At 69.6% G+C, this 82,816-nt stretch carries 96 protein-coding genes (1 of these 96 cut by a window edge); 53 read left to right on the top strand and 43 right to left on the bottom strand.

All coding sequences use genetic code 11. The annotated features are described in order from the left end of the window. Positions 1-45: 45 nt before the first annotated feature. Positions 46-243 carry a hypothetical protein gene (locus GPZ80_RS06215; RefSeq protein ID WP_187218914.1) on the bottom strand — a complete coding sequence of 66 codons (198 nt, stop codon included), beginning with the start codon at positions 241-243 and terminating at the stop codon, positions 46-48. A 32-nt stretch (positions 244-275) separates the two neighbouring features. Continuing rightward, positions 276-662, bottom strand: coding sequence for a DUF6191 domain-containing protein (locus GPZ80_RS32010; protein WP_222718873.1), 387 nt, complete (start codon positions 660-662; stop codon positions 276-278). Between the two features lie 88 nt (positions 663-750). On the opposite strand from GPZ80_RS32010, the gene GPZ80_RS06205 reads away from it, so the two are divergent. Continuing rightward, complete coding sequence (locus tag GPZ80_RS06205) at positions 751-1,572, top strand: helix-turn-helix domain-containing protein (RefSeq protein ID WP_187218912.1); 822 nt, start codon at positions 751-753, stop codon at positions 1,570-1,572. 37 nt (positions 1,573-1,609) lie between these two features. Next, positions 1,610-1,816, top strand: coding sequence for a DUF397 domain-containing protein (locus tag GPZ80_RS06200; RefSeq protein ID WP_187218910.1), 207 nt, complete (start codon positions 1,610-1,612; stop codon positions 1,814-1,816). Here the strand turns inward: GPZ80_RS06200 and GPZ80_RS06195 are convergent. Beyond that, positions 1,765-2,667, bottom strand: a complete 903-nt coding sequence (locus GPZ80_RS06195) for an alpha/beta hydrolase (RefSeq protein ID WP_187218908.1) — start codon at positions 2,665-2,667, stop codon at positions 1,765-1,767. The genes GPZ80_RS06200 and GPZ80_RS06195 overlap by 52 nt on opposite strands. A 195-nt stretch (positions 2,668-2,862) precedes the next feature. Here GPZ80_RS06195 and GPZ80_RS06190 point away from each other — a divergent pair, with 195 nt between their 5' ends. Further along, positions 2,863-4,245: an FAD-binding oxidoreductase gene (locus GPZ80_RS06190; RefSeq protein ID WP_187218906.1), complete on the top strand. Its 1,383-nt coding sequence runs from the start codon at positions 2,863-2,865 to the stop codon at positions 4,243-4,245. 94 nt (positions 4,246-4,339) lie between these two features. Then, positions 4,340-4,717: a hypothetical protein gene (locus tag GPZ80_RS06185; protein ID WP_187218904.1), complete on the top strand. Its 378-nt coding sequence runs from the start codon at positions 4,340-4,342 to the stop codon at positions 4,715-4,717. Positions 4,718-4,726: 9 nt separating this feature from the next. Here GPZ80_RS06185 and GPZ80_RS06180 read toward each other — a convergent pair whose 3' ends face one another. The 4 genes from GPZ80_RS06180 to GPZ80_RS06165 all read right to left on the bottom strand — a co-directional run bounded on the left by GPZ80_RS06180 (position 4,727) and on the right by GPZ80_RS06165 (position 7,442). Continuing rightward, on the bottom strand, positions 4,727-5,386 hold the full coding sequence (locus GPZ80_RS06180) for a VTT domain-containing protein (RefSeq protein WP_187219031.1): 660 nt from the start codon (positions 5,384-5,386) through the stop codon (positions 4,727-4,729). 22 nt (positions 5,387-5,408) lie between these two features. After that, positions 5,409-5,666 carry a hypothetical protein gene (locus GPZ80_RS06175; protein WP_187218902.1) on the bottom strand — a complete coding sequence of 86 codons (258 nt, stop codon included), beginning with the start codon at positions 5,664-5,666 and terminating at the stop codon, positions 5,409-5,411. Next, positions 5,663-6,805 (bottom strand): N-acetylglucosamine-6-phosphate deacetylase, encoded by a 1,143-nt coding sequence (nagA, locus tag GPZ80_RS06170; protein WP_312880143.1) that lies wholly within the window; start codon positions 6,803-6,805, stop codon positions 5,663-5,665. The genes GPZ80_RS06175 and nagA overlap by 4 nt, the downstream gene beginning before the upstream one ends. A 67-nt stretch (positions 6,806-6,872) precedes the next feature. Continuing rightward, the gene (locus GPZ80_RS06165) at positions 6,873-7,442 is read right to left on the bottom strand and encodes a SigE family RNA polymerase sigma factor (RefSeq protein ID WP_187218900.1); all 570 of its coding nucleotides are present in this window, start codon (positions 7,440-7,442) and stop codon (positions 6,873-6,875) included. A 160-nt stretch (positions 7,443-7,602) separates the two neighbouring features. On the opposite strand from GPZ80_RS06165, the gene GPZ80_RS06160 reads away from it, so the two are divergent. After that, positions 7,603-7,884: a YciI family protein gene (locus GPZ80_RS06160; protein ID WP_187218899.1), complete on the top strand. Its 282-nt coding sequence runs from the start codon at positions 7,603-7,605 to the stop codon at positions 7,882-7,884. Here the strand turns inward: GPZ80_RS06160 and GPZ80_RS06155 are convergent. The 3 genes from GPZ80_RS06155 to GPZ80_RS06145 form a co-directional block, all read right to left on the bottom strand. Then, a complete protein-coding gene (locus GPZ80_RS06155; RefSeq protein ID WP_187218896.1) occupies positions 7,881-8,345 on the bottom strand; it encodes a pyridoxamine 5'-phosphate oxidase family protein in 465 nt (154 codons plus the stop codon). The genes GPZ80_RS06160 and GPZ80_RS06155 overlap by 4 nt on opposite strands. Positions 8,346-8,507: 162 nt before the next feature. After that, complete coding sequence (locus GPZ80_RS06150) at positions 8,508-9,431, bottom strand: SDR family oxidoreductase (protein ID WP_187218894.1); 924 nt, start codon at positions 9,429-9,431, stop codon at positions 8,508-8,510. Positions 9,432-9,501: 70 nt separating this feature from the next. Continuing rightward, on the bottom strand, positions 9,502-10,221 hold the full coding sequence (locus GPZ80_RS06145) for an SDR family NAD(P)-dependent oxidoreductase (RefSeq protein WP_187218892.1): 720 nt from the start codon (positions 10,219-10,221) through the stop codon (positions 9,502-9,504). 46 nt (positions 10,222-10,267) lie between these two features. On the opposite strand from GPZ80_RS06145, the gene GPZ80_RS06140 reads away from it, so the two are divergent. Next, positions 10,268-10,798, top strand: coding sequence for a TetR family transcriptional regulator (locus GPZ80_RS06140; RefSeq protein ID WP_187218890.1), 531 nt, complete (start codon positions 10,268-10,270; stop codon positions 10,796-10,798). Between the two features lie 129 nt (positions 10,799-10,927). After that, entirely contained in the window at positions 10,928-11,962 is a 1,035-nt protein-coding gene (gene fbaA, locus GPZ80_RS06135; RefSeq protein ID WP_187218889.1) for a class II fructose-bisphosphate aldolase, read from the top strand. Between the two features lie 54 nt (positions 11,963-12,016). Here the strand turns inward: fbaA and GPZ80_RS06130 are convergent, their stop codons facing one another. After that, positions 12,017-13,186: a hypothetical protein gene (locus GPZ80_RS06130; protein WP_187219028.1), complete on the bottom strand. Its 1,170-nt coding sequence runs from the start codon at positions 13,184-13,186 to the stop codon at positions 12,017-12,019. Between the two features lie 186 nt (positions 13,187-13,372). On the opposite strand from GPZ80_RS06130, the gene GPZ80_RS06125 reads away from it, so the two are divergent. After that, positions 13,373-13,780: a DUF3151 domain-containing protein gene (locus tag GPZ80_RS06125; RefSeq protein ID WP_187218887.1), complete on the top strand. Its 408-nt coding sequence runs from the start codon at positions 13,373-13,375 to the stop codon at positions 13,778-13,780. Positions 13,781-13,873: 93 nt separating this feature from the next. Here GPZ80_RS06125 and GPZ80_RS06120 read toward each other — a convergent pair whose 3' ends face one another. The 3 genes from GPZ80_RS06120 to GPZ80_RS06110 form a co-directional block, all read right to left on the bottom strand. Continuing rightward, positions 13,874-14,122: a hypothetical protein gene (locus GPZ80_RS06120; RefSeq protein ID WP_187218885.1), complete on the bottom strand. Its 249-nt coding sequence runs from the start codon at positions 14,120-14,122 to the stop codon at positions 13,874-13,876. 18 nt (positions 14,123-14,140) lie between these two features. Then, positions 14,141-14,761, bottom strand: a complete 621-nt coding sequence (locus GPZ80_RS06115; protein ID WP_376771646.1) for an HNH endonuclease family protein — start codon at positions 14,759-14,761, stop codon at positions 14,141-14,143. Between the two features lie 203 nt (positions 14,762-14,964). Continuing rightward, on the bottom strand, positions 14,965-15,633 hold the full coding sequence (locus GPZ80_RS06110) for a hypothetical protein (protein ID WP_187218881.1): 669 nt from the start codon (positions 15,631-15,633) through the stop codon (positions 14,965-14,967). Positions 15,634-15,728: 95 nt separating this feature from the next. Between GPZ80_RS06110 and GPZ80_RS06105 the strand changes: the two genes are divergently transcribed. Then, positions 15,729-17,015: an adenylosuccinate synthase gene (locus GPZ80_RS06105; RefSeq protein WP_187218879.1), complete on the top strand. Its 1,287-nt coding sequence runs from the start codon at positions 15,729-15,731 to the stop codon at positions 17,013-17,015. A 374-nt stretch (positions 17,016-17,389) separates the two neighbouring features. On the opposite strand, the gene GPZ80_RS06100 is transcribed toward GPZ80_RS06105, so the two are convergent. Further along, positions 17,390-18,934, bottom strand: coding sequence for a Na+/H+ antiporter (locus tag GPZ80_RS06100; RefSeq protein WP_187218877.1), 1,545 nt, complete (start codon positions 18,932-18,934; stop codon positions 17,390-17,392). 36 nt (positions 18,935-18,970) lie between these two features. Between GPZ80_RS06100 and GPZ80_RS06095 the strand changes: the two genes are divergently transcribed. Together GPZ80_RS06095 and GPZ80_RS06090 are read left to right on the top strand one after the other, a co-directional pair. Then, a complete protein-coding gene (locus GPZ80_RS06095) occupies positions 18,971-19,231 on the top strand; it encodes a UBP-type zinc finger domain-containing protein (protein WP_187218875.1) in 261 nt (86 codons plus the stop codon). A 604-nt stretch (positions 19,232-19,835) separates the two neighbouring features. Next, a complete protein-coding gene (locus GPZ80_RS06090) occupies positions 19,836-20,171 on the top strand; it encodes a MerR family transcriptional regulator (protein ID WP_187218872.1) in 336 nt (111 codons plus the stop codon). A gap of 47 nt (positions 20,172-20,218) precedes the next feature. Here GPZ80_RS06090 and GPZ80_RS06085 read toward each other — a convergent pair whose 3' ends face one another. Beyond that, the gene (locus tag GPZ80_RS06085; protein ID WP_187218870.1) at positions 20,219-21,310 is read right to left on the bottom strand and encodes a glycerophosphodiester phosphodiesterase; all 1,092 of its coding nucleotides are present in this window, start codon (positions 21,308-21,310) and stop codon (positions 20,219-20,221) included. A 226-nt stretch (positions 21,311-21,536) separates the two neighbouring features. Here GPZ80_RS06085 and GPZ80_RS06080 point away from each other — a divergent pair, with 226 nt between their 5' ends. The 12 genes from GPZ80_RS06080 (at position 21,537) to GPZ80_RS06025 (ending at position 32,765) form a co-directional block, all read left to right on the top strand. After that, on the top strand, positions 21,537-23,615 hold the full coding sequence (locus GPZ80_RS06080; protein WP_187218868.1) for a TRAP transporter permease: 2,079 nt from the start codon (positions 21,537-21,539) through the stop codon (positions 23,613-23,615). Continuing rightward, entirely contained in the window at positions 23,608-24,576 is a 969-nt protein-coding gene (locus GPZ80_RS06075; RefSeq protein ID WP_187218866.1) for a TAXI family TRAP transporter solute-binding subunit, read from the top strand. The genes GPZ80_RS06080 and GPZ80_RS06075 overlap by 8 nt, the downstream gene beginning before the upstream one ends. Positions 24,577-24,621: 45 nt before the next feature. Beyond that, a complete protein-coding gene (gene purD / locus GPZ80_RS06070) occupies positions 24,622-25,890 on the top strand; it encodes a phosphoribosylamine--glycine ligase (protein WP_187218864.1) in 1,269 nt (422 codons plus the stop codon). A 104-nt stretch (positions 25,891-25,994) separates the two neighbouring features. Beyond that, complete coding sequence (locus tag GPZ80_RS06065) at positions 25,995-26,417, top strand: hypothetical protein (protein ID WP_187218862.1); 423 nt, start codon at positions 25,995-25,997, stop codon at positions 26,415-26,417. Positions 26,418-26,421: 4 nt separating this feature from the next. Further along, the gene (locus GPZ80_RS06060) at positions 26,422-27,048 is read left to right on the top strand and encodes a DUF3558 domain-containing protein (RefSeq protein ID WP_222718872.1); all 627 of its coding nucleotides are present in this window, start codon (positions 26,422-26,424) and stop codon (positions 27,046-27,048) included. Positions 27,049-27,057: 9 nt separating this feature from the next. Beyond that, positions 27,058-28,305: a PPE domain-containing protein gene (locus GPZ80_RS33290; RefSeq protein ID WP_187218858.1), complete on the top strand. Its 1,248-nt coding sequence runs from the start codon at positions 27,058-27,060 to the stop codon at positions 28,303-28,305. Between the two features lie 2 nt (positions 28,306-28,307). After that, on the top strand, positions 28,308-29,063 hold the full coding sequence (locus GPZ80_RS06050) for an ESX secretion-associated protein EspG (protein ID WP_187218856.1): 756 nt from the start codon (positions 28,308-28,310) through the stop codon (positions 29,061-29,063). 47 nt (positions 29,064-29,110) lie between these two features. Continuing rightward, the gene (locus GPZ80_RS06045) at positions 29,111-29,413 is read left to right on the top strand and encodes a hypothetical protein (protein ID WP_187218854.1); all 303 of its coding nucleotides are present in this window, start codon (positions 29,111-29,113) and stop codon (positions 29,411-29,413) included. 11 nt (positions 29,414-29,424) lie between these two features. Continuing rightward, positions 29,425-30,552, top strand: a complete 1,128-nt coding sequence (locus GPZ80_RS06040; RefSeq protein ID WP_187218852.1) for a WXG100 family type VII secretion target — start codon at positions 29,425-29,427, stop codon at positions 30,550-30,552. A gap of 19 nt (positions 30,553-30,571) precedes the next feature. Next, positions 30,572-31,750, top strand: coding sequence for a pyridoxal phosphate-dependent aminotransferase (locus GPZ80_RS06035; RefSeq protein WP_187218850.1), 1,179 nt, complete (start codon positions 30,572-30,574; stop codon positions 31,748-31,750). A gap of 26 nt (positions 31,751-31,776) precedes the next feature. Further along, on the top strand, positions 31,777-31,950 hold the full coding sequence (locus GPZ80_RS06030; RefSeq protein WP_166657904.1) for a hypothetical protein: 174 nt from the start codon (positions 31,777-31,779) through the stop codon (positions 31,948-31,950). A gap of 38 nt (positions 31,951-31,988) precedes the next feature. Beyond that, positions 31,989-32,765 carry a potassium channel family protein gene (locus GPZ80_RS06025; protein WP_312880141.1) on the top strand — a complete coding sequence of 259 codons (777 nt, stop codon included), beginning with the start codon at positions 31,989-31,991 and terminating at the stop codon, positions 32,763-32,765. On the opposite strand, the gene GPZ80_RS06020 is transcribed toward GPZ80_RS06025, so the two are convergent. After that, a complete protein-coding gene (locus tag GPZ80_RS06020) occupies positions 32,752-33,768 on the bottom strand; it encodes a threonine aldolase family protein (RefSeq protein WP_187218848.1) in 1,017 nt (338 codons plus the stop codon). The genes GPZ80_RS06025 and GPZ80_RS06020 overlap by 14 nt on opposite strands. A gap of 143 nt (positions 33,769-33,911) precedes the next feature. On the opposite strand from GPZ80_RS06020, the gene GPZ80_RS06015 reads away from it, so the two are divergent. The 6 genes from GPZ80_RS06015 (at position 33,912) to purB (ending at position 38,612) form a co-directional block, all read left to right on the top strand. Beyond that, a complete protein-coding gene (locus tag GPZ80_RS06015) occupies positions 33,912-34,430 on the top strand; it encodes a SigE family RNA polymerase sigma factor (protein WP_187218846.1) in 519 nt (172 codons plus the stop codon). A 550-nt stretch (positions 34,431-34,980) separates the two neighbouring features. Then, positions 34,981-35,214, top strand: a complete 234-nt coding sequence (locus GPZ80_RS06010; RefSeq protein ID WP_187218844.1) for a hypothetical protein — start codon at positions 34,981-34,983, stop codon at positions 35,212-35,214. A 20-nt stretch (positions 35,215-35,234) separates the two neighbouring features. After that, positions 35,235-35,819: a TetR/AcrR family transcriptional regulator gene (locus GPZ80_RS06005; protein WP_187218843.1), complete on the top strand. Its 585-nt coding sequence runs from the start codon at positions 35,235-35,237 to the stop codon at positions 35,817-35,819. A gap of 70 nt (positions 35,820-35,889) precedes the next feature. Further along, positions 35,890-36,414 carry an RNA polymerase sigma factor gene (locus GPZ80_RS06000; protein ID WP_187218841.1) on the top strand — a complete coding sequence of 175 codons (525 nt, stop codon included), beginning with the start codon at positions 35,890-35,892 and terminating at the stop codon, positions 36,412-36,414. Further along, positions 36,407-37,114: a hypothetical protein gene (locus GPZ80_RS05995; RefSeq protein WP_187218839.1), complete on the top strand. Its 708-nt coding sequence runs from the start codon at positions 36,407-36,409 to the stop codon at positions 37,112-37,114. The genes GPZ80_RS06000 and GPZ80_RS05995 overlap by 8 nt, the downstream gene beginning before the upstream one ends. Before the next feature lie 58 nt (positions 37,115-37,172). Then, positions 37,173-38,612 (top strand): adenylosuccinate lyase, encoded by a 1,440-nt coding sequence (gene purB, locus GPZ80_RS05990; RefSeq protein WP_187218837.1) that lies wholly within the window; start codon positions 37,173-37,175, stop codon positions 38,610-38,612. A 28-nt stretch (positions 38,613-38,640) separates the two neighbouring features. Here purB and GPZ80_RS05985 read toward each other — a convergent pair whose 3' ends face one another. Next, on the bottom strand, positions 38,641-39,441 hold the full coding sequence (locus tag GPZ80_RS05985) for an SAM hydrolase/SAM-dependent halogenase family protein (protein ID WP_187218835.1): 801 nt from the start codon (positions 39,439-39,441) through the stop codon (positions 38,641-38,643). 88 nt (positions 39,442-39,529) lie between these two features. Here GPZ80_RS05985 and GPZ80_RS05980 point away from each other — a divergent pair, with 88 nt between their 5' ends. Together GPZ80_RS05980 and GPZ80_RS05975 are read left to right on the top strand one after the other, a co-directional pair. Continuing rightward, positions 39,530-40,411: a phosphoribosylaminoimidazolesuccinocarboxamide synthase gene (locus GPZ80_RS05980; protein WP_187218834.1), complete on the top strand. Its 882-nt coding sequence runs from the start codon at positions 39,530-39,532 to the stop codon at positions 40,409-40,411. A gap of 50 nt (positions 40,412-40,461) precedes the next feature. Next, a complete protein-coding gene (locus tag GPZ80_RS05975) occupies positions 40,462-41,202 on the top strand; it encodes a DUF2334 domain-containing protein (RefSeq protein ID WP_312880140.1) in 741 nt (246 codons plus the stop codon). Between the two features lie 168 nt (positions 41,203-41,370). Here GPZ80_RS05975 and GPZ80_RS05970 read toward each other — a convergent pair whose 3' ends face one another. Both GPZ80_RS05970 and GPZ80_RS05965 read right to left on the bottom strand, forming a co-directional pair. Next, positions 41,371-43,164 carry a S8 family peptidase gene (locus tag GPZ80_RS05970; RefSeq protein ID WP_187218832.1) on the bottom strand — a complete coding sequence of 598 codons (1,794 nt, stop codon included), beginning with the start codon at positions 43,162-43,164 and terminating at the stop codon, positions 41,371-41,373. A 141-nt stretch (positions 43,165-43,305) separates the two neighbouring features. After that, the gene (locus tag GPZ80_RS05965) at positions 43,306-43,947 is read right to left on the bottom strand and encodes an MBL fold metallo-hydrolase (protein ID WP_187218830.1); all 642 of its coding nucleotides are present in this window, start codon (positions 43,945-43,947) and stop codon (positions 43,306-43,308) included. A gap of 70 nt (positions 43,948-44,017) precedes the next feature. On the opposite strand from GPZ80_RS05965, the gene GPZ80_RS05960 reads away from it, so the two are divergent. Then, on the top strand, positions 44,018-45,490 hold the full coding sequence (locus GPZ80_RS05960) for an aldehyde dehydrogenase family protein (protein WP_187218828.1): 1,473 nt from the start codon (positions 44,018-44,020) through the stop codon (positions 45,488-45,490). Between the two features lie 111 nt (positions 45,491-45,601). Here GPZ80_RS05960 and GPZ80_RS05955 read toward each other — a convergent pair whose 3' ends face one another. Together GPZ80_RS05955 and GPZ80_RS05950 are read right to left on the bottom strand one after the other, a co-directional pair. Continuing rightward, entirely contained in the window at positions 45,602-47,152 is a 1,551-nt protein-coding gene (locus GPZ80_RS05955) for a GMC family oxidoreductase (protein WP_187218826.1), read from the bottom strand. A gap of 26 nt (positions 47,153-47,178) precedes the next feature. Beyond that, a complete protein-coding gene (locus GPZ80_RS05950; protein ID WP_312880139.1) occupies positions 47,179-48,021 on the bottom strand; it encodes a Rossmann-fold NAD(P)-binding domain-containing protein in 843 nt (280 codons plus the stop codon). 69 nt (positions 48,022-48,090) lie between these two features. Here GPZ80_RS05950 and GPZ80_RS05945 point away from each other — a divergent pair, with 69 nt between their 5' ends. From GPZ80_RS05945 to purL, 4 genes are all read left to right on the top strand, one after another. Next, positions 48,091-48,624: a hypothetical protein gene (locus GPZ80_RS05945; RefSeq protein ID WP_187219036.1), complete on the top strand. Its 534-nt coding sequence runs from the start codon at positions 48,091-48,093 to the stop codon at positions 48,622-48,624. 229 nt (positions 48,625-48,853) lie between these two features. Beyond that, positions 48,854-49,093 (top strand): phosphoribosylformylglycinamidine synthase subunit PurS, encoded by a 240-nt coding sequence (gene purS / locus GPZ80_RS05940; RefSeq protein ID WP_187218822.1) that lies wholly within the window; start codon positions 48,854-48,856, stop codon positions 49,091-49,093. Further along, positions 49,090-49,761: a phosphoribosylformylglycinamidine synthase subunit PurQ gene (gene purQ, locus GPZ80_RS05935; RefSeq protein ID WP_187218820.1), complete on the top strand. Its 672-nt coding sequence runs from the start codon at positions 49,090-49,092 to the stop codon at positions 49,759-49,761. Before purS ends, purQ begins: the two co-directional genes overlap by 4 nt. Then, complete coding sequence (gene purL, locus GPZ80_RS05930) at positions 49,758-52,064, top strand: phosphoribosylformylglycinamidine synthase subunit PurL (RefSeq protein WP_187218817.1); 2,307 nt, start codon at positions 49,758-49,760, stop codon at positions 52,062-52,064. Before purQ ends, purL begins: the two co-directional genes overlap by 4 nt. A gap of 38 nt (positions 52,065-52,102) precedes the next feature. On the opposite strand, the gene GPZ80_RS05925 is transcribed toward purL, so the two are convergent. From GPZ80_RS05925 to GPZ80_RS05900, 6 genes are all read right to left on the bottom strand, one after another. Next, the gene (locus GPZ80_RS05925; RefSeq protein WP_187218815.1) at positions 52,103-52,948 is read right to left on the bottom strand and encodes a hypothetical protein; all 846 of its coding nucleotides are present in this window, start codon (positions 52,946-52,948) and stop codon (positions 52,103-52,105) included. Positions 52,949-52,959: 11 nt separating this feature from the next. Then, a complete protein-coding gene (locus tag GPZ80_RS05920) occupies positions 52,960-54,339 on the bottom strand; it encodes a lipase family protein (RefSeq protein ID WP_187218814.1) in 1,380 nt (459 codons plus the stop codon). Between the two features lie 70 nt (positions 54,340-54,409). Next, positions 54,410-55,216 (bottom strand): ESX secretion-associated protein EspG, encoded by an 807-nt coding sequence (locus tag GPZ80_RS05915; RefSeq protein WP_187218812.1) that lies wholly within the window; start codon positions 55,214-55,216, stop codon positions 54,410-54,412. Positions 55,217-55,218: 2 nt separating this feature from the next. Next, the gene (locus GPZ80_RS05910) at positions 55,219-55,737 is read right to left on the bottom strand and encodes a WXG100 family type VII secretion target (RefSeq protein ID WP_187218810.1); all 519 of its coding nucleotides are present in this window, start codon (positions 55,735-55,737) and stop codon (positions 55,219-55,221) included. 77 nt (positions 55,738-55,814) lie between these two features. Next, positions 55,815-56,768: a pentapeptide repeat-containing protein gene (locus GPZ80_RS05905; protein WP_187218808.1), complete on the bottom strand. Its 954-nt coding sequence runs from the start codon at positions 56,766-56,768 to the stop codon at positions 55,815-55,817. Positions 56,769-56,805: 37 nt separating this feature from the next. After that, positions 56,806-57,594, bottom strand: coding sequence for a lysozyme (locus GPZ80_RS05900; protein WP_187218806.1), 789 nt, complete (start codon positions 57,592-57,594; stop codon positions 56,806-56,808). A 280-nt stretch (positions 57,595-57,874) separates the two neighbouring features. Here GPZ80_RS05900 and GPZ80_RS05895 point away from each other — a divergent pair, with 280 nt between their 5' ends. Together GPZ80_RS05895 and GPZ80_RS05890 are read left to right on the top strand one after the other, a co-directional pair. After that, positions 57,875-59,971 carry a putative bifunctional diguanylate cyclase/phosphodiesterase gene (locus tag GPZ80_RS05895; RefSeq protein WP_187218803.1) on the top strand — a complete coding sequence of 699 codons (2,097 nt, stop codon included), beginning with the start codon at positions 57,875-57,877 and terminating at the stop codon, positions 59,969-59,971. Positions 59,972-59,989: 18 nt separating this feature from the next. Continuing rightward, positions 59,990-60,223, top strand: a complete 234-nt coding sequence (locus tag GPZ80_RS05890) for a Rossmann-fold NAD(P)-binding domain-containing protein (protein WP_187218802.1) — start codon at positions 59,990-59,992, stop codon at positions 60,221-60,223. A gap of 3 nt (positions 60,224-60,226) precedes the next feature. On the opposite strand, the gene GPZ80_RS05885 is transcribed toward GPZ80_RS05890, so the two are convergent. After that, the gene (locus tag GPZ80_RS05885) at positions 60,227-60,628 is read right to left on the bottom strand and encodes an SRPBCC family protein (protein WP_187218800.1); all 402 of its coding nucleotides are present in this window, start codon (positions 60,626-60,628) and stop codon (positions 60,227-60,229) included. 41 nt (positions 60,629-60,669) lie between these two features. After that, positions 60,670-61,125 (bottom strand): carboxymuconolactone decarboxylase family protein, encoded by a 456-nt coding sequence (locus GPZ80_RS05880; protein WP_187218798.1) that lies wholly within the window; start codon positions 61,123-61,125, stop codon positions 60,670-60,672. A 79-nt stretch (positions 61,126-61,204) separates the two neighbouring features. Between GPZ80_RS05880 and GPZ80_RS05875 the strand changes: the two genes are divergently transcribed. Further along, positions 61,205-62,083 carry a sigma-70 family RNA polymerase sigma factor gene (locus GPZ80_RS05875; protein ID WP_187218796.1) on the top strand — a complete coding sequence of 293 codons (879 nt, stop codon included), beginning with the start codon at positions 61,205-61,207 and terminating at the stop codon, positions 62,081-62,083. 20 nt (positions 62,084-62,103) lie between these two features. Here the strand turns inward: GPZ80_RS05875 and GPZ80_RS05870 are convergent, their stop codons facing one another. Next, the gene (locus tag GPZ80_RS05870; RefSeq protein ID WP_246476779.1) at positions 62,104-62,658 is read right to left on the bottom strand and encodes a type VII secretion system-associated protein; all 555 of its coding nucleotides are present in this window, start codon (positions 62,656-62,658) and stop codon (positions 62,104-62,106) included. Between the two features lie 56 nt (positions 62,659-62,714). Here GPZ80_RS05870 and GPZ80_RS05865 point away from each other — a divergent pair, with 56 nt between their 5' ends. From GPZ80_RS05865 to GPZ80_RS05840, 6 genes are all read left to right on the top strand, one after another. Further along, positions 62,715-63,353, top strand: a complete 639-nt coding sequence (locus GPZ80_RS05865) for a DUF3558 family protein (protein WP_187218792.1) — start codon at positions 62,715-62,717, stop codon at positions 63,351-63,353. Positions 63,354-63,553: 200 nt separating this feature from the next. After that, positions 63,554-63,868 carry a hypothetical protein gene (locus tag GPZ80_RS05860; RefSeq protein WP_187218790.1) on the top strand — a complete coding sequence of 105 codons (315 nt, stop codon included), beginning with the start codon at positions 63,554-63,556 and terminating at the stop codon, positions 63,866-63,868. 89 nt (positions 63,869-63,957) lie between these two features. Beyond that, positions 63,958-65,211, top strand: a complete 1,254-nt coding sequence (locus GPZ80_RS05855; RefSeq protein WP_187218788.1) for a PPE domain-containing protein — start codon at positions 63,958-63,960, stop codon at positions 65,209-65,211. Then, complete coding sequence (locus GPZ80_RS05850; RefSeq protein WP_187218786.1) at positions 65,211-66,020, top strand: ESX secretion-associated protein EspG; 810 nt, start codon at positions 65,211-65,213, stop codon at positions 66,018-66,020. Before GPZ80_RS05855 ends, GPZ80_RS05850 begins: the two co-directional genes overlap by 1 nt. Before the next feature lies 1 nt (position 66,021). After that, a complete protein-coding gene (locus GPZ80_RS05845) occupies positions 66,022-66,393 on the top strand; it encodes a sterol carrier family protein (RefSeq protein ID WP_187218784.1) in 372 nt (123 codons plus the stop codon). Further along, a complete protein-coding gene (locus GPZ80_RS05840; RefSeq protein ID WP_187218783.1) occupies positions 66,390-67,256 on the top strand; it encodes an alpha/beta fold hydrolase in 867 nt (288 codons plus the stop codon). Before GPZ80_RS05845 ends, GPZ80_RS05840 begins: the two co-directional genes overlap by 4 nt. Here GPZ80_RS05840 and GPZ80_RS05835 read toward each other — a convergent pair. Further along, entirely contained in the window at positions 67,245-67,892 is a 648-nt protein-coding gene (locus GPZ80_RS05835; RefSeq protein WP_187218781.1) for a TVP38/TMEM64 family protein, read from the bottom strand. The two genes, GPZ80_RS05840 and GPZ80_RS05835, sit on opposite strands and share 12 nt — an antisense overlap. Before the next feature lie 188 nt (positions 67,893-68,080). Continuing rightward, on the bottom strand, positions 68,081-68,425 hold the full coding sequence (locus tag GPZ80_RS33960; RefSeq protein WP_376771641.1) for a zinc ribbon domain-containing protein: 345 nt from the start codon (positions 68,423-68,425) through the stop codon (positions 68,081-68,083). On the opposite strand from GPZ80_RS33960, the gene purF reads away from it, so the two are divergent. The 6 genes from purF to GPZ80_RS05800 all read left to right on the top strand — a co-directional run bounded on the left by purF (position 68,376) and on the right by GPZ80_RS05800 (position 73,968). Continuing rightward, positions 68,376-69,920, top strand: coding sequence for an amidophosphoribosyltransferase (purF, locus tag GPZ80_RS05825; protein ID WP_376771639.1), 1,545 nt, complete (start codon positions 68,376-68,378; stop codon positions 69,918-69,920). The two genes, GPZ80_RS33960 and purF, sit on opposite strands and share 50 nt — an antisense overlap. Positions 69,921-69,951: 31 nt before the next feature. Then, positions 69,952-71,043, top strand: a complete 1,092-nt coding sequence (gene purM / locus GPZ80_RS05820; RefSeq protein ID WP_187218777.1) for a phosphoribosylformylglycinamidine cyclo-ligase — start codon at positions 69,952-69,954, stop codon at positions 71,041-71,043. A 53-nt stretch (positions 71,044-71,096) separates the two neighbouring features. Then, positions 71,097-71,618 (top strand): SigE family RNA polymerase sigma factor, encoded by a 522-nt coding sequence (locus tag GPZ80_RS05815; RefSeq protein WP_187218775.1) that lies wholly within the window; start codon positions 71,097-71,099, stop codon positions 71,616-71,618. Beyond that, a complete protein-coding gene (locus GPZ80_RS05810) occupies positions 71,603-72,352 on the top strand; it encodes a hypothetical protein (RefSeq protein WP_187218774.1) in 750 nt (249 codons plus the stop codon). The genes GPZ80_RS05815 and GPZ80_RS05810 overlap by 16 nt, the downstream gene beginning before the upstream one ends. Positions 72,353-72,393: 41 nt before the next feature. After that, positions 72,394-72,822 (top strand): alternative ribosome rescue aminoacyl-tRNA hydrolase ArfB, encoded by a 429-nt coding sequence (gene arfB, locus GPZ80_RS05805; protein WP_312880135.1) that lies wholly within the window; start codon positions 72,394-72,396, stop codon positions 72,820-72,822. 81 nt (positions 72,823-72,903) lie between these two features. Continuing rightward, entirely contained in the window at positions 72,904-73,968 is a 1,065-nt protein-coding gene (locus GPZ80_RS05800) for an NADH:flavin oxidoreductase/NADH oxidase (RefSeq protein WP_187218770.1), read from the top strand. A 136-nt stretch (positions 73,969-74,104) separates the two neighbouring features. Here the strand turns inward: GPZ80_RS05800 and GPZ80_RS05795 are convergent, their stop codons facing one another. Further along, a complete protein-coding gene (locus GPZ80_RS05795) occupies positions 74,105-74,287 on the bottom strand; it encodes a DUF3073 domain-containing protein (RefSeq protein ID WP_091376232.1) in 183 nt (60 codons plus the stop codon). A gap of 194 nt (positions 74,288-74,481) precedes the next feature. Between GPZ80_RS05795 and GPZ80_RS05790 the strand changes: the two genes are divergently transcribed. Continuing rightward, positions 74,482-75,366 carry a DUF8083 family protein gene (locus GPZ80_RS05790; protein ID WP_187218768.1) on the top strand — a complete coding sequence of 295 codons (885 nt, stop codon included), beginning with the start codon at positions 74,482-74,484 and terminating at the stop codon, positions 75,364-75,366. Positions 75,367-75,426: 60 nt separating this feature from the next. Here the strand turns inward: GPZ80_RS05790 and GPZ80_RS05785 are convergent, their stop codons facing one another. From GPZ80_RS05785 to GPZ80_RS05765, 5 genes are read right to left on the bottom strand one after another with little or no spacing between them, the layout of a single operon-like run. Beyond that, positions 75,427-76,377: an asparaginase gene (locus GPZ80_RS05785; RefSeq protein ID WP_281401178.1), complete on the bottom strand. Its 951-nt coding sequence runs from the start codon at positions 76,375-76,377 to the stop codon at positions 75,427-75,429. Positions 76,378-76,385: 8 nt separating this feature from the next. Then, positions 76,386-76,955 (bottom strand): RsiG family protein, encoded by a 570-nt coding sequence (locus tag GPZ80_RS05780; RefSeq protein WP_091376222.1) that lies wholly within the window; start codon positions 76,953-76,955, stop codon positions 76,386-76,388. A 58-nt stretch (positions 76,956-77,013) separates the two neighbouring features. Next, positions 77,014-77,844 (bottom strand): beta-keto acid cleavage family enzyme, encoded by an 831-nt coding sequence (locus GPZ80_RS05775; RefSeq protein ID WP_187218767.1) that lies wholly within the window; start codon positions 77,842-77,844, stop codon positions 77,014-77,016. Positions 77,845-77,878: 34 nt separating this feature from the next. Next, positions 77,879-78,991: a CAF17-like 4Fe-4S cluster assembly/insertion protein YgfZ gene (gene ygfZ, locus GPZ80_RS05770; protein ID WP_187218764.1), complete on the bottom strand. Its 1,113-nt coding sequence runs from the start codon at positions 78,989-78,991 to the stop codon at positions 77,879-77,881. After that, a complete protein-coding gene (locus tag GPZ80_RS05765; RefSeq protein ID WP_246476833.1) occupies positions 78,988-79,368 on the bottom strand; it encodes a Fur family transcriptional regulator in 381 nt (126 codons plus the stop codon). The genes ygfZ and GPZ80_RS05765 overlap by 4 nt, the downstream gene beginning before the upstream one ends. Positions 79,369-79,462: 94 nt before the next feature. Here GPZ80_RS05765 and GPZ80_RS05760 point away from each other — a divergent pair, with 94 nt between their 5' ends. Continuing rightward, on the top strand, positions 79,463-80,308 hold the full coding sequence (locus tag GPZ80_RS05760; protein WP_187218760.1) for an aminodeoxychorismate lyase: 846 nt from the start codon (positions 79,463-79,465) through the stop codon (positions 80,306-80,308). 40 nt (positions 80,309-80,348) lie between these two features. Here GPZ80_RS05760 and GPZ80_RS05755 read toward each other — a convergent pair whose 3' ends face one another. The 4 genes from GPZ80_RS05755 to GPZ80_RS05740 form a co-directional block, all read right to left on the bottom strand. After that, the gene (locus GPZ80_RS05755) at positions 80,349-81,221 is read right to left on the bottom strand and encodes a 5-oxoprolinase subunit C family protein (protein WP_187218758.1); all 873 of its coding nucleotides are present in this window, start codon (positions 81,219-81,221) and stop codon (positions 80,349-80,351) included. After that, positions 81,218-81,829, bottom strand: a complete 612-nt coding sequence (locus GPZ80_RS05750) for a 5-oxoprolinase subunit B family protein (RefSeq protein ID WP_187218756.1) — start codon at positions 81,827-81,829, stop codon at positions 81,218-81,220. The genes GPZ80_RS05755 and GPZ80_RS05750 overlap by 4 nt, the downstream gene beginning before the upstream one ends. A gap of 83 nt (positions 81,830-81,912) precedes the next feature. Next, positions 81,913-82,548 (bottom strand): heme-binding beta-barrel domain-containing protein, encoded by a 636-nt coding sequence (locus GPZ80_RS05745; RefSeq protein ID WP_187218754.1) that lies wholly within the window; start codon positions 82,546-82,548, stop codon positions 81,913-81,915. 166 nt (positions 82,549-82,714) lie between these two features. Next, positions 82,715-82,816: the 3' portion of a peptidoglycan-binding domain-containing protein gene (locus tag GPZ80_RS05740; protein WP_187218752.1), read on the bottom strand. 537 nt of this gene lie beyond the right edge of the window; the window shows 102 of its 639 coding nt (coding positions 538-639); its start codon lies off the right edge, out of view; the stop codon is at positions 82,715-82,717.

Here is an 82,816-nt window from a genome sequence, read left to right as displayed (position 1 = left end):
GATCTTACCGCTCAAACCGGCCGATTCCCGCAGGTAAAGGCATGATCACCCGATCGTGGAGTCGGCCATGCTTGTCGGGCAATACGCGATTCGGATCGAGCCGAGCGGGACGCCGTCGCCGTCGCGGGTGCGGCCGGTTCGGTAGACGGCGATGACGTAGTCACCCGATGGGGCGTTCTTGCGCGCGAGGAAGTCTTCGGCGCAGACGCGGGTGTAGGTGACGAACCACTGCTCCCTGGTCATGCCGGTGATGAGGAGCTTCCAGCCGTTGTCCTCTACGCACTCGGTGTAGGCGTGTCTTTGTCGCCCTTTGCCGTGGACGCGGTGGTATTCGAGTCGGTGCCAGGGGTCCAAGATGACCATGTGGGACAAGGCTCCGGGCGTATCTCAGACCCGGAGACGCCGTCGCGGGAGTTCCGCTGGAGGACCACGACACCTCGGTCGAGGTCCACGCCCAGGCCGGGCGGCGCGCCTTGGGCGTCGTCCTCACGCATGAGGGACATGGAGTCGCGATGATCCAGCTCCATGCGTTTGGTGCCGTAGAAGATCGCGGTGAACTCGTTGACGTAGGTCGCGGAGACCGGCGCCCGTTTCTTCGTGCGCAACTCGTAGACGCCGTAGGCGACGAGGAGCAGCACGGGGATCGGGATCACCCATTCCATACCCCGCGAACGGACGCGCGGATGCGGAAGTTCCGCTTTCGAGTCTCCCTTCGGGATCATGGGCACGGACAGTGCGGGAGGGACTCCGGTGGGTACACATCAGTCGCCGCCGTTTCAGCGGCGGATGCTCGGGAAGAAGCTTCGGGAGTTGCGGGAGGGAGCGGGGCTGAAGGCCGCCGAGGTGGCACGGCGGACCGAGATCTCGACCGGGAGGTTGAGCCGGATCGAGAACGGAGAGGTCGCGCCGGATATCCCGCTGGCCAAGTTCCTGCTGGATCTCTACGTGATCCCGGTGAACGACTGGGAGCCGTACCTGGAGCAGGTTCGGGCCGCCCGCCGCGCGAAGGGCTGGTGGCAGGCCTACGGGGTGGCGGCACGCGGATTCCTAGCCCTGGAGACAGCCGCGACCACGGTGAGAACCTTCCAACTCGCCTACATGCCAGGGCTCCTGCAAACCGAAGACCACATCCGCGCCGTGTTCCAGCAGCTTTCTGGATCGCGCGGCCGAGCATGGATCGACAACCAGGTGCGGGTGCGGATGATTCGCCAGCAACGCCTCCACGCCACCGATGACCAACTCGTGCTGGCAACTGTCATCGACCACACGGTCCTTCGCCGAGAAGTGGGTTCGCGCGAAGTCATGCAGGCGCAGTTGCACCATCTGATCGAGATGGCCGCCCTTCCGAATGTGACCTTGCAGGTGATGCCTGCCGAAGCAGGCACCCACGTGGGAATGGATGGCGCGTTCACCGTGCTGAGCTTTCCCGGCGCCAACGAACCCGATCTTGCCTACATCGAGAACGTGGCAGGCTCGTTCCAGATCGAGAAGAAGAGCAGGTCCAGGCCTGTACAGTCTGTTTCGGTCGGCTTCAGTTGCAGGCCCTCGATCCAGCCGATTCGATCGCCCTGATCGAGAGCATCAAGCACGAGTTGTAGGAAGTGGCCAGATGCCGGTTTGGCGGAAGAGCGGCTTCAGCACGGGCAACGGTGGCGATGGGGACTGTGTTGAGGTTGCCCTGTCCTCAGTCGCGCGCGTTCGTGATTCCAAGAACGCCACCGGCCCGCAACTCAGCTTCCCCGCGGCCCGATGGCGTTCCTTCACTCAGGCAGCCAGTTCCTCTGACAACGCCTCCCGCAGGAACTCGCCCGCATAACGGATCGCGTGCCTGCCCTCCGGCACGATCGGGTAGAACGCCGGGAACACATGCACCTGCCCCGGCCACACCTGCAACTCGCAGTGCGCGCCCGCCATCCGCATGGCCGTCGCGAGCCGTTCCGAGTCGCCCAGCAGGCACTCGGTGTCGCCCACCTGGATCAGCATCGGCGGCCACCGCCTCTTGCTTCCTTTAAGGACAGTCAAGCGCGGGTGCGTCACCGGCACCTCGCCCGCGTAAGCGGCCGCCGCTTCGCGCGCGCGGTTCGGCGGGATGTACGGGTCCCTACGCCGTGCGTCGCGTTCGTCGAGTTGGGTGCAGGTGAGGTCCAGGAACGGCGACAGCAGCACCGCAGCACCCGGCATGACGATGCGCTGGCGGGTCAGTTCCGCGAGCAGCCCAGCGGTCAGGTGACCACCCGCTGAGTCGCCCGCGACGACGATCTTGTTCGCCGGTATGCCCTGGTCAAGCAGCCAGTGGTAGCCGGCGAGCGCGTCGTCGGCCGCGGCTGGGAAAGGGTGTTCGGGGGCTCTGCGGTAGTCCAGCAGCAGCACCGGAAGACCGGACGTCGCCGACAGCGCCGCCGCCAGGTGTTTGTGCGTGCGCACCGACCCGAAGACGAACCCGCCGCCGTGCAGGTACAGCACCGCGCCTGCCTTCTCGTCGGCCTCGCGTGCGCAGATCCACACGCCGTGGACGTCGCCATAGCCGTGCGGCTCGGACACCGCCCGCACCTTCGTGCCGCGCGGCAGCGGAGTCACACCCAGCGAGTCGAATGCTTCACGAACGATGCGCAGCTGCGACCCGCGAAGCTGGATCCGGTCGGCGATGGGACGGACGGTTCTGGTCATGAACAGCGACAGAGCACGAGCCTGAACACTGGGACCTGGCATGACAGCCATGGCACACCGCCCCTCCCCGACGCGGGCGGTCCACAGTGACGCAACCCACTTGACCAACTGTAAGTCAGCGAATGGCGTCAGCTCTTCGTCCGAACGCTGTAACTGTCAACCGTTATCAATCCAACCGCCGACTACGGTAGATCTGTGAGCACAGACGCCCTGCTGACCAGGCTCAACAGCATCCTCGGCGACGGCATCGCGGTCGATCCCGATGTGACCGCGGCGTACCGGCGTGACGTCATGCCGCTGGCGCCGTTCGGCGAGCCGCTCGCGGTAGCGTTCCCCACCGACACCGCCCAGGTCCAGGAAGTCGTGCGTGCCTGCGCGGAGCACGGCGTGCCGATAGTGCCGCGTGGCGCCGGTAGCGGACTGTCCGGCGCGGCCAACGCCATCGACGGCTGCGTCGTGCTGGTCACGACCCGGATGAACGCGATCCTGGAGATCGACCCGGACAACCGGCTCGCCGTCGTCGAACCGGGTGTCATCAACCTCGACCTGCGCGGCGCCGTGGAGAAGCACGGGCTCTTCTATCCGCCCGACCCGTCGAGCTACGACTGGTGCACCATCGGCGGCAACCTCTCCACCAACGCCGGCGGGCTCTGCTGCGTGAAGTACGGCGTCACCACCGACTCCGTGCTCGGCCTGCACGTCGTCCTCGCCGACGGCGAACTCCTCAAGACCGGCCGCCGCACCGTCAAGGGTGTCGCGGGCTACGACCTCACCAAGCTGTTCATCGGCAGCGAGGGCACGCTCGGCGTCATCACCCAGGCCACGCTGGCCCTGCGTCCACTGCCCCAGGCGCCGGGAACCATGGTGGCCGCGTTCGGCTCCACCGAGGCCGCGGGCGTCGCGGTGACCCGGATCGTCCGCGAGGGCATCGTGCCCTCACTCATGGAGATCATGGACGCCACGTCGATCGAAGCCGTCGAGGAACACCTGCACACCGAACTCGGCGCGGGCAAGGGCTGCGCGGCCCTGCTGATCTGCCAGTCCGACTCGGGCGGCGAGGCCGCCCGTCGGGAACTGGCCATGATCGAACAGGTCTGCCTGGACGCGGGCGCGGAAATGGCGTTCACCACCTTCGACCCGGCCGAAGGGCAGGCCCTGCTCACCGCGCGCCGGGCCGTGCTGATGGCCCTGGAGGTCTACGGCTCCTGGCTCACCGACGACGTCTGCGTCCCCCGCACCCGCATCGCGGAGCTGATCGCGGGCTGCGAACGGATCAGCCGCGAGGTCGGCCTGCGCATCGCCGTCGTCGGCCACGCGGGCGACGGCAACATGCATCCGACGATCGTCTATGACCCGACTTCGGAGGACGAGTTCGCCCGCGCCCGCCAGGCCTTCGACGACATCCTCGCCGTCGGCCTGAGCCTCGGCGGCACGGTCACCGGCGAACACGGCATCGGCAAGATCAAGCGCGAATGGCTGGCCCGCGAGATCGGCCCGATCGGCCTGCGCACCCACCGCGCCATCAAGGCCGCCCTCGACCCGGAGAACCTGTTCAACCCGGGGTCGATGTTCCACTGACGCCGCGCCGCACTCGCCGGGGAACTCCGTTGCGGTCGGGTGCGGGGACGATGACACTCACCCGATGTCACGTCGCAGGGTCAGGCGGTTGGTAGTGGGGCAAGAGACGTTCCTGTGGACCCAACGGGAGAAGTCGGTGTTCCGTCAGGACGGGCCGGTCAGTTGCGCTGTCGTGTCGCTGCGGAAGTCCGGGTCGCGCGGCCATCTCCGAATCGTTTTCGACCACGGCGACGGGCAGGACCCGCCGAAGGCCGTCCGGATGGAGAACTGGATCTTCTACGCACGTCGCGATGACCCAGATTCCGACAAACCGAGGTACTCGGTTGAGGTTCTCGATGTGCCGGGCGTTGTCCGGCACCTGCTCGACGAGGCGCGCGGGCAAGGCTGGTCACCGGATGACTCCCGCACCGCCGAGCTTGACGGGTGGATGCTCATCGAACCGCTGCTCGACCAACTTCGCAGCCAGGCCTGATGCCCCCCGCTAGGCGGCGGTGCGCTTCTTCTCGCGGCGGGCCTTGAGCACCTCGAAGATGATCGGCAGGATCGAGATGAACACGATGAGCAGGATCATCATTTCGAGGTTCTCGTGCACGAACGGGATCTGGCCGAGGAAGTAGCCCAGCACCGTCACGCCGGTCGCCCACAGCACCGCACCGACAGCCGAATACACGAAGAACTTGCGCTTGTCCATCTTGCCGACACCGGCGATAGCGGTGATGAACGTGCGGACGATCGGCACGAAGCGGGCCAGGACGATCGCGCGGTTGCCGTACTTCTCGAAGAACTCGTGGGTCTTGACCACGTGCTCTTGCTTGAACAGCTTCGAGTCCGGCTTGTTGAACAACGCGGGCCCGGCTTTCGCACCGATCCAGTAGCCCACCACGTTGCCCAGGAACGCGCACACCGTCAGCAGCAGGCAGACGACCCATAGCGGCGTCGAGATGAAGTCCTTCGCGATGAACAGGCCCGCCGTGAACAGCAGCGAGTCGCCCGGCAGGAAGAACCCGAGCAGCAGGCCGCACTCGGCGAAGATGATGAGGCAGAGGCCCGGCAGCAGGAACGGTCCCAGCCCGCGGAGGATGACCTCCGGGTCCAGCCACGACGGCAGCAGGGCGAGATTGACGGTCAGATCGGCGCTCATCACGCTCACAAAGGTACCGGTCTCAGATAAGCGTGAGCAGGCCCACCAGGGACCCGGCGGCCAACCCCAGCAGAACAGCGATCAACAGCACCCATCCGACCCTTGGCCGGGTGTCCGGTTCGAGCCGGGTCGTCGGCTCCGGCTGGGCGATCAGCGGCAGGTCGCTGCCGGAGAGCAGCCCGAACTGCGCGACCGGGCTCGTCGCCGACTCCGAGAGCGGAGTCCGCGCGGCCTGCGCGCGCAGCGCCTCGGCGAGCAGGCGCTCCGGGTCGTCGGTCATGCGTCGACGTTAACCCACTCGCCGCGCCGGAGGACGCCGTCGAGCCGCAGGTCGGGGTCGAGCAGCACCACGTCGGCCGCGAGGCCCTTGGTGAGGCTGCCGGTGGTCTTGTCCAGACCCAGCAACTCGGCGGGCCGGGTCGCGGTCGCGTCCACGGCGTCGAGGATGCCCATGCCGCAGGTCTTCACCAGGTTGCGGAACGCGGCGTCCATGGTCAGCGTGCTGCCCGCCAGCGAGTCGCCGCCGACGATGAGCGGCACGCCGTCGAGCACCTCCACGGTGATCCCGCCGACCAGGTAGCGGCCGTCGCCCGCGCCCGCCGCCGCGATGGCGTCGGTCACGAGGACGGTTCTGTTGGGCCCGGCGTGCTGGGCGGCCAGCCGGACGACCGTGGGACTCAGGTGCACCAGGTCGCAGATCAGTTCGACGGACACGCGCTCGTCGTCGAGAAGGGCGCCGATCGGTCCCGCCTCGCGGTGGTGCAGCGGACGCATGCCGTTGAACAGGTGGGTCGCGACCGTCGCGCCCGCGTCGACCGCGGGCAGCACGAGGGCCTCGGTGGAGTCGGTGTGGCCGATGGCGGCGATGGCGCCCGCGTCGACGATCTGGCGGACCGCGCGGACCGACCCTTCCAACTCGGGCGCCAGCGTGACCATCCGGACCGGACCCGCGGCGAGGAGCCTGTCCACGGCTTCGCGGTGGGGCGGCCGCAGGATCGCCGGGTCGTGCGCGCCGCAGCGGGCCTCGGCGAGGAACGGACCTTCGAGGTGGATGCCCGCGAGCAGGCCGTCCTCGACGTGCTCGCGCAGCGCCGCGATCTGTTCGACGAGGTCGGGGATCGTCGCGGAGACCAGGCTGGCGAGCAGCGTGGTGGTCCCGTGGCGGGCGTGGGTGTGCGCGGCGCGCAGGATGTCGGCGGGATCGAGGCTGGTGAAGGCCGATCCGCCGCCGCCGTGGCAGTGGATGTCGATGAAACCGGGCACCACCCAGGCCCCGCGCGCGTCATGCGCGCGGTAGGTCGTGGGTGGCGCGCCGGTGCCGAGGTCGGCGATCAGACCGTCCTCGACGAGCAGCCAGCCGTCGTCCAGCACGCCGTCCGGCGTGACGAGCCTGCCGCCCGAAATCAGATGTGCGCCCACGCGCGTATCCCTCCCCGAGATCACGTCCCAGGGAGAGTCTATTGGTCTAAACCACTTTTTAGGGAGACTACGTGTTCATGATCTTCTGGAGCGCCTCGAGCGCACGACTCGCCGTGGACTTCACCGTGCCCTTGGAAATGCCCGTGGCCTCGGCGATCTCGGCCTCGGACAGGTTGCCGTAGTAGCGCAGGACCAGGACCTCGCGCTGCCTCGGCGGCAGCTGCGACAGCGCCTTGACCACCTGCTGGTGCTCGGCGGTCAGCATCGCGAGACTTTCGGCCGACCGCGCGTTGACCGCGTGCGGCGGCGTGTACTCCCGCGCGGTCTTGCGTCGCCGCAGCACACTGCGCGAGCCGTTGACCACGGCCGTGCGCAGGTAGCCGACCGCGGCCGCCGCGTCCCGCAGACCACCCCAGTTGCGGTGCAGCCCGGTGAACGCCTCCTGAACGACGTCCTCGGCCGTCGCGGGCTCGTCGACCAGCAGCAGCGCCAGCCGGACCAGACGCATCCGGTGGGTGCGGTAGAGGTCTTCGAGCGTCAGCGGCGCCTCAGGCGCGGGCGGGGGCGCGCTCTTGAGATCGATAGCCCGGAGCCGGGTCAGCGTCTGCTCGACACTGCGCTCCGCGTTGCCCTCCACGGGCGTGTCGGCGGGCTGCCCGGAAGAAACGATTTTCCCGCGCGCCGGGGGGTAATCACCCGGTTGCACACCATCCCCTGCCACGGCCAAACCTTACCGGGCGGCGGTCGGAAGCACATCGGCCGACGGTCGGAAAAGACCAACTGCGACGATGGGCGCCATGACCTGGTTCACCGTGGACACCACCTACATCGACGACGCCGACCGACTGGCCGAGGTTCGCCCCGCCCACCGCGCCTACCTGCAGGAGCTGGTGGCGACCGGCCACGTCCTCGGCGGCGGTCCGTGGGCGGACGGCACCGGTGGGTTCGTCGTCGTCAAGGTCGAGAACCGCGAGGAACTCGACAAGATCCTCGCCGTCGATCCGTACACGACCGAGGGAATCGCCGCCGCCCGGGTGATCCGGGAGTGGACGATCGCCCTCGGCCCCTTCGCGGGCTAGTAGGTCCCGCCCAACTTGCTGTGGTCCCAGGAGACGATCTTGGTCGGCTTGAAGACCAGCCCGATCCGCTTCGCCGCCTGGGCCCGCACGAACTGCGACGCGGCCGCCGCGACTTCCTCGCTGCCCGTGTACCGCAACGTGAGCCCGCTGCCGATCTCGGTGATGCGCTCGGTGTCCTCGATGAGCTCGACGTCGCACTCCAGCATCACGCCGACGAGTTCCTCGTAGCTCTCGCCGCTCTCCACGAGCACCGTGGCCTGCGGCAGCCTGCGGAGGTTGGCGACCTTCTGCGACGACTCGTACGTCCACGTCGTCAGGGTGTCGCCCTCGGGCAGGTACCAGAGCGAGACGAGGTGCGGACGCCCGTTCTTGCCGATGGTCGCGACGTTCGCGGTCTTCTGGTTCCCCAGGAACGCCTGGATCTCCTCGGGTGAAAGCTTGATCTGGTCCCGTCGCGACATCCGCGCCTCCTCGCTGCTGTAACCACAGGCTAGTCAACGACCAATCCCGCCGTCCCGGTCAGCACCTAAGGGACCGTGACGGCACTTGACCACGGTGACCGCGGAAACCGTCGCGTGTCGCCCCTCGGAACCAACACTCAAAATTTCGGGGTGGCGGACTAATCAGCGGGCTTCGGCGTCGGCCTGGCCGCCGGCGCCGACCGCTCGCGACGATGCTTCCGCGCCGCGCTTGGCGATGTCCTCAAGCGCGGCCTTGTCGGCCTTGGCCACGAGGTTGCCGCGCAGCTTCGCGCCGATCTCGATGATCGGCGGCAGAAACGTGCGGATCACCTTGAGCGCGCCGACCCAGCCGGGCACGTGGATGGTGCGGTCGCGCCGCAGGATGCCCTTCTCCAGGGCGTTGAGGGCGAACTCGACCGGGTACGTCTTGCCCATCGGGCCCGGCATGCTCGCCCGCAGCGGGCCGAACACAGGGTGCTCGTCGGCGCCGTTGACCAGGTCGGTCGCGATCCACGACGGGTGCGCGACGCCGACGCCGACACCGAGGTGCCGCATCTCGGCGCGCAGGCTGTTGGTGAACGCCTCGACGCCTGCCTTGGCCGCCGCGTAGGCCGCCATCGCGGGCGCGTGCGTGATCGCCGCGAGCGAGGACACGACCAGGATGTAGCCCTTGCGGTCGATGACGTGCGGCAGCGTCACCCGGACGGTGCGCCACACGCCGAGCAGGTCGACCTCGATGGTCCGCTCGAACGCCTTCGGGTCGATGGACCGGACGAAGCCCGCGGCCGCGATACCCGCGTTGGCCACGACGATGTCGATCCCGCCGAAGCGCTCGATGACACCCTTGGTCGCGGTCTCCAGCGCGGCCCAGTCGGTCACGTCCGCCTCGAACACGGCGGCGTCGGGTCCGCACTCGGCGGCGACCTTCTTCATCACGTCCGGTTCCAGACCGACGAGCGCGACCTTTGCCCCCCGCGCGGCGAACCGCTTGGCCAGGCCCGCGCCGAAGCCGCGGGCGGCCCCGGTGATCACGATGACCTTGCCCTTGACGTCTTGTTCACGGGCCAGCAGGTTCGTCACACCCATCGGAGTCCTCCTCGGTCGCGTTCCTTACCGCGAGTAAGCTACCACAAGTAACCGTAAATTGAAGTAACAGTCAACTCTCCCGGATGAGCCGCGCGGCCAGGCTGGGCGCGACCCGGTTGACCGCCAGTAGCGCACGCACTCCGCCGATCCGCACCACGTCGCGGCGCATTCCGCGCAGAATCGCCTCCGCGGCGGCGTCCGGGCTGATCTTCGACCGGCCTCGCCCGGCGGTCATCCCGGTGTCGACCAGCGGCAACACCGCCTCGACGACCCGTCGAGGGGCGAGCTGATAGCGCAGCGAGGTGCTGAGCGCGCTAAGTCCGGCCTTCGCCGCGCAGTAGCCCGGAGTCGACCGTTTGGGCACCGTGCCGAGCGCGGAGCTGACGTTGACGATCACCGCCTCCGGCGCGAGGCGCGGCAGTAGCAGAGCGGTGAGCCGCATCGGCGCGAGCAGGTCGGCGCCGAGTTCGGCGTCGATGTCGGCCAGCAAGTCCTCGGTCGGCGTGGCCTGCCAGTCGCGGTCGAGCTGCACGGCGGCGTTGTTGATCAGCAGGTCGAGCCGGTCCGGCGCCGCGTCGGCGACCGCGCGCACGCCCGCTTCGATCGCCAGGTCGGCGACGACGGTCCGCAGGCCGGGGATCCAGCGAGCGGCGTCATCGAGTCGATCCTTGTCGCGGCCGCAGATGGTCACCTTCACCCCGTCGGCCGCCAGCCGCTTCGCCAGCGCCAGGCCGACGCCCGCGCTTCCGCCTGTGACGAGCGCAGTTTGTGAAGCACTTGTTACAGTCATGCGAGCGACAGTAAATGTAACAAGTGCTTCAGTCAAGGAGTGGTGCGTGCGTCAGCCCAACCAGGCCCGCCGCGACGAACTGGTCGCGCGGACCCTCGACTACCTCGCCGAGCACGGGCTCGCCGAGTTCACCCTGCGCGGCCTCGCCGCCGAGCTCGACACCAGCGCGCGGATGCTCGTGCACTACTTCGGCACCCGCGAGAACCTGCTCGACCAGGCCTTCGACGAACACCGCGCCCGCGCCGTAACCGCCATCCAGGCGGCCAAGGGCGACTCCGCCGCCGCGGCCGTCGCCTGGGACACGATGTCCGACCCGGCCAACCGCGGCCACTATGTCGTCCTGTTCCACCTGCTCGCCGCCGGGCTCACCGACGGCCCGTACACCGCGGTCGCCCGGCACGCGGTGACCGACTGGATCGACGAGGTCACCCACCTCCTCGACGACCGCGACAACCCGCGCGCCGACGCGACTGTGCTGGTCAGCGGCCTGAAAGGGATTCTGCTCGACCTCCTGGTGACCGGGGACCGCGACCGCTGCGCCGCTGCCGCGCACCGGCTCATCGGCCTGCTGACTTAGTCATGCCTGACAAACCGGCGGCGCAATCCGGTCTCCTCGGCCATGTGGCGAGTCTCCCCAACACGCCTGACACGTGACCCTCGTAGGATGCGGCGGAACGGCGCAGGCCACCCCGAGGAGGACCCACCGATGCCTATCGCCACACCCGAGGTCTACGCGGAGATGCTGGACCGGGCCAAGGCGAACGAGTTCGCTTACCCGGCCATCAACGTGACCTCGTCGGAAACACTGAACGCCGCGCTGCGCGGCTTCGCCGAAGCCGAGAGCGACGGCATCATCCAGGTGTCCACCGGCGGCTCCGAGTTCGCCTCCGGCACCAAGGTCAAGGACATGGTGACCGGCGCGGTCGCGCTCGCCGAGTTCGCGCACGTCGTCGCCGAGAAGTACCCGGTCAACGTCGCGCTGCACACCGACCACTGCCCCAAGGACAAGCTCGACGGCTTCGTCCGCCCGCTGATCGCGATCAGCCAGGAGCGGGTCGACTCCGGCCGTGCGCCGCTGTTCCAGTCGCACATGTGGGACGGCTCCGCGGTCGCGCTCGACGAGAACCTGCAGATCGCGGCCGACCTGCTCGAGGCCGCGGCCAAGGCCCGGATCGTGCTTGAGATCGAGGTCGGTGTCGTCGGCGGCGAGGAGGACGGCGTCGACAACGAGATCAACGACAAGCTCTACACGACGGCCGAGGACTACCTCAAGACCGTCGACGCGCTCGGCGTGGGGGAGAAGGGCCGCTACCTGCTGGCCGCGACCTTCGGCAACGTGCACGGCGTCTACAAGCCGGGCAACGTCAAGCTCAAGCCCTCGATCCTCAAGCAGGGCCAGGACGTCGTGGCCGAGAAGCTGGGTCTCGCGCCCGGCTCCAAGCCGTTCGACCTGGTCTTCCACGGCGGCTCCGGCTCGCTGCTCGAGGAGATCCACGAAGCGGTGTCCTACGGCGTCATCAAGATGAACATCGACACCGACACCCAGTACGCGTTCACCCGCCCGATCGCGGCGCACATGTTCGCCAACTACGACGGTGTGCTCAAGATCGACGGCGAGGTCGGCAACAAGAAGGTCTACGACCCGCGCAGCTACCTCAAGGCAGCTGAGCAGGCCATGGCCGCACGCATCACCCAGGCGTGCGAGCACCTCAAGTCGGCGGGCCGCATGATCGCGGGCTGATCCCGGACACGAAAACGGCGCCTCCCGCTCGCGGGAGGCGCCGTTTGTCGTCTGTCAGGCGGAAACCTTGACCGCCGTCTGCCGCTTGTCGAACCACTGCGCGACCGGCCTGCCCAGCCACCAGCAGCCCGCCAGCAGCACGAACGTGATCGGCGCGGACCACCAGGCGATCGGCGGCGCGGCGATGGTCACCTCCTGCGCGAAGAGCGCGGTGTGCCCGAGCACGGTCACCGCGCCTGCGCCCACGACGGCCTCCATGGCGTGGGAGAGGTTCATCCGGCGCACCAGGTCGATCGCGAGGCCGACGAACACCAGGTAGAACGGCACGGTCGACGGCGGGAAGTCGGCCACGACCAGCATCGGCCAGATCACCGCGCGGTAGGCGACGTACGCCGCGGCCACACCGGTGGCGGCCCAGCGCAGCCCGATCGTCTTGGCGGCGACGGCCAGCACGAGCGCGGCCATCCCGATTCCCCACATCGGGTACACCCAGTCCGGGATCGGCAGCGCGAACTGCTTGATCGCCACGTAGTCGACCGGGCGGCCGATCTGCTCGGCGGCGAACTCCAACAGGCTGCGCTCGGCGTAGCAGGTGTCGATGTTCAGCACACCGTTCGGCATGCAGGACCGCAGTTCCAGGACGCCGTACTCCTGCTGGCCGTTCGCGAAGAGCATGTTCTCCAGGAAGAAGAACCACAGCCCGCCGAGGATCCACGGCCGTGAGCGGCCCCGCGGCCCGGTCGAGACCCAGGCGTCGATCAGGGCGGCGATCATCAGCGCGGTGCCCAGGTACAGCAGCGCGTGTGACGCGCTCCACGCTGTGAGGTCGAGCCCGTTGACCCGGTGATTGATCACGTCGAGCGGGGCGGCGATGAGAAAGACAGCCAAACCGACCTGCAGCAGCCGTTGCGCGCGTTTCGTGACAGCCATGCCGGTGAACGTGTGAATGGCCACCAGAACCACGGCGATACCCGTGCCGACACTGTTGATCAGGTGCGGCGCGGCGAGGTCGTCACGCTGGAACTTGAAATGCCACGACTCGTCCCACGAGGACCCAAGCACCTTGAACAGCAGGGCGATCAACCAGGTGCGATAGGCAAAATGCCACACCCACTCCGGTGTCTCGGTGCCCGCGTCACCACGCGTCCAATGCAGCCGAAAGAAATCCTTGAACTGGCCGACAGGACCTTTGCCCGCAGGGTCGTCGACCGATGCTCGCCCCATGTTCACCCAGTCATCATGGCGGCGCGACGCTGAGAACGGAAAGCCGCCCCCACTCCTTCGTGGGAAAAATCCGGGTAATCCCCTACTGGTTGGTGACCTTTCGAATCAGGGTCGTCACCTAGTGCTATATCGCGATGCATTCGTCTCAAGGGTCACCGACTCGGGCGATGGGGCAGGATGACCCGTATGGACGGCAACCTGCTAGGACCTGACCCCACAATGCTCCCCGCCCGCGACGAGCCGCAAGGTGCTTTGGACTCTGGCACCGACCCGGCCGACGTCGCCGCGCGCTGGCCCGACTTCAGTGCCGCCTGGGCCGCGCTCGCCGAAGCCGCGCTCAACCAGGGTGAGAACGTCGCCGCCTACGCCTACGCGCGCACCGGCTACCACCGCGGCCTCGACCAACTGCGGCGCTCCGGCTGGAAGGGGTTTGGCCCGATCCCGTGGTCGCACGCCCCCAACCAGGGCTTCCTGCGCGCCCTCGCCGCCCTCGCCCGCGCGGCCAAGGCCATCAACGACACCGAGGAGTACGAGCGCTGCTCGACCTTCCTCGCCGACTCCGACCCCGCGGCCCCCGCCGCCCTAGGCCTCTAACCGCGAGTCGCCCCTCCAGGCAAACGAGTCGCCCCGGCCCGCAAGTGAGTTCGACATTCGAATCCACTCGCCGGCCGGGGCGACGCGCGTTGTCTAACCGATTGGGCGGTTGAGGACGCCGACGAGGATCGAGTGCACGGCCCGATGGTCGCCGTCGTGGACGAGCTTGCACTGGCCGCCGCGCAGCCGGTACCACTCGTCCGTCCCGGCGTAGCGCACCTTCGCCGTCACCGCGCCGCCGGGAGCGCTGACCGTGCGCAGCTCCAGGTCACCGGTCAGCACACCGGCTTCCTCGGTCATCACGCCCGGGCCCGCGGCGAACGGTGAGGTGTACTCCGACATCGGCGTCCTCTCAGGTCGTCAGCAGTAGTTCAGCATGCTCGACAGCGCGGACTTCTCCGCCGAGTTCACGCGCAGCGAGTACTTGTACTTCACGTGCGTCCACATCTTCGCGTAAGTGCACCAGTACGCGCTGCGCGGCGGCTTCCAGGTCGCGGGCGTCTGGTCGCCCTTGGCCTGGTTGACGTTGTCGGTGACCGCGATGAGCTGCGGGTAGCTCAGGTCGTTGGCGAAGGCCTGCCGTTGGCTGGTCGTCCAGGAAGAGGCGCCGGACCGCCAGGCAGCGGCGAGCGGGACGACATGGTCGATGTCCACATCGGAGGCCAACGTCCACGTCGCGCCGTCGTAGGGGCTGTACCAACTGCCCGACTTCGCCGCACAGTACGAGTCGGTCACCACGTTGCTGCCGTCGCGCTTGAGCACGGTCTCACGCGTGTTGCAGGAGCCGGAGATGGTGATCCAATGCGGGAACTTGTCCCGCGAATAGCCGGTCATCGACCCGTCCGGCGCGACCGTGAGGGCGGCGAGTTCGGAGCGGGCGGTCGTCTCGGTGGGGATGTTCGGCGGAGTGGCGCTCGCGACACCGGCGAGGCCAACCGTGAGGACGATGGAGAGGGATAAGGAGCCGAGCAGGGTTCGGATCTTCGACAAGGTTCCTCCAGGTGGGAATCAAGGAGAACGCCGCGTAACCGTGTCTGCGCAGGGTGGAGATCATGAAGCCATTGGGTGACACACTGACGACTTACAGTAAAAGTTCTTAACCACTCTCCGCTAGACCGGGACGTCCCTCAAGTCCCCGAGGCGGTCGGCGAGCGTCCGCAGCGAAGGCCCAGGCCCCTTCTCAGCTAGAGCACGCCCCGGACAACCCGCAGGTCGGCGGTGTGCCGGTACCAGGTCCACCTGGACACGTCCCGCTTGTAGGTCGCCCCGTTCAACTCGGGAATCACCGGCAGGCAGCCCACCTGGAACGCGCGACCCCGTGTCGTCTCGACCCGGTTGCGCAGCAGGCCGCGGTGAATCACCCGCACCACCAGCCCCTCCCCACCCTGTGGGTCAGGCGTCACCTCGACCCGGCTCGCCCGCCCACGCAGGACGGTCGCGTCGTCGCAGTACGCCACGCCGCGCACCGATCGCAGGACGCCCAGGCCGAGCAGGACGCCGCCCGCGTCATCACGGATCAGGGGAACCGGGTCGACCTCGCCGCCGATGGCCAGGCGCGCGGCGGCCGCCGGCTCGGCCGGGATGCCCCACAGCTTCGGGATCACCGAGCGTTCGGCGGGCACGAACCCGACCGCGGTGCCGCCGAGGAGGTCGAGTCGCATGATTCGCAACACGATGGCGGCCAGGTCGGCGTCGGTGCCGTGTACCACCAGTCGGCGTGCGCCAAGGCCCTTGAGCAGGGAATCTACCGCCGATTTGCCCGGTTTCGCGCCCACTTCCCGCACTTCGGCGCCGACGTCGAACAACGCTTCGGTGTCGGCCTGGTTTCCGCAGGCCAGCACGAGTGCACCCACCACACGCTCCTGGTCTAGTCTCAATCACCGGCATTCGCCCGCATCAGCCCGGGTTCGGGTGTCCACGGTTCCACTGCCAACACCTGGAGTCTCACATGCCGGCAATCGTGCTGATCGGCGCCCAATGGGGCGACGAGGGCAAGGGCAAGGCCACCGACCTGCTCGGTGACCGCGTCGACTGGATCGTGCGTTATCAGGGCGGTAACAACGCAGGGCACACCGTCGTCCTCCCGGACGGCCAGAAGTTCGCCCTGCACCTGATTCCGTCCGGCATCCTGACCCCCGGGATCACCAACGTCATCGGCAACGGTGTCGTGGTCGACCCGGCGGTGCTGCTGACCGAACTCGCGGGCCTGGACGAGCGCGGGGTCGACACCTCCCGCCTGCTGATCTCCGCCGACGCGCACTTGATCATGCCGTACCACGTGGCGATCGATAAGGTCACCGAGCGCTACCTGGGCAAGGCCAAGATCGGCACCACCGGCCGCGGCATCGGCCCGGCCTACCAGGACAAGGTCGCCCGCGTCGGCGTCCGCGTGCAGGACCTGCTCGACGAGAAGATCCTGCGGCAGAAGGTCGAGGCCGCGCTCGACATCAAGAACCAGATGCTGGTCAAGATCTACAACCGCAAGGCCCTCGACCCCGAACAGGTCGTGGACGAGGTCCTCGCCTCCGGCGAGAAGTTCGCGCACCGCATCGCCGACACCCGCCTGCTCTTGAACCAGGCACTTGAGCGCGGCGAGACCGTGCTGCTGGAAGGCTCGCAGGGCACCCTGCTCGACGTCGACCACGGCACGTACCCGTTCGTCACCTCGTCGAACCCGACCTCCGGCGGCGCCAGCGCGGGGTCGGGCATCGGCCCCACCCGCATCACCACGGTGATCGGCATCCTCAAGGCCTACACCACCCGCGTCGGCTCCGGCCCGTTCCCGACCGAGCTGAACGACGAGATGGGCGAACGCCTCCGCAAGGTCGGCGGCGAGATCGGCGTCACCACCAAGCGCCTGCGCCGCACCGGTTGGTTCGACGCCGTGATCGCCCGCTACGCCAGCCGGGTCAACGGCATCACCGACTACTTCCTCACCAAGCTCGACGTCCTGTCCGGCCTGGACACGGTCCCGATCTGCGTGGCCTACGAGGTCGACGGCAGGCGGATCGACGACATGCCGATGACCCAGACCGACGTCCACCACGCGGTGCCGGTGTACGAGGAGATGCCGGGCTGGTGGGAAGACATCAGCGAGTGCCGGACCTTCGAGGAACTCCCGGCTAACGCCCGCGCGTACGTCGAGCGCATCGAGGAACTCTCGGGCGCCCGCGTGTCCGCCGTCGGCGTCGGCCCCGGCCGCGACCAGACGATTGTCCGCTACCCGATGGCGTAGCCCGCCTGGGCCGGGCTGGTCATCCACAGCCCGGCCCGCTCCATCCACAGCAAATCCGCACCCACCCGCAACACCCCCACCCACCGATAGACTGGCCAAGGGCAGCCCCCCGTGGTGGGTGGGGGCTTTGTTGTCGCGCGGGGGCGGTTCTTTAGGGCAGGTTGGCCGGTGCGACGGTGAGGATGTGGTCGGGTCGGCCGCGTCGTCGAGCCCTCGCGATAGTCGGTGGGGTCGGCCCTGGCTTTGCGGCTTTTGGTTGCGCCGGTTGTGTATCCGCTTCGCGGAAGCGGTTGTCCTGTCGGCGGGCCTCGCGGTCTTCATCGGCATCGAGGCTGCTCGGTGTTGCGTGGTCACCGGGAACCTGACCCGTGCAGTCATTCCCTGGCCAGGGCCGCTTCCTCCAAGTCCAATTCCCGCAACACCTTCCGCAAGGTCTCCTCGTCGATCTCGCCCCGGTTCCGGGCCTGGATGAAGACGGTTCGCTCCGCCGAGAGCATCTCCCGGCGCAGGCGGCGGAACGCGGCCGCTGGGCTCTCCAATTCCTGACGCCCCAACCGTTCCCACGCCGCGTTCCCCCGGTGTTCGGCGATCGCGCGCAGCCGGTCGGCGAGGTGGTCGGGGATCTCGCCCTCCAGCAGGATCTCGTCCAGCCGGTCGATCGCCGCCCGCGCCGCCGCGTTCTGCACCTGGGCTTCGGCGAGGGCGCGTTCCTGTCCGTCGGATGCCTCGAACCGCAGCGCCCGGATCAGCGCGGGCAAAGTGGTGCCCTGCAACAACAGTGTCCCGACCGTCACCACGAAAGTCAGCAGCACCACAACATCGCGCCCAGGCATGTCGGCAGGGATCGCCGCCGCGGCTGCCAGCGAGACGACGCCGCGCATGCCCGCCCACGAGATCACCGTGATCTGCCGCCACCCCGGCCGCGGCTCCCGCGCCCGGATCCTCGGCGACAGCAGGCGCGGGATGTGGGCCGCCGGGAACATCCACACGAACCGGACCACGATCACCGCCGTCAGCACCACCGCCGACGCCGCCACCAGACCCCAGCCCGGTCGCGCGTCGGAGACGACCGTGCGCAGCTGCAAGCCGATCAGGGCGAAGACCAGCGACTCCAGCAGCACGTCCGCGGACCGCCACACCGCCGTCTCCTGCAGCCGGGTCGAGAAGCCCGCCGCGGGCGCGTTGTGCCCCAGGTAGAGCCCGGCGACGACAACGGCCAAGACACCCGACGCGTGCACCTCCTCGGCCAGCAGGTACGCGCCGAAGGGGACCAGCAGCCCGAGCGCGCTCTCCAGCACACCGTCGCGCAGCCGCAGGCGGACGGCGTGGACCACGACCGCCAGGACCAGCCCGACCAGCACACCGCCCACAGCCGCGACGGCGAACGTCACCACGCTCTGTCCCCACGAGAACGCCGCCGCCCCGGTGGCCGCCGCGACCGCCACCTTGAACGCTGTCAGCGCCGTGGCGTCGTTGCCCAGGCTCTCCCCGGTCAACAGGGTCATCGCCCGCCGCGGCAGGCCCAGGCGGCGGCCGATCGCGACGGCGGCGACCGCGTCCGGCGGGGCCACGATCGCCCCCAGCACGAGGGCCGAGGCCAGCGGCAAGTCGGGGATCACCGCGTGCGCGACCACTCCGACGACGACCGTGCTGACCAGCACCAACCCGACCGCGAGCAGCCCGATCGGCCGCAGGTTCGCCTTGATGTCCAGATACGAGCTGTCCAGGGCCGCGGAGTACAACAGCGGCGCCAGTACCAGCAGCAGCACCACCTCCGGGTCCAACCGGAACTCCGGCACCCCCGGGATGAACGACACCGCGAGCCCGACGGCGACGAGCACGAGCGGCGCCGGCCACTCGATCCGCCGGGACACGGCGGTCACGGCCAGCGCTCCGACCAGCAGCAGAAGTATCTCCACTGCGTCAGGATTACCCGGACACCGAAGGAGTGCGCGATGAGCTGCGAACACGCCGCCGACCTGCCCGCCGAGGTCACCCCCGACGCCGACGACTACTGCGCCGACTGCCGGGCCATGGGCGCCTCCGGCTGGGTGCACCTACGGCAGTGCCTGAGCTGTGGCCACGTCGCGTGCTGCGACTCCAGCCCCCGCAGGCACGCCACCGCCCACTTCACCTCGACCGCGCACCCGGTCATGCGCTCGCTCGAACCGGGCGAGACCTGGCGCTGGTGCTTCCTCGACTCCCGGATCGTCTGATCGAGAGAAAATCTCATCTAGCTGGGGTAGACATTCGTTGGTGGTTGTGTGTACTGTTCTCCTCGTACTGAGAGAGACAACGTCATGCAGGCGCGGGAGATGACGGAACTACCCGCGAGGTGAGACGAAGACCGGGGCCGGGAAGTGAAGACGAAGACCAAGCAGTGCCGGTCCTGAGGAATCAAGGCAAGCAAGTGGTAATCGGCAAGGCAGTCAGTGGCAAGACGGTCAGGTGATCGGAACCAGTCGGTGAAGGGGTTCCGGGTCAGTGGCCGGGCGGCATCGGCGTGCTGGGACCGGTCTAGGCAAGGGGTTCCACGCGGGATGCTCGTCGCAGTGCAAGGCAAGTTGACAACACCGGAGAGAAGGGAAGGGGCTCGTCATTGGATCGCCCGCTGTGGCTGTGTTTCGCCGGGCGGGTACCGCAGTTCCATCAGATTGGAAGGTGGTTCTCGGTTACGGAAAAGCGATCCTCGCGACGCTCGCATTTCGGGCGCACGCGGGTACGGAAAGTTGACCTCGCGGTCAGCTGACAGTGATGAAACCCAACACCCTGGGGCCCCGGTGCGAAACGCACCGGGGCCCCTCGTGATGTGGAGGCGCGATGATCCCAGACCCAAGAGAGACGGCCTCGAGTTCGACCGCGGCCGACAAGTTCGACGACGAGCACTACCCGGCCTACACCATGGGCCGAGCAGCCGAGATCCTCGGCACGACACCGAATTTTCTCCGCAGCCTCGATGAGGCGAAGCTGATCGAGCCGCAGCGCTCGGCGGGCGGACACCGCCGCTACTCACGCGAACAGCTGCGCCTCGCCGCCCGTGTCCGGGAACTGGTCGACCAGGGAACAGGCCTGGAGGCGGCTTGCCGCATCGTCACCCTCGAAGACCAGCTCCACGAAGCCCAGCAAGCCAACAGCGAACTGCGCAAGCAGGACTGAGCCGCGTGCGGTGCCGCGGGGAGACCCCGGCGGCACCGGCAGCTCGCTCAGCCTTCCGAACGTGACGCCACGGCGATGTCCGGGTTGTCGGTGAACACACCGTCGACGCCCGCCGCCCAGAACGCGGACAGCTCACCGAACAGGTTCCCGTACTCGGCCGGGTTCGCCGACGAGCGCAGGTTCACCGGCAGGAAGTTGTTCTCCGCCCGGAACGTGTACGGGTGCACCTTCAGTCCCGCCGCGTGCGCGTCGACGACCAGCGCGGTCGGCGCGGCCAAGTTGCCCGCCGCGTCGCGCGGGATGACCTGGTCCTTGGCCGGACCGATGCCGTGGGCGTAGGTCGCGACCTCACGCAGACCCGCCGGGGTCAGCAGGTCGGCGTACTTACGCGGGTCACCCGAGTCGGTGAAGTCGAACGGTGCGCCCGAGGCCGAGGTCAACTGGATCAGCGGCACTCGCAGCCTGCTCTTGAGCGCCTTCAGATTCGACACCTCGAACGACTGCACGAACACCTTGGCGTTCGGCCGGTTCAACCCGTTGCGGGTGAGCACGTCGACGAGCCTCGGCTCCAGTTCGAGCCCGATCTTGCGGAAGTACGTCGGGTGCTTGGTCTCCGGGTAGATCCCGATGTCGCGCCGCAACTCGCGGGAGAGGCGCTTGCTCAGGTCGACGACTTCCTGCAAGGTCGGCACCTCGTACCGGCCGTTGTAGACCGTGTTGTGCTGGCGCAGCTGCGGGATGCGCTCGACCGCGCGCAGCGTCTTCAGCTCGGCGAGGGTGAAGTCCTCGGTCCACCAGCCGGTGACCTGCACACCGTCGAGGTTCTTCGTCGCCTTGCGCGCGGCGAACTCGGGCCGGGCGGCCACGTCGGTGGTGCCGCCGATCTCCGGCTCGTGCCGGGCGACCAGGACACCGTCCTTCGTGGACACGAGGTCCGGCTCTATGTAGTCGGCGCCCATCCGCGCGGCCAGCTCGTAGGAGGCCAGCGTGTGCTCCGGGCGGTATCCCGAGGCGCCGCGGTGGCCCAGCACGAGCGGGCCCGCCGAGTGCTGGTCGGGGGACGCGCTCGCGCTGGTCACCCCGCCGAACAGGGTGAGCGCGCAGAGGGCGACGCCGGCTAACCGGGCCTTTCGGACCATGGTGACCTCCAGAACGTTGGTTGACCGGGCAACACTCGCCGGGCGGCAAGGCGCCCCGGCCGCTGTTGGGCGAAGGGCTGCCGACCTGCGGGTGAACGTGGAGAAACTGACCAGGCGTGCCACGATCGTCGCGCTCGGTGACAGGATGGTCAACATCCACCCTTCTGCGCGCGGGTAACCAGCGGTAGCGTGCGGTCAGAGATCAACGCACCTGGCAGGAGGATGGTTGACCAGCACCATTGGCCCGACCGAGGTCGTCGGCGCGCACGACGAGGAACGGCCGGCGCGCAGGCTCACCGGCCGATGGGACCTGGTGGTCTGGGCCGCGTCCGTCGCCATCGCGGTGCTGGTGCTCGAGCAGGTCTTCTGGCCGTTCCCCCAGGGCGGCCAGTTCTACCTGGTGATCTTCCTCGGGCTGACGCTTCCGCTGGTCTTCCTCTGCTACCGGCCGAGGTCCAAGAGCCCGCAGAACCCCGGATTCGTCGACTGGGTGTACGCCACGATCGCGCTGTTCGTCGGCCTCTACCCCGTCCTTCCCTTCGGCGGCAACGGCTTCGCCGGCGGCTACGACGCCTTCCTCGACCGGGCCGGTCAACTGTCCACACCAGACATCCTTGCCGGCGGGTTGCTGCTCGTGCTGATCTTGGAGGCGACCCGGCGCACCACGGGCTGGGTGCTGCCGATCGTCTGCCTGGGCTTCCTGGCCTTCGCCTATTACGGCGGATTTCTGCCGCAGAACTGGGATTTCGCGCACGCGGGCATCGACTTCGGCCAGATCGTCAACGCCCTCTACAACGAGCAGAGCGGCTTCTACGGCATCCCGCTCAACGTCGCCGCCACGTACATAGTCCTGTTCACCATCTACGGCGCCGTCCTCAACACCTCAGGCGCGGGCGGCTTCTTCGTCGACTTCAGCTTCGCCCTGTTCCGCCGCTCCCGCACCGCCGCCGGCCGCACCGCCGCGACCTCGGGATTCCTGCTCGGCACCGTGTCGGGATCGGGCACCGCGACCACCGTCAGCCTCGGCGCGATCACCTGGCCCGTGCTGCGCGAAGCGGGCTACCCCAAGGAGAACGCGGGCGGCCTGCTCGCGGCCTCCGGCATCGGCGCGATCCTTTCGCCCCCGACACTCGGTGCGGCGGCGTTCATCATCGCCGAGTACCTGCAGACCTCGTACCTGAGCGTCCTGGTGTGGGCGATCGTCCCGACACTGCTTTATTACCTGGGCATCGGCCTGGCCGTCGAAGCCGACGCCCGCCGCTTCCACGTCAACGACACAGGCTTGGACCTCGCCACCGCCCTTCCCCCGGGGGACGGCCCTTGGCCAGTCTATCGGGGAGGGGTGTCGGAAAGGCCGCTTCCCGGGGTGGCTGTGGACAGCCCCCCGCGCCTGTGGACAGTGCTGCGGCAAGGGTGGTTCCACTTCGCGTCGCTGGGGATCATCGTCGTGTTCCTGGCGATGGATATTCCGCCGTTCACGGCCGTCGTCTACGCGACCGGGGTGGCCGCGCTGTTCGCCCTCATCCCGCGCCGCGGCAACCTTCGGGGGTGGGTTCGCGACCTTGCCGACTCCCTCGCCGAAGGCGTCCGGGGCGCGCTGCCGGTGATCGCCGTCTGCGCCGCCGCCGGGATCATCACCTCGACGATCACCAAGACCGGACTCGGCCTCGCCCTCGCCGACGCGCTCGTATCCGCCGCCAAATCGCTCGCGTCGGACCCGACCGCCGTGCTGGTGCTGACCGTGGTGTTCGCCGCCGTCGCGGTCTGTGTGCTCGGGTTGGCCGTGCCGGTGACCGCGTCGTTCATCATCTCGTGGGTCGTCCTCGGACCCGCGCTGATCAACCTCGGTGTGGCTCCCGCCGAGACGGCGATGTTCATCTTCTACTACGCCGTCCTCTCCGAGGTCACGCCGCCGACCGCGCTCGCCGCCGTCGCCGCGGCCGCGATCACCGGCGGCTCGGTCATGGGCACCATGTGGCAGACCTGGAAGTACACGCTGCCCGCGTTCCTGCTCCCGATCGCGTTCGTCCTCACCGACAACGGCGCCGCGCTCCTGCTGCAGCGCCCGGTGGGCACCGTCCTCTGGGTGGTCGCGGTCTCCGCGGTCGGCATCGGCGCGCTGGCCGTGGTCACCGGCGGCTGGCTGTTCGGCCCGGTCCGGCTCCCCGTCCGCCTCCTCTGCGTCCCCGCCGCGCTCCTGCTGCTTTACCTGCACCCGCTGTCGATCGGCATCGGCCTCGGGTTCCTCGTCCTCGCGCTCGCCGTCCACCTGATCACCCGCGTCAAGGAGAAAGCCCATGCGTAGCCGCATCCTGATCGTCTCGCTCGCCCTGCTCGCCGCGGGCTGCGGCGGCAAACGGTCCGACACGGCCACCACCGCGGGCGCGGGCGACTGCGAGGCGGGCGACGGCCGCATCACCATCGCCACCGGCAACACCGGCGGCGTCTACTACACGCTCGGCGGCGGCCTCGCGAAGCTGATCAGCGACAACTCCAAGCTCAAGGCCACCGCCGCCGAGACCGGCGCCTCCGTGCAGAACATCCAGCAACTCGCGGGTGGCGACTACGACGTCGCCTTCTCCCTCGCCGACACCGCCGCCGACGCGGTCAACGGCAAGGGCGCGTTCGAGGGCAAGCCGGTCAAGGTCCGCGCCCTGGCCCGCATCTACCCGAACGCCACCCAGGTCGTCGTGCGCACCGGCAGCGGCATCAAGTCGATCTCCGACATGCGTGGCAAGAAGATCTCCACCGGCTCGCCGAAGTCCGGCACCGAGGTCATCGCCACCCGCCTGCTCAGGGCGGCGGGACTCAACCCGGACACCGACGTCTCCGCCCAGCGGCTCGCCCTGCGGCCCACCGTCGACGGGATCAAGGCGGGCCAGATCGACGGCCTCGTGTGGTCCGGCGGCCTGCCGACGCCCGAACTCACCGACCTCTTCACGTCGATGAAGGGTCAGGTCGAGTTCCTAGACGTCACCCCGCACCTCGAAGACCTCAAGAAGATCAACCCGGTCTACGACGCGGGCACCATCCCGGCGGCGACCTACGGCACATCCGAGTCGAAGACCATCGTCGTCCCGAACGTGCTCCTCGTGCGCGAGGACTTCCCGGCAGGCAACGCCTGCGCGATCACCAAACTGGTCCTCGACAAGAAGGACGACCTGGTCAAGGTGCACCCGGCCGCGGGCGGCATCGACAAGGCCACCGCGGGCGACACCGACCCGGTCCCGCTGCACGACGGATCACGCAAGGCCATCGGCGGCTGACACCGATTACCGGTCGCGGACGCCCAGCATCTAGTCTCAGTCCTCGTGCGTGTCCTGGTTATCGGGTCTGGCGCCCGCGAGCATGCCCTGGTCCTTGCTATGTCCAAGGACGCCGAGGTGACGGCGCTGGCGTGTGCGCCCGGGAACGCGGGCACCGCCTCGCTTTCCGAGAGCTACGGGGTCGACCCCGCGGATCCGGCAGCCGTGACGGTGCTGGCCACCAAGTGGGAAGCCGACCTCGTCGTCATCGGACCCGAGGGCCCGCTGGTCGCGGGCGTGGCGGACGCGGTCCGCGCGGCCGGGATCCCCGTGTTCGGCCCGAGCGCCGCGGCGGCCCGCATCGAGGGCTCCAAGGCGTTCGCCAAGGACATCATGACCACGGCGGGCGTCCCCACCGCGCACAGTGAGATCGTCGACAACCCGGCCCGGCTCGACGCCACGCTGTCGCGCTTCGGCCCCACCTGGGTCGTCAAGGACGACGGACTCGCCGCGGGCAAGGGCGTCGTCGTCACCACCGACCTCAGCAAGGCCCGCGCGCACGCGATGACCCTGCTCGACGGCGGTCACCCGGTGCTGCTGGAGTCGTTCCTCGACGGTCCCGAGGTCTCCCTGTTCTGCGTGGTCGACGAGGCGGGCACCGTCGTCCCGCTGCTCCCCGCCCAGGACTTCAAGCGCGTCGGCGACAACGACGCAGGCCCGAACACCGGCGGAATGGGCGCCTACGCGCCGCTGCCCTGGATCCCGGACGGCATGGTCGACGACGTCGTCGCCCGCATCATCCAGCCCGTCGTCGACGAGATGGCCAAGCGCGGCGCGCCGTTCTCCGGCCTGCTCTACGCCGGGCTCGCGCTGACCGGCAACGGACCTGAGGTCATCGAGTTCAACTGCCGCTTCGGCGACCCGGAGACCCAGTCGGTCCTCGCCCTGCTCCGCAGCCCGCTGTCGGCCCTGCTGCTCGCGTCCGCGCGCGGCGAGCTGGCGGCGCACCCGCCGCTGGAGTGGGCCGAGGGCTCGTCCGTGACGGTTGTCATAGCGGCCGACGGCTACCCCGGCCGCCCCCGCACCGGAGACCTGATCACCGGCGCCGAGGCCGAAGGCGTCCTGCACGCGGGCACCCGCCGCCGCGAAGACGGGGCGCTGGTGTCCGCGGGCGGCCGTGTCCTGGCCGTGGTCGGTATGGGCGATGACCTGGAAGCCGCCCGCGCCGACGCCTACCGCAAGGTCGACGCCGTGCACCTGGCGGGTTCCCACCACCGCACCGACATCGGCCTGCGCGCCCTGCGCGGCGAGATCGGCATCCCCGTAGCGGGCTGAGGGAACCGAAGCGCCGTTTTCTCCGTCAAAGTTCAGGTGGGCCTTACCGCGCCATTGGTAGCCTGCGAAACGAGACGACATCGTCACGATGCGTACGGGGGTGCGTGAAGATGGACATCGGCGCTTCTTTGGGCGGCACGGTCAGCGCGATAGCAGGCGCCGCCTTCGACGCCGCGCGCGCCATCATGGGCGGCAGCCCGGCGAGCGGCCAGTTCGTGGTCAACCACGACAACGTCCTCGCCGCCGCCAAGATCATCCAAACCCAGGCCGACTCTCTCGGCGATCTGGTTCGCGAGGCGCGGAGCGACCTTCGCGTAGACCAGCCAGGCGAAGACATCGTCAGCACGAAGGTCGCCGAAGCCTGGAATGATCTGTTGCTGAGCAACGATGATTCCTATGTGGCAAGGATCGGCGACTATGTGGCGGGTTTGAACAACCTCGTCCAGCAGTTGACGGATAGTGCGAAGACTTACGGCTATAACGAGCAAGACATCGCTGCGGCCCTTGGGGGCGAACAGCGTGCGTAGTCGGATGCTTCTGGCTGGTCTTGGCGCCGTTCTTCTGGGGATTACCGGGTGCACCACGAGTGAAACAGGCAGCCCGACGACATCGGCCACCGCGGTGGACGGGCCATCTACGTCGAAGCCGACGTCAACGAAACCTGCTTCGCAGACTGTCGAGATCCCCGCGCGCCCGAAGGAATTGAAGCTCAACGCGATCGATCCTTGTGCCTTGTTCACCGATGGGCAGCGCGGCCAGTTGAAGATCAACCGTTCTCGGTTGACCACCAACAACAGTGATGTCTGGCGAGGCTCGAAAGAGTGCGTGCTGAATGTGCAAGCGCAGCAGCCGTATTATGACTACGCGGCGCTGCTGATCACTTCCGAAGGTATCGGCCCCTGGCTGACCGGCAAACGGAACGTGGATGCTGATTTGATTTCGGTCGCTGGATTCGCTGCTGCGAAGACCGTGTTCAAGGGTTCCAGCAACGAGCGGAACAGCCACGAATGCGCGGTGTCCGTGGACGTGGCGGAAGGTCAGCAACTCATGGTCTCGATGAATTTGACCAGCAGGAACGCATTCACGCAGGACCAGATTTGCCAAATGACCGAGAAGGCCGCGGAGATGGCCGTGACCACGTTGCAGACTCTGGCGTGAGGAGCTGACATGGCAGGCGACAACGGGCTGGGCGATCTGCGCTTCGAGGGTTACAGCCACCAGCAGTTGGCTGATGAACTCGACAAGCTCCGCCAGGGGCCGGGTTCTGAGAGCCTGCATAAGGCAGTCCGTGCCCTGAAATCTCTCGCCGAGGGCTTGGCCGAGACTGACCAGGTTCTCCGCGAGGAGTTGGCCAAGATCGGCGTCACCTGGGAGGGCAGTGCTTCCGAAGGCGGCATGGACGCGACCAAGAACGCGGCCATCTACGCCCAGGACGCGACTCCCGCGGTCGAGCAGTCCGCCGGTGGGGTGAGTGAGCAGGGCGACGCCTTCTCCACCACCCGCAACGGCGCCCCCGACGGCGGTGACCTGCGTGGGCCGACCAAGCTCGATGGTATGGACCGGTTCCTCGGCGCGTTCGGGCACACGACTGACAACGCCAAGCAGGTCCAGCAGACCAACGCCGCCCGCGAGCAGGCCGTGTCCTCGATGAACGGCTACAGCCAGGGCAGCCAGTCCGCACTCGGCAGCTACCAGTCGCTTCCCGTGCCGCCCGGCATGAGCCTCGTCGCGACCCCCTACGAAGGCCAGGGCACCACGTCCGCACAGACCTTCAACGGCAACTCCAGCGCCTACACCCCGACCGGCGGGCCGGGCACTCCCGGCGTCCCTGGACAGACCGGGTTGCCCGGCGGCGGTCCCGGCCTCGCGGGCATTCCCGACGGCCCCGGCGGCGGCGGTCCCGGTGGCACGAACAACAACCAGCCCGGCGGCGGCCGGCTGAGCACGGTCGGCCCGCTGGGGCCGAACATCGGCGGGCTTCCCAACCCCGCCAACGTTCCCGGCGGACTCCGCCCGGGCTTCCCCATGGGCATGGTGAACGACATGTCGACCCTCGCCGGCCTGACAGCCGCCGGGGCCGGTGGTGCCGCCGCAGGTGAGAACGCGCGTAAGGATCGGCTGGTCCGTGGCGCGGGTGCTTTCCCCGACACTCCCGAGGGCCGCGCGGCCCGGGCGGCGGCCCGCGGTGCGGCGCCGATCACCGACCTGCCCGACGAGCAGTCCCGCGCCGCCAAGAACGCCGAGCGCATCGGGGCCCGGCCGGGGAAGGCGGGCGCGTCGCTCATGCAGCCCGCGGCAGCCGGGGCGAAGGGCGAGGACGACGAGGAGCACGTGCGCAAGTACGGCATCGACTCCGAAGACGTCTTCGGCGACGAGCGCATGGTGGTCTCGCCGGTCCTGGGGCAGGACGACTGACCTTGTCCAACAGCGTTGTCCTCTCCACCCTGGAGTTCGACGTGCTCTGGGAGTCCGAGCGCCTCCCGGGACGCCACGTCGCGCTCGACGTGCCGAGTCCCGGTCGCACCCACACCGAGCGCCGGGAACTGGTGGCGGCCGCGTTCGCCGGGTTGGAGCAGCGCGGGCTGGCCGAGGCGGGCCGCGCTGCCCCCGAACTGGCCGACTCGCTCAGCCTGCTCGCCCACGCGCCGGTCACCGTCGACAGCTGGGTGTGGACCGACCACGAGATCACCGCGCTCTCCGTGGCGAGCGGGGACCAGGGGATGCTCGCGGTCGTCGACGGCGGCGAGGTGTGGCTCATCCCCGCCCGCGGCACCGCCATGGCCGAAGCCGCCGTCTCCATCGCGGGCGACGTCGCGGCCGGTCCGGGCCGCTCGGTCAGCCTGCCGACCGACATCCTCACCAAGTCCGACCACGCCGACCCGCAGCTGATGATCAACGCGCTGACCGAGCACGGTGTGAGCCTCAGCGACGCGCAGATGCTCGGCTCGATGGTCACCGGCATGACCACCCGCGGCCAGTTCGGCGCCGAACGCGCCCAGCGCGGCAGGCGGCGGGACCGGGCCGAGCGGGTCGTCGCCTTCCACGACACGGACGCGGGCCGCTACCTCTACCTGACGCGACCGAGCGCCGACGGCCGCCTGTGGAGCACCATCACCCCAGCCGACAACGCGCGCCTCGCCACCTGTGTGCGGGAGTTACTCGACGAGCTCTGACGGAACCACCGCGGACCGTCAGGCGTCGAACCGGACGAGCTGAGGGGATGGGGACAGTGGACTACAACCTGCGGGCGATCGAGCAGTGCCGCACCGCTGTCGGCGGCCAGGCCGGTCCGATGGCCGCCGCGGGCGACACCCTTCCGCGCGACGCCGACGCGGGTGTCTTCGGCGGACTCCCCAGTTCCGCGGCCCTCGCCCAGGCCGTGCAGGCCATCGCCCGCACCGCCAGTGACGAACTCGACCGCGCGGGCGCTCTGCTCGGCAACGTCGACCGGGCGCTCGACTCCGTCGGGCAGTCCGTCGACGGCACCGAGCAAGCCGCGACGCAGTCGCTCACCGCGATCTAGAGGGGGCAGTCGTGACCGCGCGGGATGCTGTCGCCGGCTTGGGCGGCACGGCGGCGCAGCTGGCCGCGCAAGCGGAACCGGTCTACCGGGCCCAGCCGGCAGCCATCGGCGACATGGCGGGCCAGTTCACCGGTTCGGCCACCGGCGCCACCGACTCGGCGAAGACCGTGAGCACCTCGGTCGGCGACCTTGACGGCGCCTGGCAGGGTGCCTCGGCTGACGCGTTTGTCGCGTACATGGCCAAGTTCGACCAGGCAGCCACCTCTCTGACCGAGGCGATGACCGCCGTCGCCGCCGACCTGCGCGCCGCGGTGACCGGCCTCCAGGGCGCCAAGGACGCGCTGGAAGGAGTCTTCGGCGAACTCCACGACAGCGCCACGGCCTGGCTCAACGCCAACGCGGACAAGACCGCCGACGAAAAGCGCCGGCACCTCGACAACCTCGCGGCCGGCTACCAGGGCCGGGTGACCGCCCAGCTCGACAACGCCGAACAGGCCGTCAGCACCGCCGCCGCGGCTGTGCGCGGCCGCACGGTCGACCCGAAGTTCAGCGCCATCCCCGACCCCGGCACCCAGACCTTCACCCCGGCGCCGGGCAAGCCGATCGAATGGACTCCGACCCAGCCGCGGCAGACCTCGCCGTCGTCATCGGACAAGCATCCCGGCGGATCCGGGTCCGGTGACTCGGGTGGCGGCTCAGGCTCAGGCACAGGCTCCGGTGGCGGAGGAGGAGGTGGCGGCGCAATGGGATCGAGCGGCGGCCCACCCGCGGGCCCGCCACCGGGCAACGTGCAGGAGTGGATCAAGGAGGCGATCGAGGTCCTGCGCGCCCGCGGCATCAACGTGTCCGAAAAGGACGCCCAGTTGATCTGGGAAATCATCCAGCACGAATCCGGCGGAAACCCGAACGCCCAAAATAATTGGGATTCCAATGCCGCCAAGGGGACGCCTTCCAAAGGCCTGATGCAGTGCATCGACCCGACGTTCCAGGCGCACAAGCTGCCCGGCCATGACGACATCTGGAACCCGGTCGACAACATCTGCGCGGGCGTGAACTACGCCATCTCCCGGTACGGCTCGCTGGCGAACGTTCCTGGCATCAAGGCCACGCACGGCGGCGGCGGATATGTCGGGTACTGACAAGTCCTAGTCTGGCGGCATGCACGCTCGCCTGCTCAAGGTCGCCAACCGCGCCGCCGTTCCGCCGTTTCACGTTATGGATGTCCTCGCCGCCGCGAACGCGCGGCAGCGGGCGCACGGGGATGTCGTCTCGCTCGCGGCGGGGCAGCCGTCGACCGGGGCGCCGAAGGCTGTTCGGTTCGCCGCCGCGGAGGCGCTCGGCACGCAGGCGCTCGGGTACACCGAGCAGTTGGGCATCCCGGAGTTGCGCGAGGCCATCGCGGGCCACTACGAGCGGCTGCACTCCCTCGACGTCTCCCCGCAGGACGTCGTGATCACCACCGGGTCTTCAGGCGGGTTCCTGCTCGCGTTCCTCTCGGCGTTCGACGCGGGCGACCGTGTCGCGCTCGCGCGACCCGGATATCCGGCCTACCGCAACATCCTCACCGCCCTGGGCTGCGAGGTCGTCGAGCTGCCATGCGACGAGACCACCCGGTTCCAGCCGACGGTGGCGATGCTCGACGAGCTTGGCCCGATCGACGGCCTGATCGTCGCCAGCCCCGCGAACCCGACCGGCACCGTCCTCGACCCGGCCGAGCTGGCCGCGATCGCGGGCTGGTGCGCCGAGCGCGGGGTGCAACTGGTCAGCGACGAGATCTACCACGGCATCTCCTACGGCGCCGAGACCAGCTCCGCGTGGCAGTACTCCCGCGAGTCGATTGTCGTGAACTCGTTCTCCAAGTACTTCGCGATGACCGGATGGCGGCTGGGCTGGCTCCTGGTCCCGCAACGGTTGCAGCGCGCGGTCAGCGCGTTGACGGGCAACTTCACCATCTGCGCCCCCGCCATCTCCCAGGTCGCCGCGGTCGCCGCGTTCGAGCAGGAGAGCTATGACGAACTCGACAGCCACGTCGCCCGCTACGCCACGAACCGGGAGCTGCTGCTGACCGGTCTCCCCGAGCTGGGCATCGACCGGATCGCCCCCGCCGACGGCGCGTTCTACGCCTACGCCGACGTCACCCACCTCACCCACGACTCGATGAGCTTCTGTCAGCGCCTGCTCGCCGACACCGGACTCGCGATCGTTCCCGGCATCGACTTCGACCCGGTCGACGGCAACCGGTTCGTCCGCCTGTCCTTCGCCGGGGCCACCGCCGACATCGAGGAGGCACTGCGCAGGCTGCGCGCCTGGGAACCGGTGGCCGCCATCAGGCGTTGACCGGGAAACAGGCTTGAGGGGGCGGCATGGTTATCAAGATCATCGGCGCGGTGCTCGCGATCTGGCTGGCGTTCTGGCTGATCGGGGTCCTGTTCAAGGCCGTGGTGTGGCTCCTTGTGGCCGCCGCGATACTCACCGTGGGCGCGGCCGCGTACGGGGCGATCAAGGGCAAGGCGGATCGCCCGCGAATCGGCCGTTAACCCCTAGCGAATGGCTCGCGCTCGGCGATGATGTCCGTGTGTCCGACACCTACGCGCCCGGCGTGCGCCACAGCGACCCGCTCGAGCCTCGGTTAAGCGCCTGGGAAGCGCGCACTGACCTGCCCCTGACCGCGCTGGCCGTGATCTTCTTGTGCGGCTACGCCTGGCAGGTGCTGCACACGACGGCGTCGCCGACGACGGTGCTGTGGCAGGAGATCGGGCTCTGGGCGATCTGGGCCGTCTTCGCCGTCGAGTTCGTCATCCGGTTCACCCTGGCGCAGCGCAAGGGCCGGTTCCTCTGGCGGCACCTGTTCGACCTGCTCGTGGTGGCCCTGCCGATGGTCCGCCAGTTGCGCGCCCTGCGGCTGATCACCGTGCTCAAGGTGCTCAACCGCCGGGTCGGCACCACATTCCGCGGGCGCATCGGCATCTACGTCGCGGGGACCATCCTGCTCGTGGGCCTTTCCGCATCGCTCGCCGTGCTCGACGCCGAGCGGCACGACCCGGACGCCAACATCACCAACTTCGGCGACGCCGTCTGGTGGACCATGACCACCATCTCCACCGTCGGCTATGGCGACCGCTATCCGGTCACCGTCGAGGGCAGGCTGGTCGCCGCCGCGCTGATGATCGGCGGTATCGCCCTGCTCGGTGTGGTGACCGGTGTGATCGCGTCCTGGTTCGTGCAGAAGATCGCCGGCGCCGAGGAATCGATCGAGGAGTCCATCCAAAGCGAGGTCAAGGGGCTGCGCGCGGAGATCGCCGAACTTCGCACCGAGCTCAAGCGGGCCGGGGGCGAGGTCAGCCGGTCTTGATCCGGTCGAGTGCCTCGGCGATGTCGACCGCCGAGACGTCCCGATGCGTCACGAACCGCACCCCGCTCGACACGGCGACGGCGGGCACCCCGACCCGGTCCAGCATCCGCAGGGTCGTGGGCACGTCGGGCACCGAGGCCAAGACGATGTTGGTCTCCGGCGCGGTCACGTCCCAGCCGAGCTCCGCGAGCCCCGCCGCGAGCGTGGCCGCGTTCGCGTTGTCGATGGCCACGTCGGCCATGCGGTCCAGCGCGACCAGCCCCGCGGCCGCGAGCACCCCGCCCTGGCGGACGCCGCCGCCGAGCATCTTGCGCACCCGCCGGGCCTCCGCGACGAACCCGGCCGACCCGCCGACCAGCGACCCGACCGGGGCGCCCAGGCCCTTGCTCAGACACACCTGGACCGTGTCGACGCCGACGGTCAGCGCCGCGGGCGGCACCTGCAGCGCCGCCGCCGCGTTCCACAGCCGCGCGCCGTCGAGGTGCACCCGGATCCCGGCCTCCCGGGCGGTCGCGACCAGCAGCGCGTGGTGGTCGGGCGGGGTGACCGTCCCGCCGGCGAAGTTGTGCGTGTTCTCCAGGCAGAGCAGCGCTGTCCGCAGCGCGTAGTACGGCGCCCCCGATGTGGCGAACGCGCTCACGTCGTCGGCCGAGATCCGCCCGGGCGCGCCGGTCCACTCCAGGGGGTGCGGCATGCCGCCCGCCAACCAGGCGGGCGTGCCCAGTTCGGCCTCCAGCACATGTGACCCGCGCGCGGCGAGGAACCGGTCGCCCCGACTGAGGTGCAGCATCAGCGCTATCAGGTTGCCCATGCTCCCGCTGGGCACCCACAGCATCGCCTCGACCTCGAGCAGCCCGGCCGCGCGCTCTTCCAGCGCCCGCATCGTGGGGTCGTGGTCGAGGACGTCGTCGCCCACCTCGGCGGCCGCCATCGCGGCGCGCATGGTGTCGTCCGGCTTGGTCACGGTGTCCGAGCGGAGATCAATCCGGCGCAGTGTGGTCACGATCCGATCACACCACAACGGGCAATACCGCTACGCGCCGACCACGGATCCCGGGGGTGGCGTAGATCTCGTCTCATCCCCATGCAACCGTGTGGCTGGTCAGATCCGTCCCTAGTCCGTACAGACGAGTGGAGAGCGTTCGCGTGGATCAGCGCGACGAGCAGGAGTTCGCGGAATACTTCGCCGCGCGGCGCGACGCCGTGCGACGAACCGCGTACTTGCTGTGCGGCGACTGGCACAAGGCGGACGATCTCGCGCAGACCGCGTTCGTCGCACTGCACCGCAGGTGGCGCAAGGTCCGGGACCGACAGGCCCTGGACGCCTACGTCCGCCGGTCGGTGGTTCGCGCGATGATCGACGAGACGCGCAGGCCGTGGCGGCGAGAGCGCCAGACGGAGGTTCTGCCGGAATCGGCGAGCTCCGAGGGCGATATCGGCAACGCGGTCGCGACCAGGTCGGCGCTGCTCGACGGACTGTCGAGGGTGCCGCCGCGGCAACGGGCGGTGCTGGTGCTGCGATTCCTGGAAGGCTTGGACGTGGCGGCCACGGCCGCGACGCTCAAGTGCACCGAGGGAACGGTCAAGAGCCAGACCGCACGCGGACTGGCCGCCCTGCGGGAATCGCTGGGCGACACGCTCGACGACCTGCGGTCAGGGCTGTGAGGACGATGACGATGAGGGGGTGGAGGTAGTGGACGAGCGCAAGCTCTCGGAGCTGTTCAACGACGCGGTGCGTGACGTCCCGCCGCCCTCCTTCGACCAGTCGGACATCAGCGCAGAGTCATCGAGATTGACCCGAAAGAGGAACACCCTTCTTACGGGAACGGCGCTAGGCTTTGCGCTGTTGGCGGGCGTAATCGTCGCCGGCGACGCGTGGTGGCCGAGCCAGACCACCGGCGACTCGTCGGCGGCCGGTTCAGCGGAGTCTCCCGCCGGCGGTAACGATCTGTCGCCGCAGTACGAGGTTACGTCTGACGGACCGTCACAGAAGGCCGCGGAGGCCCAAGACTTCCCGCCGGCGACGCCAAGCAGGGGGCGTTCGTCGGATGGGAATGCCGGCTCTCAGGCCGGTGGCACCCCTAGCGGGTGCGGAACGGCGGACCGGGAGCTCGCTGCTGCCCTCGCGGGCGAGCTCCCGGCCGCCACTTCCCGCGGCGAGTACGTTCCCTCACCCCTCGGGTGTCCGGCTGGCGGCCGTTCCGCGAGCTTCGGCGTGCAGGACGGACCCCACCGCGGCCTCGTGTCGATCATGCTCGTGCCCGCGGGTGTCACCGCGCCGCTGCAGCCGCCGTGGGGCGACCGGCCGGGCGCCGCGGGCGCCGTGGTCGCCACCGCGTCGGGCGCCCAGCTGATCGTGGCGGTCGAGCCTCTCCCGGACTCCGCCGAACTCCCGCTCGACGACGGTGACGTGCGCGAACTCGCCCAGGAGCTGGCCGCCAGGTACTGACCTGGCACCATTGGCCCACCATGACCACCGCCAGCACCCCCAAGGGTGAGCGCCGCAAACACGCGCTCGTGGAGGCCGCCGCCGCCCTGCTGATCGAAGGCGGGTTCGACGCGGTCCGGCACCGCTCGGTGGCCGAGCGCGCGGGCCTGCCGCTGGCGTCCACGACGTACTACTTCGAGTCGCTCGACGACCTCATCGTCGAAGCCCTCGAATTCCACGGCCGACAGGAACTGGCCCGCGGCCGTGAGCTCCTCACCGAGCTGGCGACCAGCCCAAGAGGCCTGGAAGCGCTGGTCGAGTTGGTGCTCGACCAGCTGCTCGGCCCCAAGGCCAGGGACAACGACGCCCAGGCGATCCTGCTGCGCTATGAGCGGCTCATCGCCACCGCCCGCAGGCCCTACCTGCGTCCGCTGACCCTCGAACTCGGCGGCGAGCTGCGGGCGCTGCTGATGGACACCTTCGCCAAGTTCGCGGCGGGCATCGACGAAGCCCGCCTGGAGCAGCTGATCGCCCTGGTAGACGGCGCGGTCGTCAACGCCCTCATCGAGGTCAACCCGGACCCCCGCGCCGCCGCCCGCGGGATGCTTCGCGAAGCACTCGCCTGACCGACGCAACCTTTTCGCCCCCGCAGGCGTGAGTAGTCAGTGGTAGCCGGGGGCAGCAGAAGGGGCCGCAGTGCGAGATGACGAGGATTTCCGGGTGTTCGCCCGCGAACACGCCAGAACGCTGCGGAGATCGGCCTACCTGTTCTGCGGCGACTGGCACACCGCGGAGGACCTGGTCCAGGCGACGCTGGTCAAGATCTACCGGTCCTGGTCGCGGCTGGGCAAGCGCGACACGGTGCACAACTACGCGCGGACCGTCCTGCTGCGCACGTGGCTCGACGAGAAGCGCAAACCATGGCGCCGCCGTGAGCCGGTCGGCTCCGAGGTGCCCGACACCGCCGACCCGACCATCGACATCGCCGAGGGTGTCAGCCGCTCGTGGGACCGCGATGTCGTCCACAAAGCCCTGCTCACGCTGGCGCCGCGCCAGCGCGCCGTGCTGATCCTGCGGTACTTCGACGAGCTCAGCGTCGCCGAGACGGCGAGGGTCATGCGGTGCACCGAGGGCACGGTCAAGAGCCAGGCCGCGCGCGGGCTGGACTCGCTGCGTGCGGCCGTCGCCCGATTGTCCGAGGGGGAGCTGACACATGCTTGAAACCGAGCTCCGCGACAGTCTGCGGACCGCAGTGGCGACTGAACCCGCGCTCACGCTGGATATCGACGAGGTGGTCGTGCGCGCGCGCAAAGAGACTGCCCGCAGCAGGGCGCTGGTCGCGACCGGCGCGGCCACCTTCGTGTTGGTCGGGGGAATCGTCGTCGGCCCGACCGTGGCCAGGGCCACGGGCGGCATGCAGCCTGCGGGGTTTCCCGGCCCGGCTCCGGCGATCACGTCGTCCGCGCCGATCGTCCCGAAGTACTCGTCCGCGCAACTCGCCGAGCGGTCGACGGCCTTGGCGGCGGCTTTGCCCACGCGCGTCGCGGCGGTGGTGCCCGGTGTCAGCGACCTGCAGACGCACCCCGGTTCGACGCCGGGCCTTCGCGACTTCGTCGGGATCGCCCGGTTCACGACGTTCACCCTTGACGGCGCGCGGTATGGCATCCACTTCACCGTGATCACCAACGGTGTGGAGGACCTGTCCGAGAAGGGGGCCTGCGTGGTCGTCCGGCCCGAGTGCCTGCCGGGTGGGTTGGTCGGAGACGCGTCCATGCGGCACGTGCGGTCGGTCGACGTCGTTCGCCCGGACAGCTCGGTGGTCACCGTGGCATGGCTCGCCGCGGACACAGGTGGGCCGCCCGCCGAGGCTCTCGACGGCTATCTGACCCAGTTGGCCAACGACCCGACTCTGCGGTTCTGAGTCGCGGGGTACCGGGGGCGCTGGGGGTGCCTCCGGTACCCCGGTAAGCTGGGCAAACGTGACCGCCGCGCAGAAGCCCCGCATCCCCAACGTCCTCGCAGGCCGCTATGCCTCCACCGAACTGGCCACCCTGTGGTCGCCGGAGGAGAAGGTTCGGATGGAGCGCGAGCTGTGGCTCGCCGTGCTCTCCGCGCAGGCCAAGCTGGGTATCGATGTCCCCGAGCAGGCCATCGAGGACTACCGTCGGGTCCTGCCCGAGGTCGACCTGGGCAGCATCGCCGACCGTGAGCGGGTCACCCGCCACGACGTGAAGGCGCGCATCGAGGAGTTCAACGCGCTGGCCGGGCACGAGCACGTGCACAAGGGCATGACTTCGCGCGACCTCACCGAGAACGTCGAGCAACTGCAGGTCCGCCGGTCCCTCGAGCTGATCCGCGGCCGCGTCGCCGCGGTGCTGTCTCGCCTGGCCAGGCTGGCCGCCGAGCACGGCGACCTGGTCCTGACCGGCCGGTCCCACAACGTCGCCGCGCAGGCCACCACCTTGGGCAAGCGCTTCGCCACCGGCGCCGACGAGTTGCTGGTCGCATTCCAGCGCGTCGACGAGCTGATCGCCCGCTACCCGCTGCGCGGCATCAAGGGCCCGGTCGGCACCGCGCAGGACATGCTCGACCTGCTGGGCGGCGACCAGGACAAGCTCGACGAGCTGGAGAAGGTCGTCGCCGAGCACCTCGGCTTCGAGAACCGGTTCACCAGCGTCGGCCAGGTCTACCCGCGTTCGCTGGACTACGACGTGGTGTCCGCGCTGGTCCAGCTCGCGGCGGCGCCGTCGAGCGTGGCGAAGACGATCCGGTTGATGGCCGGCCACGAGCTGGTCACCGAGGGCTTCAAGCCGGGGCAGGTCGGTTCGTCGGCCATGCCGCACAAGATGAACACGCGGTCCTGCGAGCGGGTCAACGGTCTCGCGGTGATCCTGCGCGGGTACGCATCGATGGTCGGCGAACTCGCGGGCGACCAGTGGAACGAGGGCGACGTGTCGTGCTCGGTGGTCCGCCGCGTCGCGTTGCCCGACGCGTTCTTCGCCCTCGACGGGCTGCTGGAGACGTTCCTGACCGTGCTCGACGAGTTCGGCGCCTACCCGGCCGTCGTCGCGCGTGAACTCGACCGCTACCTGCCGTTCCTGGCCACCACGAAGGTGCTCATGGCGTCGGTGCAGGCCGGAGTCGGCCGGGAGACCGCGCACGAGGCGATCAAGGAGCACGCGGTGGCCGTGGCGCTGGCCATGCGCGAGGAGGGCATCGAGCGCAACGACCTGCTCGACCGCCTCGCCGCCGACGACCGCATCCCGCTCGACCGCGCCCGCCTCGACGCGCTGCTCGCCGACCGGCTCCCCTTCACCGGCGTGGCGGGCGCGCAGGTCGCGGCGGTCGTGAAGCGGGTGGAAGAGGTCCTTGGCCGCTTCCCCGAGGCGTCCGGTTACGTGCCGGGGGCGATCCTCTAAGCCCGATCAGGCGCATTCCAGCCTGCGCTTAGCGCCCGATCAGCACGATCGCGGGGCTTCCCGCGCCCGCGCGCAGTTCGTCGGCCGCCGAGCCGCCGTTGATCGCGAGCGCGAGGTGGCCCGCGGAGTCCACGAGCAGCACGGCGCCGCTGGGTTCGGCGTCGGCGAACGTCTGTCCGACCACGGCTTCGACGGACCGGTCGCCGACCTGGGCGTGCACCCGGGTGCGGGCCTTGGCCCCGCACGCGGCCAGGTCGATGGCGGTCGCGGCGAGTTGGAGGTTGCCGAAGGTGTCGGAGCTGAGCACCTCGGTCGCGAGCCTGCCCGGGGTCGCGACGGTCTCGGGTTCGGGGAGCCGGACCAGGGTCCCGATGTCGATCTCCGGCCCGAGCCGCTGTGGGGACAGGCCCGCGGCGAGGTGGGCGGCGGCCGGGGCGAAGATGTCGCGCCCGTGGAAGGTCGCCGAGACCGGGTTCAGCCGGTACTCGGTCAGCTCGTACGCCGCGGAGATGCCCAGGGCGTTGGCGGCCGGGATCAGCAGGCCGTTGTCCGGTCCCACCAGCATCCCCGCCTCGGTGGCGACCGCGATGGGTCGGCGCGTGGTCCCGACACCGGGATCGACCACCGCCAGGTGCACCGCGGGCGGCAGGTGCGGGACGGTCTGCGCGAGCACGGCCGCCCCGCGCCGGATGTCCTGCGGTGGCACGAGATGCGTCACATGGATGACCCGGGCGGCGGGAGCGATCCGGGCGATTACGCCCTCGCAGGCCGCGGGAAATCCGTCACCCAGGCCGTAGTCGGTGGTGAACGAGATCCAGTCGTACGCCATTGAGGAAGTGTGTCCGACTACGGCGACCTAGTCGATCGGGCGAGGTGGGGCCCGGTGTGGCCGACCGTGGCACGTAAGCTTCCGAAGCGTGCCGACGCTCGCTGAGTACCCCAAGATCGCCGCAGGCAAAGTCCGCGAACTTTACGCCGTCGACGACGACCATCTCCTGCTCGTCGCGTCCGATCGGATGTCGGCCTACGACTTCGTGCTGGACGCGCCGATCCCGGACAAGGGCCGCATCCTCACCGCGATGAGCGTCTTCTGGTTCGAGCTGCTCGGCGACCTCGTGCCCAACCACCTCGTCTCCTACGACGACGACCGCATCCCGGCCGACGTCCGCGGCCGCGCGCTGATCGTGAAGCGCCTGGAGATGCTGCCGGTCGAAGCCGTGGCGCGCGGGTACCTCGCCGGTTCGGGCACGCGGGACTACAACCGCACCGGCGCCGTCTGCGGCGTCACGCTCCCCCGAGGCCTGGTGGAGGGCTCGAAGCTGCCCGAGCCGATCTTCACCCCGGCCACCAAGGCGGAACTGGGTGAGCACGACGAGAACATCAGCTTCGACGTGGTCGTGGCCGAGATCGGCGAAGAACTCGCGGGCAAGGTCCGCGACCTCACCCTCGCGATCTACTCCAAGGCCGCCGACTACGCCCAGGGGCGCGGCGTCATCCTCGCCGACACCAAGCTCGAGTTCGGGCTCCTCGACGGCGTGGTCGTCCTCGGCGACGAGGTGCTCACCCCGGACTCCTCGCGCTACTGGCCCGCCGACACCTACGAGCCGGGCCACGCGCAGCCGTCGTTCGACAAGCAGTTCGTTCGCGACTGGATGACCTCGCCGGAGACCGGCTGGGACCGCGAGGGCGACCAGCCGCCGCCCGCGATGCCCGCCGAGGTCGTCGAAGCGACCCGGGCGCGCTACATCCAGGCCTACGAACAGGTCACGGGCCGGAAGTTCAGCGACTGGATCGGGTGATTATCCGCAGGTGACACCTGGTCGTCACCGGGATGCGCTGAGCTTGATAGGTGACGGCACGACTCGTGGTCTCGCTGGCCGGGATCGACACCCGAACCCTGCACCGCTGCGCCGACCTCGCCGAGGAGATGCAGAAGCGGCAAATTCCCCTGTCCCTTCTCTTCGCCCCGCGCCGCGACGGCGCGGTCGCCGACTGGGTCCGCACCCGCCGGGCCGCGGGCGACGCGGTGCTGATGCACGGCTTCGACCATTCCCCCGAACCCCGTGCGCGGCGCACGGTCACCTTGGCCCGCCGGGCCGAGTTCGGCGCCCTCCCCGCGCATGAGGCGGGTCTGCGTCTGACGGCCGCCGTCTCGGCGATGGAACGGCTCGGCCTGTCCACCGACAGCTTCGCCCCACCCCGCTGGCAGGCGTCCCGTGGCACGCTGATCGCCTTGCGTGGCAAGGGTTTCACGCTCTGCGCGGATCTCCACGGCGTGCATGGTCTGACGACCGGCGGCGTGCACCGCGCCCGCGTCCAGGGCTTCGCCCAGACCGAGCGCGGCGAAACCCTGTGGTGCTTCACCTACGTCCTCACCGCCGCCCGCACCGCCCGCCGCGGCGGTTTGGTCCGCCTCGCCGTCGACGCCGCCGACCTGGTGCGTCCCGGCCCCCGCCAGGCGGTCCTCGACGCCATCGACATCGCCCGCCACCACGGTGCCACCGGCATCACCTACCCCGATGTCCTCGCCCCAGCCCCGCTCCACCGCGCAACGACAACGGCCCGGCCCTCCCTCCCCGCCGCTCTATGAGCGAGGGGAAGCAGAACCGGGCCGCTGCCACACAACTGCACACCTGACCGGGCCGCGCCGACAAATCGCACCTAAGGGGACCGCGACGGCGCTCGACCACGGTGACCGCAACACCGGACTTTCCCCGCGAATGGCGACTGCTGGGAAAATTTCGGTGCGGCGGAACAGTTAAAAGGTGAGCTTCCAGGAGTTGATGTGGCCGACGTCGTACCGGGCCACGTCCTGGACCTTGAGCTTCCACGTGCCGTTGGCGACCTCGGACGACGCGTTCACCGTGTAGGTGGCGATCACGTTGTCCGCCGAGTCGCTCGACGACGACGCCTTGAGCCGGTAGGCGCTGCCGTCGGGGGCGATCAGGTCGATGACCAGGTCACCGCGCCAGGTGTGCACGATGTTGACGTCGACCTTCAGCGTCGCCGGGGCGTTGCCCGTGACACCCGAGACCACGATGTTGCTGTACACGGCCACGCCCGCGTCGGGGATGCTGACGTCGGCGGTGTTCTCGAAGACCGTGCCGGTGGGCGGCGGGGTGGTGCCGCCGTCGGAGACCGCGGCCAGCGCGTCGACGCGCCCCTCGCCGTAGAAGTTGTTCAGCGCGGTCGTGCCCGAGCAGCGGCTGTCGCCGCAGGTCAGGTCGTCGGCCTGGGTGGCCAGCTTCGAACGCAGGTCTGCCAGGTTGGCGGTCGGGTTCATGCTGACCAGCAGCGCGGCGACACCGGCGACGTGCGGGGACGCCATCGAGGTGCCCGACTTCGAGCCGTACTTGCCGCCGGGCACCGTGGAGTACACGTTGTCGCCGGGGGCCGCGAGGGCGATCTTGCCGGTGCCGAAGTTGGAGAACGACGACTTCACGTTCGACGAGTTGATCGACGAGACCGACACCATGCCGGGCAGTTCACCCGGGACGCTCAGGCAGTTGTTGCTGATCGTGCGGTTGACCGGGGTCGAGTCGTTCGGGCTGGTGCTGTCCGAGGACTTGCTCGCCAGGTTGTAGTTCTCGTTGCCCGCGGCGGAGACGTTGAGGACGCCCTTGCCCTCGGCGTACTGCTGGGCGCGCTTGACGCCTTCGAGGATCGCGGCCTGGTCGGCGTTGTCCGGGCAGTTGAACAGCCACGGGTCGGTGTAGTAGCTGTTGTTCGTGACGTCGAAGCCCTTGTCACCGGCGAAGACGAACGCGCAGATGGTGTTCTCCGGGAAGAACAGGCCGGTCGGGTTCTCCGCGATGCGGACCGACGCGATCTTCACGCCCGGCGCCACACCGACCATGCCCTTGCCGTTCTTGGCCGCGGCGATGGTGCCCGCGACGTGCGTGCCGTGCGAGCCGGTGTCGCGCCACGAGCCCGCGCGGGTGTCGAGCTTGCCGTAGGCGCAGGACGCCGACTTGGTGGCGTCGAAGTTGGCCTTGAGGTCGTAGTGCTGGTCGTCGACGCCGGTGTCGAGCACGCCGACGGTGACCGCGGAGGACCCGGTGTTGACGGCCCACGCCTTGTCGGCGCCGATCTGGGTCATGTCGACCCGCGCGGTCTCGCTGGTGGTCGGCGTGACCTGCGCCGGGGCGGGCGGGATGGCCGGGTTGGCGGCCTCGGCGGGCACGTCGCTGGTGCGCGACGCGCCGACCTGCTGGACACCGGTGACGGTGCGCATCTTGGACGCGAAGTCGGAGACCGACGAGTGCGCGACGATGACGCCGATGGCGTCGTACGAGGCGAACACAGAGCCGCCGTTGTTGGCGACGGCGGTCTTGGCGCCCGCGGTGTCGTTCGGCGCGGTGATGACCAGGTACGAGCGGGTGCCCGCGGAGATCGAAGTCGGGCTGGAGATCGAGCCCGGGCTGTAGATGGAGCCAGGGGCGGCAGGGGAGCCCGGGGCGGCGAACGCGGTGCCCGCCGTGGCGATGAGACCGGCACCGACCAGCGCGACGGTAGCCGCGCGGCCGAGTCGGGTGCGTGGACGCAGGAACACTATGTCCTCCGGACAACTCAGGGGGCATACCCGCGCCGGTCGGCACGGGGTGCAGGGCCCGTTACCCAGTGAAGAGGGCGTCCGGGCCGTTTCGGGACGGCTTGTGAGGAAGTAATTCGCGCAATTGCGCCAGGCGGTCCATCAAAGCTCGGCCGACTCGGCCACGACAGGGAAGTGCACGTGCGTGCCCGTCGGGTGCATCGTGGCGAACCGGTGGAAGGTCGAGTCGATGCCGCCCTGGGCTAACCAGCGCTCATGCACCGGCACCGCGACCCGGGGAGCGACGGCCCGGAAGTACTCCACGGTCTCCGCCAGCTTCATCCAAGGCGCGCCCGAGGGCAGGGCCAGGATGTCGATCTTCTGCGCGGGCACGAACAGCGAGTCGCCGGGGTGGTAAAACGCGCCGTCGTCGACCACGTAGCCCAGGTTGGCGGGCGCGGGGATCTCGGGGTGGATCACCGCGTGCGCGCCGCCGACGGCGTCGACCGTCGCGCCAGCCACCTTGAAGGTGTCGCCTTGGCGGACCGTCCTGGCGGGCAGCCCGAGCTTCTCGACCTCGGCGGCGGTATCCGGGTCGACGATCAGTTCGGCATGCGGGTTGGCCGCCATCAGCGGCCCGATGCGGTCGGTGTCGAGGTGGTCGCCGTGCACGTGGGTGATGAGGACGGCGTCGAGGTCACGCACGTCCTCGAACCCGTCCGACCAGGTCCCCGGGTCGAGCAGGAGACGGGCGGAGCCGGTCTCCACCAGGACGCAGGAGTGGCCGAAGTGCGTGATCTTCACGCGGCAACCCTAGGTGTTTTGGCCGCTTTTCTCTCGCTCCTGGGTACTACTGACGGGTACGTTTTGTGGCATGACCACCATTCAGACGAAGTTCGACTCGCTCAATCCGGCGACAGACGAGGTCGTCGGCAGCCATCCGATCCACTCCGCGGAGGAAGTCCAGGCGGCGGTCGACCGGGCGCGGACGGCGGCTGTCTGGTGGGCGGACCTCGGGTTCTCGGGTCGCGCGGAGCGACTGCAGCGGTGGAAGGGCGTGCTCACCCGACGGGCCGCGCAGCTCGCGGGCGTCGTGCACGCCGAGACGGGCAAGCCGCACGCGGACGCGATGCTGGAGATCATCCTCGCGATCGATCACACCGCGTGGGCGGCGAAGCACGCGCGCAAGGTGCTTGGTCCGCACCGGCGGTCGTCCGGGCTGCTGATGGCCAACCAGGCCTCGACCGTCGAGTACCAGCCGCTGGGCGTGGTCGGCGTGATCGGGCCGTGGAACTACCCGGTCTTCACCCCGATGGGCTCTATCGCGTACGCGATGGCGGCGGGCAACGCGGTGGTCTTCAAGCCCAGTGAGTACACCCCGGGCGTGGGCCGCTGGCTCGCCGACAGCTTCGCCGAGGTCGTGCCGGAGCACCCCGTGTTCCAGGTGGTCACCGGGTACGGCGAGACCGGCGCGGCCCTGTGCCGGTCGGGCGTCGCCAAGATCGCGTTCACCGGGTCCCCGGGCACCGGCAAGAAGATCATGGCCGCCTGCGCCGAGACGCTGACCCCGGTGCTGATCGAGGCGGGCGGCAAGGACGCCCTCATCGTCGACGCCGACGCCGACCTCGACCTGGCCGCCGACGGAGCGGTCTGGGGCGGCTTCTCCAACGCGGGCCAGACCTGCACCGGCATCGAGCGGGTCTATGTCCACGAGCAGGTCTACGACGCGTTCGTCGCGAAGGTCGTCGAGAAGGCCAAGACCGTCCGCCCCGGCTTCGACGCCGACGCGAACATCGGCCCGATCACCATGCCCAGCCAGCTCGACATCATCCGCCGCCACATCGCCGACGCCGTCTCCCGCGGCGGCCGCGCCCTGGTCGGCGGCGAGGTCGGCGATCGCTACGTGCAGCCGACGGTGCTGGTGGACGTCCCGGAGGACTCGCCCGCGGTCCGCGAGGAGACCTTCGGCCCGACCATGACGATCGCCAAGGTGCGGGACATGGACGAGGCCATCGCCAAGGCCAACGACACGACCTACGGCCTCGGCGGCTCGGTGTTCTCGAAGAAGCGGGGAATGGAACTGGCCAGGCGGCTGCGCTCGGGCATGGTCGCGGTGAACTCCGTGATCAGCTTCGCCGGCGTCCCGTCCCTGCCGTTCGGCGGCAGCGGCGACTCCGGCTTCGGCCGCATCCACGGCCCCGAGGGCCTGCGCGAGTTCGGCAAGCCCAAGGCCATCACCCGCCAGCGCTTCCGCGCCCCGCTGACCCTGACCAGCTTCGCCCGCGGCCCGAAGGTCGACGCCCAGGTGGCGAAGCTGATCACCCTGCTGCACGGCAAGCGCCGCTGACGTTATCCACAGCCCGTGCGGTTATCCACAGACGGCCCGCCATCAAGATCATCCGTCGCCCGCGGCCGGTAGACTGGCGTAGGGCAGCCCCCCAGGGCGGGTGGGGGTTGTTCACCCGGCTTTGATCAGGTCGGCCGCCTTCTCCGCGATCATGATCGTGGGCGCGTTGGTGTTGCCGCGTGGGATCACCGGCATCACCGACGCGTCCACCACGCGCAAGTTGTCGACGCCGCGGACGCGAAGGTGGGGGTCGACGACGGACAGGTCGTCCTCGCCCATCGAGCAGGTGCCGACCGGGTGGTAGAGGGTCTGCGTCCACTGACGGGCGCTCTCGGCCAGGTCGTCGGTCTTCGGGATGAACGGCTTGTCCAGGTACTGGCTCAGGCCGGACTGCTCGGCGATGGCGATCAGCGTGCGGCAGCCCGCGACGATCGCGTCCATGTCCGCGGCCTCGGCGTAGTACGCCGGGTCGATCAGCGGGCGCCAGTGCGGGTCGGCCGACCGCAGGCGCAGCGTGCCGCGGCTGTGCGGGGCGACCAGGGTCGCGGCCGTGGTGAAGCCGGGCGCGGTCGGTTCGCGCAGGCCGTTGTCGTAGAACATCGTCGGCGCCACGTGGAACTGCATGTCGGGGGCATCGAGGCCGTCGCGGGTGCGGACGAAGCCGCCCGCTTCGCCGATGTTCGACGTCAGGGGGCCGCGGCCGGTCGTCTGCCACTGGATCAGCCGCCGTGGCGTGGAGAAGTCGGCGAGGTCGGTGGTGCCCTTGGTGGTCCAGATGACCGGCGCCGCCGGGTGATCGTGCAGGTTGCCGCCGACGCCCGCCAACGGCACCGCCACGTCGATGCCGAGGTCCCGCAGATGATCGGCGGGGCCGATCCCGGACAGCATGAGCAGCTGCGGCGAGTTGATCGCGCCTCCCGACAGCAGGACTTCCCGCGAGGCGCTGACGGTGTGGGTGGCGCCCAAGTGTTCGTACTCAACCCCGGTCGCCCGCGTCCCGTCCAGGAGGACCCGGGTCGTGAACGCGCGCGTGCGCACGACCAGGTTCGGGCGGGTCATGGCCGGGCGCAGGTAGGCGTCGGCGGTCGACCAGCGGCGGCCACGGTGACAGGTGACCTGGTAGAGCCCGGCGCCCTCCTGCTCGGCGCCGTTGAAGTCGTCGTTCGGCTTGAGGCCCGACGCCTCCACCCACGCGGCGCTGAGCTCGTGGGTGAAGCGGCGGTCCTCGACGTGCAGGGGACCGGTCCGGCCGTGCAGCGGACCGTCGAGGCGGGAGTTCCGCTCGGCCTTCACGAAGTACGGGAGCACGTCGTCGTAGCCCCAGCCGACGGCGCCGTGCTGGTCACGCCAGGTGTCGTAGTCGGCGCGGTTGCCGCGGATGTAGATCATGGCGTTCATCGAGGAACAGCCCCCGAGCGCCTTCATCCGCGGCCAGTACGCCGTCCGGCCGCCCATGTGCTTCTGCTCGACGGTCTCGTAGTTCCAGTCCCACCGGGTCTTGAACAGGGTGGAGAACGCCGCCGGGATCCTGATCTCGTCGGCGTCGTCCGCCCCGCCCGCCTCCAGCAGCAGGACCCGCACGTTCGGGTCCTCGGTCAACCTCCCCGCGAGGACGCAACCCGCACTGCCCGCACCGACCACGATGTAATCGAACGACTCCATGTAATGGAGCTTGCCCGATCGACGGCCTAGAGCGCAGCCAGCAAATCGGTTTCTTCTTCGGGGGTGAGCCCAGCCTTGCGCTCGCGGTCCAAGCCCAGGGCGCGCTCGTGCGCCAGGGCCCCGGCCACGGCGTCGGCGAGCGGCCTAGGGGTCAGCCCCGCGGCCAGCGCCGGTCCGGCGTCGCGGGCGCCCATCAACCGGAAGTCCTCCGGAAGCCACAGCGGCAGCGACCGCGGGCCGGACCACGGTGCGATCTTCTGCTCGACGAGGACCGGCTCCGGCACCGGCACCAACTCGACCTCGGTGCCGACCGCGTCCGCGATCCCGCGCAGCAACTCGCCCAGCGGAACGGCGGGACCGTTGCCGTCGAACGTCCCCTTGAGCCCGTTCACCGCGGCGTCGACGATCCACATGGCCAAGTCCCGGGTGTCCACATAGCTCATCGGCTGGTCCACCTCGGGCACCGCGACCCGGCCGCCGCGCGCCATCCGGGCGGGCCAGTAGCCAAAGCGGTCACTGCCGTCGCCGGGGCCGGTGATCAAGCCGGAACGCAGGATGAAGGCGTCGGGGATGGCGGCGAGGACGGCGTTCTCGCTCGCGACCTTGATGTTGCCGTAGAGCTCCTGGACATCGTCTTCCTCGCGCGGCGGAAGCAGTTCGTCGCTGACGGTGCTGTGGTCGGCGTAGGCGCTGATGGACGAGACGAACGTCCAGTGTCCCGCCCGACCGCCGAGCGTGTCGACCGCGCGCCGCACCCAGGAGTAGGAGAGCCGGGCCACGTCGACCACGGCGTCGAAGTCGCCGCTCAGCGCGTCGAGACCGTCTTCGGCGTCCCGGTCCACCTTGACCAGCTGCGCGCCCCCCGGCACCCGACCCGACTCACCTCTCGCCGCGCACACCACGTCGAACCCCCGTCGCACACCCTCCGCGGCGACGGCATGGCTGAGGAATCGGGTACCACCGAGAACAAGGAGTCGCATGGGCCCACCATTGCCGCACTCGCCGACCGCTGCCACCGTTCTCGCCCAGGGCGAACACCTGTTCCAGCGATCCAGCCGGGCGCGGCGGGAGTCGATCTGTCCTGGGTGAGCGGAGCCGCACTTCAGGTGCTTTCGAAGCCGGCCGCAGCCGGAATCCGCTGCTGGGTGTACATCGCTGACCATTCGGAAGGACACGAGGTCGCCCGGCAGGCCTGTCTCGTGCGGCTAACCGAGCACTTGCTGGATATTCGGGCTCTGCGTGTGGTGCTCGACAGCAGCGATGAGCGGGATCGGATCGACGTGGCCACCCTGCGCGCGGTGCTTGGCAAGCCTGGCGCGGGACTCATGCTCGTGTACGAACACCTCCGCGGTCAGCAGGAGGAGTTGCTGTGGATCGCAGATGCCGTGGCGTGGGCATACGGCGCGGGCGGGGACTGGCGTCGGCGGATGAAGCCGATCGTCAGCGACGTCTTCATGGTCGAGCATCCCTAGCAAGCGCGAAGCCCAGCCGCCGACCGTCCGGACGTGGGCTGGGCTCACTTCCCTGGCTTACGGGCCAGAGCTGAGACCATGTTGGCCAAGGCTGCAACCCCAGTCCACCGGGTTCACTGGGTCGCGATCAGTGGCCCAGGTCACCCGGGAACCCGCGAACGACAGGTGAACTCGCAGCTCAGGTAGGCTGCGGCAGTACCGGCCCGCTCGAACTCAGGAGTAGCCCGCCGTGGCCCGAGTCGTCGTCGATGTCATGCCCAAGCCGGAGATCCTCGACCCCCAGGGGCAAGCCGTGGCGCGCGCGCTGCCGCGCCTGGGATTCGAAGGTGTGTCCGATGTCCGCCAGGGAAAGCATTTCGAGCTGGAAGTCGACGACTCCGTCGACGACGAAACGCTCGCCAAGATCGCTGAAGGCTTTCTGTCCAACCCCGTGGTCGAGGACTTCGTCGTCCGGCGGGTGGACTCGTGAAAATCGGGGCCGTCACCTTCCCGGGAACGCTGGACGACAGCGACACCATCCGGGCCATCGAGGCGGCGGGCGCTGACGCCGTCGCCCTGTGGCACGGCGACGCCGACCTGCGTGGCGTCGACGCGGTGATCCTGCCCGGCGGGTTCTCCTACGGCGACTACCTGCGCGCCGGCGCGATCGCCCGGTTCGCGCCGGTCATGGACGTCATCATCGACGCCGCACACAAGGGGATGCCCGTCCTCGGCATCTGCAACGGCTTCCAGGTCCTCTGCGAGGCCGGGCTGCTGCCGGGCGCGCTGCTGCGCAACGCCGGTCTGCACTTCGTCTGCCGGGACCAGTGGCTCAAGGTGGAGAACAACACCACCGCCTGGACGACCCGGTTCGAGAAGGACGCCGAGATCATCATCCCGGTCAAGAACATGGACGGCCGTTTCACCGCGAGCAAGTCCACTGTGGACGAACTGGAGGGTGAGGGCCGCGTGGTGTTCCGCTACGTCGGCACCAACCCCAACGGCTCGCTCGACGACATCGCGGGCATCAGCGACCCGACCGGTCGCATCGTCGGCCTGATGCCGCACCCCGAGCACGCCATCGACGCGCTCACCGGACCCAGCGACGACGGCCTGGGCCTGTTCCTGTCCCTCCTCGACTCGGTGGTGACCGCATGATCGACTCGGTCGAACACGCCGCGGCGACGCCGGAGCAGGCGCAGCCGTTCCGCGAACTGGGCCTCAAGGACGACGAGTACACTCGCATCCGCGAGATCCTCGGCCGCCGTCCCACCGACGCCGAGCTCGCCATGTACTCGGTGATGTGGAGCGAGCACTGCTCGTACAAGTCGTCCAAGGTGCACTGGAAGCACTGGTCGGCCAACACGACGCCGGAGATGAAGGCGAAGATGCTGGCGGGCATCGGCGAGAACGCCGGTGTCGTGGACATCGGCGACGGCTGGGCGGTCACGTTCAAGCTGGAGTCGCACAACCACCCGTCGTACGTGGAGCCCTACCAGGGCGCCGCGACCGGTGTCGGCGGTATCGTCCGCGACATCATGGCCATGGGCGCCCGCCCGCTCGCGGTGATGGACCCGCTACGTTTCGGCGCGGCTGATCACCCCGACACCAAGCGTGTGCTGCCCGGTGTCGTCGCGGGCATCGGCGGCTACGGCAACTGCCTGGGCCTGCCCAACATCGGCGGCGAGGTCGTCTTCGACTCGTCCTACCAGGGCAACCCGCTGGTAAACGCGCTGTGCGTCGGTGCGATGCGGTCGGAAGACCTCCATCTCGCGCACGCCTCGGGCACCGGCAACAAGGTCATCCTCTTCGGCGCGCGCACCGGCCTCGACGGCATCGGCGGCGTCTCGGTCCTGGCGAGCGAGAGTTTTTCCGGCGACGAGAGCCGCACTGACGAGACGCTTGACCCTGCGAGCAGGTCTTCGGCACGCAAGAAGCTGCCCGCCGTGCAGGTGGGCGACCCGTTCACCGAGAAGGTGCTCATCGAGTGCTGCCTCGAGCTGTTCCGCGAGGGCATCGTCGTCGGCATCCAGGACCTCGGCGGCGCGGGCCTGTCCTGCGCGACGAGCGAGCTGGCCAGCGCCGGTGACGGCGGCATGCACGTCGAACTCGACCGGGTTCCCTTGCGTGCCACGGGAATGACCCCGGCCGAGATCCTCTCCAGCGAGTCGCAGGAGCGGATGTGTGCGGTGGTCAAGCCGTCCGATGTGGACGCCTTCATGCGCGTCTGCGAGAAGTGGGACGTCATCGCGACTGAGATCGGCGAGGTCACCGAAGGAGACCGGCTGGTCATCACCTGGCAGGGTGAGGTCGTCGTCGACGTGCCGCCGCGCACCGTCGCGCACGAGGGCCCGATGTACGAGCGCCCGATCGCCCGCCCCGCCGACCAGGACGCCCTGATCGCCGACGGCGCCGAGAAGCTGGCTCGTCCGTCCACTGCGGACGAACTGCGGGCCGAGGTGCTGCGGATGATCGCGTCGCCGAACCTGGCGTCGCGCCGGTGGGTCACCGAGCAGTACGACCGCTATGTCCGCGGTGGCACCGTTCTCGCGCAGCCTTCCGACTCCGGCATGATCCGCATCGACGAGGAGACCGGCCGCGGCGTCGCCCTGGCGACCGACTGCAACGCGCGGTTCGTCAAGCTCGACCCGTACACCGGCACCCAGCTCGCGCTGGCCGAGGCGTACCGCAACGTGGCCGTCTCCGGCGCCACGCCGCTCGCGGTGACGAACTGCCTCAACTTCGGCTCCCCCGAGGACCCGGGCGTGATGTGGCAGTTCGAGCAGGCCGTGCGCGGCCTGGCCGAGGGCTGCAAGGAACTGGGCATCCCGGTCACCGGCGGCAACGTCAGCTTCTACAACCAGACCGGCAGCACGGCGATCCTGCCGACCCCGGTCGTCGGCGTCCTCGGTGTCATCGACGACGTCCGCCGCCGCATCCCCACCGGCATCGGCGCGGAGGCGGGCGAAACCCTGCTCCTGCTGGGCGACACCCGCGACGAGTTCGGCGGCTCCGAGTGGGCGCACGTGGTCCACGGTCACCTCGGCGGCGTGCCGCCGAAGGTCGACCTGGCCCGCGAGAAGCTCATCGGCGAGATCCTCGTGGCGGGCTCCCGCGACGGCATGATCTCGGCCGCGCACGACCTGTCCGACGGCGGCCTCGTCCAGACCCTGGTCGAGACGTGCCTCATCGGCGAAGTCGGCGCCCGGGTCTTCCTCGACCCGGACCAGGACCCGTTCGTCCAGCTCTTCAGCGAGTCGGCGGGCCGCGTCCTCGTGGCCGTCCCCCGCTCGGAGGAACTCCGCTTCACCGAGATGTGCGCCGCGCGAGGCCTGCCTTGCCGCCGCACCGGCGTCGTCGACCCGGAGTCGGAGGCACTGGAAATCCAGGACGTGGCGACGTTCCCGCTGGAGGAACTGCGCACCGCCTGGGAGGGCACCCTTCCCGCCCTGTTCGGCTGAGCACAACGGCCGGGTCGCGATCCGCGACCCGGCCGTTCTCAGCCGGTCACCGGTGTGCAGTCCGCGGAAGCGGTGAGTTTGAACTGGACCACCCGAGAGCCGTCCTGCTGCTTCTTGGGACTGATCGACACGGTGAGACCCGCGTCGGGCGTGGTCGCCTGGAAGTACCCGGGCTGACCGGGCCGTTCGTCCACGGTGAGACCGGACGGCAGGCCATCGATGATCTTCCGCTTCAGGGTCGCAGGGTCGATGGAGGCGTCAAGCTCGTGCTCGGCAGACCCATACCATCGCGCGCCACGCGGACCGTTCTTCTCGCCGCACGTTGAAAGAGACAGCTCGGGAGCGTCGGTGACCTTGCCGGACGTCGGGAATTCCTTTGTGTTCAACGGTTTCCCGATGACCTGGTGAATCGCCCGGGCCGCGACCACGGCCGGACCGAACTCGGCGGACATCGCTGCGGCCTGACTGGGCGTCAGCTCTGGCCGGACATCGACCGACAGCTCCTGGTGCCGACCGGAGATGGAGCACTTCGCTTGCTCTGCCCGGACTTTCGACCCGCGGAGCGCGAAGCTGATGTTGTTCGGCCCGATAAGAAACAGATCGAATCCCTTGGCCTGCTGTGGCTGCCAGCCTGCCGCGATCCCCGCCGAACGCAACGTGTCCGCCGATCCTTCGGGAACCTGCGCGTCGCCCCACATCGCGACCTGTTCGTCGCCGGGCGCGTCCAGGATGCTGCCGCAGGTGAGGGCGTCGAACGTCGGTGTTGAACTCCCGCCCACCTTCGACAGCATGCTGTTCACCGCGGCCTTGAAGTCCTCGGACACGGTGGCGGGCTTGGATTCCGCGCACCCGGCACTGGTCAGTGCGACAAGTGCCGCAATCACGACGGCGTTCCTCAAGGCTGGCGCTCCACTTTGTACTGGTGCGAGTCGGCGCTTTCGCCGTTCAGGAATGCTCCCGCGCTGTCGACGAATCGGCGGACGGACGGATCGTTTCCGCTGTCGATCTGGCGGGCCGCGGCCTCGTAGTTGCCGTCCTGACCGTCCGGGCCGCTGATGGCGTGGTTGCCGCCCGCGGTGTTGGTCTGGTTATCGAACTTCACCGTGGTGCGGTTGTCGGCATCCGGGTTCTCCCGCGCGTCCAGGTGCGGCACGACATCGCCGTTGTTCTCCAGCGACAGCATCTGGACGCTATCGGGGATCGGGATGTTGCCGACCGGCGAGCCCGCGGTCACGACGTGGGTGACGTTGTACGTGCCGTTGTTGACGAAATCGTTCGCCGCCCGTGCGGCCACGATCCCGCCCTGGCTGTGGCCGACGAGCATGACTGGCGCGTCCTTGGGCACTCCGGCGTCGCGCAACGCCTGCTCGATGCCTTCTTGGAGCACGGTTTCGTTGCCCGCGATGCCGTCGATGTTCGTGCCGAAGTCATTGGCGTTGTTCTTGTCGTCCATGAACGGGGCGTTCCACACCTTGGTGCCTGGGATGTCGACCACGTAGCCGGTGATGTTCCCGTTGGCGTCCTTGATGGCCCGCACGTCGATATTGCTGCCCTCGTTGGGCTTGTCGCTGTTCTGGGCATTGCGGTAGTCGAGCCCGTCCATCAGGTCGCCGAGGTTCTGCGGCGGCGTGGCGGTGCGCGGATCGAGGTCCATGCCCTGATCGATCAGCTTCGGGTCGCCGTCGGGGTAGGCCGCCGCCAAGAACTCCGTCAGCGTAGCCAAGTCCGTTGGCAGACCGAGGGCGCTGAGCGCGCCGGGGGACATGCCCAGGATCGTGTCGATCATGCCGGGGTGCTCGACCAGCCACTTCTGCCAGTCGCCGTCGTAGTTCAGGTAGACGTCCGTCGCGATGGCGGCGAGGCCCGCGGCGCCGAGGGCCGGGTTGATGGCGACCGCCGCGCCCGCCAGCCAGCGGCCTGCTTCCAGGGCTTTGGCGTTCAGGTCGTCGACGAACTGGTAGGCCTGGTTCGTCGCCTGCAGCGTCAGCCCGCGCACGCCGATGGCCGCCGAGGTGGCGGTGAGGCCGCTGGGGCCGTCGAGCGCGCCCAGCATCGTGGCCTCGAACTTGACCAGGCCGCCCGGGTTGAGGATGCCGGAGGCCAGCACGTCCGGGTCGGCCAGGTACTTGTGGCTGGTCATGGCGATCGTCAGGGTCGAGCCCGCCACGTCGTCGGTGAGGTCGCCCATGGCGGCGAGGTCCTCGTAGAAGGCGTCGGAGCCGCCCGCTCCGCCGGTGACGCTGATGTTGCTGACGCCCGGTCCGGTCTCACTCATGCGGCCACCTCACAAGTTCGGTGGCTCCACTCGCGAAGACACCGTGACATTGATTCGCTCGCAAGCTCGCTCATGACAACGCCTCCGCCACGAACGGAGTCAGCCAGACCCCGAGGTCTTCCCGTGCGACCGGCGTGAGGTCCACGAGCTTTCGTTCCGACCCGGTCGCCGAGGGCGCGACGCCCACCCAGCCCGCGTCGGTGTGCAGCCACGTCACCTGCGCGGTGTGGACGCCGTCGTCGATGAGGGCGGTGACCAGGCAGCGCAGGATGCCGTCGGCGCGGCGGACGACCTCGGTGGCGAACTTGGCCTCCGCCTCGGGCAGCTTCAACTCCGCCAGGACGTACGCGGGCGCTTCCGGGTCGCCTTCGCGCAGCAGGTCGGCGACGCCCAGTTCGTGCAGGGCGATCAGGGGGACGGAACCGCGCAGCGGCTCTGCCTCTTGCGGGTCGTCCAAGGCGGACCCGATCCCCTCGGACACCTCGGCGGGCACGGCCCGGACCAGCTCACGGCCCAGGTCGACCGCGGCGAACATCGACAGCTCCACGCCGCCGTCGGGCAGCAGGAACAGCGACGCGCCGACCGGCCCGGCCAGCGCGTGCAGGCTGCGCGAACCACGGCTGCCCGCCGTCGCGGTGGTGTCGAACATGATCTTCGGTCCGGCGAGCACCCGCAGGTTCGACTCGACCGACGGGTGGACCTTCACCAGGTCGCCCGACCCGGTGAGGACGCCCTTTCCGACGAGCGTCTCACCATCGGTGGCGATGTCGGGGGCGGGTTCCCACTCGGGGGGCAGGCTCAGGCCCAGCTTGGCCACCAGGAAGGCGTACTCCCCGGCGGTCAGCGTGAGCCGGTGCGGCGCGACAGTCGCTGCCATGGTCACGCGACCCCCTGCGCCTGCATGAACTTGCCGACCTCGAGCCACTGCTTGTCACCCGCGGGCGGCAGGTTGTCGGGCTGGTAGCGCCAGCCCTCCCACGGCGGCCGCGGCGGCTGCGGGGCGTCGCCGCCCCCGCCGAACACGCCGGTCACCGTGTCGACCATGTCGTTGACCATGTTCTTGAAGCTCTCGACGGCCTTGTTGAACCGGTCGATGGCGCTGTTGAACCAGTTGACCACCGATTCGGCGATCCGCTTGATGGCCGCGATGAGCTCCCGGACCTCCTGGGCGTGCTGACGCAGCACGGCGGCGGCCTCGTCGAGCTTGCCTGCGGTGCCGTCCAGGGACTTGCGGTCGCCCGCGACGGTCTCCCGGCAGCGGTCGGCGGCGATGGACTTCCACCGCATGGCCACGGCTTTCTTGTCCATGTCCTCGCCGTGTGCGCGGACCTCGTCCGCCCGCCGCTCGATCTGCCCCGCGAGCCGGTCGAGCTCGTCGGGGTCCCCGTAGAACGCCATGCCGCTACCCCCAGGGTGCCGGGTCGTCACCGAACCTTACGAGACGTGTAGACGGTGGCGCGGCCTTCCCGGTTCCCCTACGCCTCGACGGGCTCGTGTTCGGCGCCGAAGCGCAGCCACTCGTGGAACCGGGCGCCGTGGAATTTCGTGGGGCCGCGGAACTCCGTGGCGGTCATGTCCACCGGTCCACGCGCCCGGAACCCGGAGAACCAGGCCTTGCGGTGGAAGACCATGTGGTGGGCGTGCAGGATCCCATGGCTAACCGCACCGGTGAACCAGACGCTGCCGAGCATCTCCGAACCCCACATCGAGTTGGAGTTGTACAGGTTGGCCCAGCGCAGCACCAGGGTCCCGACAACTCGTTCGGAGATGTCGAAGTACTCCAGGTCGGCGCCGGTCAAGTCGAGGTTGTAGCGCGCGGGCTCGGCTGTTCCCCGCCTCGGCAGCAGGTCTTCGATCACCCGCTGCGCGGTCAGGCGCACCTGGCTTTCCCGCATGTCGATCGGTCCCGTGCGGTCGAAGGGCATCCGCAGGTACGAGCACGCGACGTCGAGCACGGTCTGCGTGTAGTACGGCCGGTTGCGGGCCAGGCCGCTGAGCGCGTGCAGCGCGCCGACGCGCACCTGGTCGGCTTCGTTGCCCAACAACTCGACCGCGCGCGCGAACCGTTCGTCGGCCACGCGTTCGCGGTCGTGGTCCGCGCGCGCGAGTTCGAGTTCCTGCCTGCTGCGCTCGATCACCTGCCGCTCTTCCTCGACCTGGCGCTTGCGGTCGTTGAGCCACAGCGCGTAGAGCGCCACGACCGAGCCCGCGGCCAAGCCGCCGGTCTTCAGCGCCTCACCTCGGTCGGGATTGGCGCCGGTCAGCAGCCAGCCCGTGACCAGGGCCAGCAAGCCCGCCGCGACAAGGACCGTGCCGACGAGCGGCAAGCCCGTCTTCCCCCGGCGCGCGGCGAAGCGGGACAGGGCGAAGGCGGCGAGACCCGCCACCAGGGCGCTGAGGCCCGCGACTACGAACACGGTGCTGTTCATCGCGCGACAACTTAGCTTCCCGGTGGCGGGTCCGTGGTCAGCCCAGTGCGAGTGCCCGCAAACGGTCGTACGCGCCGTTGAAGTAGTTCTGGTCGATCGGCGAGTCCGTGTACTGCCAGAACGTCCAGTAACCCCAGTTGTACGGCAAGGTCCCCACGGTGGTGTTGTAGCGCGCAACCCACAGTGGATTCGTGCTGGCAAACGCTTGCGCGGTGCCCACGCACTGCGACCACCAACTGGTCGACGTGTAGATGACCACGTCACGCCCGGTGCGGGACCGGTAGGTGTTGCCGAAGTCCCGGATCCACGCGGCCATCCCCGCTTGCGTCTTGCCGTAGCAAGTGGCGCCATAGGGGTTGTACTCAAGGTCGACCACCCCGGGCAGCGTCTTCCCGTCGCGCGACCAGCCGCCGCCGTTGGACGCGAAGTACCCGGCCTGGGTCGCGCCGCTCGACCTGTCCGGCAGGGCGAAGTGGTAGGCGCCGCGGATCATGCCCACGTTGTAGGAGCCGTTGTACTGCTGGGCGAAGTACGGGTTCCGGTAGCCCGTCCCCTCGGTCGCCTTCACGTAGGCGAAGCGCTTTCCCTGGTTCCACCAGTAGTTCCAGTCGACATTGCCCTGCCAGCTGGACACGTCGATCCCGGCCACCACGGCCATGGTGCCCAGGTCCGTGGGTTTGCCGTGCACTCCTTCGTGTTTGCGGATCTGTGAGCCCATCGGGTGATCGCGGTTGTCGGGTGGTGTGGCGCTGACGGGGGTGGCCAAGCCGGCGGCGAGCAGAAATGTCGACAATGCGGCTAACAGGCCGCGCAGGGTGGGGGTCATGTGGATGTCCTTCCGAGTCGCCCTCACGCGGTGGTCACCGGCACGTGATCACCGTGTCTCGGCAGTGTGATCCAACAACTACCCACTTGTCATGGCTCCAGGTGAATGATTCACCATTACCCGGATGGCCTCAGTAATCACCGCGGAACAAGGTCAGGAGCGATCGAAGACCTACTCCTAGTGGTAGTTGCCCGATCGCGTCAGGTGAACACCGCTGTCCGGGGTGGCTACCTGGCGTTGAACAGGGGAAACTGTGCGTCTAGCGAGCAAGGGGTGATGGGTGGACTGCGCACCGGGCGAGCGCGACGCATTCGCGGAGCTGTGGGCGACCGCGCTGGCCGCGACGGGCTATGTGGCGTTGAACTGCGGCGACCTCGTCGTGCACGTCGGCCGCCACACCCAATCTCTGCTCGCGGCGCTCGGCCGCGACCGGTTCGACCCGTCCCCGGCCGCCGCTGTCGGCGCCGCCCTGGTCGATCTAGGTCTCACTTCGCCGCGGACTCTCGCGTGTTCCTTGCAGCTCATCGGTGAGCGGCTGGCGCACATGGTCGACAAGGACCGCGTGCACCTGCTGCCCGCGCTGCTGTCGGCGTTCGCCGCGGGCTTCACCGCCGCCATGCAGCAGCGGATCTTCCGCGACCAGGAGGAGATCCGCCAAGCCGTGATGGACGCGCGCCGCGGCGCCGAGACCGCACTGCTGGCCAGTGAGGCCCGGTTCAAGGCGATGTTCACCCAGACCGCCGTCGGCATCGCGATCACCGACTCCAACGGCACGCTGGTCGAGGTCAACTCCGCGTGCGCCCGCATGTTCGACTACCCGGTCGAAAAGATGCCGGGAATGCACGTCGACGACCTGCGCTACCCCGATGAGCCCTCCGCGATGCGCAGGCCGCTCAAGGAGCTGCTGACCGGGCGGCGTGACAGCTACCGGATGGAACGGATGCTGCGCAAGTCCGACGGAAGTCCACTGTGGACTGACCTGTCGGTGACGCTCGTGCGCGACGAGGCCGGGGCGCCGCAGTTCGTCGTCGGCATGCTGGAGGACATCACCGAACGGCACCTGCTCGAACAGCGCCTGCGACACCAGGCCAACCACGACCCCTTGACCGGGCTGGGCAACCGGGCGCTGTTCACCGAGCGGCTCAACGCCGCCTTCGCCAAGGGCGGCGACCACCGCGTCGGCATCTGCTACCTCGACCTCGACGGCTTCAAAGTCATCAACGACAGCCTCGGCCACGACATCGGCGACGAGTTGCTGGCGGCGGTGGCGATCCGGCTCGAAGGCCTGGTCTCCGGCCCCGACCGGCTGGTGGCGCGGATGGGCGGCGACGAGTTCGTGGTGCTGATCGAGCACTGCGAGAGCATCGACGAGGTCATCGCGCTGGCCGAACAGATCCTCGCGGCGTTCGCCGTGCCGGTACGAATCGGCGGCCACCGGCTGTCGGTGTCGGCCAGCATCGGCCTGGTCGAGCGGCCCGTCGCGGGCACGACTCCCGCCGAGACCATGCGCGACGCCGACGTCACGCTGTACTGGGCCAAGGCGGACGGCAAGAACCGTTGGGCGGGCTACAACTCCGAGCGCAACGCGCGCGAGGTCGCCCGGTTCACCCTCGCCGCCCGGATGCCCGCGGCGGTGGAGAGCGAAGAGTTCTATGTGGACTACCAGCCGATCGTCCGGCTCTCCGACACCAAGCTGGTCGGTGTCGAAGCCCTTGTGCGGTGGGCACATCCGGAGTTCGGCAGGCTGGGGCCCGACCAGTTCATCAGCCTGGCCGAGGAAACCGGGCTGATCGTGCCGCTGGGCCGTTGGGTCCTGCGCGAGGCCACCAGGCAGGCCCGGCGCTGGCGGGACAGCTACGGGGACGAGGCGCCGTGGGTCAGTGTCAACCTTGCCGCCCGGCAGACCGTGGAACCCAACCTCGTCGACGACATCGCCACCATTCTGCGGGCCGCCGAGCTTCCGCCGTCAAGCATCCAGTTGGAGCTGACCGAATCGGCCATCATGGCCACCACCGGGGTCCCACTGGAAGCCCTGCGCGCCCTGTCGGACATGGGTGTGCGGATCGCCATCGACGACTTCGGCACCGGCTACTCGAACCTGGCCTACCTGCGGCATCTCCCCGTGCACTCGATCAAGCTCGCAGGCCGCTTCATGGAGGGGCTGCGCGCCGCGCCGGACGCCGACGAGGCCGACGCGCGCATCGTGTCGACCCTTGTCGAACTGGCGCACGCGCTGGGCCACGACGTGGTCGCCGAGGGCGTCGAGGACCCGGAGCAGGCCGAGCGGCTGCGTCTGATCGGCTGCGACACCGCTCAGGGCTGGCTGTTCGCCAAGCCCGGCCCGCCCGAGGAGATCGAGCGCTGGCTCGAGTCCTGAGACATCCGCTGGATCCCGATGACCCGCAGCAGGTCCAGCGCGTTGGACGCGGTGACGCCGCAGTACGCGAAAGCGCTGCCCGGCATGCGGGTCAACGCCGTCGACCCCGGCTACACCGCGACGGATATCAACGGGCACAGCGGAACGCAGACGGTGGCCGAGGGCGTCGAGTCCATCATCGCGATGGCGACCGCGGGACCGGACGGCCCGACCGGCGGCTACCACGACCGCCACGGGCCGATCCCTTGGTAGGGCTCAGCTTCCGAGGGCGTCGACGACGTTGTCCATGACTCCCTGCCAGTACGCGCGCTGACGCTCCCGCTCCTCGGCGCCGGTCAACCACTCCTGGTGGAAGGTCAGCTTCGTCCGGTCGCCCGCGGCCGCCATGGCGACCTGGACGGTGCTGTCGTGGTCCCAGTCCGCGGGCCGCCAGGTGAGCCGGATCCGGTCGTGTTCATGGAAACTGCGGACCTCGCCGGTGATGCCGGTGGCCGTCTCGTACCGGAAACCCTTCTCCGGCTTGAGTTCTACGTCCGGGCCCAGCCAGAGGTCCAGGCCCGCCCGGCCCGCGATGAGGTCCCACACCTTGTCAATCGGGTGCGCGAGCGTCCTGGACACGCCGATCTGCCAGCCAGCGTCCTTCGTCTGTCCGATCATGCCGTCCAGTGTGGCCGACGCCCACCGCTCCCGCCCGTGATTTACCAGCCGCCGGTGGCGGGCTGTCGAGTGGCGACATTGATGCGGTTCCAGACGTTGGTGGTCGCGATCGACAGCAGCAGCGCGGCGAGGGCCTGCTCGTCGTAGTGGCGGGCGGCCTCGTTCCAGATCGCGTCCGGGACCGGCTCCATGCTGTCGCTGATCCGGGTGACCGACTCGGCCAGCGCCAGCGCCGCCCGCTCCGCGTCGGTGAAGTACGGCGCCTCCCGCCAAGCCGACACGGTGAACAGGCGCTCGTCGGTCTCGCCCGCCTTCTTGGCGTGGCGCGCCCCGCCGTCGACGCAGACGCCGCACCCGTTGATCTGGCTCACCCGGAGGTGCACCAACCCAAGGGTCGTGTGCGGGACGGTGCTCTTCTTGACCGCCTTGTCGAGCGCCAGGATCGCCTTCATCGCGTCGGGCATGATCATGACGGGGTTGCTCATCCGTGCCTGCATGGCTGGTTCCTCACTTCGTCACATTGACCGTGTTTCGAACGTCAATGGCATGACGCAACGCGACGAAGGAATGTGACCGATGGACAAGAACGACCAGCTCGCACAGCGATTCGAGGACAACCGGGCGCACCTGCGGGCGGTCGCGTTCCGGGTCCTCGGGTCGACCACCGAGGCCGACGACGCCGTGCAGGAGGCCTGGTTCCGGCTCACCCGCGCCGACACGGACGAGCTCGACAACCTGGGCGGTTGGCTCACGACCGTCGTCGCCCGGGTCTGCCTCGACATGCTGCGCACCCGCAAGTCCCGCCGCGAGGAACTCGGCGAGGACGTGCCCGAACCCGTCGCGGGCGACGACCCCGCGCGTGAAGCGCTGCTCGCGGACTCGGTCGGCCCCGCGCTCCTGGTGGTCCTGCAGACACTCGCGCCCGCCGAACGCCTCGCCTTCGTCCTGCACGACCTGTTCGCCGTCCCGTTCGACGAGATCGCCGAGATCGTCGGCCGCACCCCCGCCGCCACCCGGCAGCTGGCCAGCCGCGCCCGCCGCCGTGTCCGCGGCGCCGATCCCGTGACCGATGCCGACCTCCCGTGCCGCCGAGAGATCGTCGACGCCTTCCTGGCGGCCTCCCGCGGCGGCGACTTCGACGCATTGCTGCCCCTGCTCGACCCGGACGTCGTGCTCCGCGCCGACAAGACGGCCGTCAACTCGGCGGCGGCCAGCCCCGGCGCGCCCGCCCTGGCGAGCGAGGTCCGCGGCGTCTCGGCGGTGGCGGGTTCGTTCCTCGGCCGCGCCCAGGCCGCTCAGCCAGCGCTGGTCGACGGCGCGCCCGCGGCCGTGTGGGCGCCGGGCGGCACGCCGCGCGTCGTCTTCGGCTTCACCGTCGCCGACGGAAAGATCGTCGGCATCGAGATCACCGCCGACCCGGAGCGGATCGGCGAGTTCGGAATCGTGATCGGCTGAGTGATGGCCTGCCCCGGTGGCTACCAGTTCACCGCTTGGGCGAGGTCGGCCGCGGGGACCAGGGCGGTGATCGGGCCGATCGGGTTCAGCACGAGCGGGTGCCCGTAGAGCAGCCCGGCCAGGTCACGGCCGCGCACCTCGCGCCACCCCGGCCAGTTCGCCGGGACGTGGGCGGCGGAGGTGCAGGCCGGGACCATCACCCGGCCGTCGTGGTTCGGGAACCCGGTCACGCCCTCGTCCTCCGCCGAAGCCGAATAGAGGAGCAGGGTCGCGTCCAGCACCGCGGGCAGCAGCTCGCGCTGCTCGCGGTGGCGGGTCTTGATCAGCTGGAGCATCTTCTCCAGCGGGTTCGACGGCACCGGCATCCGCAGCGCGGCGGGTGAGGGCCGGTAGTCGGCGTTCGGGCGGAACGTCTCACCGATCTCGCCGCGGTCGTCGACCGGGTATGCCCCGACCACACCCCACGGCGGTACGTCCTCGTCGTGGCCGAACGCCGGGTCGATCACGTACAGCCAGCTGTTCGGGTTCGCCCGCGCGCCCGCACGCATGTCGAGGGTGATCTCCGGCTCCTCCATGCGGCTCATCGTAGGTTCCCGAGTCACCGCTGGTCACCCTTCGGTACTTTGCGGTCATGGGGACCAACGCAGCACGCCTGGCCGTCACCGCTGTCACCGCCTTCGCCGCACTCGCGCTGACGGCCTGCTCTGAGCCGACGCCCGCGCCGCAGACCGGCTCGCCGCGGACCAGCGAGTCCACGGAGACTACGACGGACAAGCCGAGCCCGACGAAGAAGACGACAACACCGCCCAAGGTGGACCGTCCCGCGGACAAGGACCTGTCGGCGATCAAGCCGTGCGACGTGGCGAACGGCCTCAAGCCCGCCGATTTCGGCATCGACCAGCGCACCCAGGGTCGCGAAGGCAAGTCGGCGCCCTTCCCGGGATCGCTGACCTGCACGATCGTGGGCGACAAGGCCAATTTGATCCTGTCGGTCGACGCTGTGGTCACTGAAGGCTTCGCCTCTTACACGAGTTCCGTCGTAGGGAACGTCGTTCCGACAAAGATCGCGGGTTACCCAGCCGCTGTCGTCGAGGGCAAGGCGGGCGGGATCGCGTGTTTCACCGTGGTCGACACCAAGGACGGCCAGATGATGCAATTCCAACTCACTGTGACCAACCCGGACCGCCAGCCGGTCACCCCACACGCTGAGCTGTGCACCAAGGTGGCGAAAATCGCCGAAGCGGGCATGAAGGTCGTCCTCGCGAGCTAGCGTCATGCTCGCAGGGGTGGGGTGTCTCAAGAATTAGTCACGAGATCACCCAATATCGTGGAACCGTTCCGCGACGTCGTACATCACAGATACAGTTCGTTGCAAGAGCACAGGACTGAGGGAGTCGAACGGTGTTTCTAGCCGATGGCGGCGGGGGTTCATCCGCACCTGTGGGACCCAGCTATTCAGGTACGCAGACGTTGAAGGTCGAGCCTGCCTCGATCCCGGCGGCTCTGGCCGCGTTCCGTGACGCAAAGGACCGCGTCGGAGAGAAACTCGCCGCGCTGCAGTCTCTCCAGATTCGGGAGTGGGCGGAAGACCCGGTCAGCAGTGAGACCGCGCAGCAGTTCGCCGAGCGAACCAATGGTGGGGACGCGGCATCCGCTCTGGCCTGCCTCACCGGCTACGAGAAGCAGCTCACGGCCGCTTGCGACGCGCTTCAGCGGTCCTATGACGCCTACATGCTGGTCGAGGGCGACAACACGGCCCGCTGGGGCAAGTACGACAACGGCTAATAGGCCGCAGACTTTCGCTTGACGACCTGAGGGTGATTCCTATGGTGATGCACCGGTGGCAAGGGTATGACCACCCCACGCTGCACACGATGATCAACAGTGGCCCGGGTGCGGCCGCGTCCACTCCGCAGACCACGTACTGGGAAGCGCTGACCACCGAGCTGGCCGAGATCGACGCCGATCTCAACCGCAAGCTCGGCGAGCTCGGCGCGGCCTGGGAAGGCGCGGCGGGCGAGAGCGCCACCGCCGGTCTGACCCCGTTGCAGGCCTGGGCGACCGACGCGCAGTCCGGCACGAACATGATGAAGTCGTCCACCGAGTACCAGGCCGACATGATCTCCCGCGCCCGGGCCGAGATGCCCGAGCCGGTCGAGGTCACCACGCCCGCCCCCTCGGGCTGGGCGAAGGTCGCCGCGGGCGCCGCGCTGCTGACCGGCAACGCCGGTCCCGCCGCGGCCGTCGCCGGGCAGGCGATCGACCACGAGGCCCAGGAAGCCGAGCAGGACCGGGCTTCGCAGAAGGCCGTCGACACGATGGACTCGTACCAGAACAGCAGCGAGTTCAACCGCAACACGCTGGGCACCTTCGTCCCGCCGCCGGACGTGGTCGTCTCCACGCCGGAGCCCGCGCGGACGCCGGGTTCGGCTGTCGGCAACTTCAACCCGAACTACTCGGGCAACAACGCCAGCGGCAACTACACCTCCCCGTCCGGTTACTCGGGTGCGCCCGGCACCGGCAGCGGCTACGTCCAGCCTTCCGGCACCAGTGGCGGCCACTACGTGGGTCCCCCCTCCGGCACGCCGACGGTGCCCAACGGCTACGTCCCGCCCACGGCCACCACGCCCAACGGCTACATCCCGCCGACGGTCACCCCGGGCGGCCCGCCCGCGCCGAACCAGCTCATCCCTGGCGGCGCCAACAACCCGAACAACCTGAACTTCGGCGGCCAGCCGCCGATCAAGAACAACCCGTCCTCGTCGAACGCCACGAACAACCCGGGCGCGGGCAAGTCCACTGGCGGCGCGGGCGGCAAGGGCGGCCTCGGCCAGGGCGGTATGGGCCAGGCGGGCGACGCCTCGCGCCAGGCGGGTCAGGCGGGCAAGGGCGGCATGGCGGGTGCCGGTGGCTTCGGCCAAGCCGGTCCTGGTGGGCCTGCCGGTGGCCGCGGCGGCGCCGCGGGCAAGGGCATGGGCATGGGCGGCGGCATGGGTGGCGCCCGTGGAGCCCAGGGCGAGGAAGACGAAGAGTACGAGTTGGCGAACTACCTCGTGGAAACCGAGGACGTGTTCGGTGACGACCGGATGGTCGCCCCGACCGTCATCGGCGAGACCAGCGAGCAGTGATGCCGTTCGGAGCCATGATGGAGGTGGAGAGCGAGCCCGTCTCGCTCTCCGCCCTCGAATTCGACGTCCTGTGGGAGCACCTGTCGCCCGGCACCATGCCGCTGATCGTCAAGGTGCCGTCCCCAGGCAAGACCTACGAGGAACGCGCCGCCATCGAGGAGCGCGTCTGGGCTGATCTCGACGCCCGGGGCCTGGGCCGCAAGGTCGACCCGCACCCGGAGATCGAGCACCTGTTCGGCATCATCGCCCGCCCCGACCGCGAGGTCGACGGCCGGGCGTGGGCCGGGCGCGGTGTGCGGCTGATGACCGGTGTGGCGGGTCCGAACGCGGCGCTGGCCGTGCTGCGGGAGGACCAGATCACCCTGAGCCGCATCTCCCCGGAGTCACTGGCGTCCGCCGCGGTCGCCGTTCTGCCGAACTGGCAGGGCGGCCCCGGCCAGTCCGTCACGCTGCGGACCGACGACTTCGAGGCCGCCGCCAAGGCCACCGACGGCACCCAGAAGAGCTTCGAGGCGGCCCTGCTCGGCCGCGGCGTCCGCACGGACGACGCCCGGGCCCTCGCCACGATGATCGGCGACGTCCAGGGCACCGGGAACTTCGGCGCGGCCGTCCGCGACCGCCTCGGGCGTCGCCAGCGTGCCGCCCGGGTCGTGTCGTTCTTCGACACCACCGACGGCCGCTACGTGCAGGTCCGCAAGGCGTCCCCCGACGGCAATTTTTGGACCACCATCTCGCCCGCCGACACCCGCAAGCTCGTGCACCTGGTGGACGAGATGCTGGCCGAGGCGATGCGGGCGACCGAGTCCTGAGTTGCCGGGCCGCGAACGCGTCGATCCCGCCGAGCTCCGCACCGCGGTGCGGGCTTGGCGGGACGCGGGCGACCAGCCGCCCCGGCCGGTCCTCGCGGCCGCCGTCCGGCTGAGCCTGCGCACCCTGGAGGACATCGCTCCGGGCCGCAGCGTCGAGGTGCGGGTACCCCCGTTCGCAGCCGTGCAGTGCGTCGAAGGCCCACGGCACACCCGCGGGACCCCACCCAACGTGATCGAGACCGACGCGAGCACCTGGCTGGCCCTCGCCACCGGCACCCTGTCCTGGTCCGAGGCGCTGTCGACCGGCCGGGTCACCGCCTCCGGCGCCCGCGCCGACCTGTCGGCCCTGCTCCCGCTGCTCAGCATCGAATGAGCACCCTGTTCACCGCCGCAGACGGCACCAAACTCGCGTATCACCGACGTGGGGACGGACCGGTGCTCGTGTGCGTGCCCGGCGGGCCCGGTCGGGCCTCGTCCTATCTCGGTGATCTGGGCGGCCTGACCGACAGCCATGAACTAGTGGTCCTGGACCACCGCGGAACCGGGGACTCGGCGGATTCCGCCGACCCGTCGGCATACCGCTGCGATCGTCTGGTCGAAGATGTCGAGGCGTTGCGGGCGCACCTCGGGCTTGAGCGGATGAACCTCCTTGGCCACTCGGCGGGCGGCAACATCGCCACCCTCTACGCGGCCCGCTTCCCACACCGGCTGGACCGGCTCGTGCTGGTCACGCCCGGTCTCCGCGCGGTCGGACTTGACACGGTCGGATTCGAGGAAGCGATCGAGGCCAGGTCGGCCGAGCCGTGGTTCCGCACCGCCCGATCCGCGATGGACGCCTGGCAGCGGGCTGCCGCCGAGGGGCGCGGCCCCGCCGAGATCATGCCGCTGCGGATGGCCGCGGCGCCGTTCGCCTACGGGCAGTGGAACGCGGTCACGCAAGCCCATGCCGCAGCCGAGCCGGAGCAGCGCGGTCGCGCCGCGGCCGAGGGGTTCTACGCGGGATTCGAGCCTGACACAGCCGCCGTCCGGAATTCACTTCTCGCTGTGACGGCACCAGTCTTGGTCATCGCGGGTGCGTTGGATCCGGCGCCGACGCCTGCTGCCGTGCGGGCACTTGTCGATCTTTTCCGCAACGCCGAGCCAGCGGTGCTGCCTGCCGCAAGCCACTTCCCCTGGGTGGACGACCCGTCGACCTTCACCGCTCTGGTCGGCGGGTTCCTCTCCTCAGTCCGCTGACGCGACGACGCCTTGTTTGCGTAGGGCCGCGTACAGCCCCGCGCCACCGACGAGCGCCAACCCGGCGTACACGGCCAGCAGGGCGGGCGGTGTCGTGCCCGTGAGGGCGTCGCCCAGGATCACCACGGCGATGGTGCCGGGGAGGCTGCCGATCACCGTGCCCGCCAGGAACGGGCCCAGCCGGATCGTCGAGATGCCGCAGCAGTAGTTCACCGGGGCGAACGGGATCATCGGGATGAGCCGCAGCGAGATCATCCCGGCGATCCCGCCGCCGCTGAGTCGGGCGTTCACCGTGCGCACGGCGTCGCGTTCCAGGTGGGATTCCAGCCACTTCCGGCCGAGCCCGCGGGCCAGCAGGAACGCCGTCCACGCCGCCAGTGCCGTGGCGAGCATGGCCACCGCGACGCCCAGCGCCTCGCCGAGGAGGAGGCCCGCCGAGAGGTTGAATACGGTGCGCGGGATCGGGACCACGGTCAGGACCGCGTACACCGCCAGGAACACCACCGGCGTCGCCCACCCGGCGGCGGCCGCCCAGCCGCGCACTTCCGCCGGACTGGGCGCCGGCGCCAGGGACCCCGCCACCACCAAGGCGACGACGCCCACGAGGGCGATGATCAGCGTTTTTCGTCCGGACACCGGACACACCGTAATGGCAATGGTGAACACTTGGCATCCTCCCGGCGTCAACGCCGGGGATTCCAACCGCGACTACCCCACGAGGAAGTAGTCGTGTTGAGGTTCACGGTTAGCGGGCTCACCCAATGGCAGGCCTCCCCGTGCGGTCACGGCATGCCCTGCCGCGAATCGAATATTCAGCGCCGCGTTCACGTCGGCGTTGCGGGCGAACCACAGGACCGGCACTGGAAGGCGGCTTGGCTCTCGCGCGCCTCCCGATCCACGATCCCGCACGCCGAGCAACGCTGACTGGTGAAACGCGGGTCGACCTTCACAAGCCGGGGTGGGCTGGGGCTTTGTCGAGCCCTTGCTCCCAAATTCTCTTCGGTGTGGACGCCGAAGCCTCCTCGGGACGTGACGCGGGCCACCGTCCGATTGTCGGCATCACACGATCGAGCACTTACACTTGGGTGCAGCCTCACTCCATCCACAGGGAGCGCTCCGGTGGTCACCGACCAGTTCTCGACTGGCCCAGTCAAACCCGACGCCAACATCGACCAGCCGGAACCCGAGCCCCGCGAAGAATGCGGAGTCTTCGGCGTCTGGGCGCCTGGTGAGGAAGTCGCGAAACTCACCTATTACGGCCTGTACGCGCTGCAGCACCGTGGGCAGGAAGCCGCGGGTATCTCCGTCGCCGACGGCGCGCAGATCGTCGTGTTCAAGGACCTTGGGCTCGTCAGCCAGGTCTTCGACGAGCAGGTGCTGTCCTCCCTTCGCGGCCACGTCGCCGTCGGGCACTGCCGCTACTCGACCACCGGGTCGACCACGTGGGAGAACGCCCAGCCGACGTTCCGCACCACCGCCATCGGCAGCGGTCTGTCCCTGGGCCACAACGGCAACCTGGTCAACACCGCCGAACTGCGCGACCGCGCCGCCGAACTCGGCGTCGCCACCCGCAACGGGGCGACGACCGACTCCGACCTGCTGACCGGTCTGCTGGCCGCCGCGGCCGCCGACAAGGGCATCGAGCAGGCCGCCATGGAGCTGCTGCCGACCGTGCGCGGCGCCTACTGCCTGGTCTTCTCCGACGAGTCCACCCTCTACGCCGCCCGCGACCCGCACGGTGTCCGGCCGCTGGTGCTCGGCCGCCTCGAGCGCGGCTGGGTCGTGGCCAGCGAGACCGCCGCCCTCGACATCGTCGGCGCCTCGTTCGTCCGCGAGGTCGAGCCGGGTGAGCTGATCGCGATCGACGCCGAGGGGCTGCGCTCGTCGCGCTTCGCCACCCCGGAGCCCAAGGGCTGCATCTTCGAGTACGTCTACCTCGCCCGCCCGGACACCACGATCTCCGGCCGCGGCGTGCACGCCACCCGGGTCGAGATCGGCCGCAAGCTCGCCGCCGAGTTCCCGGCCGAGGCCGACCTGGTCATCCCGGTCCCGGAGTCCGGCACCCCGGCCGCGATCGGCTACGCCCAGGCCAGCGGCATCCCGTACGGCTCCGGCCTGGTCAAGAACGCCTACGTCGGCCGGACCTTCATCCAGCCCTCGCAGACCATCCGCCAACTCGGCATCCGGCTCAAGCTCAACCCGCTGCGCGACGTCATCCGCGGCAAGCGGCTCGTCGTCGTCGACGACTCGGTCGTGCGCGGCAACACCCAGCGCGCGCTGGTGCGGATGCTTCGGGAAGCGGGCGCCCTAGAGGTGCACGTCCGGATCGCGTCGCCGCCCGTGCGCTGGCCCTGCTTCTACGGCATCGACTTCGCCTCCCGCGCCGAACTCGTGGCCAACGGCCTCGACCTCGACGGCATCCGCCGCTCCATCGGCGCGGACTCGTTGGGCTACGTCTCGCTCGAAGCGCTGGTCGCGGCGACCGAGCAGCCCAAGAGCAGGCTCTGCTCGGCCTGCTTCGACGGCAAGTACCCGATCCCGCTGCCCGAGGACATCCACATCGGCAAGCACCTCCTCGAGGGGATCGAGAAGGGCGTCGCGGGCTCCGCTGCCCCGGTACTCACCACCGGGTACGGTGCCGAGGACGCATTGCGCCGTCCCTGATCTCGCGTTCCTACAAACAGTGATTCGAGTTATGACTGACACCAGCGAGTCCCAGTCCGTCTCCGCCAGCGCCACCTACGCCGCCGCGGGGGTGAGCATCGAGGCCGGTGACGAGGCCGTCGAGAAGCTCAAGCCGTGGGCGGAGAAGGCGGTCCGCCCCGAGGTGATGGGCGGCATCGGCGGCTTCGCCGGGCTGTTCAAGCTCAAGCTCGACCGCTGGAAGGAGCCGATCCTCGCCTCCTCCACTGACGGTGTCGGCACCAAGATCGCGGTCGCCCAAGCCCTCGACATCCACGACACCGTGGGCATCGACCTGGTCGCCATGGTCGTCGACGACCTCGTGGTCTGCGGCGCCGAGCCGCTGTTCATGCAGGACTACATCGCTGTCGGCAAGGTCATCCCCGATCGCATCGCAGCGCTGGTCAAGGGCATCTCCGAGGGCTGCGTGCTCGCGGGCTGCGCGCTGCTGGGCGGCGAGACCGCCGAGCACCCGGGCCTGATGGCCGACGGCGCCTACGACCTGTCCGGCACCGGTGTCGGCGTCGTCGAGGCCGACCAGTTGCTCGGCCCGGACAAGGTCCGCCCCGGTGACGTGCTGATCGCCATGGCGTCCTCCGGCCTGCACTCCAACGGCTACTCGCTGGCCCGGCACGTGCTGCTGGAGATCGGCCGGATGCCGCTGGAGGGCCACGTCGAGGAGTTCGGCCGCACCCTCGGCGAGGAGATGCTCGAACCGACCCGGATCTACGCCAAGGACTGCCTGGCGCTGTGCGCCGAGACCGAGGTCCGGACCTTCGCGCACATCACCGGCGGCGGCCTCGCGGCCAACCTGGCCCGGGTCCTCCCGCACGGCCTGCACGCCGACCTCGACCGCGGCACCTGGACGCCGAAGCCGGTGTTCTCGCTGATCGCGCAGCGCGGCCGGGTGGAGCGGGTCGAGATGGAGCGCACGTTCAACATGGGGGTCGGCATGGTTGCCGTCGTCGCGCCCGAGGACGTCGACCGCGCGCTGGCGGTGCTCACCGCCCGCCACGTGCCCGCCTGGGTGCTGGGTGATGTCCGCCCCGCCGAGGACGCCGACGCCCCGCGCGCGGTGCTGCTCGGAGATCACCCGAGGTTCTGAGGCAACCCGCGGTCCCGCCCCGCCGTATTAGGTGGTGAGGGCGGGAGGGGCCGGTGTCCGATCGCGACGCGGAATTCGGGGAATACCTGGACAGCCGTGCCGTCGTCATGCGCCGAACCGCTTATCTGTTGAGCGGGGGCGACTGGCATCGCGCGGAGGACCTTGTGCAGAGCACGCTGGCGAAGATCTACGTCGCCTGGCCTCGACTCAACCGCGCGGGCAACGTCGACGCCTACGCGCGCAAGATCATGGTCCGCACTGCCATCGATGAGTCGCGCCGCGCGTTCCGCAGACGCGAGAACGTGGTCGGCGACCTTCCGGAGATCGGCGTGCCGCCCGCCGGGGTGGACGACGCCGTCGACGTCCGGCGGGCGTTGGCGCGGCTGCCGCCGGGGCAGCGCGCGGTAGTCGTCCTGCGGTACTGGGAGGACCTCTCGGTCGCCGAGACCGCGCAGGCGCTCGGCAAGAGCGAGGGCACGATCAAGAGCCAGGCGTCCAAGGGACTCGCCGCCCTGCGTGAACTGCTGGCGGCAGGCCGTGTCGCGCTGGAGGGATCACCATGCCCGACGAGGTGAAGGCACTGCTGGGACGCGCCCTCGACGGTGAGCCGCCACTGGACCTCGACCGCGACGCGATCTTCGCCGATGGCCGGGCCAGGCTGCGGCGCCGACGGTCCATCGCGATCGGCGGGGCGGCCATGGCCGTGGTCGTCGCCGTAGTCGGAACGTCCGCGCTGGCAGGCGGGCTGATCGGTCAGTCGGCTGACGATCTTGGACTCGGCGCGTCCGCGAGCGCGCCGCCGTCGCGCCCGCCCGTCTCGGTCACGACGTCCAAGGCGCGGCCCTCGACCACGGAGAATCGTCCACCGGTGGAGTGGCCGAGGCTGACCGACGAGCTGCTGACCGGCAAGATCCCGTGGCCCGCGGAGGTGACGTCGGTCCGCGGCAAGCCCGGCAGCCCCCGCGGCTTCCAATTCGATGGCGCGACGCTGGAGCTCGTCCTGGGCAGCGCGTCCGGTGAGCGCTTGCTGACCGTGAGGGTGGAGCCGCCGAACACTCTGCGGATGTTCTGCCGCCAGGGGGAGTACTGCTTCCGCGAGGAGATGCCGACCGGCCTCGTCGTCCGGACGAAGACCGACCACAGCGATGGCCGCGAGACCGTGTTCGCGAACGTCCGGATGCCCAACGGCGAGGAGATCTCGCTGATCGAGAGCGCCTGGGGCGACCGTGCCCGGCCGCATCGGCTTCTGCCGTACCCGCTGTTCACCTCGATCGGGACCACCCCCGGTCTGCGCGGCTACGTCCGTTAATCGAATGGGCCTGTCGGGTCCGGTGCGGCATGCTTTGTGCCGTGCCTGAAGAGTTGGTGGTGTCCAGAACGCTGGTGATCCCGGCGACCGAGCTGCGTGAGCGGTTCTCTCGGTCGTCCGGTCCCGGCGGCCAGGGCGTGAACACCGCCGACAGCCGCGTCGAGCTGTCCTTCGACGTCGAGCACTCGCCGTCGGTCCCCGACGAGCTGCGCCCAAGGCTGCTGGCCCGGCTGGGAAGCCGGCTGGTCGACGGCGTGGTGACCATCGCGGCCAGTGAGTACCGGGCCCAGCTCGCCAACCGCGCCGCCGCCCGCGAGCGGCTGGCCACGCTGCTGCGGCAGGCCGCTGAACCGCCCCCGCCCGCACGCAGGCCGACCAAGCCGTCGCGTCGGGCCAAGGAGCGGCGGATCACCGCGAAGAAGCAGCGCGGCGAGACCAAACGTGGCCGCCGCACCCCGCCCGCCGAGTGATCTGGGCCACGACGGGAACACGCTGTGCGTGCCCGGTGCTGAATAGTTCGTAGACCTACGAACTTAGCCCGGAGGATCCTCGTGAGCCTGTTGTTCAGCCCCCTGACTCTGCGCTCGGTGACCCTGCCCAACCGGATCGCCGTCAGCCCGATGTGCCAGTACTCCGCGACCGACGGTCTGCCGAACCACTGGCACCTGGTCCACCTGGGATCCCGCGCGGTCGGCGGGGCGGGCCTGGTGATCGCCGAGGCCTCCGCCGTCGATCCAGCGGGCCGGATCTCGCCGGAGGACGCCGGACTCTGGTCGGCCGAGCATGTCGAGGCTTGGCGGCCGATCACCGCGTTCATCGCGGCGCACGGCTCCGTGCCCGGCATCCAGCTCGCGCACGCGGGCCGCAAGGCGTCCACCTACAGCCCATTCGTCGGCCGTGGCGGGGTCGCCGACACCGATGGCGGCTGGACGCCCGTCGCCCCGACCGCGGAGCCTTTCATTCCCGAGTACCGCGTCCCCTTGGCGCTCGACGAGGCGGGCATCGCCGACATCGTGGCCAAGTTCGCCCAGTCCGCGCGGTACGCCGTCGAGGCCGGGTTCAAGGTCGTCGAGATCCACGCCGCCCACGGCTACCTGCTGCACGAGTTCCTCTCGCCGCTGTCCAACACGCGCGCCGACGACTACGGCGGCTCCTTCGAGGGCCGGACCCGGTTCGCGGTCGAGGTGGTGCGCGCGGTGCGCGAGGCGGTCGGCGAGGAGATCCCGGTATTCGTCCGGATCTCCGCGTCCGACTGGACCGAGGGCGGGCTGACGGTCGACGACAGCGTGGAGATCTCCCGGGTGCTGGCTGAGGCGGGCGCCGACCTGATCGACGTGTCCAGCGGCGGCAACGTGCCGCACGCCAAGATCACGACCGGACCCGGTTACCAGGTGACGTTCGCCGACGCGATCAAGCGCAAGGCCGACGTGCTGACCGGATCGGTCGGGGAGATCACCGACGCGCGTCAGGCGGAGGGGGTGCTGGCGGACGGGGCGGCTGACCTTGTCCTCATCGGACGGGAAATGCTTCGGGATCCCTACTGGGCGCTCCGTGCGGCCACCGAACTCGGTGACAGTGCGGCGACGCCCGCGCAGTACGGATCGGTCTCGTACTGAGGGTGCGCCAAACCGAGCTGTGTGCTCCGAGGTCGAGCCGTGAAGACCGCCCCGGTCAGGGGCGGTCTTCACGGCTTTACGGAGGGGGATGCGGCGTGGTGGGTCCGTCACCAAGTGCGGGGTGACGGACCCTGAGTCATCGCCGGTATTCGTCGTACTCGTCGTCGGACGAGTCGTCGAATTGGTCACTGCTGTCGTGACCGTCGTCTTTGCCGCCCGACAGCTCACGCTGTAGGGCGTCGAAGTCCGTGGCGTGTGAGCTGTACTTGAGCTCCCGGGCCACCTTCGTCTGCTTGGCCTTAGCTCGGCCGCGCCCCATGGCTCGACCCCCTCGCACAGTGACGGGGCGGCCGGGGGAACGGCGGCCCCGTAGATGTCGACAGTTGATTCCTGGTAACTACCGTACCGTGCCGAAGGGGTTCGATGCGACGCGGCATGGTGTGCAGAACCCGACACCCCGCCGAACACTCTCCCAAGGGCGTCGATCGCCACGGTCCGTGAAACCATGAGCGCGTGCCTCGTCCGTTCGTCGCCTACCTCCGGGTGTACGAGCCGCTGTCCGCTTTCGGTGGATCACTGGGGGATTTGCTTCGCGCCGTGATCGAGGACGGCGCGGTCGAACACGCCCGGGCGGGCATCCGCGAACGCGAGGTGTGGTTCCGATCACAACTCGCCAACGCCGCCCTTCCCGGCGAACTGCGCGATGGCAGGCCGACCCCGAGTTCGGTCCGCGATGTCCTGGTGATCGACCCGGCCGAGGTGCACTGCGCGGAAGCCACCGTGGGGCCCGGTCCGCTCGTGTGCCCGATGGACGTCCGCGCGCGGTCCGCGGCGGCCCTCATGGGCTTCCTGGAGACGTCCACGCCGATGCTGCGGGCGGCGATGCTGTCGGACTCCCCGGAGCGCCTGCGGGCCCGCGCCGCCCACATCCTGGGCGAGCAGCCCAACGGGTCGGTCCACATCGTCTCGACGACGTGGACGGTCCCGCTGCCGTGGTTCTCCCTGGTCGACCCCGCCCACCGACACGTGGTCGTGGCACCCCGCGACGACCCGCGGCGGCAGGTGTTCTGGCGGGTGGCCATGGGCGACGCCCGGCGGCGCATCGAGCGGGCGGCGACTCTCGCCGAGCAGACGTTCGGGGAAGCCGGTCCCACGCGGGTGTTGATCGACACCGCGGCCTGGCTGGAGAACTTCGATGAGGGGTCGGCCGTCGAGCTGGACTACGGCGGGCTGGTGCAGCTGTTTTCCGATGAGGAACTGCTTGAGGACACGTCTGCCGATGACGTGAACGGAATCTTGGACGCTATCGAGGCCTCGGACGCCGAGGAGGTCGCGGAGCGGTTCACGAAGCTTCGGGACTTCTGGGCGGGGATGGCTATTCGGGAGCGCTTCAACTAGCCCACAAACGCACGAGCCGATCCAACGGGCACCCGAAGCCCAAGTCCGCCCCGAGACGGATCAGCCCAAGTCATCCAGCAGGCCCGGGCGCAGGCGGGCTGAGCCAACCGGGACCCCACCACCCAGAATTTCCCGCTCAGCCATGTCGGCCAGTTCCGGTGCGTCGTAGCCCAGCGCCCGTAGGACGCCGACCAGCAGCGGGGTGCGGGGCCGCGGGGCACCGTCGTCGATCTTCAGCGCGGCCGACGTGCCGTCCGCCAACACCATCGCGTGCACGCCCTCCGCGCCGCCCTTGACCAGGACGCCGGGGATGGCCTGCATCAGTTCCGTGTCATCGCGGTCGGTGCCGCCGACGAGGTGTGAGTGCGCCCGCATCGCGTCGGCCACCCGGCGCCTGCGGGTGCCGGGTTCGGCCAGGACCAGCCCGCGGTAGCCGGTGGCCAGGCCTTCCAAGGTCAGCGCGAACAGGGGCGCGCCGCAGCCGTCGACGCCGATGGTGCTGATGTCCTCACCGGTCATCTCGGCGACGGTCTCGGCGATCGCGGCCTGGGCGGGGTGGTCCGGGTCCAGGTAGGACCGGACGTCCCAGCCGAGTTGGACGCTGGTGGCCAGCATCGCCGCGTGTTTGCCCGAGCAGTTCATCGCCGCCGACCGCTTGCCGCCGCCACCGGCGATCACGCGGTTGCGGGCGGCCTGGTTGAGCGGCCAGTCAGGCGGGCAGCCGAGGTCGGACTCTGTCAGGCCGTTCTTGCCCAGGATGCCGAGGACCTGCTCCACGTGCTCGGCCTCACCGCTGTGCGACGCGCAGCCGACGGCGAGGTCGGCGTCGTCAGGGAGGTCTAGGCCCGCGCGCAGCAGGCCGAGGCCCTGGAGTGGCTTGTTGCAGGAGCGGGTGAATACCGGCTCCCGGACTTCGCCCAAGGCAAGGAGGATCTCGCCGTCCGGATCGAGCACCACCAAAGAGCCGCGGTGCACGGATTCCACGAACCCGGAGCGGAGGACTTCGACCAGTACGGGATTCAGCTGGGCTCTCGCTTCGCACGTTCGGCGGCCAGGAGATCGTCGACCGAAGCGCTCCCGGCCCGGTAGCGGCTGCCGATCTGCTCGTTCAGCAGGTCCATCACCACCTGCACCTGCCGCCGCCGCTGCGAGACCGAGGCCTCTTCGGCCTGGTAGGTCCGCAGGGCGAGGTCGAGGCGCTCGTCGGGCAGGGACACGACATCGGTCAGGTCGGCGTCGGAGACCAGGGCCTCGACGTGCCTGCGGTGCGCCTCGGCGCGGGAGGGCTCCAAGGTCTGGTAGCGGCCGGAGCCCATCGCCGGGCCCACCGCGTTGTCGGCGAGGATCGCGGCGAGCTGGTCGACGACCGACTGCGACCCGCCCGTGGCCCGGCGCTTCTGCTCGGCCTTGACGATGTCGATCCGCCCGTGTAGCAGTCTGCGCATGTAGGAGAGGTCGGTCTCCTCCTGCGCGGCGTCGTCGCGCCGCGCTCGGACCTCGACGAGGTCGAGCTGGTCGAGATTCTCGACATAGTCAGGCGACAGGACTCGGTCGATGCGCCTGCGCCCACCGGGGCGGACTTCGATCACGCGCACATCCTCCGATAAATAGTGCCTCGCCGCCATATCTGCGCCCAGCTATCACTGCCTAGCTTGTCACCCCGAGCAGCACTCGCGCGTCATCGGGCTTGATCGGCGGCCGCTGGGCGATCCGCGCGAGGCCGGACGCGCGTGCGACCAACTGGGCGTTGTCCTTGACCCGTTCGCCCCGCGCGTAGGAGACGGTGTCCTCCATCCCGACCCGCACGTGCCCGCCCGCCGACAGCGCGGCGAACAGGATCGGCAGAGTCGAGCGGCCGACGCCGGTCGCGGAGAAAGTGGCGCCCTCGGGGATCAGCCGCAGCGCCGCGGCGAACGTCTCGACGTCGCCGGGCATGCCGCCGGGCACACCCATCACCAGGTCGAGGTGCACGTGGCCGCCCGCGGGCAGACCGTGCTGGTCGAGCAGCCTGCGCAGGGCGGTGAGGTGGCCGAGGTCGAAGATCTCGTACTCGGGGACGATGCCCCGGTCCCGCATCCGCTTGTGCAGCTCGACGATGAAGTCCCAGCGGTTGAGGAACACGTCGTCGCCGAAGTTGAGCGTGCCCATCGAGCACGACGCCGAGTCCGGCATCGCGTCGAGCACGCGCAGGCGGTGCTCCTCGGGATCGGTCACCGCGCCGCCGGTGGAGAGCTGCACGATGAGGTTCGTGCTCTCCCGCACGGCCGCGACCGTGTCCTTGAGTCGTTGCAGGTCCAGTGACGGCTTGGCGTCGTCGTCGCGGATGTGGATGTGGATCATCGCGGCGCCGACGCGCTCACAGTCGCGTGCGGTGGCGACGAGCTCGTCCAGGGTGACCGGCAGGTTCGGCACGTCGGATTTGGCGTGCTCGGCACCGGTCGGGGCGACCGTGATCAACGTGCCCGGAGATGTCGACATGGCGCCGATCCTGGCATACCGGGCCCCGCTTGCCTTAATGCCGCAGGCCCTGAGCCGCCACTCGGCCCAGCGCGGGGGTGTCCGGCGGGATGGAGTCCGGGTCGACCGAGGCCTGGGTGGACTCGCCCGCGACCAGCTCGGCCCCGGCCCCGACGGACCGCTTCAGCAGGGCGAGCGCGATCGGGCCAAGCTCGTGGTGCTGGGCGACCGAGCCGACCCGGCCGACGACCTTCTCGCCGCTGCGGACCGCGGCGCCGGTCTCGGGCAGGGCGTCGGCGCTGCCGTCGAGGTGCAGCAGCAGCATTCGGCGCGGCGGCCTGCCGACGTTGTGGACCTTGGACACCGTCTCCTGGCCGCGGTAGCAGCCCTTGGCCACGTGCGCGGCCGACGGCACCCAGTTGACCTCGTGCGGGATCGTCTTCTCGTCGGTGTCGACGCCGAGCCGGGGCTTGCCCGACTCCACGCGCAGCGCCTCGAAGCCGAACGTGCCCATCGGGCGCGCGCCCGCGTCGGTCAGCTTGGTCCACCAAGCGACCAACTCCGCCCGGGGAACCAGCAGGTCGGCGGCGTCATGGCCGGGCCACGGCATCCGGCGGACGACGACATCGGTGCCTTGCGCGACGGCGTACTCGCCCGCCGGGACGGGCAGTCCGACCCGCTCCAGCAGCTCCGGGGTCTCCGGGCCGACCAGCGACAGGACCGCACGCTCGGCGCTGGCGTCCCGCGGCTCGACCTTTGACCAGAAGACCATCTGCTGGAAGTACTCCAGCAGCGACACCTGCCCGCCGCGCGCGCCGGAGGCCCCCGCGCCGCGCTCGGTGTCGATCCACACGGTGTCGCCCGCGTGGGCGAGCAGCATGTGCGCGTCGACCCGGCCCTGGCTGTCGAGCACGAGCGCCTCGGTGCCCGCGCCGTCGGCCAGCGCGGTGACGTGTTGGGAGATGACCAGGTGCAGCCAGGCCAGTCGCTCCTCGCCCGGGACCGCGATGACCTCGCGGTGCGACCGGTCGACGACGGCGACCTTGCGGGCGGCGGCCCGCTGCTCGGCGAACGGGTCGCCCCAGTGCCAGGCGACGCCCGAGTCGACCGCCTCGTCCGGCGGGGGGATGGCCCCGGGCAGGTCGAGAATCGGCGAGCGAGGTGTCACGTGGACTCCTGGTTGCAGGTGCGGCAGATACCGGACAGGGCGAGATGGCTTGCGTCTAGTACGAACCCGTGGGCGTCGCGAACTGTTCCGGCGAGCCCTTCCGTCATCGACCGCGGGATCTCGTCGACGTGGCCGCAGCGGTGGCAGACCAGGTGAACATGCTGGTGTTCGTGCACCGAGTAGGTCGGCGCGCCATGGCCCAGGTGGGTGTGGCGGACCAGGCTGAGACTCTCCAGCAGCTCCAGCGTGCGGTAGATCGTGGTGATGTTGACCGATGGCGTGGTCCGCTGCACATGCTGGCAGACCTGCTCGGGCGTGGCGTGCTCGAGTTCGATCAGGGCGTCGAGGACCAGTTGCCGCTGCGGGGTCATGCGCATGCCGCGCTCGTGCAGCGTCGTGCGTAGTTCCTCGCGGTTTCCCAGGGTCTCCACCCAGCCGATGTTAGGCCTTCGGCGGGCGTAGGGTGCGCCCATGCGCGTGTTGGTGATGCTTGACGGAACCCATGCCGACGCGGACCACCCGCACATCCGGGTGGACGACCTCGGCTTGATGCGTGGTGACGGCGTCTTCGAGACCGTCCTCGTGGTTGACGGACAGCCCCGCGAGCTCGGCCCGCACCTCGACCGGCTGGCCCGGTCGGCGGCGATGCTGAACCTCCCGGCGCCCGACCTCGCGGCGTGGGAACGGGTGTCCCAGGCGGTGATCGACCGCTGGACCGGCAGCGGTGAGTTCGCGCTCAAACTCGTCTACACGCGTGGCCCGGAGTTCGGCGACGGCAGCCCGACGGCGTTCGCCCTGGGCATGACCATCGGCCCCAAGACGTTCACCCACCGCGAGGGCGGCGTCGCGGCGCTCACTCTGGACCGGGGGTTCGACCCGTCCATTGTGGAGCGCGCGCCCTGGCTGCTGCTCGGCGCGAAGACGCTGTCGTACGCGCTCAACATGGCCGCTCTGCGCTACGCAGAGGCGCACGGCGCCGACGAGGCGATCTTCATCGCGTCCGACGGCTCGGTCCTCGAGGGCCCCACGGCGTCGATCGTGCTGGTCGAGGGCGACACCATGCGCACCACCCCGCCCACCATCGGCATTCTGCCCGGCACGACCCAGGCCGCCCTGTTCCGCGCGGCCGAGCGGTCCGGCTGGACCACGAGGACCGAACCGATCCACCGCGACGAACTCAAGGGCGCCGAGGGCCTGTTCCTGGTCTCCAGCGTCCGCAAGGTCACCCGCGTGCACACGCTTGACGGCGTCGAACTGCCCGACTCGGTCAAACTGCACACCGAACTCAGCGCCCTCTACGAGTCCGAATACCCCTAACCCGCGAGTCGCCCCTTCCGGCGACTGAGTTCGACATTCGCTACGGAGCGGCCTGCGCCCGCAGGCGGATCTTGGTGCCCGGCCGCGCCTGCGCCAGGTCGGGCAGCCTGCGCGGGTCGACCACGCCGACCACCGGGTAGCCGCCGGTCGTGGGGTGGTCGGCCAGGAAGATCACCGGCTTGCCGTTCGCAGGCACCTGGACCGCCCCGGTCACCACTGCTTCGCTGGTCAGCTCGCGCCCGGCGAACTCCGGCGCCCGGGTCAGCGGGTCGCCCAGCAGCCGCAGTCCGACGCGGTTGCTCTCCGGCGAGACCGCCCAGGTCAGCTTCGCGAACTGGGCTGCCGGGTCGGCGAACCAGTCGTCGCGCGGGCCGAGCAGGACCGGGATCGTCAGGTGGTCGGCGGGGCTGGGCGGCGGCACGGCGTCCTCGCCGACCGGCGGGCCCAGCGGCGCTCCCAGCGGCAGCACGTCGCCTGCGCGCAGCGGGTCCGGGCCGATGCCCGAGAGCACGTCAGTCGACCGTGAGCCCAACTGCGGGGGCACCTCGATCCCCCCGGAGACGGCGACGTAGCAACGCAGTCCGGACCGCGGTGAACCCAGCTCGACGACCTGGCCCGCCCGCAGGTGGACCGGGGCGTGTGAGCCCGCGTCGCGGCCGTCGACCGTGACCGGCACGCTCGGCCCGGTCACCGCCACCGTGCACGACCCCTCCGCGCGCAGCCGCAGCCCGCCCAGCACGGACTCGATGCCGGCCGCGTCCTCCGCGTTGCCCGCGAGCCGGTTGGCCAGGCGCAGCGACGGCTCGTCGAGCGCCCCGGAGGGCGCGACGCCGAGGTGCGCGTTGCCGGGCCTGCCGAGGTCCTGGATCAGAGCCTGCGGTCCGGTGGCGAGGACGGTGACGGCCCTGGTCATCGCACCTCGAAGCGGACTCGGTCGCCCGGTGCCAGCAGTGACGCCGGGGTGCGGGCGGGGTCGAACAGCGGGTCGGCGTCGTCGGCGAGCCTGCCCAGCAGCCGCCAGCCGCCGGGCGAGGAACGCGGGTAGACGCCGGTGAACTCGCCCGCCACGCCGATCGCGCCGACCGGGACCCGGGTGCGTGGCGTGTCGAGCCGGGGCTGGCGCAGCGCGTCGGGCAGGCCGGTCAGGTAGGCGAAGCCGGGGGAGAAACCGCAGAACGCGACGGTGTACTCGGCGCCGGAGTGCAGGACGATGGTGTCCTCGACGCTCAATCCGGCGGTCTCGGCGACCAGCTCCAGGTCCGGCCCGTCGTACACGGACGGCAGGACCACGGCCCGGGAAGCCGAGACGGGCGCCTGCGACAGATCGGTCTGGCCGAGGAGTTCGCGGACCTGCTTGAGCCCACCGGCCCCCGGTGCGAACGACACGAGCACGGTGCGGGCGGCGGGAACGAGGTCGACGACGCCGGGAAGGTCGGCCAGCGCGGCCCGCGCGGCGGCGACCTGCGTCAGCGAGTCCAGCTCCACCAGGACCGCGGCCGCGCCGCACCGCCGCAGCCGCACCCCAGATGGTTGATTCCCGGCTGTCACCAGGTCTCGACCGCCGTGGACCAGCCGATACCAGGCGACAGTCGGGAACCAACCATCTAGCCGACGATTCTCTGCAGGTAGGCCGAGGTGTGCGGCTGCATCGGCCGGCCCATCATGGCCCGCTCCTCGACGTAGGCGAGGTCGCCGTTGTTGACCAGCCCGTAGAGCCGCTTGGCCGCGGTGACGTCCTTCGCCGAAGCGGTCCGGCTGACCAGGTCGGTGCCGATCTCCCACGACGTCTGCGTGCGCGGGGTGCCGTAGTACAGCTCGAGGATGCCCGACGAGTGCGTCAGCAGGACCTCGATGGTGTCGTCGGCCTGCGGCCGCCAGAAACCGGTTTCCCGGGCGGCGGGCCGGATGACCTTGCCTTCGTCGTCGAGCAGCCAGGACCGCGCCTCGTAGAACAGGAACGGCCTGCCGTCGTGGGCGAAGGTGACCTGCTGGCCGAACTTGTATGGCCCCTCGATCGTGGGGTAGACGACCTCGCCCTCACCGCGCCACACCCCGACCAGCGGCAGCAGCGCCAGGCAGGCGTCGTGCAGGTTGGGACCCTCACGCAGGTTCGCGGTATCCGCCGGGATCGGCAGGTCGTCGAACTGCGGGAGGTTGAGGTGCCGGGTCTGCTCGGCGCGCTTCTCGGCGGCGTTGATCGCCGCGTCGCCACTGCCCGCGACTGGGTCGTTCGCCGTCATATCAGCGCTGGTCAGCGTAGATGCGGTACACCACGTAGCCGGCGAACCACGTGGTCAGCACACCCATGAGCACGAGCAGGCTCGTGAAGAAGATTTCCACAGACCGGAGGATAACGGCACGGGCCGCCGCGGACACGACCGCGGCGGCCCGAGCGTGGCGGGTATCTCAGCGGCCCCAGCCGCCGGAGACGGAGATGACGTCGTACATGGCCGACCAGGTCTTCGGGCCGACGATGCCGCTGGCCTTGATTCCGGCCGCGAGCTGGAA

It is taken from the genome of Actinokineospora xionganensis, from assembly GCF_014323725.1.
Taxonomy (GTDB): domain Bacteria; phylum Actinomycetota; class Actinomycetes; order Mycobacteriales; family Pseudonocardiaceae; genus Actinokineospora; species Actinokineospora xionganensis.
This window is presented reverse-complemented; position numbering and strand designations above follow the sequence as displayed.

Bases quoted from the DNA above. Each gene is read 5' to 3' on its own strand.
- GPZ80_RS05955 (WP_187218826.1), bottom strand. From the start codon at position 47,152: ATGGAGTCGTTCGATTACATCGTGGTCGGTGCGGGCAGTGCGGGTTGC.
- fbaA (WP_187218889.1), top strand. From the start codon at position 10,928: ATGCCTATCGCCACACCCGAGGTCTACGCGGAGATGCTGGACCGGGCC.
- GPZ80_RS05880 (WP_187218798.1), bottom strand. From the start codon at position 61,125: ATGCAGGCACGGATGAGCAACCCCGTCATGATCATGCCCGACGCGATG.
- GPZ80_RS06160 (WP_187218899.1), top strand. From the start codon at position 7,603: ATGACCTGGTTCACCGTGGACACCACCTACATCGACGACGCCGACCGA.
- GPZ80_RS33290 (WP_187218858.1), top strand. From the start codon at position 27,058: ATGGCAGGCGACAACGGGCTGGGCGATCTGCGCTTCGAGGGTTACAGC.
- GPZ80_RS06180 (WP_187219031.1), bottom strand. From the start codon at position 5,386: ATGAGCGCCGATCTGACCGTCAATCTCGCCCTGCTGCCGTCGTGGCTG.
- GPZ80_RS06060 (WP_222718872.1), top strand. From the start codon at position 26,422: ATGCTTCTGGCTGGTCTTGGCGCCGTTCTTCTGGGGATTACCGGGTGC.
- GPZ80_RS05795 (WP_091376232.1), bottom strand. From the start codon at position 74,287: ATGGGGCGCGGCCGAGCTAAGGCCAAGCAGACGAAGGTGGCCCGGGAG.
- GPZ80_RS05775 (WP_187218767.1), bottom strand. From the start codon at position 77,844: ATGTCGACATCTCCGGGCACGTTGATCACGGTCGCCCCGACCGGTGCC.
- GPZ80_RS06075 (WP_187218866.1), top strand. From the start codon at position 23,608: ATGCGTAGCCGCATCCTGATCGTCTCGCTCGCCCTGCTCGCCGCGGGC.
- GPZ80_RS06085 (WP_187218870.1), bottom strand. From the start codon at position 21,310: ATGGTCCGAAAGGCCCGGTTAGCCGGCGTCGCCCTCTGCGCGCTCACC.
- GPZ80_RS05915 (WP_187218812.1), bottom strand. From the start codon at position 55,216: ATGGCAGCGACTGTCGCGCCGCACCGGCTCACGCTGACCGCCGGGGAG.
- GPZ80_RS05745 (WP_187218754.1), bottom strand. From the start codon at position 82,548: ATGACGGCGAACGACCCAGTCGCGGGCAGTGGCGACGCGGCGATCAAC.
- GPZ80_RS06035 (WP_187218850.1), top strand. From the start codon at position 30,572: ATGCACGCTCGCCTGCTCAAGGTCGCCAACCGCGCCGCCGTTCCGCCG.
- GPZ80_RS05905 (WP_187218808.1), bottom strand. From the start codon at position 56,768: ATGAACAGCACCGTGTTCGTAGTCGCGGGCCTCAGCGCCCTGGTGGCG.
- GPZ80_RS06045 (WP_187218854.1), top strand. From the start codon at position 29,111: ATGGGGACAGTGGACTACAACCTGCGGGCGATCGAGCAGTGCCGCACC.
- GPZ80_RS06145 (WP_187218892.1), bottom strand. From the start codon at position 10,221: ATGACTGTAACAAGTGCTTCACAAACTGCGCTCGTCACAGGCGGAAGC.
- GPZ80_RS05875 (WP_187218796.1), top strand. From the start codon at position 61,205: ATGGACAAGAACGACCAGCTCGCACAGCGATTCGAGGACAACCGGGCG.
- GPZ80_RS05765 (WP_246476833.1), bottom strand. From the start codon at position 79,368: ATGCGCATGACCCCGCAGCGGCAACTGGTCCTCGACGCCCTGATCGAA.
- GPZ80_RS05900 (WP_187218806.1), bottom strand. From the start codon at position 57,594: ATGACCCCCACCCTGCGCGGCCTGTTAGCCGCATTGTCGACATTTCTG.
- GPZ80_RS06150 (WP_187218894.1), bottom strand. From the start codon at position 9,431: ATGGGTGTGACGAACCTGCTGGCCCGTGAACAAGACGTCAAGGGCAAG.
- GPZ80_RS05870 (WP_246476779.1), bottom strand. From the start codon at position 62,658: ATGGAGGAGCCGGAGATCACCCTCGACATGCGTGCGGGCGCGCGGGCG.
- GPZ80_RS05960 (WP_187218828.1), top strand. From the start codon at position 44,018: ATGACCACCATTCAGACGAAGTTCGACTCGCTCAATCCGGCGACAGAC.
- GPZ80_RS06090 (WP_187218872.1), top strand. From the start codon at position 19,836: ATGATCCCAGACCCAAGAGAGACGGCCTCGAGTTCGACCGCGGCCGAC.
- GPZ80_RS06030 (WP_166657904.1), top strand. From the start codon at position 31,777: ATGGTTATCAAGATCATCGGCGCGGTGCTCGCGATCTGGCTGGCGTTC.
- GPZ80_RS05985 (WP_187218835.1), bottom strand. From the start codon at position 39,441: ATGGCGTACGACTGGATCTCGTTCACCACCGACTACGGCCTGGGTGAC.
- GPZ80_RS05910 (WP_187218810.1), bottom strand. From the start codon at position 55,737: ATGGCGTTCTACGGGGACCCCGACGAGCTCGACCGGCTCGCGGGGCAG.
- GPZ80_RS06005 (WP_187218843.1), top strand. From the start codon at position 35,235: ATGACCACCGCCAGCACCCCCAAGGGTGAGCGCCGCAAACACGCGCTC.
- GPZ80_RS05810 (WP_187218774.1), top strand. From the start codon at position 71,603: ATGCCCGACGAGGTGAAGGCACTGCTGGGACGCGCCCTCGACGGTGAG.
- GPZ80_RS06105 (WP_187218879.1), top strand. From the start codon at position 15,729: ATGCCGGCAATCGTGCTGATCGGCGCCCAATGGGGCGACGAGGGCAAG.
- GPZ80_RS33960 (WP_376771641.1), bottom strand. From the start codon at position 68,425: ATGTTGGCGTCGGGTTTGACTGGGCCAGTCGAGAACTGGTCGGTGACC.
- GPZ80_RS06095 (WP_187218875.1), top strand. From the start codon at position 18,971: ATGAGCTGCGAACACGCCGCCGACCTGCCCGCCGAGGTCACCCCCGAC.
- GPZ80_RS06215 (WP_187218914.1), bottom strand. From the start codon at position 243: ATGACCAGGGAGCAGTGGTTCGTCACCTACACCCGCGTCTGCGCCGAA.
- GPZ80_RS05865 (WP_187218792.1), top strand. From the start codon at position 62,715: ATGGGGACCAACGCAGCACGCCTGGCCGTCACCGCTGTCACCGCCTTC.
- purL (WP_187218817.1), top strand. From the start codon at position 49,758: ATGATCGACTCGGTCGAACACGCCGCGGCGACGCCGGAGCAGGCGCAG.
- GPZ80_RS05945 (WP_187219036.1), top strand. From the start codon at position 48,091: ATGGCTGAGGAATCGGGTACCACCGAGAACAAGGAGTCGCATGGGCCC.
- GPZ80_RS05885 (WP_187218800.1), bottom strand. From the start codon at position 60,628: ATGATCGGACAGACGAAGGACGCTGGCTGGCAGATCGGCGTGTCCAGG.
- GPZ80_RS05855 (WP_187218788.1), top strand. From the start codon at position 63,958: ATGATCAACAGTGGCCCGGGTGCGGCCGCGTCCACTCCGCAGACCACG.
- GPZ80_RS05890 (WP_187218802.1), top strand. From the start codon at position 59,990: ATGACCCGCAGCAGGTCCAGCGCGTTGGACGCGGTGACGCCGCAGTAC.
- GPZ80_RS05920 (WP_187218814.1), bottom strand. From the start codon at position 54,339: ATGAGTGAGACCGGACCGGGCGTCAGCAACATCAGCGTCACCGGCGGA.
- GPZ80_RS06155 (WP_187218896.1), bottom strand. From the start codon at position 8,345: ATGTCGCGACGGGACCAGATCAAGCTTTCACCCGAGGAGATCCAGGCG.
- GPZ80_RS05995 (WP_187218839.1), top strand. From the start codon at position 36,407: ATGCTTGAAACCGAGCTCCGCGACAGTCTGCGGACCGCAGTGGCGACT.
- GPZ80_RS05850 (WP_187218786.1), top strand. From the start codon at position 65,211: ATGCCGTTCGGAGCCATGATGGAGGTGGAGAGCGAGCCCGTCTCGCTC.
- purM (WP_187218777.1), top strand. From the start codon at position 69,952: ATGACTGACACCAGCGAGTCCCAGTCCGTCTCCGCCAGCGCCACCTAC.
- GPZ80_RS06195 (WP_187218908.1), bottom strand. From the start codon at position 2,667: ATGACCAGAACCGTCCGTCCCATCGCCGACCGGATCCAGCTTCGCGGG.
- GPZ80_RS06130 (WP_187219028.1), bottom strand. From the start codon at position 13,186: ATGGGGCGAGCATCGGTCGACGACCCTGCGGGCAAAGGTCCTGTCGGC.
- GPZ80_RS06200 (WP_187218910.1), top strand. From the start codon at position 1,610: ATGCCGGTTTGGCGGAAGAGCGGCTTCAGCACGGGCAACGGTGGCGAT.
- GPZ80_RS05840 (WP_187218783.1), top strand. From the start codon at position 66,390: ATGAGCACCCTGTTCACCGCCGCAGACGGCACCAAACTCGCGTATCAC.
- GPZ80_RS06175 (WP_187218902.1), bottom strand. From the start codon at position 5,666: ATGACCGACGACCCGGAGCGCCTGCTCGCCGAGGCGCTGCGCGCGCAG.
- GPZ80_RS05755 (WP_187218758.1), bottom strand. From the start codon at position 81,221: ATGACCAGGGCCGTCACCGTCCTCGCCACCGGACCGCAGGCTCTGATC.
- GPZ80_RS06125 (WP_187218887.1), top strand. From the start codon at position 13,373: ATGGACGGCAACCTGCTAGGACCTGACCCCACAATGCTCCCCGCCCGC.
- GPZ80_RS32010 (WP_222718873.1), bottom strand. From the start codon at position 662: ATGGAATGGGTGATCCCGATCCCCGTGCTGCTCCTCGTCGCCTACGGC.
- GPZ80_RS05760 (WP_187218760.1), top strand. From the start codon at position 79,463: ATGCGCGTGTTGGTGATGCTTGACGGAACCCATGCCGACGCGGACCAC.
- GPZ80_RS06120 (WP_187218885.1), bottom strand. From the start codon at position 14,122: ATGTCGGAGTACACCTCACCGTTCGCCGCGGGCCCGGGCGTGATGACC.